At 49.2% G+C, this 115,343-nt stretch carries 114 protein-coding genes (1 of these 114 running past the window's edge); 56 read left to right on the top strand and 58 right to left on the bottom strand.

Annotated features, from left to right (window positions below):
• From V7723_RS07430 to V7723_RS07420, 3 genes are all read right to left on the bottom strand, one after another.
• On the bottom strand, positions 1 to 249 hold the 5' portion of the coding sequence (locus tag V7723_RS07430) for a hypothetical protein (RefSeq protein WP_335683818.1). 513 nt of this gene lie to the left of the window's left edge; only the first 249 of its 762 coding nucleotides appear in the window; it begins with the start codon at positions 247 to 249; the stop codon falls past the left edge of the window.
• Between the two features lie 17 nt (positions 250 to 266).
• Positions 267 to 794 (bottom strand): hypothetical protein, encoded by a 528-nt coding sequence (locus V7723_RS07425; RefSeq protein WP_335683817.1) that lies wholly within the window; start codon positions 792 to 794, stop codon positions 267 to 269.
• A 757-nt stretch (positions 795 to 1,551) separates the two neighbouring features.
• Positions 1,552 to 2,457, bottom strand: a complete 906-nt coding sequence (locus tag V7723_RS07420; RefSeq protein WP_335683816.1) for a proline iminopeptidase-family hydrolase — start codon at positions 2,455 to 2,457, stop codon at positions 1,552 to 1,554.
• A 294-nt stretch (positions 2,458 to 2,751) separates the two neighbouring features.
• Here V7723_RS07420 and V7723_RS07415 point away from each other — a divergent pair, with 294 nt between their 5' ends.
• The 4 genes from V7723_RS07415 (at position 2,752) to V7723_RS07400 (ending at position 4,954) form a co-directional block, all read left to right on the top strand.
• Positions 2,752 to 3,411, top strand: coding sequence for a hypothetical protein (locus V7723_RS07415; RefSeq protein ID WP_335683815.1), 660 nt, complete (start codon positions 2,752 to 2,754; stop codon positions 3,409 to 3,411).
• A 148-nt stretch (positions 3,412 to 3,559) separates the two neighbouring features.
• Complete coding sequence (locus tag V7723_RS07410; RefSeq protein ID WP_335683814.1) at positions 3,560 to 4,123, top strand: hypothetical protein; 564 nt, start codon at positions 3,560 to 3,562, stop codon at positions 4,121 to 4,123.
• Between the two features lie 4 nt (positions 4,124 to 4,127).
• Entirely contained in the window at positions 4,128 to 4,319 is a 192-nt protein-coding gene (locus V7723_RS07405) for a DUF1737 domain-containing protein (RefSeq protein ID WP_335683813.1), read from the top strand.
• Between the two features lie 2 nt (positions 4,320 to 4,321).
• A complete protein-coding gene (locus tag V7723_RS07400; RefSeq protein WP_335683812.1) occupies positions 4,322 to 4,954 on the top strand; it encodes a LysE family translocator in 633 nt (210 codons plus the stop codon).
• On the opposite strand, the gene gcvA is transcribed toward V7723_RS07400, so the two are convergent.
• Positions 4,938 to 5,855 (bottom strand): transcriptional regulator GcvA, encoded by a 918-nt coding sequence (gcvA, locus tag V7723_RS07395; RefSeq protein ID WP_335683811.1) that lies wholly within the window; start codon positions 5,853 to 5,855, stop codon positions 4,938 to 4,940. The two genes, V7723_RS07400 and gcvA, sit on opposite strands and share 17 nt — an antisense overlap.
• A gap of 112 nt (positions 5,856 to 5,967) precedes the next feature.
• On the opposite strand from gcvA, the gene V7723_RS07390 reads away from it, so the two are divergent.
• Complete coding sequence (locus V7723_RS07390; RefSeq protein ID WP_335683810.1) at positions 5,968 to 6,639, top strand: glutathione S-transferase family protein; 672 nt, start codon at positions 5,968 to 5,970, stop codon at positions 6,637 to 6,639.
• A 107-nt stretch (positions 6,640 to 6,746) separates the two neighbouring features.
• On the opposite strand, the gene V7723_RS07385 is transcribed toward V7723_RS07390, so the two are convergent.
• From V7723_RS07385 to V7723_RS07365, 5 genes are all read right to left on the bottom strand, one after another.
• Positions 6,747 to 7,961, bottom strand: coding sequence for an adenylate/guanylate cyclase domain-containing protein (locus V7723_RS07385; protein WP_335683809.1), 1,215 nt, complete (start codon positions 7,959 to 7,961; stop codon positions 6,747 to 6,749).
• Positions 7,948 to 9,534, bottom strand: a complete 1,587-nt coding sequence (locus tag V7723_RS07380) for a DUF427 domain-containing protein (protein ID WP_335683808.1) — start codon at positions 9,532 to 9,534, stop codon at positions 7,948 to 7,950. Before V7723_RS07380 ends, V7723_RS07385 begins: the two co-directional genes overlap by 14 nt.
• A gap of 101 nt (positions 9,535 to 9,635) precedes the next feature.
• Positions 9,636 to 10,274, bottom strand: coding sequence for a YbhB/YbcL family Raf kinase inhibitor-like protein (locus V7723_RS07375; RefSeq protein ID WP_335683807.1), 639 nt, complete (start codon positions 10,272 to 10,274; stop codon positions 9,636 to 9,638).
• Between the two features lie 68 nt (positions 10,275 to 10,342).
• Positions 10,343 to 11,896: an acyl-CoA carboxylase subunit beta gene (locus V7723_RS07370; protein ID WP_335683806.1), complete on the bottom strand. Its 1,554-nt coding sequence runs from the start codon at positions 11,894 to 11,896 to the stop codon at positions 10,343 to 10,345.
• Between the two features lie 263 nt (positions 11,897 to 12,159).
• Positions 12,160 to 12,801 (bottom strand): TetR/AcrR family transcriptional regulator, encoded by a 642-nt coding sequence (locus tag V7723_RS07365; protein WP_335683847.1) that lies wholly within the window; start codon positions 12,799 to 12,801, stop codon positions 12,160 to 12,162.
• A gap of 121 nt (positions 12,802 to 12,922) precedes the next feature.
• Here V7723_RS07365 and V7723_RS07360 point away from each other — a divergent pair, with 121 nt between their 5' ends.
• Positions 12,923 to 14,650, top strand: coding sequence for an alkyl sulfatase dimerization domain-containing protein (locus V7723_RS07360; RefSeq protein WP_335683805.1), 1,728 nt, complete (start codon positions 12,923 to 12,925; stop codon positions 14,648 to 14,650).
• A 31-nt stretch (positions 14,651 to 14,681) separates the two neighbouring features.
• On the opposite strand, the gene flaF is transcribed toward V7723_RS07360, so the two are convergent.
• The 5 genes from flaF to V7723_RS07335 all read right to left on the bottom strand — a co-directional run bounded on the left by flaF (position 14,682) and on the right by V7723_RS07335 (position 18,607).
• Positions 14,682 to 15,059, bottom strand: a complete 378-nt coding sequence (flaF, locus tag V7723_RS07355) for a flagellar biosynthesis regulator FlaF (protein ID WP_335683804.1) — start codon at positions 15,057 to 15,059, stop codon at positions 14,682 to 14,684.
• A 67-nt stretch (positions 15,060 to 15,126) separates the two neighbouring features.
• Positions 15,127 to 15,924 (bottom strand): flagellin, encoded by a 798-nt coding sequence (locus V7723_RS07350; protein ID WP_335683803.1) that lies wholly within the window; start codon positions 15,922 to 15,924, stop codon positions 15,127 to 15,129.
• Between the two features lie 265 nt (positions 15,925 to 16,189).
• Positions 16,190 to 16,975: a DUF1217 domain-containing protein gene (locus V7723_RS07345; protein ID WP_335683802.1), complete on the bottom strand. Its 786-nt coding sequence runs from the start codon at positions 16,973 to 16,975 to the stop codon at positions 16,190 to 16,192.
• A gap of 112 nt (positions 16,976 to 17,087) precedes the next feature.
• Entirely contained in the window at positions 17,088 to 17,891 is an 804-nt protein-coding gene (locus tag V7723_RS07340; protein ID WP_335683801.1) for a flagellin, read from the bottom strand.
• 329 nt (positions 17,892 to 18,220) lie between these two features.
• Entirely contained in the window at positions 18,221 to 18,607 is a 387-nt protein-coding gene (locus tag V7723_RS07335; RefSeq protein WP_335683800.1) for a flagellar biosynthesis repressor FlbT, read from the bottom strand.
• Positions 18,608 to 18,856: 249 nt separating this feature from the next.
• Here V7723_RS07335 and V7723_RS07330 point away from each other — a divergent pair, with 249 nt between their 5' ends.
• Positions 18,857 to 19,114, top strand: coding sequence for a DUF6460 domain-containing protein (locus V7723_RS07330; protein ID WP_335683799.1), 258 nt, complete (start codon positions 18,857 to 18,859; stop codon positions 19,112 to 19,114).
• Between the two features lie 6 nt (positions 19,115 to 19,120).
• On the opposite strand, the gene V7723_RS07325 is transcribed toward V7723_RS07330, so the two are convergent.
• From V7723_RS07325 to V7723_RS07295, 7 genes are all read right to left on the bottom strand, one after another.
• The gene (locus V7723_RS07325) at positions 19,121 to 19,453 is read right to left on the bottom strand and encodes a TraR/DksA family transcriptional regulator (protein WP_335683798.1); all 333 of its coding nucleotides are present in this window, start codon (positions 19,451 to 19,453) and stop codon (positions 19,121 to 19,123) included.
• An 84-nt stretch (positions 19,454 to 19,537) separates the two neighbouring features.
• Positions 19,538 to 20,554 carry a 2-oxoacid:ferredoxin oxidoreductase subunit beta gene (locus V7723_RS07320; protein WP_335683797.1) on the bottom strand — a complete coding sequence of 339 codons (1,017 nt, stop codon included), beginning with the start codon at positions 20,552 to 20,554 and terminating at the stop codon, positions 19,538 to 19,540.
• Between the two features lies 1 nt (position 20,555).
• Complete coding sequence (locus V7723_RS07315; protein ID WP_335683796.1) at positions 20,556 to 22,427, bottom strand: 2-oxoacid:acceptor oxidoreductase subunit alpha; 1,872 nt, start codon at positions 22,425 to 22,427, stop codon at positions 20,556 to 20,558.
• Between the two features lie 302 nt (positions 22,428 to 22,729).
• On the bottom strand, positions 22,730 to 23,323 hold the full coding sequence (locus V7723_RS07310; RefSeq protein WP_335683795.1) for a TetR/AcrR family transcriptional regulator: 594 nt from the start codon (positions 23,321 to 23,323) through the stop codon (positions 22,730 to 22,732).
• A gap of 64 nt (positions 23,324 to 23,387) precedes the next feature.
• Positions 23,388 to 24,140, bottom strand: a complete 753-nt coding sequence (locus tag V7723_RS07305) for a hypothetical protein (protein WP_335683794.1) — start codon at positions 24,138 to 24,140, stop codon at positions 23,388 to 23,390.
• A gap of 128 nt (positions 24,141 to 24,268) precedes the next feature.
• Positions 24,269 to 26,266 (bottom strand): TRAP transporter permease, encoded by a 1,998-nt coding sequence (locus V7723_RS07300; RefSeq protein ID WP_335683793.1) that lies wholly within the window; start codon positions 26,264 to 26,266, stop codon positions 24,269 to 24,271.
• Positions 26,267 to 26,272: 6 nt separating this feature from the next.
• Positions 26,273 to 27,424, bottom strand: a complete 1,152-nt coding sequence (locus tag V7723_RS07295; RefSeq protein WP_335683792.1) for a TAXI family TRAP transporter solute-binding subunit — start codon at positions 27,422 to 27,424, stop codon at positions 26,273 to 26,275.
• Between the two features lie 124 nt (positions 27,425 to 27,548).
• Here V7723_RS07295 and V7723_RS07290 point away from each other — a divergent pair, with 124 nt between their 5' ends.
• The 3 genes from V7723_RS07290 (at position 27,549) to V7723_RS07280 (ending at position 30,378) form a co-directional block, all read left to right on the top strand.
• Positions 27,549 to 28,355 (top strand): IclR family transcriptional regulator, encoded by an 807-nt coding sequence (locus tag V7723_RS07290; protein ID WP_335683791.1) that lies wholly within the window; start codon positions 27,549 to 27,551, stop codon positions 28,353 to 28,355.
• Positions 28,356 to 28,431: 76 nt separating this feature from the next.
• Complete coding sequence (locus tag V7723_RS07285; RefSeq protein WP_335683790.1) at positions 28,432 to 29,586, top strand: acyl-CoA dehydrogenase family protein; 1,155 nt, start codon at positions 28,432 to 28,434, stop codon at positions 29,584 to 29,586.
• Positions 29,587 to 29,604: 18 nt separating this feature from the next.
• On the top strand, positions 29,605 to 30,378 hold the full coding sequence (locus tag V7723_RS07280) for a class II aldolase/adducin family protein (RefSeq protein WP_335683789.1): 774 nt from the start codon (positions 29,605 to 29,607) through the stop codon (positions 30,376 to 30,378).
• Positions 30,379 to 30,407: 29 nt separating this feature from the next.
• On the opposite strand, the gene V7723_RS07275 is transcribed toward V7723_RS07280, so the two are convergent.
• Entirely contained in the window at positions 30,408 to 31,676 is a 1,269-nt protein-coding gene (locus V7723_RS07275; protein ID WP_335683788.1) for an MFS transporter, read from the bottom strand.
• A 158-nt stretch (positions 31,677 to 31,834) separates the two neighbouring features.
• Between V7723_RS07275 and V7723_RS07270 the strand changes: the two genes are divergently transcribed.
• Positions 31,835 to 32,848: a cyclase family protein gene (locus tag V7723_RS07270; RefSeq protein WP_335683787.1), complete on the top strand. Its 1,014-nt coding sequence runs from the start codon at positions 31,835 to 31,837 to the stop codon at positions 32,846 to 32,848.
• A 143-nt stretch (positions 32,849 to 32,991) separates the two neighbouring features.
• Entirely contained in the window at positions 32,992 to 33,876 is an 885-nt protein-coding gene (locus V7723_RS07265) for a NifU family protein (RefSeq protein WP_335683786.1), read from the top strand.
• Here V7723_RS07265 and V7723_RS07260 read toward each other — a convergent pair.
• Together V7723_RS07260 and V7723_RS07255 are read right to left on the bottom strand one after the other, a co-directional pair.
• Positions 33,873 to 34,085, bottom strand: a complete 213-nt coding sequence (locus V7723_RS07260) for a hypothetical protein (RefSeq protein WP_335683785.1) — start codon at positions 34,083 to 34,085, stop codon at positions 33,873 to 33,875. The genes V7723_RS07265 and V7723_RS07260 overlap by 4 nt on opposite strands.
• Before the next feature lie 55 nt (positions 34,086 to 34,140).
• Complete coding sequence (locus V7723_RS07255; RefSeq protein WP_335683784.1) at positions 34,141 to 34,611, bottom strand: OsmC family protein; 471 nt, start codon at positions 34,609 to 34,611, stop codon at positions 34,141 to 34,143.
• Between the two features lie 138 nt (positions 34,612 to 34,749).
• Between V7723_RS07255 and V7723_RS07250 the strand changes: the two genes are divergently transcribed.
• Positions 34,750 to 35,361: a CDP-alcohol phosphatidyltransferase family protein gene (locus V7723_RS07250; RefSeq protein WP_335683783.1), complete on the top strand. Its 612-nt coding sequence runs from the start codon at positions 34,750 to 34,752 to the stop codon at positions 35,359 to 35,361.
• On the opposite strand, the gene V7723_RS07245 is transcribed toward V7723_RS07250, so the two are convergent.
• From V7723_RS07245 to V7723_RS07235, 3 genes are all read right to left on the bottom strand, one after another.
• Positions 35,358 to 35,849 carry a hypothetical protein gene (locus V7723_RS07245; RefSeq protein ID WP_335683782.1) on the bottom strand — a complete coding sequence of 164 codons (492 nt, stop codon included), beginning with the start codon at positions 35,847 to 35,849 and terminating at the stop codon, positions 35,358 to 35,360. The two genes, V7723_RS07250 and V7723_RS07245, sit on opposite strands and share 4 nt — an antisense overlap.
• Positions 35,850 to 35,910: 61 nt before the next feature.
• The gene (locus V7723_RS07240; protein WP_335683781.1) at positions 35,911 to 36,324 is read right to left on the bottom strand and encodes an RNA-binding S4 domain-containing protein; all 414 of its coding nucleotides are present in this window, start codon (positions 36,322 to 36,324) and stop codon (positions 35,911 to 35,913) included.
• On the bottom strand, positions 36,325 to 39,306 hold the full coding sequence (locus tag V7723_RS07235) for a helicase-related protein (RefSeq protein WP_335683780.1): 2,982 nt from the start codon (positions 39,304 to 39,306) through the stop codon (positions 36,325 to 36,327).
• A gap of 296 nt (positions 39,307 to 39,602) precedes the next feature.
• Between V7723_RS07235 and scpA the strand changes: the two genes are divergently transcribed.
• On the top strand, positions 39,603 to 41,750 hold the full coding sequence (gene scpA / locus V7723_RS07230) for a methylmalonyl-CoA mutase (protein WP_335683779.1): 2,148 nt from the start codon (positions 39,603 to 39,605) through the stop codon (positions 41,748 to 41,750).
• 3 nt (positions 41,751 to 41,753) lie between these two features.
• Here the strand turns inward: scpA and V7723_RS07225 are convergent, their stop codons facing one another.
• Positions 41,754 to 42,086, bottom strand: a complete 333-nt coding sequence (locus V7723_RS07225) for a hypothetical protein (RefSeq protein WP_335683778.1) — start codon at positions 42,084 to 42,086, stop codon at positions 41,754 to 41,756.
• Positions 42,087 to 42,423: 337 nt separating this feature from the next.
• Between V7723_RS07225 and V7723_RS07220 the strand changes: the two genes are divergently transcribed.
• The gene (locus V7723_RS07220) at positions 42,424 to 43,458 is read left to right on the top strand and encodes a histone deacetylase family protein (RefSeq protein WP_335683777.1); all 1,035 of its coding nucleotides are present in this window, start codon (positions 42,424 to 42,426) and stop codon (positions 43,456 to 43,458) included.
• A gap of 2 nt (positions 43,459 to 43,460) precedes the next feature.
• Positions 43,461 to 43,925 (top strand): preQ(1) synthase, encoded by a 465-nt coding sequence (gene queF, locus V7723_RS07215; RefSeq protein ID WP_335683776.1) that lies wholly within the window; start codon positions 43,461 to 43,463, stop codon positions 43,923 to 43,925.
• Positions 43,926 to 43,931: 6 nt separating this feature from the next.
• Here queF and cdd read toward each other — a convergent pair whose 3' ends face one another.
• Positions 43,932 to 44,330: a cytidine deaminase gene (gene cdd / locus V7723_RS07210; RefSeq protein WP_335683775.1), complete on the bottom strand. Its 399-nt coding sequence runs from the start codon at positions 44,328 to 44,330 to the stop codon at positions 43,932 to 43,934.
• A gap of 19 nt (positions 44,331 to 44,349) precedes the next feature.
• Complete coding sequence (locus V7723_RS07205) at positions 44,350 to 45,354, bottom strand: proline racemase family protein (protein WP_335683774.1); 1,005 nt, start codon at positions 45,352 to 45,354, stop codon at positions 44,350 to 44,352.
• A 105-nt stretch (positions 45,355 to 45,459) separates the two neighbouring features.
• Between V7723_RS07205 and meaB the strand changes: the two genes are divergently transcribed.
• The 3 genes from meaB (at position 45,460) to V7723_RS07190 (ending at position 47,773) form a co-directional block, all read left to right on the top strand.
• On the top strand, positions 45,460 to 46,440 hold the full coding sequence (gene meaB / locus V7723_RS07200; RefSeq protein WP_335683773.1) for a methylmalonyl Co-A mutase-associated GTPase MeaB: 981 nt from the start codon (positions 45,460 to 45,462) through the stop codon (positions 46,438 to 46,440).
• Between the two features lie 129 nt (positions 46,441 to 46,569).
• Positions 46,570 to 46,857 (top strand): 50S ribosomal protein L28, encoded by a 288-nt coding sequence (gene rpmB, locus V7723_RS07195; RefSeq protein ID WP_335683772.1) that lies wholly within the window; start codon positions 46,570 to 46,572, stop codon positions 46,855 to 46,857.
• Between the two features lie 148 nt (positions 46,858 to 47,005).
• The gene (locus tag V7723_RS07190) at positions 47,006 to 47,773 is read left to right on the top strand and encodes a dienelactone hydrolase family protein (protein WP_335683771.1); all 768 of its coding nucleotides are present in this window, start codon (positions 47,006 to 47,008) and stop codon (positions 47,771 to 47,773) included.
• Positions 47,774 to 47,777: 4 nt separating this feature from the next.
• On the opposite strand, the gene cobT is transcribed toward V7723_RS07190, so the two are convergent.
• Genes cobT through V7723_RS07175 form a run of 3 tightly spaced genes read right to left on the bottom strand, consistent with a single transcriptional unit; the run spans position 47,778 to position 51,294 of the window.
• On the bottom strand, positions 47,778 to 49,640 hold the full coding sequence (gene cobT / locus V7723_RS07185) for a cobaltochelatase subunit CobT (RefSeq protein ID WP_335683770.1): 1,863 nt from the start codon (positions 49,638 to 49,640) through the stop codon (positions 47,778 to 47,780).
• Positions 49,641 to 49,651: 11 nt separating this feature from the next.
• Positions 49,652 to 50,656, bottom strand: coding sequence for a cobaltochelatase subunit CobS (gene cobS / locus V7723_RS07180; protein ID WP_335683769.1), 1,005 nt, complete (start codon positions 50,654 to 50,656; stop codon positions 49,652 to 49,654).
• Between the two features lie 47 nt (positions 50,657 to 50,703).
• A complete protein-coding gene (locus V7723_RS07175; RefSeq protein WP_335683768.1) occupies positions 50,704 to 51,294 on the bottom strand; it encodes a J domain-containing protein in 591 nt (196 codons plus the stop codon).
• 225 nt (positions 51,295 to 51,519) lie between these two features.
• On the opposite strand from V7723_RS07175, the gene V7723_RS07170 reads away from it, so the two are divergent.
• Positions 51,520 to 51,786 carry a BolA family protein gene (locus tag V7723_RS07170; protein WP_335683767.1) on the top strand — a complete coding sequence of 89 codons (267 nt, stop codon included), beginning with the start codon at positions 51,520 to 51,522 and terminating at the stop codon, positions 51,784 to 51,786.
• A 203-nt stretch (positions 51,787 to 51,989) separates the two neighbouring features.
• Entirely contained in the window at positions 51,990 to 52,259 is a 270-nt protein-coding gene (locus V7723_RS19770) for a ribbon-helix-helix domain-containing protein (protein ID WP_443024200.1), read from the top strand.
• A 12-nt stretch (positions 52,260 to 52,271) separates the two neighbouring features.
• Here V7723_RS19770 and V7723_RS07160 read toward each other — a convergent pair whose 3' ends face one another.
• Genes V7723_RS07160 through V7723_RS07145 form a run of 4 tightly spaced genes read right to left on the bottom strand, consistent with a single transcriptional unit; the run spans position 52,272 to position 56,227 of the window.
• Positions 52,272 to 53,147 (bottom strand): AEC family transporter, encoded by an 876-nt coding sequence (locus V7723_RS07160; RefSeq protein WP_335683765.1) that lies wholly within the window; start codon positions 53,145 to 53,147, stop codon positions 52,272 to 52,274.
• 14 nt (positions 53,148 to 53,161) lie between these two features.
• Complete coding sequence (locus tag V7723_RS07155; RefSeq protein WP_335683764.1) at positions 53,162 to 54,439, bottom strand: HlyC/CorC family transporter; 1,278 nt, start codon at positions 54,437 to 54,439, stop codon at positions 53,162 to 53,164.
• Between the two features lie 35 nt (positions 54,440 to 54,474).
• The gene (gene aroB, locus V7723_RS07150) at positions 54,475 to 55,620 is read right to left on the bottom strand and encodes a 3-dehydroquinate synthase (protein ID WP_335683763.1); all 1,146 of its coding nucleotides are present in this window, start codon (positions 55,618 to 55,620) and stop codon (positions 54,475 to 54,477) included.
• 1 nt (position 55,621) lies between these two features.
• Positions 55,622 to 56,227, bottom strand: a complete 606-nt coding sequence (locus V7723_RS07145) for a shikimate kinase (protein WP_335683762.1) — start codon at positions 56,225 to 56,227, stop codon at positions 55,622 to 55,624.
• A gap of 314 nt (positions 56,228 to 56,541) precedes the next feature.
• On the opposite strand from V7723_RS07145, the gene V7723_RS07140 reads away from it, so the two are divergent.
• The 4 genes from V7723_RS07140 to V7723_RS07125 all read left to right on the top strand — a co-directional run bounded on the left by V7723_RS07140 (position 56,542) and on the right by V7723_RS07125 (position 61,382).
• Positions 56,542 to 58,350 carry a hypothetical protein gene (locus V7723_RS07140; RefSeq protein WP_335683761.1) on the top strand — a complete coding sequence of 603 codons (1,809 nt, stop codon included), beginning with the start codon at positions 56,542 to 56,544 and terminating at the stop codon, positions 58,348 to 58,350.
• Position 58,351: 1 nt separating this feature from the next.
• Positions 58,352 to 59,254, top strand: coding sequence for a site-specific tyrosine recombinase XerD (gene xerD / locus V7723_RS07135; RefSeq protein WP_335683760.1), 903 nt, complete (start codon positions 58,352 to 58,354; stop codon positions 59,252 to 59,254).
• Positions 59,255 to 59,341: 87 nt separating this feature from the next.
• A complete protein-coding gene (locus V7723_RS07130) occupies positions 59,342 to 60,322 on the top strand; it encodes an HpcH/HpaI aldolase/citrate lyase family protein (protein WP_335683759.1) in 981 nt (326 codons plus the stop codon).
• 103 nt (positions 60,323 to 60,425) lie between these two features.
• On the top strand, positions 60,426 to 61,382 hold the full coding sequence (locus tag V7723_RS07125; protein ID WP_335683758.1) for an acetyl-CoA carboxylase carboxyltransferase subunit alpha: 957 nt from the start codon (positions 60,426 to 60,428) through the stop codon (positions 61,380 to 61,382).
• A gap of 9 nt (positions 61,383 to 61,391) precedes the next feature.
• Here V7723_RS07125 and V7723_RS07120 read toward each other — a convergent pair whose 3' ends face one another.
• The gene (locus tag V7723_RS07120) at positions 61,392 to 62,228 is read right to left on the bottom strand and encodes an SDR family NAD(P)-dependent oxidoreductase (protein WP_335683757.1); all 837 of its coding nucleotides are present in this window, start codon (positions 62,226 to 62,228) and stop codon (positions 61,392 to 61,394) included.
• A gap of 150 nt (positions 62,229 to 62,378) precedes the next feature.
• Between V7723_RS07120 and V7723_RS07115 the strand changes: the two genes are divergently transcribed.
• Complete coding sequence (locus tag V7723_RS07115; protein WP_335683756.1) at positions 62,379 to 63,620, top strand: EAL domain-containing protein; 1,242 nt, start codon at positions 62,379 to 62,381, stop codon at positions 63,618 to 63,620.
• Positions 63,621 to 63,699: 79 nt separating this feature from the next.
• Entirely contained in the window at positions 63,700 to 64,575 is an 876-nt protein-coding gene (locus V7723_RS07110) for a TIGR01459 family HAD-type hydrolase (RefSeq protein WP_335683755.1), read from the top strand.
• A 22-nt stretch (positions 64,576 to 64,597) separates the two neighbouring features.
• Here V7723_RS07110 and V7723_RS07105 read toward each other — a convergent pair whose 3' ends face one another.
• Together V7723_RS07105 and V7723_RS07100 are read right to left on the bottom strand one after the other, a co-directional pair.
• On the bottom strand, positions 64,598 to 65,212 hold the full coding sequence (locus V7723_RS07105) for a protein phosphatase CheZ (protein WP_335683754.1): 615 nt from the start codon (positions 65,210 to 65,212) through the stop codon (positions 64,598 to 64,600).
• Entirely contained in the window at positions 65,212 to 65,598 is a 387-nt protein-coding gene (locus V7723_RS07100) for a response regulator (RefSeq protein ID WP_335683753.1), read from the bottom strand. Before V7723_RS07100 ends, V7723_RS07105 begins: the two co-directional genes overlap by 1 nt.
• Positions 65,599 to 65,846: 248 nt before the next feature.
• Between V7723_RS07100 and V7723_RS07095 the strand changes: the two genes are divergently transcribed.
• The 11 genes from V7723_RS07095 to V7723_RS07045 all read left to right on the top strand — a co-directional run bounded on the left by V7723_RS07095 (position 65,847) and on the right by V7723_RS07045 (position 78,397).
• Complete coding sequence (locus V7723_RS07095; RefSeq protein WP_335683752.1) at positions 65,847 to 66,281, top strand: MaoC family dehydratase; 435 nt, start codon at positions 65,847 to 65,849, stop codon at positions 66,279 to 66,281.
• Positions 66,282 to 66,321: 40 nt separating this feature from the next.
• Positions 66,322 to 67,302 (top strand): bifunctional riboflavin kinase/FAD synthetase, encoded by a 981-nt coding sequence (locus V7723_RS07090; protein ID WP_335683751.1) that lies wholly within the window; start codon positions 66,322 to 66,324, stop codon positions 67,300 to 67,302.
• A 14-nt stretch (positions 67,303 to 67,316) separates the two neighbouring features.
• Positions 67,317 to 67,601 (top strand): hypothetical protein, encoded by a 285-nt coding sequence (locus V7723_RS07085; protein ID WP_335683750.1) that lies wholly within the window; start codon positions 67,317 to 67,319, stop codon positions 67,599 to 67,601.
• A gap of 88 nt (positions 67,602 to 67,689) precedes the next feature.
• Positions 67,690 to 70,509 (top strand): isoleucine--tRNA ligase, encoded by a 2,820-nt coding sequence (ileS, locus tag V7723_RS07080; protein WP_335683749.1) that lies wholly within the window; start codon positions 67,690 to 67,692, stop codon positions 70,507 to 70,509.
• 5 nt (positions 70,510 to 70,514) lie between these two features.
• Positions 70,515 to 70,991, top strand: a complete 477-nt coding sequence (gene lspA / locus V7723_RS07075; RefSeq protein ID WP_335683748.1) for a signal peptidase II — start codon at positions 70,515 to 70,517, stop codon at positions 70,989 to 70,991.
• Entirely contained in the window at positions 70,988 to 71,593 is a 606-nt protein-coding gene (locus tag V7723_RS07070) for a DUF3035 domain-containing protein (protein ID WP_335683747.1), read from the top strand. The genes lspA and V7723_RS07070 overlap by 4 nt, the downstream gene beginning before the upstream one ends.
• Before the next feature lie 158 nt (positions 71,594 to 71,751).
• Positions 71,752 to 73,113 carry a M16 family metallopeptidase gene (locus tag V7723_RS07065; RefSeq protein ID WP_335683746.1) on the top strand — a complete coding sequence of 454 codons (1,362 nt, stop codon included), beginning with the start codon at positions 71,752 to 71,754 and terminating at the stop codon, positions 73,111 to 73,113.
• Between the two features lie 9 nt (positions 73,114 to 73,122).
• The gene (locus tag V7723_RS07060; RefSeq protein WP_335683745.1) at positions 73,123 to 74,472 is read left to right on the top strand and encodes a M16 family metallopeptidase; all 1,350 of its coding nucleotides are present in this window, start codon (positions 73,123 to 73,125) and stop codon (positions 74,470 to 74,472) included.
• An 87-nt stretch (positions 74,473 to 74,559) separates the two neighbouring features.
• A complete protein-coding gene (gene mutL / locus V7723_RS07055; RefSeq protein ID WP_335683744.1) occupies positions 74,560 to 76,392 on the top strand; it encodes a DNA mismatch repair endonuclease MutL in 1,833 nt (610 codons plus the stop codon).
• Positions 76,393 to 76,428: 36 nt separating this feature from the next.
• On the top strand, positions 76,429 to 77,622 hold the full coding sequence (locus V7723_RS07050) for an NAD(P)/FAD-dependent oxidoreductase (RefSeq protein ID WP_335683743.1): 1,194 nt from the start codon (positions 76,429 to 76,431) through the stop codon (positions 77,620 to 77,622).
• Positions 77,615 to 78,397, top strand: a complete 783-nt coding sequence (locus tag V7723_RS07045) for a phytanoyl-CoA dioxygenase family protein (protein WP_335683742.1) — start codon at positions 77,615 to 77,617, stop codon at positions 78,395 to 78,397. Before V7723_RS07050 ends, V7723_RS07045 begins: the two co-directional genes overlap by 8 nt.
• A gap of 10 nt (positions 78,398 to 78,407) precedes the next feature.
• Here the strand turns inward: V7723_RS07045 and rsmD are convergent, their stop codons facing one another.
• The 3 genes from rsmD to V7723_RS07030 are packed head-to-tail and all read right to left on the bottom strand — an operon-like array spanning position 78,408 to position 80,580.
• Positions 78,408 to 78,974 carry a 16S rRNA (guanine(966)-N(2))-methyltransferase RsmD gene (rsmD, locus tag V7723_RS07040; protein WP_335683741.1) on the bottom strand — a complete coding sequence of 189 codons (567 nt, stop codon included), beginning with the start codon at positions 78,972 to 78,974 and terminating at the stop codon, positions 78,408 to 78,410.
• A complete protein-coding gene (locus V7723_RS07035; RefSeq protein ID WP_335683740.1) occupies positions 78,974 to 79,864 on the bottom strand; it encodes a pseudouridine synthase in 891 nt (296 codons plus the stop codon). Before V7723_RS07035 ends, rsmD begins: the two co-directional genes overlap by 1 nt.
• A complete protein-coding gene (locus V7723_RS07030; protein ID WP_335683739.1) occupies positions 79,861 to 80,580 on the bottom strand; it encodes a gamma-glutamyl-gamma-aminobutyrate hydrolase family protein in 720 nt (239 codons plus the stop codon). The genes V7723_RS07035 and V7723_RS07030 overlap by 4 nt, the downstream gene beginning before the upstream one ends.
• A gap of 120 nt (positions 80,581 to 80,700) precedes the next feature.
• On the opposite strand from V7723_RS07030, the gene V7723_RS07025 reads away from it, so the two are divergent.
• From V7723_RS07025 to V7723_RS07015, 3 genes are all read left to right on the top strand, one after another.
• Positions 80,701 to 81,159, top strand: a complete 459-nt coding sequence (locus V7723_RS07025) for a nucleoside deaminase (RefSeq protein ID WP_335683738.1) — start codon at positions 80,701 to 80,703, stop codon at positions 81,157 to 81,159.
• A 47-nt stretch (positions 81,160 to 81,206) separates the two neighbouring features.
• On the top strand, positions 81,207 to 82,409 hold the full coding sequence (locus tag V7723_RS07020; protein WP_335683737.1) for an acyl-CoA dehydrogenase family protein: 1,203 nt from the start codon (positions 81,207 to 81,209) through the stop codon (positions 82,407 to 82,409).
• Between the two features lie 174 nt (positions 82,410 to 82,583).
• Entirely contained in the window at positions 82,584 to 82,811 is a 228-nt protein-coding gene (locus V7723_RS07015; RefSeq protein ID WP_335683736.1) for a hypothetical protein, read from the top strand.
• Between the two features lie 2 nt (positions 82,812 to 82,813).
• Here V7723_RS07015 and dddP read toward each other — a convergent pair whose 3' ends face one another.
• The 4 genes from dddP to purD form a co-directional block, all read right to left on the bottom strand.
• Positions 82,814 to 84,142: a dimethylsulfonioproprionate lyase DddP gene (gene dddP, locus V7723_RS07010; RefSeq protein WP_335683735.1), complete on the bottom strand. Its 1,329-nt coding sequence runs from the start codon at positions 84,140 to 84,142 to the stop codon at positions 82,814 to 82,816.
• Between the two features lie 103 nt (positions 84,143 to 84,245).
• On the bottom strand, positions 84,246 to 85,295 hold the full coding sequence (locus V7723_RS07005; RefSeq protein ID WP_335683734.1) for a phosphotransferase: 1,050 nt from the start codon (positions 85,293 to 85,295) through the stop codon (positions 84,246 to 84,248).
• Positions 85,296 to 85,340: 45 nt separating this feature from the next.
• Positions 85,341 to 86,411 carry a phosphotransferase family protein gene (locus tag V7723_RS07000; protein ID WP_335683733.1) on the bottom strand — a complete coding sequence of 357 codons (1,071 nt, stop codon included), beginning with the start codon at positions 86,409 to 86,411 and terminating at the stop codon, positions 85,341 to 85,343.
• 18 nt (positions 86,412 to 86,429) lie between these two features.
• Positions 86,430 to 87,713, bottom strand: coding sequence for a phosphoribosylamine--glycine ligase (gene purD, locus V7723_RS06995; protein ID WP_335683732.1), 1,284 nt, complete (start codon positions 87,711 to 87,713; stop codon positions 86,430 to 86,432).
• Positions 87,714 to 87,811: 98 nt separating this feature from the next.
• Here purD and xseA point away from each other — a divergent pair, with 98 nt between their 5' ends.
• Positions 87,812 to 89,233 (top strand): exodeoxyribonuclease VII large subunit, encoded by a 1,422-nt coding sequence (gene xseA / locus V7723_RS06990; RefSeq protein WP_335683731.1) that lies wholly within the window; start codon positions 87,812 to 87,814, stop codon positions 89,231 to 89,233.
• The gene (locus tag V7723_RS06985; RefSeq protein ID WP_335683730.1) at positions 89,230 to 90,045 is read left to right on the top strand and encodes a M23 family metallopeptidase; all 816 of its coding nucleotides are present in this window, start codon (positions 89,230 to 89,232) and stop codon (positions 90,043 to 90,045) included. Before xseA ends, V7723_RS06985 begins: the two co-directional genes overlap by 4 nt.
• Before the next feature lie 44 nt (positions 90,046 to 90,089).
• On the opposite strand, the gene V7723_RS06980 is transcribed toward V7723_RS06985, so the two are convergent.
• The 7 genes from V7723_RS06980 to V7723_RS06950 form a co-directional block, all read right to left on the bottom strand.
• Positions 90,090 to 90,719, bottom strand: a complete 630-nt coding sequence (locus tag V7723_RS06980; RefSeq protein ID WP_335683729.1) for a hypothetical protein — start codon at positions 90,717 to 90,719, stop codon at positions 90,090 to 90,092.
• 149 nt (positions 90,720 to 90,868) lie between these two features.
• Positions 90,869 to 91,519 carry a VPLPA-CTERM sorting domain-containing protein gene (locus tag V7723_RS06975; protein ID WP_335683728.1) on the bottom strand — a complete coding sequence of 217 codons (651 nt, stop codon included), beginning with the start codon at positions 91,517 to 91,519 and terminating at the stop codon, positions 90,869 to 90,871.
• Between the two features lie 739 nt (positions 91,520 to 92,258).
• Positions 92,259 to 92,876, bottom strand: coding sequence for a VPLPA-CTERM sorting domain-containing protein (locus V7723_RS06970; protein ID WP_335683727.1), 618 nt, complete (start codon positions 92,874 to 92,876; stop codon positions 92,259 to 92,261).
• A 598-nt stretch (positions 92,877 to 93,474) separates the two neighbouring features.
• Positions 93,475 to 93,642 carry a hypothetical protein gene (locus tag V7723_RS06965; RefSeq protein WP_335683726.1) on the bottom strand — a complete coding sequence of 56 codons (168 nt, stop codon included), beginning with the start codon at positions 93,640 to 93,642 and terminating at the stop codon, positions 93,475 to 93,477.
• Positions 93,643 to 93,765: 123 nt separating this feature from the next.
• Positions 93,766 to 94,569: a 3'(2'),5'-bisphosphate nucleotidase CysQ gene (locus V7723_RS06960; RefSeq protein ID WP_335683725.1), complete on the bottom strand. Its 804-nt coding sequence runs from the start codon at positions 94,567 to 94,569 to the stop codon at positions 93,766 to 93,768.
• Positions 94,566 to 95,921, bottom strand: a complete 1,356-nt coding sequence (locus tag V7723_RS06955) for a TldD/PmbA family protein (protein ID WP_335683724.1) — start codon at positions 95,919 to 95,921, stop codon at positions 94,566 to 94,568. The genes V7723_RS06960 and V7723_RS06955 overlap by 4 nt, the downstream gene beginning before the upstream one ends.
• 62 nt (positions 95,922 to 95,983) lie before the next feature.
• Positions 95,984 to 96,754: a sulfite exporter TauE/SafE family protein gene (locus tag V7723_RS06950; RefSeq protein ID WP_335683723.1), complete on the bottom strand. Its 771-nt coding sequence runs from the start codon at positions 96,752 to 96,754 to the stop codon at positions 95,984 to 95,986.
• A gap of 133 nt (positions 96,755 to 96,887) precedes the next feature.
• Here V7723_RS06950 and V7723_RS06945 point away from each other — a divergent pair, with 133 nt between their 5' ends.
• Positions 96,888 to 97,637, top strand: coding sequence for a carbonic anhydrase (locus V7723_RS06945; protein ID WP_335683722.1), 750 nt, complete (start codon positions 96,888 to 96,890; stop codon positions 97,635 to 97,637).
• Positions 97,638 to 97,652: 15 nt separating this feature from the next.
• Here the strand turns inward: V7723_RS06945 and V7723_RS06940 are convergent, their stop codons facing one another.
• Both V7723_RS06940 and ubiA read right to left on the bottom strand, forming a co-directional pair.
• On the bottom strand, positions 97,653 to 99,161 hold the full coding sequence (locus V7723_RS06940) for a UbiD family decarboxylase (RefSeq protein ID WP_335683721.1): 1,509 nt from the start codon (positions 99,159 to 99,161) through the stop codon (positions 97,653 to 97,655).
• Positions 99,162 to 99,242: 81 nt separating this feature from the next.
• Positions 99,243 to 100,187: a 4-hydroxybenzoate octaprenyltransferase gene (ubiA, locus tag V7723_RS06935; protein ID WP_335683720.1), complete on the bottom strand. Its 945-nt coding sequence runs from the start codon at positions 100,185 to 100,187 to the stop codon at positions 99,243 to 99,245.
• Between the two features lie 83 nt (positions 100,188 to 100,270).
• Between ubiA and V7723_RS06930 the strand changes: the two genes are divergently transcribed.
• Both V7723_RS06930 and V7723_RS06925 read left to right on the top strand, forming a co-directional pair.
• Positions 100,271 to 101,008 (top strand): 16S rRNA (uracil(1498)-N(3))-methyltransferase, encoded by a 738-nt coding sequence (locus V7723_RS06930; RefSeq protein ID WP_335683719.1) that lies wholly within the window; start codon positions 100,271 to 100,273, stop codon positions 101,006 to 101,008.
• A 145-nt stretch (positions 101,009 to 101,153) separates the two neighbouring features.
• Positions 101,154 to 102,521: a glutamate--cysteine ligase gene (locus tag V7723_RS06925; protein ID WP_335683718.1), complete on the top strand. Its 1,368-nt coding sequence runs from the start codon at positions 101,154 to 101,156 to the stop codon at positions 102,519 to 102,521.
• 6 nt (positions 102,522 to 102,527) lie between these two features.
• On the opposite strand, the gene V7723_RS06920 is transcribed toward V7723_RS06925, so the two are convergent.
• Positions 102,528 to 103,334, bottom strand: a complete 807-nt coding sequence (locus V7723_RS06920; RefSeq protein WP_335683717.1) for a hypothetical protein — start codon at positions 103,332 to 103,334, stop codon at positions 102,528 to 102,530.
• Positions 103,335 to 103,351: 17 nt separating this feature from the next.
• A complete protein-coding gene (tldD, locus tag V7723_RS06915; protein ID WP_335683716.1) occupies positions 103,352 to 104,785 on the bottom strand; it encodes a metalloprotease TldD in 1,434 nt (477 codons plus the stop codon).
• 487 nt (positions 104,786 to 105,272) lie between these two features.
• Here tldD and coxB point away from each other — a divergent pair, with 487 nt between their 5' ends.
• The 10 genes from coxB to V7723_RS06865 form a co-directional block, all read left to right on the top strand.
• Entirely contained in the window at positions 105,273 to 106,124 is an 852-nt protein-coding gene (gene coxB, locus V7723_RS06910) for a cytochrome c oxidase subunit II (protein ID WP_335683715.1), read from the top strand.
• Positions 106,125 to 106,147: 23 nt separating this feature from the next.
• A complete protein-coding gene (gene ctaD / locus V7723_RS06905) occupies positions 106,148 to 107,752 on the top strand; it encodes a cytochrome c oxidase subunit I (RefSeq protein WP_335683714.1) in 1,605 nt (534 codons plus the stop codon).
• 19 nt (positions 107,753 to 107,771) lie between these two features.
• Positions 107,772 to 108,692 (top strand): heme o synthase, encoded by a 921-nt coding sequence (locus V7723_RS06900; protein ID WP_335683713.1) that lies wholly within the window; start codon positions 107,772 to 107,774, stop codon positions 108,690 to 108,692.
• A 126-nt stretch (positions 108,693 to 108,818) separates the two neighbouring features.
• Positions 108,819 to 109,409 carry a cytochrome c oxidase assembly protein gene (locus V7723_RS06895; protein WP_335683712.1) on the top strand — a complete coding sequence of 197 codons (591 nt, stop codon included), beginning with the start codon at positions 108,819 to 108,821 and terminating at the stop codon, positions 109,407 to 109,409.
• Positions 109,410 to 109,470: 61 nt separating this feature from the next.
• The gene (locus V7723_RS06890; RefSeq protein WP_335683711.1) at positions 109,471 to 110,286 is read left to right on the top strand and encodes a cytochrome c oxidase subunit 3; all 816 of its coding nucleotides are present in this window, start codon (positions 109,471 to 109,473) and stop codon (positions 110,284 to 110,286) included.
• Positions 110,287 to 110,298: 12 nt separating this feature from the next.
• A complete protein-coding gene (locus tag V7723_RS06885) occupies positions 110,299 to 110,673 on the top strand; it encodes a DUF983 domain-containing protein (protein ID WP_335683710.1) in 375 nt (124 codons plus the stop codon).
• Positions 110,674 to 110,675: 2 nt separating this feature from the next.
• Positions 110,676 to 111,395 carry an SURF1 family protein gene (locus V7723_RS06880; RefSeq protein WP_335683709.1) on the top strand — a complete coding sequence of 240 codons (720 nt, stop codon included), beginning with the start codon at positions 110,676 to 110,678 and terminating at the stop codon, positions 111,393 to 111,395.
• Positions 111,382 to 112,896: a carboxypeptidase M32 gene (locus V7723_RS06875; RefSeq protein WP_335683708.1), complete on the top strand. Its 1,515-nt coding sequence runs from the start codon at positions 111,382 to 111,384 to the stop codon at positions 112,894 to 112,896. Before V7723_RS06880 ends, V7723_RS06875 begins: the two co-directional genes overlap by 14 nt.
• 115 nt (positions 112,897 to 113,011) lie before the next feature.
• Positions 113,012 to 114,412, top strand: a complete 1,401-nt coding sequence (thrC, locus tag V7723_RS06870; RefSeq protein WP_443024201.1) for a threonine synthase — start codon at positions 113,012 to 113,014, stop codon at positions 114,410 to 114,412.
• A 15-nt stretch (positions 114,413 to 114,427) separates the two neighbouring features.
• Positions 114,428 to 115,343 (top strand): M16 family metallopeptidase (locus V7723_RS06865; protein WP_335683706.1); only part of this gene is annotated, 916 nt, incomplete at its 3' end.

Here is a 115,343-nt window from a genome sequence, read left to right as displayed (position 1 = left end):
GGTAAGGTTGCTAAGAAAGGATATTAGCTTTTCAGTATTCAAGCTTTTGCCTAAGGGAGTGAAATTGCCTGTGCTGCAGATTTCCAAGACTCTAAACGCTGCCTCACAAAAACGCCCACCTTCTACCGCACTGAGGCGGTGACCACCCTCATAGTAATTAGCTTTCGCCTCCTCATAGGAATCCAACAGCTCATCAACTAATTGCGAATCTATGGAAGCCACTAATCCTGAATATATGGTGTCTCGCATTCCCTGAACTCCAGAGTTTAAGATTTGCTATCTGGCGTGCCAGCAAGCATAGATTTTATATAAGTGTGACCTGCTGTCGTGAGCTTGTACTTTTTTCGTGCTTGTTTTGAACTACCGCTTTTCGCTGTTTGCATTACAAGGGCAGGTTTTTTAGCCTTCAACGAATTTAGAGAATCGGTAATATTTTTGAGACCATGACCTAAGTTCTTCAGGTGAGAATTCGCATCTTGGCTAGGAAATTCCGATTTTGCCTCTCCTGTATGCATCCAGTACCCCGCAACCAAAGCACGCTCCACATCCGTCTTAGGCCTTGCGGCATCATATAGATCCGCAATATCGCTAAACTCCAAACCAAGCAGGTTGTCGCTTGCGTCGCCGCTATCTTGAAGCCCGGCTGGAGGCTCATGCTGTCCAGTAACTTTCACCAAGTACCTGTCGCCGGCCCACCTCAAGATTCGTTGAACGGTAGATTTATCATCTTCATCGAATGCATCTAAAGCACCAGTGATAGCCATCATTGCCGCAATTTCTTTGTCTTCATTCATTTTCTTTACCCTAATAATTTATTAGAATTTGATACTAGTAGATGTGCGATATTAATGTCAATAACATTTTTTTTTATTGTTTTTTTCTTGGTTAAAATTCAACGAAATAGTATAAATCACATGATTATTAAATTAATATATATAAATCAATCAGTTAGAGTAATTTTTAACATTGGCATATCTATCTAATAGGAGTTATATCAAATAGAAACAACCAAGTAGCTTGCTTCAATTTTGCGAACAGTAAACGAGGGAGTAGCTGTCTAACAGAATTTTAGGCTGTATCTGTATTTTCAAGTGAGAGACAGATGCTACCTATTTGTTACAGAATAGAGCGGCAAGAGAATGTCCGCTTCGGGCCGTTTCTAGTCCTTTATACCGCAGGAATTCGAACTCTGTGAGTTTCCGCTATTGGGACATATCAGATCTAACAAACGGCTTCTCACAACGTCTGCTTTCTGATAGCAATTAGATCATACCGTCACCCTTAAACGCATGCTCTAGTTTTGTCTGCGAGTATTTTTCGTTTAAGTCGGGTTTGACAACTGGTTAGCACTGGTGTGGATTTTGGTGGGACTAGATGTCTACAACAGACTCTTCTCGTCTTCTAAAAGCGTTGAAAAACTGCCATTCCTGCGGTTTAAAATACCCCTATAAGTCCTTGGTAAGGGAGAGGCCGACAGTTCGAATCTGTCCGGCGGCACCAGAAATCCCCTTAACAATTAAAAAGATGACCAGACGAAAATCTTCTCATTTTTTATGCATGTTTTTGTTGAATATCTAGAAATTGAAGCAATATTTTCCTGAATTTTACCGGTTCTTCGAAGAACGGTGTATGCGAGCTTTCCAAAAATAGCTCCATTTTAGCATTGGGAAATTTTTGATACATTTGTTGAGCACAATTTGATGTGATTTCGTCAAACTGACCGACAATAATTAAAACCGGACAATGAACCGATTTGATATCTTCTACTCTATTCCAGTTCGCCAATTCACCAGTATACACAAATTCATTTGGTCCCTGCATGTGTTCGTAAATATGTTCGGACATATTATCTACAGAGCGCTGCAGAGCAGTAGGCCTTTCCTTGAGCCGGCAAACATGTCGATAGTCCAATAGGGTGATCGCGGCTTTGTATTCCGGATGTTCAAAGGTACCCGCGGCTTCGTGGGCTAGCATCATTTGAAAGATTTCTTGGCCGAGTTCCGATCTTAATCGATTTAATTCCGACACAAGAAAAGGGATGTCCGCACAAGTGTCCTCCAAAATTAGGGAAAGGAGGTTTTCCCCATATGAGCACGCGTATTCGATGGCAAGCCATCCTCCCCAACTATGACCGAGAAGGTGGGCCGGACCGTCAACAAGCTCCTTTCGGACAGCGTCAACTTCTTCGCAATAGCGTTTCAAAGTATAGAGGCTGGTATCATTTGATCTGTCACTTGACCCTGTTCCAAGCTGATCAAAGGCGATAAAGCGGTAGGAGTTGTCGGCGAGAAAGCTATGGGATTCTCGAATATAATCACAAGGCACGCCGGGGCCACCATTCAAGGCGATTACTGAAGGGAGAGCTGGGTCATCATTGTAGATATAGCATGCAACCTGCCCGCCGGGTACTTTGACGTAAACCAGCCGATCCCATGTTTGGTAATTGTCTTCAGACATAACAAGTAACCCAAAAAAACTTTTATCTTGATACATGCATGCGACATTGCAAAGAAGGTTCTATCTGCGTGCGGCAATTTGCGAAATTAGATGGAAAACTATCCAAACGCAATTCACAACACAATCAGAGTTCAAATTTTTCTAATACATAGTTGTAAAAATACTATGTTAAATCAATAAAAGATTGTTTTCCTTGCAAGCTTATGAATAATGGCTGATGAAATTCCCCTTTTGGTAGAATTCAAGAAGTAAATAGGGATTGTCGCCTATTAAATGTTGAGGAGTACAGTAAAAATGAGTCGTTTTAATTTTCCTTTGAAACTTGTGAGCAAATTGGGTGCCATATTAGCGTTTGGTATCCTTTTGTCCGCCTGTGCGGTCGGAAATAAGTATGATTACAAAGACCAGCCCATCGACCTGGCCGCTAGTTCTGATCAGAAAATCGGGGTTTCCGTAGTAGACCAACGCATATACATCGTGTCCGGCGAAAAGCCTGCAGATTTTGTTGGTTTGCAACGTGGTGGATTTGGTAATCCGTTTGATGTGAATACGAAATCGGGCGGCCCCATGGCCGACTCCTTTGCGTTTGCCATCGCAGAGGGGTTGAAATCTCGTGGCATTGATGCTGGCGTGGTGCTGACGTCTCCAACATCAAATCGCGCAGAGGTGAGAGGGCAAGTGATAGCCGGTGATTTTTCGAAATATCTAATTGTTTATCTCACCGAATGGAAATCGGACACACTCGTAAATGTAAAGTTCATTTATGACATAACCGCCGAGGTCGTGGCTAAAAATGGAACGGTTTTGGCTGTGAATAAGATGGAAAATACGGAAGTTTTAGGCGGCGATTTTGGAAATCCGCCAGCTTTTGCTAAAGAGAATATTCCTATTGCTTTTCGAAGAGTGATGAAAGAACTGATTAGTGATCCGGCAATTTTGGCTGCTTTAAAATAGGTCCACTTTATGCGTATCAAAATGCTTCGTTTTCCGAATGGGAGACGAGGCATTTTGTCGTTCCGGGGATTAAAAATGTGATAAAAACTTGAAGTTAGATAAGTGAGCTAGAATAGTTGCTTTCCCGATAGAGTGTTAGGATCCACGAGTGCCCAAAATTTTACCCTTCATAATTATTGTTAGTGCGTTCGGGTTGTTTGGATGGGCAGGATACGATTACGTCGAGAGTGGCGAGGAAGCCGGCGTAATAAACCTTCCCGGCAAAACAGGCAGCTCAAACCTTATTAACTTGGATCCCAGCATGTCTCCAATGCGGGTGTTGCTAAAAGTTGATTATGAAATTGACTTATTGGAGGCGGATAATAAAGCCTTTGAGTATGGTGTTATCCTGAAGAGTACGAATAGTGGGGCGTTGTTCGATGTCATGGGGGCACAGCGAATTAAACGCGAAGGTAATACGCCTGAGTTTGATAGCAATACGGCACTAATTGTATTAGCGACATTTGATATTCCTACAGCCGGTGCCTATATTTTTGATTGGGAAGTTGACGACCAAGAAGCAAAAATTTCTGATCAGTGGATAGTCATGCGACGCAATGTCAGACCTGCGCCGTGGCCACTTGTGATTTTAGGCGTAGTCTGCTTTGTTTTGGGTATAATCTCGTTGCGGTATCGGCAGCGTAGATCCGGAAAAAGACGTAACGAAGGATAAATTAATGACAGACGAGAAACCAAACTATCGCTTGCTTACGGGTGAGGATAATCACGAATTCTGCCTTCGTGTCAGTGATGCATTGGCGGAAGGCTATGTCTTATATGGGTCACCGGCTGCAACCTATGATACGAACACGGATCGGATGCTGGTTGCACAAGCGGTGATACGACCAGAAACCCCGGCAGTTCGATAGATATGGATCTGGAAGCTACTCAGCTTGTTCTATTTGTTCTATCGGCAATCGCTCTGAATTTGACACCAGGCCCGGACATGTTGTTTGTGACAGCTTGCGGCTTGAGACAAGGCCCGAAAGCTGGAATGGTTGCTGCTTTGGGAATTACAGGCGGGTCATTGATCCATGTGGTGTTCGCGGTAATTGGAGTAACTGCCATATTTAGCTCTTCTGAATTGGCTTTTGATATTTTACGTTATGCTGGCGCAGCCTATCTGCTATGGATTGGTTTTAGAAGTTTTAGCCAGCAAACGCTTAATCTCAGTCAACCACAATCGTCAGTGTCGAGCCTTTTGATCGTCTTCAGACGTGGCGTGCTAACAAATGTCCTCAATCCCAAGGTGGCTCTTTTTTTTGTAGCGTTTCTGCCGCAATTTCTTGACCTTTCCGCGGGATCGGTCGGGGCTCAAATTTTACTTCTAGGCTGCATATTTAATTTAACCGGTTTAATTGTAAATGGCGGATTCGGACTATTCGCTGGGGGGGCCGGCCGAATATTGTTGCAGTATCCGGCGGCGGGCAAATGGATTTCTCGTGTTTCAGGGTCAATCTTTATTGGTTTGGCGGCTCATCTTGTCCTCACGGAAAAGCCGTAGTTAAATTTGAGACAGGTGCGCTGTTGGCAACTTCTTTGTGAAGCCAATCGCAAAAAGCGGTAATATGAGGATGATTTCGAGCGCCGGGTGGATAGATAATATACATGGCAAAAGAACTGGGAATTGTGACTGGTGATAACTGAACAAGGCGTCCTTCCAGGAGATCTTGTTCGACGAGGGAGCTACGCCCTAAAATGATACCTTGACCTTTTAGCGCAGATTGAACAGCAATGCCGGTGTCATCAAATTGCGGTCGATCAGAGATTTCTAGATCGGGAAAGCCCACGGCCTTAAGCCACCGTTTCCAATTACTCCCGTCGAGCTTGTCACTGATGACAAGGTTATCTCTAATCTCTAGAGGGTTTGTTTTATCGATGCGATCGGCCAGGGTCGGACTGCTGACCAATATTAAGTCATCCGTCAAAAGCAATTCACTTTCAAGCTGTGGCCAGGTTCCTTGGCCATATCTTAATCCAAAATCCACATCCTCATACGTAAGGTCCACGAGGCGTCTCGTTGTTAAAAGCCGAATATCTATGTCCGGATTCGAAGATTGAAATTTGTTAAGCCGTATTACCAACCAATGGATAGCAAAGGAGGGAAGTACTGTTAGTGTGATGTGTCGTGGTTGCGCACTATTAAGTACGGCTTCAACAGCAGCAGTGATAAGGGAAACCCCTTGTTGGATCTGACTAAAAAACCGTTGTCCCTGTTGAGTAAGGGCCAATCCTGTCGTTGAGCGAATGAAAAGTTGAGTGGCAAGGTGCTTTTCCAATTGGGCTACTTGTCTGGAAATTGCACCATGGGTCACACCAAGCTCGGTCGCGGCATGACTTAAGTTGAGATGTCGGCCGGCAACCTCGAATGTCCTGATCCAATTCAGGGGAGGCAGGTGTGTCATCAGGGTAATCCTTTTTGCGTCATACCGTTATTAAATAAATTCATATTGGTTTTACAGAAAATATACGATAGAAGGCGTTTTAGTAATAAAAATATTAATATCAGGGTGCAAGATGTCTGAGATAAAATTGGTGATTGGAAATAAGAGATATTCATCTTGGAGTTTACGCGGATGGCTTGCCCTGAAGACCTCGGGCATTAAATTCGAAGAAGTTCTCGTACCGTTGTATAGGGAAACCTCCCATGCGGAGCTAAAGATTGCCAACCCTCTTGCGCCACCTAAGGTACCGTCACTAAAAATTAGAGATAAGGCGATTTGGGATACATTGGCCATCTGTGAATTCGCTGCTGAACAAGCCACCGAAGTGGCTTTGTGGCCAACGGATACTTTTGTCCGGGCACATGCACGTTCTGTTGTCGCCGAAATGCATTCTAGTTTTATGGCGTTGCGAGATTATATCCCTATGGATCTATCGAAGAAGATAAGCTATGGGCAGCTGCCGGGAGACGTCGAGTCTGATATTTTACGCATCTTTGAAATCTGGCGCGGGTGCCGTTCAAGATACGCTGGCGCAGGTCCTTTTCTATTTGGGGAACTTTCACTTGCAGATATCTTTTTTGCGCCGGTCGCTGTTCGCTTGTATAGCCATTCAGTTCCTTTGGACGAAGTTTGCCAATCCTATTTCGATACGCTTTGGGCATTGCCTGAATTTCAGGATTGGCGAGCGGCTGCCGAGCAGGAAGAGTGGGTAATCGGCAATGCCAATGAGTACACGGTTCAATAAATATTTTAAGCGCAGGCAACCGGTTTGAAAGAGATAGTAACCCACTAAATCGATCGCCCGGAGCCTCTTTTCTATCTACATCGCCTTCAGATTATAAGAATTAAATTTTAGATTGGTGTGTAAACATCGATTGCGTCTTTTAGGCCCGGAATTCTTTGTTGCGGATACTTCTGCCATTCCACAGTTACTTTTTCAGCGATTTCGGTGGAAACCAGTATTTGCACGCCTAGTTCTTTCGTAAGGTCCTGCAGTCGGCTGGTCATGTTTACGGCGGGCCCGATGACTGAAAAATCCAGCCTTTCTGTTGCGCCAATATTTCCAAACATAACGGCACCGTGGTGAATGCCAACGCCATATTGCAAGTCGCGGGCTTGTGAAGGATGTTCCTTTAAAGCTTTCCCGCCTTCAAGAGCGGCGTCCAGGGCGCGCTGCGCCGCTTCCGCGATCGTTGATGTACTTTCTGTCGGAAAGATGGCCAGAAATCCGTCTCCCATAAACTTCAAAACTTCGCCGTCTTGCTCCATCACGGCTTCTGCCAGACATTCAAAGAATTGATTGAGTAACGCTAAGTAGGCTGGCATTTCCATGCTATCGGCAAGGGTGCTGGAAGAGCGTAAATCGCAAATCCAGATTACTGCATCTGTCACATCGCCATCACCGCGCTGGTTCTTCCCATCAAGGATTTTCTCACTCGCGAGGGGCCCCAAATAAGCTCCCAGGATGTCGGTTAGCGTTTCTTCACGCTTTGAAATTCGCGCCGCTGCCGCAAATAAGGGGACGAGCCGCCGTAGGGTCTCCTTATCGTCTTCTGTAAATCCTCCCGCCTTATCCGTGACCCAGGAAGAGATTACGCCATCACTGCGCTTCAATGCGGTATCGAAATTTCCGAACGGTGTAAGAAATGCAATGTAATCTGTCGCGCCCATTTCTTTGAAGTCCGAAAATATAGGAAAAAGCTTAACATTCTTGGAATCTGTTAGATCGAACCTCATCTCAGGCAATGATTTTTCAACCATGTAATACAGTGGGCTTCTAGTCCAAATAAGCCGCTCAGCTTCGGCGCGCGGTTGCGAGTTGGTATTCACTTCTCCATCGCGGTAGCAGGTGTGGTCGGTATGATCAATAAATGGATGCAGCTGGCGCATCGTTACGTGAGAACGCAAAAGAGGAAACAAATTCTGATCTATTTGTTTGCTGAATTCACTGAAGGTCTCGGTCAGCTTCATTTCTCCCAGCATCTGCTGGGTAAGCCATTGTTCGGTACTCTTGATATTCTTTTCGAACAGCGCCTGGTCGCTTGCAGAGGGCTTAAGCAGATTCAAGTGAGAAAAGCTCCATATTGTCTGTGATACCCTTCAGGGTAAAATCTCCAATCCGCTGTGTGAGGGCTGGTACGAATACGGCAACGTCATGCGACATTAAAACGGATCGACCAACCTCCTTACATGCGTCCCCAATCCGAGCCGCTTGATTGGCGGCTGATCCGATAACCGTGAAATCTAGGCGTTCGGCACTCCCCACATTGCCATACATGACTTCGCCAAAATGTAGCCCAATGGTGCAACGAAGAGGGGGTGATGTCTCCTGACCAGTTAGAGCGTCTAGAGTATCCTGGGCAGCTTGAACAGCACTCATGCAGGCCTTTCTGATATCCTCTGTATTCTCTGAATTTGTGGGGAAAATAGCTAAGATAGCATCGCCAATAAATTTCAGAACATCGCCATCGTTATTATGAACAGACGCTGCTGACGCATCGAAAAATCGATTAAGAAGATCAAGATATTCTTTTCGGCCTAGTTTTTCGGTGAGCGCGGTGGAGTCACTTAAATCGCAATAAAAAATCGCAGCTTGAATGGCTTCCCCGTCACCTCTTTTTACCAGTCCATTCAACACCTGATTTCCTGCAGATTTTCCTAGATAAGTTTCTAGTAGTGTCCTTGAATCTGCTTTCACCTTATGGACTTCATACATCCGACTGATTAGCGGAAGAGCTTCGAAAATTTGTCCCAAGTCTGATGTTGAAAACCCCTTAGGGTGGTCTGACGTTAATGACAAATTGTGAATAAAACCGTCTGAAAAGGGGAGAGGGAGTGCAACATAATCGGTGGCTCCTTGATCTTGCAATTCCTTCATAATTGGAAATTCAAATTCTTCTTTTCCGGTATTCAGTTTTTCACGAATACCACCGAGCCCCGCAGACACCAATTTCATGGGGCTTTTCTGATAAGTTTCATCGCTCAAACTGGTGTGTTCAAATTGTCTTTCATCAATGGAATCATTATCTCTATTCCAAATATACGCGCGGCCCGCGACTAACGGATGTAGTTGACGAAGAGCAACGTTTAGTCGCATTACTGGAATACCAGTCTTTACAAGCCGGCGGCCCAGTTGCTGCGTCAGCTCCATATGATCCATGGCGGACCAGGCTCCTCTAATGAGCCAATCCACCAGGTTTTTGGGATCGGATAGCATAATGTTTGGTGAGAGGAATTGCTCTTCAACCTCTCCAACAATCCATCTGTCAATGGCGTTTCCATAAAAGCCAATATGGTTCTGGACCGGTTCGCCTTCAAATAACGTCTGCTCGTAAGACCAAGCAGCAGGATCAACACGTTCTCCATCTAACTCCAGGGCCCAGTGAGAAGCGTTTCCCTTAAAGGGGCAGAAAGTGCGAAAATTGGTACGGGTGAAATGCCCTAGCATGACATCTTCGCGGGGAATATAATAAACGGGTACATGATGCGTTTCATGCACAATGAGCGCATCCATCGTATCAACAAGGCATATCGATCCTTTGAAGCCGCGAATACGCTCTCCTGCTTCGGTGACGGAGATGCTATACTTCTGAATAGCTGTTTGCTCGTCTTCCGTAATAATTGAGGTAACAGCAGTCATTAGAAACTTCCCCCATAAAACATGCCTTCTTCATCAAATAGGAAAAAACCATATAATTACAAGGATACTCTTATGGCACAACAGCCGAACGCTAACATTGTTCAGGCAGGAATATTGGGATTGAGACTATAAGTACCCACATGTGAGCCTTTTGCCAGCACGTGTCCTTCCATAGCGGTTAGAGCATCTGGACCGCCGAAAACTTCTGCTAGCCCAAGTGTTTCAATATCCAAGGCGTAAACAGTTATATGATAATGATGGATGATGCTGTCGTTCCAGGGTGGGCAGGGCCCATCATATCCACCATAGTTGCCGCTCATGTCCGGATCGCCGGCAAACCAGTCGGTGAAATTGTTGATCCCGCGTACTCCATAGGGCTGCGCGCCTGGTACTTTTCCTTTTGGGGTAACGCCGTCGGAATCTTCGCCTTCCGCGATGTTAAATTGTGTGGCTGGAATATCCACTAGTACCCAGTGGAAAAAATCGACACGTGGCAAGTCTGCCGGAATGAGCCGATCTTCTTGATTTACATCCTCGCCCGAGGACGGGACATCAGAATCATGGCAAATGAGAACGAAGGATTTTGTTGCTGAGGGCGCGTCGTTCCAACTAACGGAGGGGTTTTTATTGTCACTGAAAGCAACATGTCCTTCAGAAGCTGGAACACCAAAGGCAAATTTCCCCGGTATTTTTTGTCCGTTTTCCCACCCATCGATTGTTACTTTTAAGGTCGCCGTCATGATCATTTTCCTTTTTTCTCTGAAGGTATGTTGTGATGCTATTAAAGAGATGAGGACGCGTAAATCAGTCAGGGTCGAAACCCAAAAGTTACCGGTCCTTTCAAGCTTTCTAACTTGGGTTCTATCCACTCAATCCACTGACACAGCGTCGGCCTTGTTTCCCGCGGGTCAATGATGTCATGAACGTTAAAACTCTCGGCTCGGGGGAAAGGAGATTGCTGTATGGCAAGTTGGTCTTCTAACTCCGCGCGAAGCTCGTCTGGATTTTCTGCCGCTTCGATTTGTCGACGAAAAGCGACGGCAACGCCACCTTCTACAGGAAGCGCCCCCATTTCTGCACTTGGCCATGCAATGACATAACCTTCATCGCTAAAATGCGCCGCAGCAGCAACGCCGAATGTTTTCTTAATGATTACCGTCGCCCATGGCACGACAGACATGACGGCTGCGGCAACTGCCGATGTTCCATACTTAATGGTTCCGTCTTTTTCCGATTCAGGTCCGATCATGAAACCAGGTTCGTCGGTAAAGTTTATAATCGGTATATGGAAGGTGTCACAAAGTTCAATGAAGCGCCGAACTTTTTGAGCCGCGTTTGCGCCCATGGCGCCGGCATAAAACCGGCAATCATTTCCGATAACACCTATGGACCGTCCATTCATCCGGGCAAATGCCGTTATAAGGCTAGGGCCGTAGGCTTTTCCCATTTCAAAATAGCTGGCTTCATCAATCACCAGTTTAATCAGTTTGCGCATGTCGAAAGGAAGCCGCCGGTTTTTTGGAACAATTGATACCAGTTCTTCAGCTTTTCGATCAATGGGATCTGTTGATGGTTGGCGTTCCGCTAGCTCCCACACATTATTTGGAAGGTAGCTCAGGAAAGTTTGTATTTGATTGAAGGCATCTTCTTCGGATTTTGCAATGTTGGCTGCGACGGCATTGCGACTATGTATTTGCACCCCACCTAGTTCTTCTTTCGTCATGCTAATATCAAGTGCTCGCGCGACCAGAGCGGGACCCGCGATCAGTATCTGTGCGGTGTCGCGCGTCATTACCGAAAAATGTGACGCAGCGAAGCGAGCTGCTGGAAAGCCGGCGACAGGACCCAGGGCGGCTGAAGCGACAGGAACTTCTCCCAGAATTTTAGCGATGGAATGAAACCTTGGTTTTTCAAAAACTGGACTACCGACTGGCCCACTATTTCCTTTGCCTTTCGAAACACTGCCACCTCCGCCTTCCAGCATACGAACCAGTGGAACCCGATATTGTGACGCCAGTTCCTCCGCATATACGCTTTTTCGAAGACCGGCGGCGTTAGGGGAGCCGCCCTTGAGGGTAAAATCTTCGCCGCCGACGGCAACTCTACGTCCCTCTATGGTTCCAAGCCCCGTAATGTAATTTGCTGGAGAAAAAGAGGTTAGGTTTCCTACGCCGTCACGTTCTGCCGCACCGGCGATCCGGCCATGCTCTTGAAAACTATTTTCATCCAAGACTCCATCAATGCGTTCCCGAATTGTCAGGCGCCCTTTGGCATGCTGTGCGGCTACAGCGTCTGCACCACCTTGTTCTTGCGCAGCTTTACGCATTTCGGTGATATCTTGGGCTTCTTTTTCCCAGCTCATGGTTGATCCCTTCTAGTTTTTATGAAGAGTATAATGTTCGAAGGATACAAATCGATAAAAAAGGTGTTGAGGCTATGTTTATTTTGGCCTGAGAGAGATCGGCAGACATCGCTAGCTTGTTCTGCTTTTGCACTATGCCAATTTGACTTACTCTCAAAGTACCGCCGTATCAGAACTATTTCTTTATTGCTTGATGGTCTAATAGCTACAGCATCGATGAGGTTGTCGGGCTTAGAAATTTTATGGAGAGTCTCATATTGAGTTTATTGCAAGGAAAGTTTTCTTATTATTCTTCTATTCGTTTCTGCATCTAAGTAAGGACTTAGGACAGCATAAATTTGTTGTGCGCCCTGTTCTATTTCACTTTTTGTGATGTTGATGTCGGACTTGCCAATTTGTAAGTATCGTATCCAATTCAACGCGATTATCCATATGTTGGTTGCTAAAATTTCCGCGGCCGAGTCGTCCACTGGCGGATCATTTGAAGGAAGCTTCGAGCCGGTATTCAAAATTGTATACTTCAAAAATGCCAAGGTGGCCTCTCGACGAACCAAATACTGTTCCTGCAACAGAGGGTCGTTTCGGAGTATCTGAACTAAATTTCCGTAAAAGAAGCGATAGTCCCAGACGACGCTCATCCAGGTCCGCAAGCCGTTGATAAGTATATCTTCGAAGAGTTCCTGCTTGTCATCCGCTACCAGCGCAAAAGTTGTCGCTTGATTGATCTCAGGAAAAATAGATCGAATTATCTCTTCTTTATTTTTGAAGTGGTAGTAGAGGTTTCCGGGGCTAATGCCTAAATGAGCAGCAATCTTATTTGTCCCAACATTAGCCGCGCCATGGAGATTGAATAACTCCTTTGCTGCCTGGATGATTTTTTCCTTAGTGTTGGTTCTAGATGTCATATTTTTCACGTATTAGGTTGCCGAACAATTTGCAATATGCATATAGTGGCATAATTAGAGCAAAGTATCTAGTATCTATTCAAAAAATTATGGAACCGGCGAACGAGTGGGAGATGATGAAATGAAGTACTTAAGTTTGGCGGGAATATTTCTCGGGAGTACCTTCTTGTTTGCTTGTGATGATGCGGTGGAGTTACCTAAACCTCAATCTTTGAGCGCTAATGAGCAGCTGGTTGCGCATAGCAATGAATTCCGACCTGAAGTCATCAAAATAGCGGATAATATTCATGTGGCAGTGGGATATGGCCTAGCCAATTCCATTCTCATTGAAGGTGAAGATGGTACTGTCATTGTCGATACTATGGAAAGTGTCGAAACGGCGAAAAAGGTCAAGGCTGAGTTCGACAAGATTACGGATAAACCTGTAAAAGGGATCATATATACCCATAATCACGCCGATCATATACTGGGGTCCGCGGTATTTGCCGGCGACGATAATCCGGATGTCTATAGCTATGAAACAACACCAGAACATATTGATCATATCCTTCAAGTATTACGTCCCACAATTTACAAGCGGGCAATGCGGCAGTTCGGTTCCTTGCTTTCTGACGGAGATGTTATAAATGCGGGTATCGGTCCATTTTTGGATTCTGGACCAACTATTAAAGTAGATCTTGTGCGACCAACAAAAACCTTTTCTGGTGATATGGCAGAAATTGAGGTTGCAGGTATAAAAATGGAATTGCATTTTGCCCCTGGCGAAACACCTGATCAATTGTTTGTCTGGTTACCCGATCAAAAAATTCTCCTGCCTGGTGATAATTTTTACCGCAGTTTTCCCAATCTCTACGCCATCCGGGGAACCGCATATAGAGATGTTATGGATTGGGTGAAGAGTTTAGATAAGATGAGAGCAATGAAGCCTGAGATTTTGGTGCCAAGCCATACTCGCCCGATCTACGGCGAAGCTGAAATCTTCCAGACACTCACAGATTATCGGGATGCCATTCAATTTGTCCATGATCAAACGATCCGGGCTATGAACAATGGCCTTACAGTTGATGAGATTGTGGAACGGGTCACGTTACCTCCTCATTTGGCTGAAAAACCGTACTTGCAGGAGTTCTACGGTCGAGTTGATTGGTCCGTGAGATCAATATTCAGTGGGTATCTGGGCTGGTTTGGAGGCAACGCGACAAATCTACAAAAACTACCGAAACGCCAACAGGCGGATTATATGGCTGAGCTAGCAGGTGGTATTGAAAAACTACGAGAGCAAGCGACCACGGCGGCGGCAGAGGGACATGCACAATGGGCCTTGCAACTTGCGGATAATTTACTGGCAATTGATTTACAGGACAACATTGCTTCTGATGTTCGACGACAAGCTCTTTTGAGCCTGGCGGAAAGCGAAATAAGCGCCAATGGCAGAAACTATTATTTGACGCAAGCGTTGGAGCAAGATGGGTTTAAAATTGTTCAGCCCGATCCCTTTAATATAACCGCTAAAATGTTGGCCGACTTTCCTATCGCTCAGTTTATGCAGGCGATGCGCGTTAGCTTGGATTCGGATAAAGCGGCCGACGTTGATACCGTCATCGGTTTCGAATTTACAGATACAGGCGAGACATTTGGTATTCATGTGCGAAAAGGCATCGCTGAGGTGACGACGGGATTTCCGGAAAACCTAGATGCGTCTCTCAAGACAGATTCATTGGTATGGAAAGAAATTTTAGCGAAAAGACGTAATCCGGCGGTCGCATTTGCGTCAGGTGATGTTGATATCAATGGGAGTATTATTGATATGCTTGCCTTTTTGTCCTTGTTCGCGCCTCCAGAAACGTAATCCAAGTATTCAGAAGAGTTACGTTTAACGGTTATCGCACAGCTTCATTTGCAGATTGATGTGCCGCAGCTGCCGGCTTCAAGCCTTCCATTATCTGTTTATTGACCGTGATAAGGGGCGCGAGTTCTGCTTCACCTCTCATAGCTTGGCTGCTGTACCGACCAACCCACAAAGCGATAGAAAGAAGTTGTCCTTTTAAGGCAAGAGGAAGGGCATTATCATCCGACGAAAGATCTCTTTGTAAGGTAAGCCAGAGCTGCCGATTGTTGGCTACAGCTTTGACTCGACCTACATGATCTTGTTCCCCAACTGCTTCCATAGCGCGTGTGAATAGTGCGAAAGCCCGATATTCGGTTTGCTTCGGATCTTCCGTATTCTGGTTAACTTTCTGATAAGCAGCTACAGACATTGTTCTTCATTATCCCTTGTAATACATACTGACAGTATTAGAGAATTTTCTTACGAAAATATTACTTTTACTGGAATAACTGTAGAATTGACTGTGGCCGTGAGTTCGCAATAGCCAATGACTGGATGCCCAATTGTTCTTTGGTTTGTAGAGATTGAAGTGCGGCACTCGCTTCAGCAAGATCTGCATCAACAAGAATACCAAGGCCTTCTTTGAGCTTATCAGTAAGCAATTGAGTAAATTCCGCTTGACTGTCAAAACTATTTGCGGCGGTGCCTAGGGCTGTCATCGCAGTACCGACAAGTAACTCTGCGCCATTCAATGCGATTAGCGCTGCTGCTGGGTTTGTCAGGTCAATTGTCGCGATTCCCAAGGTTGCAAGACGTAAGTCCTGATTGGCAATGGTTTGTGTGACACCGCCAAGCCCGGTTAGAACATCCAGAGCTGGGCTCACACCATCGATTAGATTGACACCGTTAAAGACGGTTTCGTTAACAACGGAGGTAATTTGCGCAAGTTGTGCGTCAACTTCCGCCTGGAGGATGGTGACATCCAATCCGTCGTTGAAAGCCTGCGTAATTTTTTGATTGATATCGATAAGAGCGTTTGAAATTTGCAACACGCCCGCATTCCCGGTGCTGACTGTCGCCTGACCAAAAGCGAGACCTTCTTCGATCGCTTCAAGGCTGGCGATGTCACCACGCATTGCCTGGCCAATTGTAAAGGATGCCGGATTGTCTTTTGGCTCGGCTACTTTCAGACCAGTTTCAATTTGTCTCTGAGTGGATGACAACGCATTCTGTGTCAAAGACAACGTCCGCAACGCCGCCATGGCTGAAGGATTAGTATTAATAGAAAGACCCATTGTATTCTCCTGTCGTGTCTTAAAGCGCAATACCTAAATTGCAGGAATTATTCACAACGATAGAAGCAAAGGGCGTGCCAGTTTTTAAAATCCCCGTAAAACTGCGAAAAATGATGAAAAAGGAGGAGTAAATGAAGGCCGGAAAGGACAGATATGTCCTGTTGCTAGGTATAATTTTCTCTGTATTTACAGGAAAAAATGGCGCTGAAGAGCGATTTGTTTAGGTTCGAGGCCGTCTAGAAAATGAGGGTTGGCGAAGAGATGGTTATACGGAGAAATCGATCTGGATCGGAGCTGGGCCTACGAATTCGCCATTTCCAATAGGTTGGAAGAGCGACAGCATGGGGTTAGCTGTTGGATCGTTATTATTAATTTGCGTGAAGATTAGGAACCGGTCGATCATTTCGTCGATTTTTTCTGTATCCTGGAAATCTTCAACATCGATCATTCTCTCAAGCCGTTCTAACTGTTGATCATATGAGAGAGCTTGAAAACTTTCCGGGAGCCCGAGGCCAACTCGGACAACTTTCATAATTGCCTTGTCCGCTATTATCTGGGTAACTGTCTCGATACCACCAGCAAGCCGTTTGAAATACATTGCTTCGCGCACACCATCGGCATTTTCGCCCTGGAATTTCTCGTATTCGTTGGTTTTATATCCTGTCAATATGGCATCAACATTTTCCTGTTTCTGAAAAAAATCCGGATCGTTGTTCAACGGATATAAAGCCTCCGCGAGTTTCGTCCAGCGCGGTTCAACCAATCGATTAACCAGACTCTCGTCATCTGTCGGCGACTCCGTCAGGATTTTTTCGACCATGGCGGGCTTATCAATTTCGCTTTCCAGCTGGAAAGCAGAAAGAACCATATTTAGGACAATTCGATTTTTCATCAGATCTTCAACAGATTTGATATTGGTAATATCTTCGCTGAAAGTCACCAGGTCACGCACCACCGTTGGCTGGGCCTCAAACACCTTCGTTTGGGATTCCTTTAGCTCATACGCTAACTTATAGTAAAGCAGCGGGTTATTGTTTCCTGATACTTGCATATCCAGACCTGACTCAACATTGTTCGGCGTTTATTTTAGCGCAACACAGGTAAAGAGGGGGTTAACAAAAAGAAGGCGGCCACGAGGACCGCCTTCTTTAGATTGTAAGATTTTAACGGAACAGTGACAAAATCGTCTGAGGAGCCTGGTTGGCGATACTCAGTGATTGAACGTTCAACTGTTCTTTTGTCTGCAATGCAGTCAATTCAGCAGCAACAGCAGCCATATCTGCATCAACCAAGGCACCAAGACCTTCTTTCATTGAGTCAGTCAGTAGTTGGGTAAATTCACCCTGGCTTTCCAAGCGACTAGCAGTTGTACCAATTTGTGTCAATGCGGCACCAACAGTTGTTTGCGCAGCAGTAATAAATCCAAGTGCCGTTGTGATATTTGCAGCTGTCGAGAAGTCTGTTGTCAGTGCAAGAGTGGCGGCATCCAGATTTGTCGCAGTATAAGTCAAAGTGCTTCCAGCCAAATCTGTTGGAACGGTCAGTACATCTGTACCGGCGTTATTAATCAGATTCACGCCATTAAACTCTGAACCAGCAGTAATCGCAGTAATCTGTGCTAGAACCGCAACAGCCTGTGTAGAAAGAATTGAATCGTCGAGACCACCGTTTTGAGCTTGAGTGGCAAGAGTTTCCAGTTCAGTCAACTGTTCAAGAATAGATGTGGCACCAGCCATCGCAACACCAATAGTAGCTTCACCGAAGGCGATACCTTCACTGATGGCGCCCAAAGCGCCAATATCAGAACGCATGCCCTGGGCAATCACGAAGGTAGCAGGCGCGTCTTTTGCGCTGCTGACACGAAGACCAGTCTCAAGCATCGTTTGTGTTTTTGAAAGAGCGGTTTGCGTCATGTTAAGCATGCGCAGGCCAGACATTGCGTTGGCATTAGTATTAATTGAAGCCATAATATAAATCCTCATTTTAGAGACGTCGCTATTGCGACCAATCAGCTCATTCGAGCCCCGGTTTTCTTCGAAACCGTGGATTGACTATCTCCGGCATTTGCTAACAAAAAGTTAATCGCCGCCATATTTGGGAGTTTTACAGCAGTGTAAATCTATTAAAGAGCTCAAAATCCAGTATTTCCCTACGTATATCACTAGATATGAGGATCAAATATTTTTGAATATTTTTTTGAGTTACGGAATTTCAGAATAAAATTGGATAGACGAAAACTGAATTTTGTTGAATCAAGACTGATTTAACGATGGATTGAACTCTACGGAAAGTCGATTCAAGCGTCAGTTTGATCACTATTCATATTTTTGCGCAGTAACTTGAGGGCGGAGTAATAATTTTTTTCGCCCACTAAGCCAACGATCTCAAATATCAACCCGCGAACTGTGACGTCAGTCGTAGATAGAAAGGCAACTTGCGCCGCGTCCTGGAAACTCTTGTAGTGATTGGCGTGATTATCTGGTTCGATATACATCAGCTGAACAAACATATAGACATTCTGCAGAGGTGTTTCGACGGCGTCAGGCAGCAGGATATCCCGTTCCCGCATTATCGCGGCGTCATTTTCAAGGGAAAAATGCATGGCTTTGTTGCCGGTGTTTGTTAAAACGGCACCATTCACAATAATTTTCTCGCCGGCTGGAATACGAAACTTCAACGACATTTGGTTGTCTCCAATAGACAGTAAAGATATCCGTACTATATCAACAGTCGCAGAATGTGCAAAACGGCATTACATAATTGGGCTGATAATAAAGATCAAATTCACCCATTCTATGGATAAACAAAATATATTTCTGGTAACAATACTGGGGCTGTCTATATGATTAGTAGGGTATGCCGGTGAAGAAAGACCTGCTTTGAGATTATTTTGTTAGGGATGTATATGCCAAAAAACGTGGGATCACTAATATTGAAGCTAGTCATCGGCTCTTTTTTTGTCGGTTGGTGCTTGACGCTTTTTGATATTACTCCACTTGATCTACTCAAAGATTTGACGGGAACTATTGGTCAAATATACGCGACAGCCCTTGATACAGTACGTTGGGCGGCGGATTATATTTTACTTGGTGCAGTAATAGTTGTTCCTATATGGGCGATAGTTGCTGGCTTGAACTATTTCCAAAAGAAAAGTCAGCGCAAAACGTCACAATCTAAAAAGCCCGATTGAATAGATTTATTTGACGGTAGCGCAGTCAATACATAAGGGTGTACTTGGATCCAGTTCCAGTCGCTTCTCCGATATATTTTCCTGGCAATTGGTACAAAAACCGTAATCGCCGGTCTCCACCCTTATTAACGCGGAATCTATTCTGGATAATTCGTTCTGACGTCGTCGCTCGGTTTCTTGTGCCATGGCCTGACCTTGCAACGCATCCATGCGTGATAGCCGACCGACCCGAGACTGATCAAGCTCTACAGGTTTGCTGTCTTCTGCGCTTGCTTGCATAATTGACTGGAGCTCTTCTCTGCGGGAGAGGAGGATTTGTTTTGATCCTTTATTTTCCATAAATGGAGCGTACTCCAACATGGCAAAATACGCAAAAAAAGCCCGACTACTCAGTAGCGGGCCTTGTCACCGAAAACACCTAACCTAAACTTGCCAAGTATGACCTTTGCGCAGCAACGCATCAATAGAAGGCGTTGCTGCTTCCTGGGCGATTTCCATTTGATGAGTTATTCCATTTTCATAGGTTTCTGCTGGGTCGCAATAAAGAACACCCATTGCAACAGGCAGTTCGTGACCGTCCATCTCCGCCAACATCGACGCAAGTGCCCGGTTTTTCTCGTCATGAACCAGAATATCGTCTTCAGTAACGCCATTTTCACCGATTACTACGGCTTCTAATGTCAGAGTTTTAGTATTTAATCGTATGCCCATGTTTTTGTCGGCACCAAAAATTAGAGGTTGACCGTGCTGCAGGTGTATTTGTTTGTCCGCGGCAACATCCCGCGCCAGAATATTATCGAAGACCGCGTCGTTATACACAATACAGTTTTGTAAGATCTCAACCATGGATGTTCCCTGGTGAGCATGAGCGCGTTTTAGGATTTCCGGCAGTGTTTTCTGAGTATCATAGCCGCGCGCAGCAAATCGAGCGCCGGCCCCCAAAGTGAAAACCAGCGGTTTTAACGGACGATCAACGGAACCAGTAGGGGAAGATGGTGTTCGTAAACCAATTTCCGATGTTGGCGAGTACTGACCTTTCGTCAATCCATAAATTTCGTTGTTGCAGAGTAGAATTTGAATATTTACATTCCGCCGCAGAACATGAAGCATGTGGTTACCGCCAATACTGAAGCCGTCTCCATCACCAGTTACCATCCAAACGTCGAGATCTGGATTGGCTATTTTAATTCCAGTGGCAAAAGCTGGCGCGCGGCCATGGATAGTATGAAAACCGTATGTTGACATATAATAGGGAAATCGCGAGGAGCATCCGATACCGGAAACAAATACGTATTTTTCTTTCGGCGTATCCAAATCGGGTAATGTCCGTTGAACGGCCTTCAAAATTGCGTAGTCACCACAACCTGGGCACCATCGAACTTCCTGGTCGGAGGCAAAATCTGCGGGTTTCAGTTTTTCACTTGGTACAGCTATATTCATTTTAACTCTCCAACGCCGCATCTATAACGTCTTCAATTTCCGTAATCTTGAAAGGTTGGCCAGTCACTTTGTTGACGGGTACTGCATCGATCAAATACTGATCCCGTAAAACGGTTTTGAGCTGGCCATCATTCATTTCCGGGACAATGATTTTTTCAAACCCATGAAGAAGACTTTCAAGGTTTTCGGGGAACGGCCAAATATGCCGCAAGTGAATATGCGAAACCTTTTTGCCCTCGGCAATCTTGTTATTCACTGCACGGCTGATGGGACCATAGGTCGATCCCCAACCAACAACAGCAAGGTCTCCTGTTTGGCCGCCGGTATCTACGACTTGTGCCGGAATATCCTTCGCTATTCCCAAAATCTTATTACGGCGGGTGTCTGTCATTTCTTGGTGGTTCGCAGGCTCATAAGAAATATTGCCAGTTCCGATTTCTTTCTCAATACCGCCAATCCGATGCTCTAAACCAGGCGTTCCTGGAACGGCCCAAGGCCGCGCTAGAGTTTGGGGATCTCGTGAAAACGGCATAAAAGTATCGGGGTCGATATCACGATTTACAGGAAACGGTTTCTTGTCAGCGACAGTCGGAATGAGCCACGGTTCGGCGGCATTACCTATATATCCATCTGTCAAAAGCATAACAGGTGTCATATATTTTGCGGCTAACCGGCAGGCTTCAATGGCCACATCAAAGCAATCGGCCGGACTTCTGGAAGCAAGGACAACAAGCGGTGCATCAGCATTCCGGCCATAGACTGCCTGATAAAGATCAGATTGTTCAGTTTTAGTCGGTAATCCAGTAGAAGGGCCTGCCCGCTGTGAATTTACAATGATCAGCGGAAGTTCCGTTGAAATCGCGAGCCCTATGGCTTCGCCTTTTAAAGCAATACCAGGACCTGAAGAGGACGTAATCCCCAACGCTCCAGCATAGGAAGCGCCGATGGCAGAACAAATGGCTGCAATTTCATCTTCAGCTTGAAAGGTTTTGACACCGAATTGTTTCAACATTGCCAACGAATGCAATATGGGAGATGCAGGTGTAATAGGATACGATCCGAAGAAAATTTTCAGATCTGCAAGTTCGGCACCTGCAACCAAACCCCAAGCAAGAGCCTCGCCACCCGTGATCGTTCTGTAAAGTCCCGGAGGCATATCCGCGGCCGGGATCGAATAAAGCTCAATTCCATCGCCAAGCTCCGATACTTCTCCGAATACATGGCCGGCGTTTAGCGCAGCAATATTAGCATTAGCAATTTCAGGTCGTTTGGCAAACTTGGTGTTTAGCCACTCAACTGTGTCTTTACGGCTTCTGCCATAAATCCAAAATACCAGTCCTAATACCCAGAAATTTTTGCAACGTAGGCCTTCCTTTTGGGAAAGACCAAATTCTTTCACGGCTTCCAGAACTAGTTTCGCTATGTCTATTTTTAAAACCGAAAAGGCGTCAAGTGATCCGTCTTCCAGTGGATTTGCGACATAACCAGCTTTTTTTAAGTTACGATCTGTAAATGTCCCGCTATCGACTATGACCGTACCGCCGATTTTAAGACGGGCGATATTCACCATTAATGCTGCAGGATTAAGCGCAACCAGAACATCTGGAACGTCGCCATGCGTTTCAATTCGCCGGGAGCCAAAATTGATCTGAAAAGCAGAAACACCAAATGTTGTTCCTATGGGAGCCCTAATTTCTGCTGGAAAATCAGGAAAGGTCGCCAGGTCGTTTCCAGCCAGTGCTGTCGTGTCGGTAAAACGGCTACCTGTTATTTGGATGCCGTCACCAGAGTCTCCCGCAAATCGTATTACGACGGACGGAACCTCTTTACGTTCAGAGGAGCTAGGGCCTGCTTTTATTGTTAATTCGTTCAACTTACTTACTCGCGTTATACCCGAATATCTTCGTCAAGATTTATAATTGGCCTTATCTAGCAGTTTAGCGCGTTTTCTAATCAGTAATCAACGCCCTATATCGCCTGAAATTTTATATTCGGATCGAGGGTTCAAATTAGTATATGGTTCAGTGCTGGCTTTTTCCAAGAACAAGCAGGAACAGCTCAGCTGCAGCATACATATCGTCGCTAACAGCAAATTACAAGTCTATTTCATATAAAATAAATGTAGAAAATTTAATTTAACAATTTTTTACTGTGTTAATCGTTATTGATATGACGCTAAACAAGCTTCTCTTTGAGAATTCGGACAAAAAATTCACCGATCTGCGCTGGCGTTTGTCCGCCTGGCCGGTACCAGCTGCTTGACCAGTTTAAGGAACCGAGCAGGCTTAGGCGAAGCAACCCTTTATCGATCCCTTCCGGTAGTGGCAACTCCTCGATCAAGTCCATAAAAAGTTTATCATAGCTATCTCGAATTTCGATAAGTCGGCTGCGTAGGGTCGGGGAAGTACGTGATATGTCCGCACAAAGAAGGATGGAGAAATTGTTACCACCAAATAAAGTATTCATATGCGCGACTGCTGCATGAGTAAGGCGTTCCCACGGGTCAGTGATACCTTCAGTCGCATCGATGACAGAATTACTTATGAGCCGTTTGCCTTCATCATAGGTCGCGATAATCAAATCATCTTTTGAAGGGAAATGATAATACATGGAACCCGCGAGCATGCCAGCTTCGCGCGCGATGTCGCGCATTGAGGTTGCGTCGTATCCACGTTGATTAAATAAGTGAGCCGCAGCAGCCATCAACTCCTGTCGTCGATTATCGCTACGATATTGCCCTTCTTCCTTAGTGGCGGTTTTTTCGGTCACAGATTTTCCCTAACAAACAGTTGTTGGTTAATCTTTATGCCGATTTGAACACAGCTCAGCAACTTTAATTTTTGAAAAGCTCTTTCAGGCGATCAATTGCCCCATCTGTTTCATCAGCTGCACCTTGGACAATGTTACGCATCTGATCGGTTAGATTTAGGTCCGTCGACACGGCTGCCACGGTTACGGCGCGCAGAAGAGGGGTATAGATTTCGTCGACGAGAGCCGCCGGGCCTATACCATCTTGATCCCGCCCAATATCTTGAAGATGAATATCGTCCAGTACTGCCGTTACTTTGTTCCCTGTCAATCCTGCTGCTTGAACAATAACAACGGCATTGGAAATATAGACGTCATTTACGATGAACTTCTTTTCTTGAGTATTTGCGGCGCCGACCGCTTGAAGTTTTTCCTGGTCGACGGCGGCCATTATATTTTTCCGGATAGCGCGAAGATTGTCTCCGTCTTCTGTGATTTCGTAAATAATTTCTGGTGCTTCGATTTTGATCCGCTTAATGATCATTGTATTCTGGCTGATGGTCTCAGGGTCGATTTGCAAAACGATGCTGGGAAATGAGAAGGCGTTGTCCGGACTAAAGTTGACGGGGTTGCCAACGATCAAGTTGGATATCGCAGCATCGCCTGAGGCGGGAGAAAAATCTGCTTCATTTACGATCACTGGTGATTTTGTAATTTCCGAGCCGTAATTTTGTACAGCGCCCTGTATAACGCTGCCGATGGAACTATAGACATAGGCAATAGCTCCGCAAAACAGTAGAACCAATAAAGTGACGGAGATAATAACGCCGCGTTTCATGCTTACAAAACCTAATTTGTACAAAGGATATCAGTGGTAGTTTACGTCATAAATCAAAGGCACATCAATAAGAAAACCGCCGCCAAAATTTCTTTTGGCGGCGGTTTGTTTCGTGAAGAGTGGGCTTGTTAAGGTATCGCTACCTCATTGTCCATTCGTCGATTGATCAAGAAAGCGACCAAAGCAGCAGAACCTGCCGTAAGGAGACAGAAAAGCGCCAGCTCGAAATCACTGTAGGGAATTAGATCACTTCCTCCCGGTGTCGCTAGCGCTAAGCCGCCAATCATCATTAAAATGCGAATTGGCCAACCCAGCAAGTTGCGATGTAGATTTCCGATTCCCATCAAATACCCCTGCAGAGCACTGGCGACCAGAGTCACGCCGGCAACCGCCGAAACAAACAATAGCACGGTCCGTCCAAATTCTCCGTTTCCGATGAAAGCGGGGTCGAGAACGAAGAAGAAAGGAACGAAGTAGATGATAGATCCAAGTCGCATGGCTTCAAAGCCAGTCCGCATCGGGCTAGATCCTGCAATTGTCGCTGCTGCAAAAGCTCCCAAAGCAACTGGTGGCGTAATAAAGGAAACCATGCCCCAATACAGAATAAACAGATGAACTGACATTGGATCCAGACCGCCCTGAATAAGGGCTGGAGCCAAAACAATCGCCAGGAAAATATAAGCGGCTGTCACGGTCATGCCAATTCCCATGATGAAACTGGTAATTGCACCCATCAAAAGCAAAATCAAAATATTACCACCGGCAATAAAGATCAGATCATTCACCAGTGTTCCCGCCATTCCTGTAATGGAAAGCGCTCCCACGATGAGACCAACACCAACTAGAATAGCGGCGATTTCAGCAAGGAGTTTTCCAGCAGAGATAATGAATTCGATGAAATCATGCATAGTCCAGCGCGTGTGCGGGAATATTTGGTTGATCACAATCAGGAGGGCGGTGGCATAGAACGGTGCCAAAACTTCCTGCTTGAGATATACCAGCATAACAATCAGCAGAACGAAAACAGCAACGAAATGCCAACCTTTACGAATTGTTTCACCAATTTTGGGAAGTTGTTCCCTAGGAAGACCTGGCATATCATTTCGTGCCGCATAAGCATCAATCTGGATGAACAAAGCCAGATAATACAAAACGGAGGGGATAATCGCTGCAACCGCAATAGTGATGTAAGGAACATCTAGAAAAACAGCCATGATAAAGGCTGTCGATCCCATGATAGGCGGCATAAGAACACCGCCCGTCGACGCACAGGCTTCAACACCACCAGCATAGGCGGATTTGAAACCTGTTTTTTTCATAGCTGGAATTGTCAGAACGCCCGTTGTGATAACGTTTGTAATAACACTACCGCTCATTGAGCCCATCAGGCCGGAGGAGAAAATCGCTACTTTCGCAGGTCCACCGCGGACATGGCCAAGTAACGAGAAGGCTAGATCAATAAAGAACTTGCCCCCGCCTGTATGGGTCAACGCGACGCCAAAAATCAAAAACCCGATTACCAGATTGGCCAGCGCTTGCATGGGTATGCCAAGCATACTTTCTGCACTAAGCGTGTGGTACGCCGTAGTATCTGCTAAATTGCTGCTCAAACCGGATATGGGGCCCGGCATAACCTCAGCGTAAAGTGGGTACAGTGATATAATGACGACGATAACAAAAAGGGCCGTGCCACCGGCACGGCGTGTACCTTCCAGAACAAGAGCCCAGAGAACGAGTCCGAGAATGACCATATAATCCGGTGCGCCCATTTCCCAGCCACTATCAAGAATTTTCTCAGCATTGAGAAAGAAGAAAAGCAGAAGGAAAAAGGTAACGGCGGCAAAAAGTATATCGTACCAGGGAACATAGCTCCTGGACGCTTTTGCTGACGCCGGAAAGATCAGGAAGACGATCGGGACAAGCAGGCCAAATAATGCATATTGATATTCATTATCGAGCCAGGTGACTCCCATAAAGAAGCCTGTATTAAAAAGTTGGTTGGCTGCTAGTCCGGTAACGATAACGGTGACGGCAATTACTATTGCACGCCACCCAGTGGAAAGGTTTCGGTGGCGGGCCAAATCCGGGTCCGCCACCTCTCCATTCTCTTCATTTGCTTGTGTCATAAAGTATTAGTTCCAGATTGGGTTCATGCCCTCAGCTTGGAGTGCTGCTCCACGGACTTTCATCCATTCATCTTTATAGGCATCGCCTTCAAGATCTTTTCCGGCCATAGTCGCCCAAGCCGCTGCCAATACGTCCTGACGCTTCAACAACGCGTCATTATGTTCAGTCATCTGGTCCGTCCAAGCGCCAACTTCTTTCCAGTATTTAACCGCCGAAGGATGGTAAGGTACCGCCCACGTGAATGTTTGGCGCTCTGTTGCCCAACCTGGCATCGCAGGTAAAGCATCTTTGTAGTTGTCATATTCCGTATGTACGGCTTTGACCATTGAGTAAACTAGGTCTGGATCCTGATCCGCCCGTGTGATGAGAATCGGATAAGGATACGCACCAGCTTCGTGTGGATTGTCTTTGGAAATCCCGGTACCGAGTGTCGCAACATGCGGAACAAAGTAAGGGGCTACTTCATGAACTCGCGCCCAGCCCTCTGTATCACTTGCAGGCATTGGCGGCCAATAGATGCCACGTGGGGAGGCTTCAAGTTTTTTGGTTGGGCCTGAAACTGTTGAGGCAATCGCCGCATCAACCTGACCGGAAACCATGCCTTTCCACATTGCGCCATATCCACCGAATTCAACAACTTCAACATCGTCAAATGTCAGATTTGCAAAGGCCAAATGAGCTTGGGCACCGATTGTCAACGCGGGAGAACCCCGAACAATACCAACACGCTTGCCCTTCAAGTCAGCCATTGTTTTGACGCCGATATCCCCAGCGACACCCAAGCTGATATTCGCATCTGACGTTGCTGTAATCAAAAGCTGAATTCTTTGTGGACCCCAATCAGGAGCGGCAAAGTTGAAGACACCTTCTGATCCGAAGAACGTTCCACCACCGTTGGCAACAAACTGGACTTTGTTAGTGCGAAGTGGTCCCATGCGAGAGATATCATTCTTACCAGGAACAACACGCAGGCTTACACCATATTTGTCTTTGAGTGTTTTGCCGATGGCAACTGACTGATTGTAGCCGGTTGTTCCGGTATTGTAAGCGCTCCATGCGACTGTGTCTGGTAATTTAACATCGTCGGCAGTAGCGACGCTTGTAAGGGCTAACAACGCAGCAGCTGCTGCAGTGCCTAATCTTAGACTAATTCCCATTATTTCCTCCCTGGAAAACTGGTATGGTTATTTTTTTGTTTTCTAATAGGCGGGTATTCTGCATAGTGGAATAGAATTCCGCAAGTGTTTTTATGCGGTAAATCTATTTTAGGTTCGGCAGAAGATGATCAACGACAAAGCTTTGATAGAAGGTGATGCAAATCAATCCAGTGACCGTCATTTTGTAACTTCTTTGGCCCGCGGTCTGGAAATACTGCGTGCGTTTCGTCCGGGAGAAGGGCCAATTGGTAATAACGAGTTGGCGAAACGAACGGGTTTGCCCCGCTCAACAATCTCCCGACTTACCAGTACATTATTGCAGCTTGGCTATCTAACCTATCGACAAAGTATTGGAAAATATGAACCTTCTCCCGCTGTCTTGTCCTTGGGATATACATATTTGGCGAATAATAAGCTTCGATTATTGTCTCGGCCACTGATGCATGACCTGGCAAAACAAATGGGGCTTGGCGTCGCTATGGGGACGCGCGACAGATTGAATATGCTGTATGTGGAAACTGTGCGCGGGGGCGAAGAAAGTACCTTGAGATTGGAAACGGGATCCTATTTACCTATGGGCATAACGGCCATCGGTCGCGCATTCCTGTGTAAATTACCGGAAGGTGAGCGTGACTTTTTCCTTGATCACATAAAAAAACGATTCGCAGACGACTGGCCATTGCTGAAAAAAGGTTTTGAAGCCGCACAAAAAGATTTTGAAGAATTTGGCTATTGCTTATCACTCGGTGATTGGCAGTCAAATTTCTATGCTGTTGGGGCGGCCGCGAGAGATAATTCAACAGGTGACATTGTCGGCTATAACTGCGGAGGGTCTTCCTATTTGCTTACAGAGGAGCTCCTTCGGGAACAAGCGGGGCCGCGTTTAGTAGGGTTGGCGCGCAGCGTTGAAGTGATGTGCGGCACGGCATAATCTTGTCGAGCACTAAACATTAGTGATAGAACACCGATCATTCACAAACAAAAATAAAAAATAAAAGGATTTATAGATGGCTCTAGACACCGAAACTTTTTCGCTTGTCAAAGATGCTGTGGCACGATTTGTGCGCGAGCGGTTGATTCCGGCTGAGGACATTGTGGAAGAAACCAATGATGTGCCAGAAGACATTATTCAGGAAATGCGGGAGCTGGGATTGTTCGGCTTGTCTATTCCAGAGGAATATGGCGGCCTGGGTGTCAGTATGGTTCAAGAATGCGAAATAATTCACGAACTTTGTAAAGCTTCAGTTGCTTTTCGATCTGTAATTGGGACGACAGTTGGCATCGGAAGTCAGGGGCTGGTGATGACCGGAACCGAAGAACAAAAGCAGCAATATTTGCCGCGTTTGGCCTCCGGCGAGATTATCTCTTCCTTTTGCCTGACGGAACCGGAAGCCGGATCAGACGCGGCGTCCCTTCGTACCGTCGCACTAAGAGACGGAGATGACTATGTCCTGAATGGAACGAAACGCTATATTACCAATGCATTACGGGCCGGGATGTTGACAGTAATGGCGCGCAGTGACCCCAATAAAAAAGGGGCGGGAGGAATCTCGGCGTTTTTGGTAGATCCGGCGACACCCGGTGTGACCATAACGCAAGCTGATGAAAAAATGGGCCAACGGGGCACCAAGACCAGCGATGTGATCTTCGAAGATGTTAGAATTCCGGCATCCGCGCTGATGGGCGGTGAAGAAGGGCAGGGCTTCTACACGGCAATGAAGGTTCTAGACCGAGGCCGGTTGCATTTAAGCTCAGTTTCGACAGGCATGTCGGAACGTATATTAAGTGAAGCCTTGGGATATGCGGCAGAGCGCAAACAATTCGGCACCATTATCGGAGAGTTCCAGTTGGTTCAGGCTTTATTGGCGGATAGCCAGGCGGAACTATTTGCGGGAACAGCTATGACATTGGATGCGGCTCGAAAATATGATAATGATGAAGATATCTCAATGCAGGCAGCCTGTTGCAAAATGTTCACCACAGAAGCCGCTGGAAAGATTGCAGATCGCGCTGTTCAAATTCACGGCGGCGCTGGCTATATGGCCGAGTATAAAGTAGAAAGATTCTATCGGGATGTGCGATTGTTACGTCTCTACGAAGGGACGACGCAGATTCAACAATTGGTTATTGCCCGAAATATGCTGAAAAACCACGCCAACTAAATAATAAGGAGACTGGAAATGGGTGTAGATAAAATAAACAAAATGGTGCCCAGCCTGCACGGTAAAGTAAGCGACGAAGAGTGGGAAGAACGCGTCAATCTGGCGGCTTGTTATCAGCTTGTCGCACATTACGGTATGACAGACCTGATTTTTACCCATATTTCGGCGCGTGTACCTGGCGAAGATAACCACTTCCTGATCAATCCTTACGGCTTGTTTTTTGATGAAATTACAGCCTCTAGTCTGATCAAAGTAGATATCGATGGCAATGTATTGGACGAGACACCGTTCAAGATTAATCCGGCGGGATACACTATTCATAGCGCGGTTCACGGCGCCCGTCATGATGTCGCCTGCGTTCTCCATACGCATACTACCGCGGGCATGGCTGTTTCTGCGCAAAAGCAAGGTCTATTACCTCTCACGCAGAATTCCTTGATGTTCTATAATTGCCTTGCCTATCACGGGTATGAAGGTATTGCACTGGATCTTGATGAGCGGGAGCGGTTGGTCCGGGATCTTGGTGATTCAATTGCTATGATCCTCAGGAACCATGGGTTATTGACAGTCGGCGGTACGGTATCAGAGGCGTTCCGTAGAATATATTATCTTGAAAAATCTTGTGAAGCTCAGATCAAGGCGTTGGCCGGTGGGTCAGAAATTATCATTCCACCTCGCGAAGTTTGTGAACATGCCGTGTCGCAGTTCCAGTCCTTCGGTTCGCGGACGACGTTGGAATGGCCAGGTCTCTTACGAATATTGGACCGCAAGGGTAGTAACTATCGCGATTGATTTTCCGAAATTTGGTAATGAACCGCTGCTTAACTAGGTGCTTCCTGGGGAAGCGGTGGTTTTTTTTGTACAGACTTTGAATCTTTTGATTTGCTGAAAATCAGGACACTTATAAAGAGGATTACGGCGATACTTAGGAACAGAACCCGGTAAGCGATAAGGGGCGCAGAACCGTCGTCTTCGACGAATTGCCCAATAATAAAACCGCCCATGGCCTGCATTAGAAAGACACCTAGAAAAACAGCAGTATTTAGAGTGGCGATGCCACGTCCTAAAAGATGTTCTGGAAAAATGGCGCGACCGTGGGACATAATCAGAACACCATAGCTACCAACACAGCATAACAGAATGAGTAGCGCAGAAACCATCCAGACGCTGACGACAGGAATGACTGCCAATATAAGTAAAATAACGACTGTCAGTAGGGCTGCTGTGATGACAAGTCGTTTACGGCTCTTGAAGATACCATCCAGATAGCCATAACCGATGCTGCCGCCAATCATTGCCAAAATCATCCATAGCAGGATACTTCCACGTTCAGTTAGATCAAGGCCATATATGTCGTGGAGAAAATGAGCGCCCCATAATCCAACAATGGTCATAACGACCGCATATATGATGAGGTTTATGGCAAAGGCATACTGAAATTCACGATCCTTAATGATACCTAGTACGCCGCGCAGGGTGTCCTTTATATTCTCGACTTTTCGGTCATGAAAAGGATGGCCAGCAGGCGCATCCTTGATAATCAGAAATCCAAAAACCAGCGAGATTGCCGTAAATCCACCGGCTACCCAGAAGACGTTTCTCCAGCCCGCATAGTCAGTTAGCAACGCTGTCGGAATGGTGGAAAAAATATTGCCTAAGCCGCCAAGGCCGACAATTAGAGAAGCATAGAATGCAAATCGGTGGGCTGGTAGCCATCTCGATATTATCACCAGGGATCCCATTAAAACCGGGGCGCATCCCACGCCGATAAAAAACCGCGCAGCAGAAAGCTCCATAAAATTTGAGGCGAGGGCAAATCCGAACGATCCAAAAACCGAGATTAGCATTAAGCCGCAAATGGTTTTCTTCGGCCCATACCGGTCGAGGAAGATTCCGACCGGCACTTGGAATAATGCGAAGGCAATGAAGAAGATGCCACCGACAATCCCAAGTTGCTCATGGCTTAGCGCAAGATCCTCCATAATATTCGGCGCGATGACCGCGGTCGAAGATCGAAAGAAATTACTGGCGACATACACAAACGATAATGTCGCAATAATTTTAAAGGCGGTTCCAGCTTCGTTTTTCATTTTTTATTATGCCGAGAATTTTTCTATTTTAGACATACAGCTATCAGTTTGCTTCCCTTACGTCAATTCGCGAAGCAGTTGTTACATTTCTCTGCCCCAGGACTAGGCAGAGGGGTAAGGGGTGGCTATGCTATATTCAAAATAAAAAGGAGCAAAAAATGCCAAGATGGGTAAAGCGACCAGAAGGTTCGAACTGGGGCGAATTTGGCGATGAAGATCAAATTGGGCGTCTAAATTTGGTCACGCCAGAGAAAATCCTGGCGGCAGCGGCAGAAGTCAAAACCGGAGAACGGTTTTGCTTAAGTCTCCCGCTTGATTTACCGGGTGGAAATATTCTCAATCCCCGTCGTTATCCACCGACCCTTTCGCCGACGTTCCGATCCGGTAATCGACCCAATATGAATTACAATTTGTCGCAAGATAATCCCAGTATGATTGATGTAATTTGCGATGACGTCGTGGTTCTGCATACCCAGTATTCTTCGCAATGGGACAGTCTGGCCCATGTCGGCCAAGAATTTGATGCCGATGGCGATGGCGTGGCAGAGATTGTCTATTACAATGGATATCGCGCCGGAGAGCATATTCATAGCCCCGACGATCCAAACGGGTCCGGCGCCGAATGTCTGGGTATCGAGAATATGGCTGCCGCAGGTGTTCAGGGGCGCGGCGTGATGATAGATCTGGAAGGTGCCTTTGGCCGAGACTCCAAAATGGTTGGCTACGATGATCTAATGCAAGTTCTGGAAACGGATAATGTCGTCGTCGAAGAAGGGGACATGGTCTGCTTGCATACAGGATTTGCGCAACAAATTATGGAAATGAACGGGGTGCCAGATAAGGAGAAATTGCATCATTCTTGCTGTGCGCTGGATGGACGCGATCCGAAACTACTCAATTGGATAACCGACACGGGGCTTTCTTTGCTGATCGCCGATAATTACGCGGTGGAGGCACATCCATCGCGGGAAGGTCATGGTAATTGCGCTTTTCTCCCCATTCACGAGCATTGCTTATTCAAGTTAGGTATTCACTTAGGCGAGCTGTGGCATCTTACGCCGCTGAATAGCTGGCTTAAGACGAATAATCGGTCGCGCTTTTTACTCACGGCGCCGCCTCTTCGGTTGCCCGGTGCCGTCGGCTCTCCGGCCAATCCTGTGGCGACGGTCTGACAAATTTAAAGCCTTGGGACATATTGCAAGTCAATAAGAGTGACATATGTTAGTATTGACGCTTGATCATCTACCCGCATTTTGTTAGCAGATGATCGTGTTTTGTTTAACTGTCCGTTTTTTTAACGGACTGGAGCCCGTAGATGTTTATTCAGACCTTGCCGCTTGACGATGACAATCGAATGCAGTTTCTTCCAGGCCGCCAGGTTCTGGTCTCAGGTTCCGTACGCTTTAATGATCCGCAGCAAGGACGTGAACGATCTCCCCTCGCAGCCCGCCTGTTTGATATACCGGGTGTGAAAGAAGTGGAGCTTGGTGAAGATCATGTGACGATTACCAAGACGGATGATGAAACTCACAAGGCGCTTTGGATACAACTTAAGCCGATGGTGCTGGCGGCTGTTATGGACCATTATATGAGCGGTCTGCCGGTTTTGCTTGGCGGTGATGCTGAGGCGACCACTAGCTATTCCGAAGACGATCAAAAAATTGTTGATGTCATTGTTGAACTTGTTGATGATCGTGTTCGGCCGCAGCTCCAAGATGATGGCGGCGAAGTCTTGTTTAAATCCTTTGATCCGACGAACGGTACTGTTGTTCTGGAGATGGACAGCTCGGGGTTGTCGACCCCTGCCTTCGGTACTCAGATAAAAATTGAGAATACGCTGAAACATTTTGTGCCCGAAATCAGCCGCGTAAAATTTGAGCGCATGGTTGATATCACGGAAACAGTTGATGAAGGACGGCCGGGTCTGCAAACCGAAGAAGCCAACCAGATACGGGTTCTATTGGAAACTCGGATTAATCCGGCTATTGCCGCCCATGGCGGATATATTTCCTTGATCGATATTCAGGATCAAACAGCATTTGTCGAAATGGCCGGCGGCTGTCAGGGTTGTGGGATGGCGGACGCGACTTTGAAACAAGGTGTTGAAGTGGAAATCAAAAGCGCCGTACCGACTATTGAACGGGTATTGGACGTTACGGATCATGCCGGCGGCAGTAATCCCTATTACGCAGGATATTAAGAGACTTCGTCGATTGTCTTGATAACGAACCCTTTATCCGCTCGGTATTTTTGCTGGACTTTCCCCCAGGCTGCTTCAACATCAGCGGCATAGAACTCGATATAATGAGTTTCCGCCCAATCATCCGATAAATTGCGGTGTTTGCTGCCATCACTCACGGCTTGCAAAACATCTTTGTTAAAAATAGCTGCTTCAAATTTTAGTTGCATGGTTGCCCGTTCTTGAAATTTCGCCTCATCATCCCACAGGCTGGTTAACAGTTAGTTAGCTTGCCACATGAATGGTTGGCTCATTGTGAACCGGGAAATTTACAGAATTAGCGATAAAGCAAACTTTATGAGCTTCTGTATGTAAACGCCGCGCGATGTCCAGATCGCTTTCGGGGCTTATGATCATAATGGGACGCAAGATAACCTCTGTGAAACGGAGGGCGCCATCTTTCAACTCCATTTTGCCCCAGGCCGTATCATGATACTGGGTGACCGAAATCTTTTTTCGGGCGCAAAGCGCCAGATAGCTGAGGAGATGGCAGGCCGAGAGCGACGCGACCAGCATGTCTTCGGGGTTATAGCGATCGCCTTTTCCAAGAAACACCGGATCTGCAGATCCGGCAATCACCGGACGGCCCTCAATGGAGATATTATAGTCGCGTGAATAGTTCTTATAATCGGTTGTCGGGCCTGCAGCAGCGCCGGTCCAGTCTATATTTGCCGTAAATTCGTGTGTTTGTGCCATGATTTATCTCCCTTTTTCCGGTCACAATATCGGGAGCGGCCGGATATGTCTTTGCCTCTGCGATAGAAGCTTTTATTTAGGTTGCATCAACTGTCTCATTTGACGGATATTGGATCAAGATGAAATTCAAGGAAGACCATGTTTGACGCAGCCCTGAGGCACGTAATTGACCCGCCGCTCAATTATATTGGGACAAAAGTGGCTGCCCTTGGCGTGTCGGCGAATATGGTGACAATTGTCGGTTTTGGATTGGGTATCGCCGCTGTCCCGTTCATTGTCACCGAAAATTACGGCGTTGCCTTGGTGCTTATCCTCATTAACCGAATTTTCGACGGATTGGACGGGGCGGTTGCCCGGCACTCGTTACTGACGGATTTTGGCGGGTATCTTGATATCGTTTGTGATTTTATTTTCTATTCCGCCGTGGTTTTTGCCTTCGCCTGGGCGCGACCGGAAAATACCTTGGCGGGGGCGTTTCTGATTCTCAGTTTTATGGGAACAGCCTGCACGTTCTTGACTTATGCGATCATGGCCGAGAAGCATAAAATCTCGACGGATATTCGCGGCCGTAAGTCACTTTATTACCTCGGTGGATTAACCGAAGGCATGGAAACCATTGTCGCCATGGTGCTGATGTGCCTCTTGCCCAATTACTTTGTTGAAGTTGCCCTGATTTTTGGCGCCATGTGCTGGGTGACGACCGTTACCAGAATTTACGCAGCCTGGCTCGCTTTTCGCAATTTGTTTTAAGCTTTTGCGGCGTTTTTAGTCCAGCTGGTCAAATCTTCCTGTAAGGTCAATCGGGCTTCTTTTTTGAGAGTGCCGACCCAATCGAGAAAACCTCGATGGAGATCTTTTGCCGTTAGATCTTCGTCATAAGCGCTAAAGAGAATATCCTTATATTCATCCAGTGATGCACATTCAAACTCGTTATCCTTCGGATCGAACGCTTTAATTTTTTCGATGGCTTCCGGTTTGCTTAAGGCGGCGTGAAACGGAATTTCCTCTTCAAGATCGTAGCCGCCCCAGCCCAGCCACCAGGCGTCACTTTCGCTTTTGCCCAAGTCCCACGCATATAGCACTTCGGCTTCAATATCCTTGGCACATTTCTTTGCTGCTGCTTCCAATGCGTAGCTGCTCGAGGTTTCGGACAGCGAAATTCTTCCCAGCTTGAAATAACCGGTACCGCCGTCATTCCACGTGGAAATGAATTGCTCGAAATCTTTTGCTTCTGCCACGGTGTTTCCTTCGTTTGTCTATCTGTGTCGCTCTTGTAAATCAATCGACGCAAAAAGGGAATTAGGGATCTTCCGGATCCGGGCGAAGTTTGTCCAGCGCCCGCCGGTCTGCTTTTGTCGGTCGTCCGGCACCTGCGTCGCGTTGCCCGGATCGCCTGGTCTTCACAACATCCGGTTTCTGCACCTCCGGCGGGACAAGATCTTCATACAGGGTTTGCGCTTCGCTCGCCGGACCGCGCCGGGCTCCGATATCAATAATCTTGATGACGCGAATGGTCTTTTGTTGCTGAAAGGTCAGCACATCACCCGCCTTGATGCTGACGCTGGCCTTGGCGACAGGAACGCTGTTAATACGTAACTTTCGCGCCTGCACCAGTTTTGTTGCGATATTTCGGCTTTTGAAAAACCGCGCGAACCAAAGCCATTTATCAACACGTAATGTCGGGGCCTTTGGCTCTGCGCTGTCTGAATTCAATTATTTTTTGCCTAACGTTTTCAAAATAGCAAAAGGGCTGTCCGGATCGATTTCCGGGGCACGGGGCGCCGGTTTGCGATGGGCAGGCTTGGATTTTGACGTCGGTTTTCCGGCGGTATTTTGCTGTGGCTTTCTGCCGTTGGGCTTTGGCTTTTCGCTACGCTTGCGTTTGTGGAACGGCACCCGGCGAAAAGTGATTTCCTCGCCTTCGCCTTGCTGCTCATAGCCAAGTTTTGCCAAAATCAGGGAAAACTGCTCGCGGGTTGTGCCAACAAGGGACAGCATTTCATGGGTTGGTTTAAACGGCTGGTTCCGTGGCAGATCTTTTTTCTTGGGCTGCTCGCCCTTGCCTTTCGCGGCGTCGCCATCCAGGGCTTTTTCCGGTTTTGCTTCTACTGCTTCTGCTTCTGCCGGGGCCGGAGTGACGGCCTCTTTGGTTTCAGTTTCGCCATCAGTTGGGGTCGCTTCCGGTGCTGGATTAGCCTCAGCCTCCGGTTCAGGTTTTGTCTCCGCGACGGTTTCTTCAACTGGCGCTGACGTCTCGACAGGCAAGTCAGGCGCCACATCAGTTTTTTCTGCCTCTTCAGCCTTATCAGCTGTATCTGCCGCCGATTTCGGAGAATCAGGTACTGTTTCCGCGGTTTTTACCACAGGCGATTCGGTCTTGGCGGGCTCTGTCGTGTCGATTAGGCCCCGGGAAGCGCGCCGCAACAGGCCGGCCAAACGGTCCAGCATATCCATGCGCACTGCCAGATTATCGAAGACGGCATATCCCGCTGTCAGATAGTAGCTCCAATGCAGGCCTTTCTCGGTCTCGAACGAAACCCGACCGGCAGGCGGCAGCGGCGGGATAGGATTGCGTTCTTCGTGAATGGCCCAGAGCAGGCAGCGTAAAGCAGTCGGGTCGGGTTTGAGCAATATGGGCATAAACACATGCTCATATCCAACCCGCAAACCACCAAACTTCAGGCGGCCGTAATCTTTTTTGTCCAGATTACGGATCTGGTCACCGAGTTTGTAACGGGGCAGGGCGCCGAGATTTTCGCTGACCTGGAAGGCAATGCCGCGTGCCGCCCCGGTGAGAGGAAGATCTGCCAGCATAACCAAGGGCTTAAGGCGTGTGTCGATTTGTGCTGTGATCCAGTCATTGAGGCGTTTCGTGGCGGATTCCAGCGCCGGACCGTTCAATTGCTCGCTGGCTAGCAGCTGCAATTTCGGCTTCAAGACGGTCTCGCCTTTTACCAAGGATCCGATAATCGCATCTTCCCAGGAAATCTTTCCGGCCGCATCGAGCGTGATCGCCTCATCGGGTGCCGCCGTCAGTCGGGCGGCCCGAAGGGCTATCTCCGCGGCAATGGTTTTATTTCCGACATTCCGCAAAGTGCGGGCTTCGGTGCTGTTGACGCTGGTATCGGCATTGAACTTCAATCCGACCAAGGTTCCGATGAAATGTCCTTCTACCTGGACATCACCCGTATCGCTAATCTGTGCTTCCAATTGACTGCTGTCTTTCAATTTCCGCACCAGCATGGCCGTGCGTCTGTCTACAAATCGTTGAGTCAGGCGCTCATGCAAAGCATCTGACAGTTTATCTTCTATGTTACGCGCTGCGTCCTGCCAATGTTTATAATCATCCATCCACTCAGATACATGGGAAATATACGTCCATGTCCGTGTATGAGCAATCCGTGTTGCCAGGGTATCAATATCGCCATCGGTTTTCTGAAGCCGGTTCAGGTGGCTCGAAATCCAGTCGCTGGGTAGCTTGCCCGACGGCGATTGTAAATGCAAAAATATTTGTTTGAGCAGGCGGACATGTTCATCATGCATGGTCTGACGAAAATCTGGAACCTGACAAACCTGCCATAACTGACGTATCTTGTTGGAGCTTTGTGAGTGCTGGCGCACCTCGTCATCGCGGATCAAGGTTTTAAAAGCTGTATAGTCTTCCGGATCCCGCGGCGAGACCATCCCCTCAATGGCGGGGCTTTTCTCCAGCGATCGGAGCAGGTCTCGTGCGGTTGTAAAATTGAGCTTCTGATTGCGCCAACGGATGTGACGCACCGCCTCAAACTCGTGGGATTCGATTTTCTCCACAAGATCGTCTTCCAGCGGCTCAACATTTGCCGTTGTCCCGAACGTCCCATCATTCATATGCCGACCCGCCCGGCCGGCGATCTGGGCAAACTCCGCCGGTCGCAAACGGCGGGATATGGCGCCGTCATATTTCACGGTCCCGGCGAAGGCCACATGATCAATATCCATATTGAGGCCCATGCCAATGGCATCCGTCGCCACCAGATAATCCACATCGCCTGATTGATAAAGCTCGACCTGGGCGTTGCGGGTGCGCGGTGAGAGATTCCCCATCACCACAGCGGCGCCGCCCCGTTGCTGGCGTACCAGTTCGGCGATGGCATAAACGTCACTGGAGGAAAAGGCGACGATGACGGACCGCGGTGGCAGACGGGATATCTTCTTGGGTCCACGATAAGTCAATTTTGAAAATCTCGGCCGCGAGATGAAAGAGGCTTCGGGGATTAATCGCTGGATCCAGGGCCGAATGGTTTCAGCGCCCAGAAACATCGTTTCCTCACGCCCCCGCGCATGCAAAAGACGATCGGTAAAAATATGGCCACGCTCCGGATCGGCGGCCAGTTGTATTTCGTCAATGGCGAGAAACTCAAACCCCCGGTCGAGCGGCATGGCCTCCACTGTGCAGATAAAATACACGGCGTGGGGCGGAATGATTTTCTCCTCGCCGGTCACCAGTGCAACATTGGCCGCGCCCTTTTGTGCCGAGACCCGGTCATAAATTTCCCGGGCGAGCAGCCGAAGGGGCAGGCCGATAATACCGTCCGCATGGCCCATCATGCGTTCCACCGCCAAATGGGTCTTGCCGGTATTGGTGGGCCCAAGCACCGCCGTGATCCGATCGACTTTCATGGATTGTGAGGATGGGGAATAGTTGTTGGGAGGCATGTTTCTCTTTACTGCGAAAAAGGAAGCGTAACCGCCTCCGAACCCATTAAGATCTATCAGAAAGATCTATGAACAGGAACCCATATTACAAGTGATTCCTCATTGTCTTGCACTTTTGACAGTCCAAGATTGCAGCGCACAGCTCGAGTCGGAGTAGAATTAGCCAAACGTTCGTTTGATATTTTTATTGATAAGACCCCTTGGAATGTGGGAGAAAGAGCGTGACGCGGAGAAAAATTTGACACTCTGTTGTGTTGCGATGCACAATATTGAGAAACAAAAGGGACGTATTTAAAATGGCTGACTTTCCAAAACAGAACTTGGAAGACTGGGATAAACTCGCGGAAAAAGAATTGCGGGGACGCAGCACCGATGATCTGGTTTGGAACACACCGGAAGGGATTCCAGTCAAGCCGCTCTATACAGCCGCGGATCTCGAAGGCATGGAACTTGAGGGAGCCTTGCCGGGGATGGCGCCGTTTCAGCGCGGTGTTCGGGCCACCATGTATGCCAATCGCCCCTGGACCATTCGTCAATATGCCGGTTTTTCAACGGCAGAAGAATCAAACGCCTTTTACCGCCGCAATCTAGCGGGCGGGCAAAAAGGGCTGTCGGTTGCTTTTGATCTGGCAACCCATCGTGGCTATGATTCTGATCATCCGCGAGTAGTGGGCGATGTCGGCAAGGCCGGCGTTGCCATCGATAGCGTTGAGGATATGAAAATCCTGTTTGACGGCATCCCGCTCGATGAGATGTCCGTCTCCATGACCATGAACGGGGCTGTTTTGCCCATCCTGGCCAATTATATTGTGGCCGCGGAAGAGCAGGGGGTCAGTCCCGACAAGCTGGCGGGGACGATCCAGAATGATATCCTGAAAGAATTTATGGTCCGCAACACCTATATTTACCCGCCGGAGCCCAGCATGCGGATCATCGGCGATATCATCGGCTATACGTCGGCTAAGATGCCGCGCTTCAATTCAATCTCGATTTCCGGTTATCATATGCAGGAAGCCGGCGCGACGCAGGTGCAGGAGCTGGCCTTTACATTGGCCGATGGTTTGGAATATGCGCGGGCGGCCATGGCGTCGGGTTTGAAAATTGATGATTTCGCACCGCGCCTCAGCTTCTTCTTCGCCATTGGCATGAACTTTTTTATGGAAGTTGCCAAACTGCGCGCCGCCCGGATGCTCTGGGCGAAAATGATTTCCGAGTTTGAGCCGCAAAATAAAAGCTCCTTGATGCTGCGCACCCATTGCCAGACGTCCGGCGTTAGCCTGACCGAACAAGACCCGTACAATAATGTTATTCGCACGGCGTATGAAGCCATGGCGGCGGTTTTGGGGGGCACCCAAAGCCTGCATACCAACGCGCTGGACGAAGCCATTGCCTTGCCGACGGACTTTTCTGCTCGGATCGCCCGGAACACACAGCTTATTCTGGCCGAAGAAACCGGTGTTACCAATGTGATCGATCCGCTGGGCGGCAGTTATTATGTGGAAAGCCTGACCAACTCCATCGCCGAGGAAGCCTGGAAGCTGATTGAGGAAGTTGAAGAGCTGGGCGGGATGACGAAAGCCGTCGAAAGCGGTATGCCGAAACTCAGCATCGAAGAATCTGCCGCCCGTCGCCAAGCTCGGGTTGATCGCGGCGAGGAGACCATTGTCGGCGTCAATAAATATAAGCTCGAGAAAGACGATAGCGATATCGATATTCTGGATGTGGATAATACGAAAGTGCTGCGCCAGCAAGTCGCCCGGCTCAACAAAATCAAGGCGACGCGGGATGATGCGGCCTGTCAGGCGGCGCTTGCTGCCTTGACCGAGGGCGCCCGCGGGGGCGAAAATCTTCTGGAACTCTGTGTCGACGCCGCTCGGGCGCGGGCGACAGTGGGGGAGATTTCTGACGCCATGGAGACAGTCTTTACCCGGCACCGGGCAGAGATCCGCTCGATCAGCGGTGTCTATGGGGCGGCTTATGAAGGGGATGAGGGCTTTATGAAAATTCAACGGGATATTGAAACCTTCGCCAAAGAAGAAGGACGCCGACCGAGAATGCTGGTGGTTAAACTGGGGCAGGATGGGCATGATCGCGGCGCTAAAGTAATCGCCACAGCGTTCGCCGATATTGGCTTTGACGTGGATGTGGGACCGTTATTCCAGACCCCGGCCGAAGCTGCCACAGATGCCATCGAAAGCGATGTGCATGTGATCGGTATTTCATCGCAAGCCGCCGGTCACAAAACACTGGTGCCACAGATCATTGCCGAACTGAAAGCGCAAGATGCGGGCGATATTCTGGTGGTCTGTGGCGGTGTGATCCCGGCTCAGGATTATGACATGCTGTATGACGCCGGCGTCGCCGCTATTTATGGACCAGGCACAAATATTCCCGAAGCCGCCGCCGAAGTGCTGGAGCTGATCCGCAAACAACGCAAAGCCTAAAAACTAATCGGGTTTTTCGTGCAGCGGTTTGTCGTCGAGCAGAGCCCAGACATCCTTTTCCCCCTCGGAGCCGCGGGCGCCGAGTTCAATGAGTAGTCGGGTGGTTGTTTCGTAATCGGCGCCGATAATGCGGGACAGGGTACTCAGCTTTCGCCATTCCGTCTCAGCCGGCATATTTTCAAGGGCCGTCTGCAGCAGGGCCTTGCGATGGTCATCTAGCATTCGTTGAGACTTGGTGTCGCGCTGATGCCGAAAATGATCAATGGCAAACTGACCGGCACCGCCGACAACTACGCCGATCGCCCCGCCAATGACCCCCAACCAGAAATCTGGCATGATATCCTCCTTTGTGACAGCGTTACGCAGAATTTTCCCTCAAAATCTTGACGGTGTTTTCCACAGTCCATGATCGCCTAATTCAAATCGGGTTGGAAAGACAAAAGTGAAAATTATTTTTATCGCCAAAGGGAGCACCAAAAGATTCTCTACACTGAGCGTAGTATGGACAAGGGCATCGATTTACATCCCGATGCCAATACATGAAAATTTTCTATAGGTTTGGCCAAATCCATGAATTTTTTTCATGTATTGGCGGGACCGATAGAACTGCTTGACCGGCGCCCCTGATGTGGCTGTATGATGCGGGCAGAATTCCTCCACAGAAGGGTGACGTATGAAAATCGTTTACAGTCCGGACCATGCCAAACACGACCCGCAAACCTATTTTAAAGGCGGGGCGTTTCATGAGCCGCAGGAAGTTCCGGGCCGGGCCGAGGCGCTGATCACGGGTTTGCGCGACGCCGGACATGATATTGTCGGACCCGATGATTTTGGGGCAAGCCCGCGAGCCGCCGTTCACACCCCCGGATATTTGCATTTCCTGGAAACCATCTCGATGCGCTGGCATGCAGAGGATATGGGAAATGAAGAAGTGCTGCCCAATATCCATCCGGGCCGTCATATGTCCGGGATGCCGACGGGGCTGGTTGGTGAAGTTGGATATTATACAACGGACATGTCCGCACCGGTGGGCCGTCAGACATGGGAAGCGGCGGTGGCATCGAATAATGTGGCGCTGACGGCAACGGATTATGTGCTGGAAGATCTGGCCGCGAAAAAATCATCTTATGCCCTTTGCCGCCCGCCCGGGCATCACGCGTATAAGGATCAGGCGGGGGGATTCTGTTTTCTCAATAACATCGCCATTGCCGCACAATATGCCCGTCGCAGCGTCAACCGTGTCGCCATTCTCGATGTCGATGTGCATCATGGTAATGGTACGCAAGGGATCTTTTACGAGCGGGCCGATGTGCTGACTATTTCCATGCATTGCGATCCCAGTGATTTTTATCCGTTCTTTGCGGGTTATGAGCAGGAGCGGGGGCACGGTGAAGGGGACGGCTTCAATCTCAACTTGCCGCTGCCCAAAGGCAGTAAAGATGAGGCCTTTCTGGCGAAACTGGAAATTGCGCTGACGGCGTTGAAAGCTTTCGCGCCGGATGTGCTGTTTGTCGCGTTGGGCCTCGATGCGTTTGAAGGCGATCCGTTTGCCGGCCTTGGAATCACAACAGAAGGCTTCGGCGCCATCGCCGCCAATATTGCGCATCTGGGCTTTCCAACAGTGCTGGTGCAGGAAGGCGGCTATAACCGGGACTTTCTGGGCGCCAACATCACCAGCTTTATAGACGGCTTTGAAGGGCACCGATAACAATGGTCGAGACAGACGTCAGCGGTCTGAGCCTGTTGGGGCAGGCGGCGGAACAGCCGCAGAACCCGGAAGACGCGGTGCTGGAAAAGGTGCCCAATGGCCAAAGTGATGTGAATTATCTGGTGCGTTTCGTGGCGCCGGAATTTACCTCGCTTTGCCCGATGACCGGACAGCCGGATTTCGCCCATTTGGTCATCGACTATGTCCCGGACCAATTTCTGGTGGAATCAAAATCACTGAAGCTGTTTCTGACCTCGTTCCGCAATCATGGCGCTTTTCATGAAGACTGCACCGTCAGCATTGGCAAACGCATCGTTGATTTGCTGTCGCCGCGCTGGTTGCGCATTGGCGGCTACTGGTATCCACGCGGTGGTATTCCCATTGATGTCTTTTGGCAAACCGGCGCGCCGATCAAAGATGTCTGGCTGCCCGATCAGGGTGTGCCATCCTATCGGGGCCGCGGCTAATCTTCCTTAAAAGGAAAAACTATCGGGTAGCAGTTTGTCCGCGTTGGTTTCAATGTCGCCGTTCTCACCGGGATAAATGACGGTGGTTTGTGGCGTTGCAAATTCGATCATAAACTGACGGCAGGCGCCGCAGGGAGAACAAGCCCCGCTTTCGCCTTTTTGATTATAATTAGTCACGACAACGGCCGCCAGTTTCATCCCCGGTCCTTCAGTGGCCACCGCTTGCATAATGGCATTACGTTCCGCGCAAATGGACAGACCGTAGGAGGCATTTTCCACATTGCAGCCGCTATAGACATTTCCAGCGACGGTGCGGATGGCCGCGCCGACCTTGAAATTGGAATACGGCGAATAGGCATTCATCATGGTTGCCTCCGCCTGATTTTTCAAATCCGAGCTCGTCATCTCTATACTCCCGTTCATTTTAGCGCAGCAAGAAACCGCCTGCCAGCGTATCGCCATCCTCGGCGGTAAATTCTGCGGTGCCACAATAGTAAGCCTGTCCGGCAACCTCAACTGTTACGGCGTTATAGGGCCCAACTTTTGTTGCTCGCATAATCTTGCCGGTGAAAATGGATCCTGTAACGCTTTCAAATTGATAAATCTCACCGGCCTGAGCCGTTTTGCGGGCGGCCGCGACGGCGAGCCGTGCGGTGACGCCAGATCCGGTTGGGCTGCGATCGACCTGTGCATCGGCGAAGACGCATATGTTGGCGCTGGCCGCGCCCGTCGCACCATCCCCACCATCGGTCAGGATGGTGCCGTACAGATAGCCCAGATCTTCTGCCTCCGGGTGGGTAATGGGGATCTGCTTCTTCACCGCCTCTGATATTTGCGTTGCCGCCCGGACCAGATCGGCCGTGGTCGAGCGGCGCACATCCAGTCCGATGGTGGCGGCATCGAGCAGCGCATAAAACGCCCCGCCATAGCCGATATCGATCTCGACCGGGCCGTAATCTGGCGTCTCCACATAGGTGCCAAGGGCGACGGCGAAGGCCGGAACGCTTTCAAACCGCACGGCGCCTGTAACGCCGTCCTCTGTTTTCACATAAGCCGTGACGAGGCCGCAGGGACATTGAATATTGACCTTTGTTTCTTCGGTGTTCTTGACCACCAGGCCGTAATCCAGCGCGTAGCGGCCCAGGGCAATAATGGCATGGCCGCACATGGTGCTATAGCCTTCGTTATGCAGGAAAATGACGGCAAGATCGGCGTCGGGATGATCGGCGGGAACGAGAAGAGCCCCATACATATCCCGGTGGCCGCGTGGCTCGAACATCAGGAACTGCCGGTAGTGATCGGCATAATCCCGTAAAAAAGCCCGCTTTTCCAGCAGGGTCCGACCGTCCGGCACCGGGACACCATCGGTGATGATGCGCAAGGGCTCGCCGCCCGTATGCATTTCGACTGTTGTAATACGACTGATCATTTTCCTAGACTAGATTGATCGCGATATTTACGAAAGCTCTTTCAAGAGACTTGACGGCCGCCCCGTATTTTCCCATACCCAAGGGGTAACGTGGCGGTAAATGGGATGGTTAAGACAATTAAGCAGATAACCGAAAAACTGAAAGCAGGAGACCGCCGTGCCCTGGCGCGGGCGATCACGCTGGTGGAATCCTCGCGGCGCGATCACCGGGAACAGGCGCGCGACCTGATCACCCAGATTCTACCGTTAACGGGTCGCTCGGTTCGGATTGGTATTTCAGGAACGCCCGGCGTAGGAAAATCCACCTTTATCGAAGTATTTGGCAAGTTCCTGACGGCGGCTGGACATAAAGTGGCCGTCCTGACCATTGACCCATCCTCCAAGCGGACAGGTGGTTCCATCCTTGGCGATAAAACCCGAATGGAAGAATTGGTGCGTGACCCCAATGCTTTTATCCGGCCCTCGCCGTCAGGCGGCTCCCTCGGCGGTGTTGCCCGTCGTACCCGTGAAGCCATGCTGCTCTGTGAAGCAAGTGGCTTTGATACTATCCTGATTGAAACCGTTGGTGTCGGTCAGTCGGAAACCACCGTGGCGGAAATGGTCGATGTTTTCATGCTGCTATTGGCGCCGGCCGGTGGGGATGAGCTGCAGGGTATTAAGCGAGGTGTCATGGAGCTGGCTGATCTTGTGGTGGTCAACAAGGCGGATGGCGATTTGAAAGCGACGGCACGGCGGGCCGCAGCCGAATATAAAGGCGCCCTTGGATTGATGCGGCCTAAAAGCCAGCATTGGCGACCCGAAGTTCTGATGATCTCGGCGCTCAAAAAGTTAGGCATTGAAGATTTATGGGAGGCTATCGAGCGATATCGTGTTGCGCGGTCCACGGACGGCGAGCTGGAGGCACAACGGCGAGAGCAGGCGGCGTCCTGGATGTGGTCGGAGCTGGATGATTCTCTGATGTCCCGATTTAGAGAACATGAGGCGGTTGCCGATTTGCTCCCGAGGTTGGAAACTGATGTAAAATCCGGGAAAATTGATCCAACCGACGCCGCAGAGCAATTGCTGGCGCTGTTTTTGACTAAATAACTCCCGATGCGGAGTTATCGGTGTTTTTTGGATTAATATGCTTGACGGGTGCGCCGACATTCCTTAAATACCGTGCCACGTCTGGCGTCTCGCGTCGGCATTTTTATTTATTGGTTAAAGAGGTTCACGATGGCACGTCGTTGCGAATTAACAGGTAAAGGTGTTCAGGCTGGCAACAATGTAAGCCACGCCAAGAACAGAACCCGTCGCCGGTTTCTGCCAAATGTGCAAGAAGTCCGCTTGATGTCAGATGCATTGGGTCGGTCGTTCAGCATGAAAGTTTCTGCCGCAGGTTTGCGCTCGGTTGAGCATAACGGCGGTTTGGATAACTTCCTTCTGAAAGCACGGGATATCAATTTGTCCCTGAGTGCCCGTCGCGTCAAACGCGACATCAAAAAGGCAGCGCTGGCTTCTTAATTACAGTTTGCAGACTTCGGTCTTAGAAATGCGAAAACGGATAAGATGAAAATCTTGTCCGTTTTTTTTATGCATCTGTTGCTTCGCGCGGTCATCTCCCTATCTGAAAGAATGTACTTAAATACAGGTTCAATCAGGGAGAGATCATATGTTTGCACGTCGTGATATTGTTAAAGGCGCGGCCGCGTTACCGCTGGCGGCTATCCTCGCCGACCCGCTTCTGGCGCAGGCTGCTGCTGCGGGGATGCAGGACGTGACGCTGGAGCTGAAAAGCGGGAAACCGATCAAGGCCTCCATTGCCTTCCCCGATGTCACCCCGGCGCCCGCTATCTTGCTGATACATGAATGGTGGGGTCTCAATGACCAGATAAAGGCCGTTGCCGCAGAATATGCCAAGGCTGGCTATGTGGCCGTTGCTGTCGATCTCTATGACCAGAAAGTCGGCGCCACCGCCGATGAAGCCCGCAGTCTGATGGGTAAGGTCAAAGGTGAGGAAGCGACCGAAACCTTGAAGATCTGGACAGCCTGGACCCGATCCCATGACAAGACAACCGACAAGATCGGCACCATAGGCTGGTGTTTCGGCGGGGGTTGGTCTCTCAATGCGTCTTTGGCCTCTCCCGTTGATGCGACGATCATCTATTACGGTAATGTGGCAAAGCAAGCGGATCAGTTATCTGCTCTGGTCGGGCCCGTGATGGGGCATTTCGCAGAGAAGGATCAATGGATCAACAAAGCCATGGTTGACGGATTTGTTGAGCAGATGAAAGTGGCTGGTGAGCCGGATCCTGAAGTCTTCTGGTATGATGCGGATCATGCTTTCGCCAATCCCTCCAGCGGTGGCTATGACAAGGCAGATACCCAGCTCGCCTGGACCCGGAGCATGGCGTTTTTCGACAAACATCTAAAAGGCTAACAGCTTACCAGCGTTCGGCTTTACTGCGCTTGCTGGTTTTGTTCTCGTCGAACAGATCAGCAAGCTGCTCCATCATCACGCCGCCCAATTGCTCGGCGTCGATAATGGTCACCGCTTGTTCATAATAACGGGTCACATCATGGCCAATGCCGATGGCAATCAGCTCGACCGCCGATTTGGTTTCGATCCAGCGAATGACATCGCGTAAATGACGGTCCAGATAGTTGCCCGGATTAACCGATAGGGTGCTGTCATCCACCGGCGCCCCGTCGGAGATCACCATCAGGATCCGGCGTTGTTCTGGCCGGCCGAGAAGACGGTTATGGGCCCAGAGCAGGCCTTCACCGTCGATATTTTCTTTCAGGAGACCTTCGCGCAGCATCAGCCCTAGGGATTGGCGGGCGCGGCGATAGGGATAATCAGCCGATTTATAAACAATATGGCGCAGGTCATTGAGGCGGCCGGGATTAGCTTCCTTGCCTTGTTCCAACCATTTCTCGCGCGATTGCCCACCTTTCCAGGCTCGCGTGGTGAAACCTAGGATCTCGACTTTAACCGAACAGCGTTCCAACGTGCGGGCCAGCACATCTGCGCACATGGCCGCAACAGAGATGGGGCGGCCGCGCATGGAGCCGGAGTTATCGATGAGCAAGGTGACCACGGTATCGCGGAAATCCGTATCCTGCTCCATCTTGAAGGACAGCGGAAGCAAGGGATCGACGACCACACGGGACAACCGTGCCGCATCGAGAATGCCTTCTTCCAGATCAAATTCCCAGGACCGGTTTTGTTGGGCCAGCAATTTACGCTGCAGCCGATTGGCCAGTTTGCTAATCAGGCTATGCAGGTTTGTCAGCTGTTGGTCGAGTTGCTGTCGCAATCGTGCCAGCTCTTCGGGCTCACAGAGGTCAGAGGCTTGAATAACTTCGTCATAATCCGTGGTAAAGGATTTGTAGGCGTCGGCATCCGGGGAATTGCGGAAATCATCGGGATACACCGGTTGGCGATCGCGGCCGGCTTCTTCTCCGGCGCTGGTGGTTTCCATATCCGCGCTTTCGCCGGTCTCGCTGTCCGTGCCCTCGTCGCCAGCACCTTCTTGCGAGTCGGCATCTTCCGCGGCGCTGGCTTCTTGTGCCTCGTCATCGCCTTCGGCGCCGCTGCTTTCGGCATCCGGATCCTGTTCGCCGTCGTCGCCGTCACCGGCTTCGTCCTCGTCTGAATAATTGCCTTCGGCATCATCTATCAGATCCAGGTCTTTCAGGAGCTTGCGGGCGGCGGTTGCAAATTCTTGCTGGCTGCCGAGAGTTTCCAGCAGATCGGCGAAATCATCGCCACTTTTTGCTTCGATTTCTTCGCGCCATAAATCAACCATGCCCTTGGCGCTTTCCGGCACCGGGATATTGGCCAGTTTTTCACGGGCGAGCAGGCCCAGCACTTCGGCAATGGGGGCGTCCGCCTTGTCGTAAATTCGCTCGAACCCGCTTTCCCGGCAATGGCTGTCCAGGCGATTATACAGGTTGTCGGAAACGCCTTTCATCTTGTTGGCGCCGATGGCTTCCACCCGCGCCTGTTCGATGGCTTCGAAGACTTCTTTCGCTTCACCGCCTTGCGGCGCAAGCTTGTTATGTAAAGCGTCATCATGGTAGCGCTTACGCAGGGAAAGACTGTCGGCAATGCCGCGCACCAACCGGATATCCTCAATCGGAAGATCCTTCATGGGGTTGGGCAGGCGCGCCTTATTGGCTGTGATGCCAGGGGCATCGTTGCCATAGATGACTTCCAGCTCTGCTTCGCGGGACATGGCACGCATGGTCGCGGTTACCGCGCGTTTGAAGGGCTCGGCTGCTGCTTCTTTATTTTTTCCCAAAGCCACCGGGACTAGGACGCGACAATATTAGCCGCAGATTCCGGAAGTTCCTGTCCGAAGCTGCGCTGGAAATATTCCGCGACAATAGGCCGTTCCATTTCATCGCATTTATTCAGGAACGTCACCCGGAAGGCGAAGCCGATATCGCCGAAAATCTCGGCATTTTCCGCCCAGGTAATCACCGTCCGCGGGCTCATAACCGTCGAAATATCTCCGGCGATAAAGCCGGACCGGCTCAGCTCGGCGCAGGCGACCATCGCCCGGACTGTTTGCCGACCTTCTTCCGTATCATAACTGGGCGTCTTGGACAGGACGATGGCGTTTTCTGTTGCTTCGGGCAAATAGTTCAACGTCGTGACAATATTCCAGCGATCCATCTGGCCCTGATTGAGCTGTTGGGTGCCGTGATAAAGACCCGTGGTATCACCAAGCCCAACCGTGTTCGTGGTTGAGAACATGCGGAACGCCGGATGGGGCCGGATAACCCGGTTCTGGTCGAGCAAAGTCAGTTTGCCCTCGACTTCGAGAACCCGCTGGATCACAAACATCACGTCCGGCCGACCGGCGTCATATTCGTCAAACACAATGGCCGTTGGCGATTGCAACGCCCAGGGCAGAATACCTTCACGGAATTCCGTGATCTGTTTGCCTTCGCGCAACACAATGGCGTCTTTCCCTACCAGATCAATCCGCGAGATATGACTGTCCAGATTAACCCGGACGCACGGCCAGTTCAGCCGCGCGGCGACTTGTTCGATATGCGTGGATTTTCCGGTTCCGTGATACCCCTGAACCATCACCCGACGGTTAAACGCGAACCCGGCCAAAATAGCCATGGTCGTATCATGGTCGAAAACATAGGAAGGATCCAGATCCGGCACACGCTCGGTGGCGATGCTGAAAGCGGGAACTTCCAGGTCACTGTCGATTTTGAAGACTTCGCGAACAGATACTTTCGTATCAGGAAGGTTTATTTCGGTATCTGATGCCTGACCGGCGAGCTCTAGGGACGTCATGACTAACTATTCCGTGTAACTATTTATGGTTATTTTCCTGCGGTTTACTAGGAGTTAACGCAAGATCGCAGATGTGTATAGGCCTGATTGATGTTTTTTAGTATTTCTTCGGCTTTTTTGTCGCCACCATGAAGATCAGGGTGATATTTCTTGGCCAATTCTTTATGCCGGCGTTTTATGTCGTTGAGACTGCTGTTTGGCCCCAAATTGAGAATAGCGAGAGCATCCCGCTCTTCTTTATCAATTTTGGGCGAGGCAGAATGCCCGTTTTGCCGGGACGTATCATCTTGTGTGCCCATGTCTTCGCGAAAATCGAAAGGGTCATCATACTGAAAATCGCCACGTGGTTTTGCGGTGCGCGAGCCCATCTTCCAGGTCGGGCGGTGACCGGTAATGTCTTCATCCTTATAGCGCAGGACTTCTTCGTCGGACATGCCGTCAAAGAAATTCCAGGATTTATTGAATTCACGGACATGGCCCAAGCAAAACCATTGAAAATCCTCAGGATTTCTCCGGTCTTCCGTACGAGATTTTGGCGCGCGAAACTCCCCGGTTTCAAAGCAATCGGGGTGATCGCATTGCCGGAACATGCCGTCGGGGGGCTGGTCGCCTAAGTCAATTTTTTTACGTTTGGCCATGAAGACTATTATGGGCAGTCGACTTATGGCTTGCAAGGATAAGCCCTAAAAAGACTTCAATTTTCGGTGTAGCATGCTAATTGCGCAACAGATTTCGTCGCTTCGTGATTTGATTAGAGGAGCTGTCTTTTTTCTAACTCATTTCTTCGAGTGACGCGTCTTGATCCGCCTTCCGGAAAAATATACTTATGATGTTTGACTGAACCCTTAGTGGAAGAAATTATAATGAGTGTTGCAGAGACAATAGAAGTAAAATTGCAAGGAGCCTTCGCACCGTCGAGCCTGACGGTTATTGACGAATCACATTTACATGCAGGCCATGCTGGCGCTCGCCCACAAGGAGAGAGTCATTTCAAGGTCGAAATCATTTCAGATAAATTTGAAGGATTGTCCCGAGTGGCACGACAACGCGCAGTCTATCAAGTTTTGGCCGATGAATTGGCGACCGATATTCACGCGCTTTCACTCGATGTGAAATCTCCGACGGATTAGGCTAATTGGTATCGTCATTGAACTTGAATACACCTTAAACGAGGATATAAAAAAATACACCGTGGGCTAGTTGAGCCTGAACGGGCGAATCTGTTTAACATTACAATCATGTATTGAATACAGCGATGGCATACCTATATGCATCTATTAGGTGTGAAAAGTAATTTTACGCCATTATAAGTTGTATATCAAGGAGATCAGAAATGCAGACGCAACCTTCTCAAACACTCGTAAACAGGAATATCTCGATTACGGATCCCGTATCGGGCCGGTGTCATCGAACAAGCATTCGTCTGGAGAGGATCGAATGGACCGCTTTGCAGCGAATCTGTGAAAAGAAAGACATCTCGATAAACGATTTCTGCTGTCATGCTGACCGCGATGAAAAGCGGCGGGAGCATTCGCGAACCTCCCGCATTCGATCAGCAATTCTACATCATTATCTCGACGAAATACCTCTTCTCGATTCTTGATAAGGCACGGTTTCAGAGGATAAAAAGCAGAAGTGCCGGCAGCGTAATAAAAGAGAGAAGGGTGGAGATCAACACCATCCCTGCCACATGAGAATGCGCCCGTTTGTATCGAAGTGAAAATAAGTAATTGAAGACGGCGACCGGCATACTGCATTCCAAAATTATCACTCCGCGTTCCACACCTTCAAGGTTGAAAAGAAGAGCAAGCCCGTAGCCAACGGCAAAGCCCATGCTGAGCCTTAGGAGGGACAAACCTGTTGCCAGTTTTATATGACTAATGGATAAGCTCGCGAGGCTGACGCCAAGAGCCAAGAGCATAAGAGGAATTGTAAGGCTGCCGAGCAGGCCTGTTGTATTGTTAATCCATTGCGGTATCTCTATACCGAGAAATTTCGTTATCAATGCGATTGCAACAGCATAGATTAGGGGTGTTTTGGCCAATTGCAGAACAGAATTTGTACCTGAAGACAGCCACACACCAAAGGTAAATTGAATCATGGAAAAGACGGTAAACACGGCGATCGCCAATGCCAAGCCGGGCTCCCCGAAGGCAAAATAACATAGGGGAATACCCATATTTCCGGCATTGGGAAACATCAAGCCGGGAAGATAGTCCCGGATATTAAGTTTCAAGACGCTTAAAACAGCAAGTCCGATGATGCAAAACGAGACCGCAGCGATGGCAGCGATCATGGCAAATTCAAAAAACGCCGTCAGTTGCATATCCAGATTGTCGAGGGTCGTAAATATCAACAGGGGCGCGCCAATATTGGTCACCAATCCAGTGACAGTCTCTGTACTGAAAGCACGGCCCGATTTTGCCCAGTAGAAGCCCAATCCTGCAGTGATGACTACAGGCGCAATAATATTCAGAAGGATGTCAAACATGGAATTGGATCCGATCAGTTCGACAGTGCGGTCACACGCAGTTCTGTAATTTGATTATGCTCTTTTTGTAGAATTTCGAACTTATAGCCGTGGAAAATAAAAATCTGGCCGACGTCCGGAATTATCTGAGCTTCATGAATAACCAATCCGGCAACAGTCGCAGCCTCGTCATCGGGCAGTGACCAATTAAGCTGTCGGTTTAAATCGCGGATTGTAACATCGCCCTTTGTTACAATATTGCCTTCTTGCAGCATTTCCACATCACTGACTGCTACGTCATGTTCATCTGCAATATCACCAACAATTTCCTCTAGAATATCCTCTAAGGTCACAAGGCCCATTAGCGCGCCATATTCATCAACAACAAGAGCGAAGTGGCTTTTGCGTTCCAAAAAGGCGTTCAGTTGGCTTCGTAACGTTGTCGTTTCGGGAACGAACCAAGGCTCGACGATGATGTCTTCAATCTCAAGCTCATCATAGCCGCCGTTGAGAGGAATGATGGCGCGGAGTAAATCCTTGGCATGGACAACGCCAATAATATTCTCAGAATTTTTCCGCCATAAAGGCAACCGTGTATAGGGGCTCGCCAAAACCTGGTCGATGATTTCTTGCGTTGACTTGGAACAATCAACCATTTCCATGTTTTTGCGGTGAATCATAATTTCTGATAAATCGACTTCATCCATGTCCAAAATGGAATCGAGCATATACTTCTCATGTAGAATAACGCCGGCTTCTTCGGAATGCAGCTCAATGGCTCCGCGAAGTTCGTCTTGTGCGGCGTCGGTCAGTGTATCCCCGTCGTCTTCGGTATTTTTAACGCCGAACATACGTAATGTTATGTCTACGACGACATTAATGCCTAAAACGACCGGCGACAGAAAAAACACAGCAGGACGCAAAATTGGGGCGACAAATAAGGCCGTTGAAATGGACCTTCGCAGGGCGAATGTTTTCGGAAGAACTTCGGAAAAAATAAGAACAAGGGCGGTCATAATAATGGTTGCATAGGCAACACCAATATCGCCGAAAAGCGTAATAAAGAAGCTGGTCGCCAGTGCGGATGCCAGGATGTTAACCAGATTATTTCCAAGCAAAATAGCACTGATCAATTTCGTATGTTGATCGCGTAGACGGTTCACTAGATGTGCCCGCTTATCGCCGGCTTGCTCCATTTGATGGAGTCGAGCTCGGGAGGCACCGGTTAGAGCGGTTTCCGATCCCGAGAAAAAAGCGGACAATAACAACAGCAAGAATATTGCCAGAAGCAATAAAATAAGATCAAAGTCCATTGTGGTAGTTTCTTTCCCTCCTGTGGGTAAAATGGTTAGTTAGCAGAACTTAATTCGATCGTTAGGACATCCAGAACATCCGGAACAGCAACGTCTTGTGTCGTAAAGGCATTGCCGATTGCCTTTAGCAATATAAAAGTAAGCTTTCCGGCGCTTACCTTTTTGTCTTGACGCATGTGGTCCAGTAATCGGTCGCTCTGCCACGATAGACCGACAATATTCGGTACTTTTTGCGGTAGGCCGACGGATTGAAAATGTGAATGGATACGGTTGCCCTCTTGACCGGAAAGCAAACCCATCTTGACAGATAGTTCTGCGGCCATGATTATTCCAATGGCCACGGCTTCCCCGTGATTCAAATAGGGCCCATACCCTGTTTCAGCTTCCAATGCATGGCCGAACGTGTGCCCAAGGTTCAAGAGCGCGCGGACACCGCCTTCACGTTCATCTTGTGCAACAATCGCGGCTTTCGCCTTAACACTTTTTTCTACCGCTTTGATCCGTGCGGTGATATCCCCTTGAATAATTGCCGGTCCATTGGCTTCAAGCCATCCGAAAAAATCGAAATCTCCAAGCAACCCATATTTGACAACTTCAGCATAACCAGCAAGAAGCTCGCGCTTTGGCAAGCTGGATAGCAGACCAACATCCGCCAAGACCAGTTTCGGTTGGTAGAAAGCGCCAATTAGGTTTTTTCCTTGTGGTGCATTAATTCCTGTTTTGCCGCCAACCGAGCTATCGACTTGCGATAACAATGTGGTTGGAATCTGGATAAAATCAATTCCGCGACGCAATGTAGATGCAGCGAAGCCGGTCAAGTCACCAATAACGCCCCCGCCGAGGGCAATTAGTGCTTCATCACGTTGTATCTTGGCTTCCAACAGCTGATCCATCACTTTTTCATATGTCGCGAGGCTTTTGCTGCTTTCTCCCGCAGGAAGAATGATCGAAATATGGTCAATACCAACTTCCCCCAGTGATTTTGTCAGCCGTTCCAAATGTAGGGGGGCGACATTTTCATCGGTCAAGATGGCAACTCGAGAGCTGCGCAAGATTGGTTTCAAGTATGTACCGGCCTGCGACAGTAAATCGTCACCAATTACGATCTCGTACGAGCGCTCACCAAGGCTAACAGGAACCCGGGAGACGGCGGAAACATCGGTAGAAACAGGAATTGTCATTTTACTGATCGCTCGCCGCCGGGTTGAGCTTTGGCATCGATGCGAGAGCCGTAGTGATTTTTCCGACGACAATTTCGTGGGGACCTTCCCCACTGTCCGCGGTTAGATCTGCCAAACCATAAACAGGATATCTTTCATCCATCAAATTTTTGAGAATGTCTCTGGGATTACCCTTTTTCAAAAGCGGACGGTTATTTCGTTTCATGCAGCGTTTGTACAGCACGTCCAGCTCTGCGCGCAGCCAAACAGAAATACCTTTTTCTGCAATAAGAGATCGGGTTTCCTCATCCATATAGGCACCACCACCGGTGGCAAGCACATGGCGCGGACCGGCGAGCAAGCGGGCAATGACTTGCCGTTCGCCTTTTCGAAAAGCTTCTTCACCATGTTGCTCAAAGAACTCAGCCACGGAAAGATTAGACGCCTTTTCTATTTCAGTATCGGCATCTTTAAAGGGTAAACCCAGTTCGGCGGCCAGGCGACGGCCAACAGAACTCTTTCCCGCGCCCATCAATCCAACAAGAACAATAGACCTATGGTCCAGGTCGGTCACCGTGGATTCCCCGGCAGTTTCTGACATGACCGCGTCGTCACGTTGCATACTCATTTAATCACTTTTCTCTTAACCGTTGGCGCTTCATACTGATTACTTTCGCAAGGTTGTTGATGTGTCAGAACTAACCGTGCTAATCAATAAAGCCAAATTTAAGTCATAATCGCAGTTTAACAGCTAGAATAGCAACTGTTTTGCGGGTGCAGTGTCAAGTTTTGGCATTCAACTTTGGATAAAGTGGTCGGAAATGTCTAAATTCTCTCTCTTTTTGCTTTTTTTAGTGGCTGCCGGGGTAATTGGCGGCGGTGTATTCCTCTCTGCCTGGGATATCCCCGCGCCAACCGCGAAGGTCGAAAAGGTTATTCCGAATGACCAGTTCCCTAAGTAAACGCTTTTCTTCCGCTGTCGCGGTTTCATTGGTCGGATTAGTATTTTGTGCAGGTGTTGTTGCCGCGCAAGACAAACCGCGTAGTTTGGTCCCGAATTTGGACGGTTCTAAAACGACCACGAAAAACCTACAGACCGTGCCGGAGAAACCAGCCTCGCCTGTTTTCGGTGTTCCCGCTGCCGCGAACAAAACGGATGGCACGACAGGCCAATCGGCTCTAATTGTGAAATCACTGGGCGGCCTTGATGCTGCCTCTGTGGGTACGTTAGATGCTGCCACCGGCGGTTTCGGCGCCGGCATGTGGACGGGCACAACGCCCGAGCGTGTCGTCACGTTGCTTACCTATCTTCCTGTTTCTGCGGTATCTCCGGCAATGCAGGATTTGTTTCGTCGATTATTGCTCACTGCTGCGGTGATCCCGCAAGGCCTGGAAAAGCCAACGGAACTGATGTCTTTACGCTTAAGCAAATTGCAAGAGGCTGGACGGGTCGTTGATGCTTCCTTACTTGCTGAAAAAATTTCCCCGTCTGCGCTAACAGATGAGCTCATTATCGCCACCGTAAACCTGCAATTCTTACAAGGACAGAATGAACAGGCCTGCCGTCTAGTTAAGGCTGAAAAACTGCAAAGTGTCGATCAGTTCTGGATCAAAGCCGGTGTCTTCTGTGATTTGATAGATGAGGATTTTGAACAGGCTGAACTGGGAGCGGCATTGCTCGAAGAGCAAGGCGAATCGGATACTCTTTTTCTTGATCTGTTCGATCGATTAGCTGGCGGTAAGGCCGTCATTAGCGATGCGGATTTATTATTTTTACCGCTGCATTACGCAATGATCCGGCATGCAGATATAACCGTATCCTTTGAAGCTGCCGAAAAATCTGGCTACGATATTGTCTGGGCGCTGGCGATGCAGGAATCCGCCCAAAAAGGGCAGCGTCTTCGGGCTTCTTATCAGTCGCTCGCTGTCGGCAGTATTGGCCCGGAATTACCTCGTAAGCTGATTCTTGAGAACGCACTTGTTCAGCCAGCGGACGACGGAGACACTGTTGTGGAAATTGCCCAACTTTATCGATCAGTTGCCAGCCAGAAAGACAAAGAGGCATTAGCGTTGCATTTATCAGCTCTTTGGGCGGCGGGATTTCGGGACGAAAGCTATTTTGCCGCGACTCAGTTGAGTGCGCCGTTGCTGGCGGAAATACCGGCGGCAAGTCAGAGCGATAAATTTGAGATTGATGCTGTCCGGTTACTTCTCGCTGCCGAGGATACCGCGTCTGCCGCAATTTGGGAACGGGTCGCCCGACGGGCAGCGTTGCGCGGAACGCCAGAAGAACGGCTTGTTGCGCGAAAGAGAATTGATCGGGTGGATGCTTATATGCTGATATCCGGTGCCCCTGGAATAGCTCGTTGGAACCCCGCAACGTTTGATGCCGAGTCTTTTGTGCAGGGTGATGATCTTGAACGCGGGGAAAATGTCGGATTATTGTTGACGATATTGGATGTTTTTGACCAGAAAGTACCTGAACGTTTGTGGTCTGAAGCATTGGACTTAGGTCAAATTGCGCAACCCAGATATTCAAATCTCGTTATTGAGAAAAACCTGGAAACAGCGGCAGAGACTGGTCGTCTTGGAGAGACAATCGCGCTCTCTCTAACCGCTCTTGGCGAAGGTGGCCCATCATCGGTATCACTGACAACTCTGTCGAGAGTGCTGTCTGCCCTTAAAAAAATAGGGCTAGAAAAAGAAGCACGTGCTTTGGCGTTGGAAGCGGCAATTTTGAGAGATCTGTAATATGTCTTTACATCTCATAGAAGGGTTTCTGGAGATGTTGCTGACCGAAAGAGGTGCAGCTGCCAATACCATCGATGGCTACCGTCGGGATATGGAAGAATTTAATCGGTTCGTTTCGAAAAAAGGAACAAATTTGACTTCTTGCGGGCCTTCTGAAATTCAAAATTATCTAAAATCACTAGATGCTGCAGGGTTAATGAACAGCACGCAGGCGCGGCGTTTGAGCGCTATAAAACAATTTTTTTCATATATGCTTGGGGATGAATTTCGCAGCGACGACCCCTCTATGAATATCGATAGTCCGAGAGGGCAGCGTCGTTTGCCTAAATATCTCTCGGAAGAGGAAGTGGGCAGATTGCTGTCAGCGACGGAGGGAGCGGAGCCCAACAAGTTACGAATGGCGTCTCTTCTGCAACTATTATATGCGACAGGTTTGCGGGCAACTGAACTTGTGACTTTACCTTTTCCAGCGTTGCGTGATCAGGATCGTTTTCTGATTATTCGCGGGAAGGGGAATAAAGAAAGATTGGTTCCTGTAAATCAGTCTGCAAAGACAGCCCTTCAAAATTATCTTGAGATTCGGCATTGTTTTCTAGCTGACGAGAAACATTCTAAATGGCTCTACCCGTCGCGCGGCGAATTCGGGCATTTAACGCGTCAGAGATTTGGCCAGTTGTTGAAAGAGCTGGCGTTTGAAGCGAACATTGATCCAAAAAAAGTATCTCCGCATGTGCTCCGGCATGCTTTTGCCAGCCACCTTCTGGCAAATGGGGCCGATTTGCGAAGTTTGCAAAAAATGCTCGGACACTCTGATATCTCGACAACGCAAATTTACACGCATGTCCTACAGAAGCGTTTGATGGAAGTTGTTACGACGCATCATCCTCTCGCAGATGCAAAATAAATACCGTCAAACCTTGACTCTATGACGCGCCTGCAGCAATTTCCTCAGCAGAAAATTCAGTGAACTAAATAAAGAAGGTCCTGCCTCATGAGCTTTACAGTCCCAGAACCCTGTACATCCCGCCTTAATCGTTGTGAATTGGCCGTCCCCGGATCAAGCCCGCATATGTTTGAAAAAGCGGCGAAATCCGATGCTGATGCCATCTTCCTGGATTTAGAGGACGCGGTGGCCCCGAACGATAAAGCGCAAGCGCGTAAAAACATTATTGAAGCTCTCCACGATGTGGATTGGGGCGACAAAATCATGTCTGTACGGATCAATGGCCTAGATACACATTATATGTATCGCGATGTCGTTGATGTCTTGGAGCAGGGCGGTGAGCGTCTTGACCTGATCATGATCCCGAAAGTCGGAACAGCTGCCGACGTATATGCGCTTGATATGATGGCGACACAAATTGAGGCCGCTATGGGACGGAAAAAGAAAATCGGATTTGAGCTGATTATTGAAACAGCTCTCGGCATGCAAAACATTCATGAAATTTCTGCTGCAAGTAAGCGGAACGAGAGCCTGCATTTTGGTGTTGCTGATTATGCCGCGTCAACAAAGGCCCGGACAACCTCCATTGGCGGGCCCAACCCGCTTTACGGGGTTTTGACTGATCCGGCAGACGATGGGTCGCGAGATTTCCATTGGGGAGATATGTGGCATTATGCTATCGCCCGTATGGTCGTCGCTGCCCGTGCAAATGGATTGCGGGCGATTGATGGGCCGTTTGGTGATTTTTCAGACCCGGATGGGTATGTTGCACATGGAAATCGGGCGGCTATTCTGGGCTGCGAAGGCAAATGGGCAATTCATCCGAAACAGATCCCGTTGGCCAACGACATTTTTACGCCGGCCGAAGAAGAAGTCGCAAAAGCAAGACGTATCCTGGAAGCGATGGAAAAAGCCGTAGCTGAAGGTGCAGGAGCCGTCGCCCTGGACGGACGTCTTATTGACATTGCGTCCATTAAACAAGCGGAAGCACTTGTGGTCCAAGCTGAAATTATCGCGAACCGCAGCTGATAAGAAAACAAAATATTATTTATTGACCGAACGGTTCATTGACGTAACCGCTCGGTCGATTTATTAATCGGCCTCTGGGCAAAATGCGGAGCATTGAATATCTATGGATAATTTTCTTGATTTTGAGAAACCGATTGCTGATCTGGAAGGTAAGATCCGAGAGCTTGAAGGATTAGAGAGCGGCAGTGATATTGAGATCAATGAGGATATTACAAAGTTGCGCCAAAAGGCGACCCAACAGCTTAAACAGACATATGCGAAACTGACACCCTGGCAGAAAACCCAGGTCGCCCGTCATGTGGATCGTCCGAAACTGAACGAGATAACGGCCGAATTACTTGATGATTTTACGCCTCTTGCCGGGGATCGAGCGTTTGCGGACGATCATGCGATTATTGGTGGCATGGGCCGTTTTCGCGGCAAAACCGTAATGGTGATTGGAACCGAAAAAGGTAAAGATACGGAGTCACGGCTTCACCATAATTTTGGCATGGCGCGACCCGAAGGATACCGCAAGGCGCAGCGACTCATGAAGCTTGCGGATCAGTTTAATATTCCGATTTTGACTTTTATTGACACATCGGGCGCCTATCCCGGAATTGGCGCCGAAGAGCGAGGCCAGGCCGAGGCTATTGCCCGATCTATAGAAACCTGTCTCGATGTCCGTGTTCCGCTTATCGCGTCTATTGTTGGGGAAGGCGGATCTGGCGGTGCTGTTGCTCTGGCAAGCGCCAATAAAGTTCTGATGTTTTCAAACGCTATTTATTCGGTGATTTCTCCGGAAGGCTGTGCAGCTATTCTCTGGAAAACAAGAGACAAAGCGCAAGAAGCAGCAACTGCCATGAAACTGACAGCGCAAGATTTATTGGGGTTGAAGGTTATCGACCGGATCGTTGAAGAGCCTATCGGAGGGGCGCAACGCGACGTGCCAAAGGCGATTAACGCTCTCGGCGACGCGATTGAGGAGGAATTGCTCGAACTCTCTAAGAAGGAACCCGGCGAGCTCCGTGAAGAGCGCCGCAGGAAGTTCCTTGCTATTGGCCGATTGGAAACAAGCTAAGTCTCCGCATTATCCGCCGGTAAATGCTTTACCTAATTGTTTGACGCTTTCCTGATGCGCAGACCAATGCCGGCCGCCGATCATACCGCCATCGACCAGAAGATCTGCTGCATTTACAAAAGTTGAATCATCGGAAGCTAAAAATACCGCGGCTTTCGCAATATCTTCGGGCTGCCCGGCACGCCTGATTGGCTGGGCTTTCGACAGAACCTCTCCGGCGACACTTGCGGAATCTTCCGCGGCTTGTCCTGTTAAACCGAGAGCCTTGCCAAAAATACCGGTCGCTATGGCACCGGGAGAAATAGAATTTACCCTGATATTGGATTCGCCGAGCTCCATTGCGGCACTTCGCGTCAATTGTAGAACGGAAGCCTTCGCCGCGCTATATACCATGGATGTGGAATAGCCGGCGAGATGCCCGGCGATGCTGCCATTATTGATGATGCTGCCATAGCCTTGCGCTTTCATAATTGGCGCAACATGCTTGATACCTAACAGGACACCGCCGAATAAAAGGGCCATGGCTTCCATTGCTTTGGGGTAGTCGACGGTTTCGATACTGCCAACCGGAGCCGGACCTCCCGCGTTATTAAAAAGGCAATCGATCTGGCCAAACTTTTGTACGGTATCCGCCATTAGAGCCGCCATATCTGCCTCAACTGTCGCGTCTGCTTGGACGAAATGTACGGAATTGCCCAGCTTGTTCGCGATCGCCGCGCCTTCTTCAGCCCGACGACCGGTAAAAACCACTGTCGCGCCTTCTTGTGCGAAGATTTCTGTTGTGCTCAAGCCAATGCCACTTGTGCCGCCGGTGATGATCGCTACTTTGTTTTCCAATCGTCCCATTTTATGTTCTTCTTCTTTATTTGGAATAAAATTTTGCTCCGCCAGTATAGTTCGAATTTGATTTACGCAAAAAGCAAAATGAGATTAGTTTCCCAAATACGGAAATATGGCTAAACTAGTAGAAAGTATACATGGGGGAGTGAGAGTACGTTGCTGTATCATAGCATTATTATCGCAGCATATGCGCTGACCGCTGGCGTCATTGCTGTTCAGGCACCGAACTATATAAAGACCATTGATCCAGCCACCGGATATTGGGCCGCCGGTATATTCTTCCTGGCCTGTGCGCTGTTGCATGATTTTATCATGCGTCATGTTGAGCGGTCTCGTTTCCAAAGAGACTTGGTGCGAATGCGAGGCGATTTGGCGGTCGCAGAAACCGGCCTTGACCGGTTCGAGAATATCCTCGGCGGTCTTGCGGGCAAAGATGGCAACATGGATAGTTTTGCCGCTGAAATGCAGATGCTGCGCAAGCTTTTGAAGCAACTGTCAACCGAACAGGCGCCTTCAGAAGAAGAGTCTGAAGTTATCCTTTCCGCAGAATCTGAAGTTTCCGACAGTTTTGATTTTGGTGATGAAGAAGCTCCTGTTGAGCTGTCATCAGCAAATGAGGAGGAGCAACCAGCTTCTGTTGACGGCATGCCAAATGATGCTGAAATCCTCGAAATAGTGCGCTCTGGTCTGCAAGAAAACAAAGTTGATTTATATTTGCAGCCTGTCGTCAGGTTGCCGCAACGCCGCACGCTTTTCTACGAAGCATTTTCCAGAATTCGCGGGCCTAAAGGCGAAGTGATTACGCCTGGGCAGTATCTAAAGGTCGCCGAAGGAGCCGGTCTCATAGGGACCATCGATAATTTACTGCTGATCAGGTGCGTGCAACTTATTCGCAGGGTGCGTCAGCGAAATAGTGAAGTCGGTTTTTTTGTTAATATCTCGGCGCGGACGCTTCGCGATACGGCATTTTTCAACCAATTCATCGAATTTCTCGACCAAAATAACGACTTGAAAGACAGCTTGATTTTGGAATTCGCACAAGAAGAGGTGGATAGCGCAACGGAAACAGTAAAAAAAGGACTTGAGACGCTGGCGGAAATGGGGTTCTCCTTCTCAATGGATCGCGTTCAACGTCTGGATATGGATTTTCTGCTACTAGGGGCAGCAAACTTCCGATATTTGAAAGTTGCCGCTGCGGATCTATTGCCCGGTAGTACCGGTTTGCCGATGAATATCCATCCCGATGATTTGAGAGAAGCTTTATTGCGAGCGGACATAGAACTGATTGCCAGCATGATTGAGGATGAAGACACTGTCATCGGTTTACTGGATGTCGAGGTCGGGTTCGGGCAAGGCTATCTTTTCGGTGTCCCGCGGCCTCCTCAAGCAGAGAGCTAAGGTCATTATTCGCTACAATAATGCCAACTCTATGATTATAAAGCGGTACGCTTTACCTCATCCAGGATGATTGAATAAAATGACGTTTACCTTTCTGTCCGGTCTATCGGAGATCGTTGACCAGTATGATGCTTATGTTCTCGACCTATGGGGAGTTGTCCATAACGGGCACGATCCATATCCCGGCGCTCTGGAATGCATGGCAAATTTTCAACGCCATGGTAAGCCGACTATTTTGTTGTCCAACGCGCCAAGAACGAATGGCTATGTGATCGAGTTTTTGGAGGAAATTGGTGTTCCAAGATCTGCCTATGACTTGATTTTGACGTCCGGTGATATGACACGGAGTGTATTGGAACTAAGAGACCATGAGCTGATCCGCGAAGTCGGAACACATTTTTATCAGATCGGCGCAACGCGGGATAAGGGGTTAGATGACGGCCTGGACTATACGCGGGTTCATAAAATGTCCGATGCCGATTTCATCATCTGCACTGGATTGGTTGATGACAATATTGAAACACCAGAAAATTATCGCGCGACCCTGCTGGATGCGCTTGATCACGATTTACCGATGCTATGCGCTAACCCGGATCTGACCGTTATGCGGGGGCTCGCCAAACATTATTGTGCGGGGGCGATCGCCGCCCTTTACGAAGAACTGGGCGGCCGTGTCGCACTCTTCGGAAAACCTTATTCAGAAGCTTATCGTCGCGCGTTACAAACGCTCGATTTACCGACGAATAGCCGGATCCTCGCCATTGGCGATAGCATGCGCACGGATATTAAAGGTGCTCGGAACGCTGAACTAGATTGTGTTCTTGTGGGAGGCGGCATTCACGCGGAAGAATGGGGTATTGCAGAGGGCGAAATGCCTTCAATGGAACAAATCAACGAGATATCGCATCTGCATGGATTCACGCCGACATATGTCATGAGCCATATGACCTGGTGATCGAAGGAAAAGGTTTGTTTACTCAGTCAAATAAAGCGTCAATTTCCTGTTGAGCACTGGAAGCTTCTGGTTTTCCCTTTTTCATGTCTGATTTCGGTGAAACTTTTGTCTCTGGGTCTTCGTCGAACATTTGATCGACGAAATCCTGATCCACACCTTCACCAATAAGGGCCGGGCCATTTAGAAGGCTAGCGTCTTCATCATCGGATTCTACCGATTGGCTTGGTTGCTCGCCCACGCCGTCATAGCCCCATGCCTTTGTAAGTTTGGTCATATAGTCTTCTATATATTCCAGTGTCGAGACGACTTTGCTGATGCGCTGGCCGGTAATGTCCTGAAAGGAGCAGGCTTCAAATATTTCCATACAAGCATCATTGACCACATCAGGTTCTGTCACCTTCGCGGACATGATTTTTTCCGCGGCGGCCATGATCTGATTGGTCGCTGTTTCGGTCGATTCAACTATGGCATCAAGTTCTTTGCCCGCGCGGGGCAATTTATCTTCGCGAAGATCGCTGGGATGTATTTCAGCAATTTCGGTACGTGCTGAGACGATGAAATTCGCCAAATCCTGACAGTCCTGATGGAGTGCGGAAATGGAATCTTTCAAGTCCTTAACTTCGTTGTTACTCGACACTAGAAATCTCCAAGTACCGCAGAAATTTTGGTTTTAAGCGTGGCGGCGTTGAACGGTTTAACAATATAGTTATTGACGCCGGCTTTCTTTGCCGCAACGACGTTTTCCGTCTTAGATTCAGCGGTAATCATAATAAAGGGCGTTGTTTTGAGACCTTCGTCTGCCCGGACTTCTTTTAAAAGTTGAAATCCCGTCATCGGTTCCATATTCCAATCGGAAATGACTAGGCCATAGGGTTTCGTCCGCATTTTGGCGAGTGCCGCAGATCCGTCCGCTGCCTCGTCAACCGTATTGAAACCAAGCTGTTTCAAAAGATTACGAATGATACGCAGCATTGTTTTGTAGTCATCGACGATTAAAACCGACATATTCATATCGACAGCCATAGAAAATTCCTCTTATGTTTACTTAGTAATCTTGTTTAGGCCTCTCCGACGCTAGAATTGGAACGACCTGTCCTTGTTAAGAAGATTATTCGTAGAACCTAAAAGAATAGTTAATATTGATAACAATTTTAAGAAAATTTAGTGGTCAATACAAAAGGATGACTAATTTCCGGGCCGGCCTTGCTAGGAGCAAGAACTTCCTTCAGTATTGCGTCGCAACATAGAACTTAAAATTGATCGGGAATTGTATGTCTGTATTTGAAGAGCTACACGGGTATTATCTAGAAGATTTGACTGTCGGCATGAGTGCGCTTTATGCCAAGACCATTAGCGAGGCCGATATAGTCATGTATGCGGGCGTTTCCGGTGATACCAACCCTGTTCACTTGAATGCCGAATTTGCCGAGCATACAATGTTCAAAGAACGCATTGCGCATGGCATGTTGTCGGCCAGCCTACTATCGACAATATTTGGTACAAAGCTTCCTGGGCCCGGATCCATCTATATGAACCAATCACTGAATTTTAAGGCCCCGGTCTGCATCGGGGATACCGTTGTTGCAAAAGCAACAATTCGGGAGATAAATGGAAAACGAGTGTCGTTCGATTGTGGATGTACAATCGGGGATACGGTTGTGCTGGATGGAGAAGCAACTTTAATGGTATCAAAGCGTAACAAATAAAAATAAAAGTGAATACAAAACAGCGGAATGGCCTAAACCCATGCGAATAATACGTGACTATCAAAACGTTCCTGAAGAATGTCAGGGCTTGGTTCTGGCAATTGGAAATTTCGATGGTGTGCATAGGGGGCATCAGACGGTGATTGCCCATGCGCAAGACGCGGCGGATCGACTGGGAGTGCCCTCCGGTGTTTTGACGTTTGAGCCTCATCCGCGGGAATTTTTTGCGCCGGACGCACCGCCATTCCGTTTGTCGACTATGGAAACAAAGGCTGCCCATTTAAACTGGCTGGGTGTGGATGTCATGGCAGCTGTCAATTTTAATCTGGCCTTTTCGCAAAAAACGGCGGAAGAGTTTGTTAAAGATGTGCTTGTCGATGGATTTGGGGCAGTTCATGTCGTCGTTGGATATGATTTTATCTTTGGTCATAAACGGCAAGGAACGACCGTCGTTCTTGCAGAACTCGCGAAGAAGTATGGGTTTGACGTTACGGTTGTTGAGCCTGCCGGAGAAGAAACCGTTATTTTTTCTTCCACAGCCATTCGTGATTGCCTGAAGCAAGGGAACCCCTCGCAAGCGGCATCCTTACTTGGCCATTGGTGGGAAGTTGAAGGAGATGTCATCGAAGGCGACAAGAGAGGCCGCACAATCGGCTTTCCCACAGCCAATATTCCGCTCGTTGGATACCATCAGCCAAAACTGGGTGTGTATGCTGTTCGGGTTGGCTTGCATAAGGGAACCCATGTGGACTGGATCGACGGTGTCGCGAATTTTGGCAAGCGTCCAACCTTTGACAAGCAGGATGTTCTTTTGGAAGCCCATCTACTTGATTTTGATGACGATCTTTATGGCCAGACTCTGCGCGTCGCCTTCGTTGATTTTATACGTCCTGAAATGAAATTCGGCGGCATCGAGCAATTGGAAGCGCAGATCGCTGAAGATGTTAAAACAGCCTGCACATTGTTATCTGACAATAATAACCGTCAGGTGAAATATGCAGATAAGAAGGTCCATAACTAACGTATTATTTTTGCGTGCCGGGCAAGCTCTGGGATGCTGACGGAGCTTATGCGGTCTCCCCCAATCCGACTGTTCATAGATTGAAACTACTTTTCGGATTATTATATGCTGGAAACCGCAGAAATATCGCGATCAGCCTCTATGATTTCTCGACAGCGGCTGAGGGAGTTGATAAAAGACATCTCATGTTTGAAAATTCCGCCATTCACGGGAGCAAGCCGGCACACTGCTTTGCCAAATGCCGAATTATCGACCCGGCCTTTTATCATGAGGGCCGGGTGATACAGGCCCATGCCTGAAAATCAGGATATATGCCATAGGAATGAGGCGGATCAATGCCTCCTATTTACCGAAATTATGAGACACTGTTAGGATCAGTTTGCCAATATGAGCACTGACTATAAATCAACGCTATTCTTACCCCGTACTGACTTTCCAATGAAGGGCGGCCTGCCTGCAAAAGAGCCCGGGCTGCTTGAACGCTGGGAAAATATGGATCTGTTTGGCCGTCAGCGCGAACAGTCAAAGGACTGTGAGAAATTTATTCTTCATGATGGTCCTCCCTATGCTAACGGGAATTTGCATATCGGTCATGCCATGAACAAGATCCTGAAAGATGTGATCAGCCGGTCGCAGCAAATGATGGGCAAAAATTCGCATTATGTGCCGGGCTGGGATTGCCATGGTCTTCCCATCGAATGGAAAATCGAGGAAAAATACCGCAAAGCCGGTAAAGACAAAGACGAAGTCCCTGTTGTCGAATTTCGCAAAGAATGCCGGGAATTTGCCGCCCATTGGGTTGAAGTGCAAAAAGAAGAATTCAAGCGGCTTGGCGTGATTGGAGATTGGGAACGACCCTATACGACCATGAGCTTTGATGCGGAGGCCCAGATCGTTCGCGAGCTTTTGAAGTTCTCCATGAACGGCGGCTTGTACCGTGGCTCGAAACCGGTGATGTGGTCACCCGTCGAAAAGACCGCGTTGGCGGAAGCCGAACTTGAATATCATGACCATACGTCAACCACCATTCATGTGCGCTTTCCTGTGAAAAGTGGTCCTAATGACTTTATGGGCGCGACAATCGTTATCTGGACAACAACACCCTGGACCATGCCCGGCAACCGCGCCATTTCCTACGGCCCTGAAATGGACTATGTGGGATTTAAAGTCACGGATACAGATGAGGGATCGTTGGCGGTTGTCGGTGAGAAAATGTTTGTTGCCGCTGAATTGTTGGAAGATGTAAAAAAGGAAACGGGAATTACCGCTGTTGATGTCATCTGGGAAGGCAAGGGCGACGCCTTTAAAGACGTTATTTGCCAGCATCCGTTTAACGGTCAGGGATATGACTTTGACGTGCCGCTGATCAGCGGCGATCATGTGACAGTAGATGCGGGTACGGGTTTCGTGCATACGGCGCCAGGTCATGGTCAGGAAGATTATGAAGTCGGCCTGATCCACGGCATCGAAATTCCCCAAACCGTCAGCGAAGACGGGACTTTCTTCGCGCATGTACCGATGTTCGCTGGACAGCATGTGTATAAATGTAATGAAGGCGTGGCGGATGAGCTTGAAAAAGCAGGCGCCTTGTTGAAGCGCGGGAAACTTGTGCATTCCTATCCACATTCCTGGCGGTCGAAAGCACCGCTTATTTTCCGCAATACCAGTCAGTGGTTCATTTCGATGGAAACCAATGGTCTGCGGGAGACCGCCCTGAAAGCAATCGATGATACAAAATGGTATCCGGCTGCCGGGAGAAACCGCATTCATGCCATGATCGCGGGACGCCCGGACTGGGTGCTATCTCGGCAACGTGCATGGGGCGTACCAATTACCGTGTTCACGTCAAAAGAAACCGGTGAACTCTTACGCGATGAGACGGTCAATGCTCGTATTCTTGACATCATGGAAGCGGAAGGATCAGACGCCTGGTATTCATCCCCTGCCTCTCGCTTTTTGGGGACTGAACACGACGCAGATGATTTTGAAATGGCCACGGATATTCTGGATGTTTGGTTTGACTCAGGCTGTACCCATGCTTTCACACTGGAAAACCGGCCGGAGCTGCAATGGCCAGCTTCGCTCTATCTGGAAGGAACGGATCAGCATCGGGGCTGGTTCCATTCTTCCTTGCTTGAATCATGCGGAACCCGGGGACGGGCGCCTTATGATGCGGTGTTGACCCATGGCTTCGTGATGGACGGCCAGGGACGCAAAATGTCCAAATCCCTGGGAAATGTTGTCGCCCCGCAAAAAATAATTGACCAGAATGGTGCGGATATTCTTCGTCTGTGGGTTGTCGCGTCCGATTATTCGGAAGATATGCGGATCGGAAATGAGATCGTCAAAGGTCAGGTGGACAGCTATCGCCGTCTTCGCAACACCCTGCGGTTTATCCTGGGCAATCTTGATGACTGGGACGAAGCTGAGAAAATGGATGTCGCTGACATGCCCGAACTGGAGCAGTGGGTTTTTCATCGTCTGTCTGAACTTGACGAGATGATCCGCCACAACAGCAACAATTACGAATTCAGCAAACTTTTTTCTGCGATCCATAATTTCTGTACGCTCGAGCTGTCGGCGTTCTATTTCGACATTCGAAAAGACGTCCTGTATTGCGACGGACAGAATGACCCGCGCCGTCGGGCTGCTCGGACCATCCTCGATCAGTTGTTCCATTGTCTGACCGCTTGGTTGGCACCGATGCTGGTCTTTACGGCAGAAGAAACCTGGCTTACCCGCTTTCCTGGAGAAGACAGCAGTGTTCATCTTCGGCAGTTTCCGACGATCCCTTCGAACTGGCGCAATGACGCGCTGGACGAAAAATGGTCTAAAATCCGAGCTTTTCGACGTGTCGTTACCGGGGCTTTGGAAGTTGAACGGCGAGAGAAACGGATTGGCTCCAGCCTGCAAGCGGCGCCAACGGTCTATATATCGGCTGATTTCGCACCCATTCTTGAGGGGTTGGACCTTGCGGATATCTGCATCACGTCGGGCGTCGACTTGCAGGTTGCCGCAGCACCGGAAGGCGCGTTCACCTTGGAGGAAGTCCCCGGTGTTGCGGTGGTGCCGGCATTGGCAGATGGTGAAAAATGTGGGCGGTGCTGGAAAATTCTTGCGGAAGTAGGATCGCATGAAACGCATGATGATCTATGCGTGCGATGTGCAGATGTTGTCTCCACTCTTGATTTTCCGGTAGAGGCTTAATCTTTATGTTCCGTTTGGGGTTTTTGATCGCAGCAGCCATCGTCATTGTTGATCAGGTGAGTAAAACTTATCTTGTTGGCCTGATGGAACAGTATCCGGCGGGCATCGAGGTAACCTCTTTTTTCAATCTGGTTATGGTTTGGAACCGAGGTGTGAGTTTCGGCATGTTTGCTGGCGGGGATACGACGCGCTGGATATTGATCGGAATTTCGGTCGTGATTTCCATCGTTGTTTTGGTTTGGCTTAAAAAAGCCACAAACAAGCCCTTATCTATCGGCCTTGGATTGGTGCTGGGGGGCGCCATCGGAAATATTATCGATCGGATACATTACGGTGCTGTTGCCGATTTCTTTGATTTCGATCTGATTTTTATGCGATGGCCTGCTTTCAACGTCGCAGATATGGCCATTGTATGCGGTGTCATCTTGTTATTGCTGGAAAACTTGTTTCAGGGCAAAAAATCCGGTAAAATTGACGAATGAGTAAGGGAAAGTACGAAATGATGTTGTCAGGCCGCCTTTTTGGACTTGTAATCTTGGGAGCGATAGCTCTTACGGGCTGCGATAGTACGAAGCAAGCTCTTGGTATGAGTGGCAAGCAAGGCCCTGACGAATTTACGGTTATTACCAAAGCGCCGCTGATTATTCCTCCCGATTTTTCATTGCGTCCGCCAGCCCCGGGAACCAAGGGACCGCAGGACGCACTGTCCGACAATGCGGCAAAAGTGGCCCTGCTCGGAACTCAGGTCAATACGGCCTCTGTGACTCCGGCGGAAGCTCAGGCAGCCGGTGTTTCTGCGGGTGAGCTTGCCCTGCTGCGGGAAGCCGGGGCGGAAAATGCAGATCCGGGCATTCGGAAAATTGTCGATGACGAGACAATTATCCTCACCGAAAATGATGAAACCTTTATGGAAAAGGTCATGTTTTGGCAAGATCAGCCTCCGTTTGGAACCGTGGTTGACCCGAGCCAAGAGAAAAAACGGTTGCAGGAAAATGCAGCCCTGGGCGAGACCCCTGCCGATGGCCCGGCGACCCCAACGATCGAACGGCGGAAGCGTGCCCTTCTTGAAGGTCTCTTCGACTAATCGGCTAAAACACGGGTCAATTTCATTTGAAATAATGAGCAACACTTGTTTTTTGCCCGATCACTTCACAAATATATGTGCATAATTGCCTTGTAATTATTCCGGTAGCGTCTTTAATCATGGATATCGGGTACAGTGTCTGGAGGATGTCTATGAGAATGCGACCGAAACTAATTGTGATGTCGATCCTGGTATCGGTGATGACCTTTAGCGGCCTGCAACGGGCTGTAGGTGATGAAGAAATTCCGAAATTATTTGATCCAAAAACCACTGTTCTGGAGAATGGACTGGAAGTCGTCGTCATTGAAGACCACCGGGCGCCTGTCGTGACTCATATGGTTTGGTACAAGGCGGGGGCCGCGGACGAAGCCCCGCTTAAATCCGGTATCGCGCATTTCCTTGAGCATCTTATGTTCAAGGGAACCAAGACCTTGAAACCCGGTGAGTTTTCGAAGATCGTCGCCAAGAATGGCGGTCAGGAAAATGCCTTCACGTCTCAGGATTATACCGCCTATTACCAGAATGTGAGCGTCGACAAGCTGCCATTATTCATGGAGATGGAAGCGGATCGCATGGCCAATCTGGTGCTCAATGATGAAGCGGTGGGTCCGGAACTAAAAGTCGTTCTTGAAGAACGCTCACAACGCACGGACAATAATCCGGGCGGCTTGTTTGGCGAACAGTTTCAGGCGGCGCAATATTTGGCGCATCCTTACGGCACCCCTGTCATCGGATGGCGCCAGGAGCTTGAAAAACTAACTACTCAGGATGCCATCGACTGGTACAAGAAATACTATGCACCCAATAACGCCATATTGATTGTTGCCGGCGATGTTGATGCGGAAGAAGTGTTTGAACTTGCGCGCGAACATTATGGGCCGATTGCGGCCGTTGACCTTCCCGAAAGAAAACGGGTACAGGAGCCGCCGCAGCTGGCCAAACGCGTGGTTGAAATGAAAGACAAGCGTGTTCGGCAACCGTCCTGGCGACAGAGTTATCTGATGCCGCTTGATCAGAAAGCGGACGCAAAAAATAATCGGGCATTGGAAGTATTGAGTGAAATCCTGGGGGGAGGCACCACAAGCCGCCTGTATCGGGGTTTAGTCGTCACGGACAAAATTGCCTCCGGTGCTGGAGCGTATTTCAACTCAGGAAATATTGATAACTCTACGTTTGTCTTCTACGGCAGCCCGTCTTCCGGTCATACGCTGGAAGAGATTGAAGGGGCCGTGCATGATATCATCACGGACATTCAAACCAATGGTGTGACGGACGCGGAGCTTGATCGCGCCAGGCGTAACCTGATGGCGGAGGCTGTTTATGCCCGCGACAGTGTCCGCGGCGCGGCCAACATATTTGGTGCTTCATTGGCCAATGGCGAGACCATTGACGATATTGTCAACTGGCCGCAGCATATTTCTGAAGTCACTGCTGAAGACGTACAGAAGGCGGCGAACAGTATGTTTGATGAACGCCGCTCGGTTGTCGGCCGGTTGCTTCCCGATACAGACGAAAGTTAAGGAAAATCCATGAAAAAGCATCGGTTTCTCATCGCGGTTTTTGCCTGTTTCGTTTTTTATGGCACGACTTACGTATCGGCTGTCGCGGCTGAAATACGCGAAATTGTGACCCCGGGTGGCATAAAAGCATGGCTCGTTGAAGAACGCTCCATCCCCATTGTCAGCATGAAAGTTGCCTGGCAGGGCGGCGCCAGTCTGGATCCCGCGGATAAAGCCGGGATTGCTCATCTGGCATCGGCAACCATGGATGAAGGGGCTGGAGATCTGGATAGTATCAGTTTTCAGGAGCGGCTTTCTGATCTGGCCATAAAACTCAACTTTGACGCCGGAAAAGATACGTATTCGGGCAATTTGAAGACCCTCAGTGAGAATACGGATGAAGCCTTTCGCCTGTTTGGCTTGGCGATTACCGAGCCACGATTTGATGAGGAGCCGGTTGAAAGAATACGGGCCCAGATTTTGACCTCGCTGAACCGCAAATTATCAGACCCAAATAGTCTTGCCGGTCGCGCCTGGTTTGACATTGCTTTTAAAGGCCACCCCTATAGTCAGCCGTCTGAAGGGACGATTGAAACCATGTCGGCGGTTACCAAAGCAGATTTGGTTGAATTTGCGACAACACGGCTGGCCAAAGATAATATGGTGATTAGTGTTGTTGGCGATATAGGCGAAGAGGACCTGAAACGACTTCTTGATAAAACCTTCGGCGGGTTGCCGGACACTGCGGTGGCGTCGAAGGTGGCAGAAACAGCGCCGTTGCGCGAGGCCACGGTGAAAATTATCGATCAGGATATCCCGCAAAGTATTGTGATTTTTGGCGGCCAAGGCATCAAACGGGATGATCCGGACTATTACGCGGCGTATGTCTTGAACTATATTCTGGGCGGCAGCGGATTTGAATCTCGTCTGACCGATGAAATTCGGGAAAAACGGGGGTTGGTATACTCGGTTTATAGTTATCTCTATCCAATGGAATCCTCGGCGTTGCAAATGGGTGGTTTCGGCACCAGTAATGCGTCGGTCAAGGAGGCGTTGGAACTGGTTGGCGGGCTTGTGGCGGAAATCCGGGCGGACGGTGTTACTGCAGAAGAGCTTGCGGGCGCTAAAACCTACCTCAATGGATCCTTCCCGCTCAGTCTGTCATCGAACGCCAGCATCGCCGGCATTATGGTTGCCATGCAAATGAATGAATTGCCGACAGAGTATTTGCAACAACGGGCGGATCTGATTAACGCCGTGACACTTGATGATGTGAAGCGCGTCGCCCAAAAACTCCTTGATCCGGAGAACATGATTGTCGTCGTTGTGGGAAAGCCGGTTGATCTTGAACCCAAAGGGGCGGGCATAATGAGCCAGTAGTTTTTCTACTGGCTTAATTCTTCGTAGTTCTAGGATAAATGTCAGAAATTTGCTAGTAACGGGGAGGGATAACCCGCAAGGTAAAAAATGACACTCCGACGTCTTCCAGAAAATATCGTCAACCAGATAGCTGCCGGTGAAGTGGTTGAACGACCTGCGTCCGCTGTTAAAGAACTGGTGGAGAACGCCATCGATGCGGGGGCAACGAAAATTGATGTGGTGATGCGCGAAGGCGGGCGCACCTTGATAACAGTCACCGATAACGGCAGGGGCATGAATGCGGCAGAGCTTGAACTGTGTTTTGAACGGCATGCCACGTCGAAACTGCCAGACGATGACCTTGTGCATATTCAGAATCTGGGATTTCGCGGAGAGGCCATTCCGTCCATCGCCTCGGTGAGTCGGATGACCATCACCAGCCGGAATGACGGTGATGAAAACGCCTGGACCTTGTCCGTCGAAGGCGGACGCAAGGGTACTTTGGAGCCGGTTGGCGCCCCGCAAGGGACACGCGTGGAAGTTCGGGATATTTTCTTTGCGACGCCCGCTCGGTTGAAGTTTTTGAAAACAGTCCGCTCCGAGTTTGGCGCGGCCCTTGATGTGATCCGCCGCTTGGCCATGGCTTATCCGGCCATAGCGTTTACCTTGGCCGATGAAAAGCGGGTCGCCTTGCGGGTTAATTCTGCACAAGGTGATATGTTCGAGGCCTGGCTTGATCGTCTTGGCGCCATAATGGGCCGGGATTTTGCCGATAATTCGATCAAGATCGACGCTGAGCGCGACGGAGTGAAACTGTCCGGTTATGCAGGCGTGCCAACCTTTAACCGCGGTAACGCCACCATGCAGTTCATGTTCGTCAATGGCCGCCCGGTGCGCGACAAATTATTCACGGGCGCGGTGCGCGGCGCCTATATGGACCTACTGGCCCGCGACCGTCATCCGTTGCTGGCGTTATTTCTGGATGTCCCCGCCGATCACGTGGACGTAAACGTTCATCCAGCCAAAGCTGAAGTGCGGTTTCGTGACGCCGGCGGTGTCCGCGGCCTGATCGTCGGCGGATTACGACATGCCTTGGCGGAGCAGGGGCATCGCGCGTCGTCGACAATTTCGGGCCAGGCACTTGGGGCTTTTCAGGCTCAGTCAATGCCCCTGCCTTTTCAGTCTCGGGTGCAAAATGCAGATCATGGGCAATGGCGCGAAGGTGCCGGTGGCGGCATGACCCACGGGCTGGCGGATCAAGCCTATGCCTATCAGGCGCCTTTATCGTCACCGGGACAGCCGCAAGCTCCCGGCAGCCCGTTATCACCGGAACAGCACGGGCAAGTGCAGGAATTGCAGGCCTATCCCCTGGGGGCCGCCCGCAGCCAGCTGCACGAAACATATATCGTCTCGCAAACCACAAGCGGTCTCATCCTTGTCGATCAGCATGCCGCCCATGAGCGCCTGGTGATGGAGCGCATGAAGAAACAACTGGCGGAAAAGGACGTGGCGCGGCAGATATTGTTGTTGCCAGAAGTCGTCGAGCTTGATGAGGTTGCGGCCAATCGCATCGCCGAACGGGCAGAGGAGCTTTCTGAAATGGGGCTCGTGCTGGAGCCTTTCGGAATTGGTGCCATTGTTGTTCGCGAAACACCCGCCATGCTGGGTGAGTGTAATATCAAAGGACTGGTTCAGGATTTGGCGGACGATTTGGGCGAACTTGATACGGCCTTGGCTCTGAAAGATCGTCTGGATGATGTCTGCGCAACCATGGCGTGCCACGGCTCGGTACGGGCGGGGCGGCGCCTCAATATTGATGAAATGAACGCTCTCTTGCGAGAAATGGAAGTCACGCCCCATAGCGGACAATGCAATCATGGTCGGCCGACATATGTGGAGCTGCAATTGAGTGACATTGAAAAATTATTCGGTCGTCGCTAAAACGGTCGCGTCACAAGTCTTCAGGAAGTTTGCGTAATGTCCGCCGGATCATCTCAAAATTTTGATGTTGTCATCATCGGTGCCGGTGCGGCGGGACTGATGTGCGGTATAGAAGCTGGTCGGCGCGGGCGCCGGGTGCTGATTTTGGAAAAAGCGCGAAAAACCGGGCAGAAAATACTGATCTCCGGTGGTGGCCGCTGCAATTTTACCAACATGTTTGCGGCCCCGGACCGGTTCGTCTCACAGAATAAGCATTTTTGTAAGTCCGCCTTGCGGCAATTCACCCAATCCGACTTTATTGCCATGGTCGAAGCCGACGGCATTGCCTATCACGAGAAAAAACTCGGACAGCTTTTTTGTGACAGCAGCGCGTCCCAGATAATACAGATGCTGGAAACGGCCTGCGAACGTGCCAATGTTGCGATATGGTGCGATGCCGGCGCCGATAAAATCAAAAAGCGCGGGGAATTGTTTGAGATTATGGCCGGGGATCAGGTGATTACTGCCCAGAGCGTGGTCATCGCCAGCGGCGGGTTATCCATTCCAAAAATGGGTGCCAACGATTTTGCCTATCGGGTGGCCGCTGCTTTTGACCTGGACCTGGCGACGCCCCGCCCCGGGTTGGTGCCCTTGACGTTTGAAGCGGCGGATATGGAGCGGTTCGCCGGCCTTGCCGGGATTTCTGCCGATGTGGAAATTCGCTGCCAAAAAACCCGTTTCCGGGAGAACTTGCTCTTTACTCATCGCGGCTTAAGCGGCCCGGCTATTCTCCAAATCTCGTCGTTTTGGCAGCTTGGCCAGTCCCTCATAATTGATTTCTTGCCTGATTTGGATCTGGAAAGCCATCTGAAGGATTTGCGGCAACAACACCCAAAATCGCACATGGTCAAAATCCTGTCGGAGTATCTGGCGAGCCGATTGATCCCAAAGCTGTTGGGAGACTTGGTTACTGCGCCGGAAATAGGAAATTGCTCCGACAAAGTGATCGGAAATATTGTCGCGTCCCTTAAGCAGGTTGAAATCACCCCCAACGGATCGGAGGGGTATCGAAAGGCCGAAGTTACAGTTGGAGGTGTCAGCACAGCGGAATTGAGTTCGAAAACCATGGAAGCGAAAAAAGCGCCGGGATTATATTTTATCGGCGAGGCTGTTGATGTGACAGGGTTTCTAGGCGGATATAATTTTCAATGGGCGTGGTCATCAGGTTTTGTCGCGGGTCAATATGCGTAAACCCCTGGGGAAAGAGGCTTGGCTTAAGCTGGCACCGGGATTAACGGTTGGCACTGACGGATCACCCCCGCCGCTGGTTTTTCTGGACACGGACAAGGAGCGTTTGGCAAGTGCGCTCCATGACGAGGGGTATTTTCAAATGCCTCCCGTCTTTACAGAAGCGGAATTGGTGCCTGTGCGGAACGCGCTTTTGCATTTTCGGGACGAGAAAATTCCTCCCGTATATATCTATCTCTATGATCAGCCCTGGCACCTGTTCCATCGACTGACGCATTTAATTGGGCATTTTCTGGGGGATAAATATGCGATCCTTCCCAACCTTTGGGCCTGGCATCTTGCGGCGCCCGGTGAGGCGGGCTGGTCGCCACATCGTGATTGTGATGCGGATACGGTGTTTGATATTGGCGGCGACAAAATTTTAATGAGCCTCTCTCTTTGGCTGCCCCTTACCGATACGACACCTGAAAATGGCGGTATGTACGTCCTTCCACGGACCGCGCAGACGGGATCTGATGAGATAGATTTGACAAAGGGTGTCGCCTTGCCTGCCCGGGCAGGATCGGTACTTGGTTGGGCACAGGATCTATATCATTGGGGAGGTGAGTACACGGCAGACGCGTCAGGTCCAAGATTGAGTTTATCGCTTGAATTTCAGAACCGCGCCTTCGATCCCTTGATCGAACCGTTGCTGGATTTTTCGAAATTACCGTCTTTTGACGAAAGGCTGGCGTTGATCGACGCGCAATTTGCAAAGTACCGTCATATTGATCGCTAGGATCCTGACCCTAGAGGAGTTTCAAAAAGACAAGCCGTGCGGCCCCGTATTTTCTGTCCTTTATCAGCGTAAATTCAGATGGAGGCGTATAGGCTTCCTTGGCCGCCAGTTCTATCACTAGAACAGCGCCATCTCGAAGCCAGTCATTCGCCAACAAAGAACGGACACAAGGTTCTACAAGGTTCTGATTATAGGGGGGATCCATGAGGATCAGATCATAGGGCGTTCCCGGGTGGCCCGGATTGCTACCATCGCGCTGGAGAATATCGGCCGATCGGCCCGCATTGAAATGCTGGACATTCTCCCGCAGCAGTCTTTGGCTGTCTGGGTGATTATCCATAAAGGTGACATGGCTTGCACCGCGCGAGAGAGCCTCTAATCCCAAAGCTCCCGTGCCGGCAAAAATGTCAAGAACGCGCGCGCCAATGGGAAGCGGGCCCTTGTCCGTCCGGCAATCTGAATCATGGCCAAGGATGTTAAAAAGGCTTTCCCGGGTTCTGTCGGATGTGGGGCGAATTCGCTGGTCTGTGGGCAAGATGAGTTTCTTGCCACGAAAATCACCCCCAACGATGCGCATTATCGTACTCTTTTTGAGGAAGATCGCGCTTTCAAGGTTCGCCGTTTCTTTTCGTCCATTTTAGGAACGTCTGTTTTCGACGGTTTTTTGGCATTGTCGCCGCGCTTGCCGCGCGGTGGTCGTTGTCCGGGTTGAAGCAACTCTTCGGCTTCTTCGAATTTCTCCACACCCATTTGGTCGCGGAGAATTTTTGATTTCACCTCTTCAACAGCCTCGGCCTTGAGATCACCCAGGAGAAGCGGCCCGTAGGAGACGCGGATCAGACGGGAGACCGTATAGCCGAGATGCTCCATGACTTTCCGAATTTCCCGATTTTTGCCCTCGCGCAGTGAAATGGTCATCCAGGAATTGGCGCCTTTTGCACTGTCAATCGTTGCCTCGATGGCATCATAGCGGACGCCTTCGATGGTCAGGCCCTTACCGAGTTTCACTATATCAGATTCGCGTGGATGGCCATGCACGCGCACCCGGTATTTGCGCTTCCAGCCGGTCGCCGGGAGTTCGAGCTTGCGGGCCAGCTCACCATCATTGGTGAGCAGCAGTAAACCTTCCGAATTGAGATCTAGGCGGCCGACTGAAATAACACGGGGTAGCTCATCCGGTAATTTATCAAAAACCGTATCCCGGCCTTTTTCGTCGCTGTGGCTGGTGACCAGTCCTTGTGGTTTATGGTAGCGCCATAACCGTGGTCGTTCCGTCTTGGGGATATCCTTGCCATCGACCATAATATAGTCACGTTCGGATACGGTGAAGGCTGGTGTATCGAGTTTCTTGCCATTGACCGTGACCCGTCCGTCTTCGATCCAGCGCTCGGCTTCCCGGCGAGAGCATAATCCGGCGCGGGCCATACGTTTGGCAATCCGTTCTTTCTTGATTTCAGTATCGGTCATTGGTTGGTTTCACATGCGGCGATAAATGCGTCAAGTATCTGTTTGTCGCCATCTGATATAAGATACTCCGGGTGCCATTGGACACCAAGGCAGAACTTATATCGGTTATCTTCAATACCTTCAATGACGCCGTCAGGTGCGACGGCATTTACTGTAATATTATCACTGATATCTTTGGCCGCTTGATGGTGGGCGCTATTGACGTCCAGTGTTTCTGTTCCAACAATACGATGTAATAATGTCCCTGGGACAACCGCCACATCATGTCCGGCTTCCGTCCGCGGATTGGGCTGCTCATGGGCGAGGGCATCGTCAACTTCATCGGGGATATGCTGGATGAGGGTTCCGCCTAAAATAACATGCAAGAGTTGCTGACCGCCGCAAATACCAAGGACGGGCTTGTCTGCGTCCAGCATGGCTTGTGCCATATTTTTTTCAAACTCGGTCCGCCGATCCTTGGTGACGACCGTATCATGCCGGGTGGTTGCACCGAACATACTTGGATCAACATCAAACGCGCCGCCGGTCACCACAAGGCCATCCAGCTTCTCCAGATAGGCGTCGACCTGATCGGGCTCATGCGGCAGGGCAAGCGGCAATCCGCCGCTGGCAGTGATAACATCCGCATAATTTTGCCGAAGGGCGTACCACGGCATATTTGAATAGCCACCCGGATCTTCGGAATCGAGGGTGATGCCAATAAGAGGAATAGTCATGCTTCCTTTTAGTCCTCCTGACTTAACAACTCAATAATCCTGTTGGTTTGGACGAAAATTAATTTTCACGAGACCCTGTTCAGCCTTGACGGTTGGGCCTCATCTTGCGAGGTTGCGATCATGGATTACGAACTTGTCGATTATATGGAAATGGCCCTGAATTCTGCGGAATTGGCGGCAAACCGCAATGAAGTCCCTGTGGGGGCGGTGATTGTCGATACCAAAACCGGCCGTGTTGTTGCCAATAGCGGCAATCAGATGGTCGGCCGCCACGATCCCACTGCCCATGCCGAAATGCTTGCAATTCGGGCCGCAGGGAATATGGTCGGTAGTGAAAGACTGGTGACTTGCGATATGTATGTCACCTTGGAACCGTGTCCCATGTGCGCCGCGGCAATCTCTTTGGCCCGCATTCGCCGGTTATACTTTGGGGCCTATGATCCCAAAGGGGGCGGGGTAGAATATGGCGCCCGAATTTTTGATCAGCCCTCTTGTCGTCATAAACCGGAGATATATGGGGGCATTCAGGAAACAAAATCAGCGGCGCTCTTGAAGACTTTTTTTCAGGCGCGACGCTAGGAAATTAAAAACCTAGTAAATCAATAAAAACAAAAAAGGAAATCGCTATGATCTTCGAATATTCAGACAAAGTGAAAGAACTGCAGGACCGTGTTCAGTCCTTTATGGATGAACATGTGTATCCGAACGAACATGTCTTTAAAGAACAAGTTAACCAGGGTGATCGGTGGGAGCCCACACAGATCATCGAGGATCTGAAAGTAAAAGCGAAAGCCGCCGGTCTTTGGAACCTATTCTTGCCGGAAAGTGACCGGGGCGCCGGTCTGACCAATCTGGAATATGCGCCACTATGTGAAATTATGGGGCGGGTAACTTTTGCACCGGAAGTTTTCAATTGCTCGGCGCCAGATACCGGTAATATGGAAGTGTTCGAACGCTACGCCAATGAAGAGCTGAAGGACCGTTGGTTGAAGCCATTATTGAACGGTGAAATTCGCTCGGCTTTTGCCATGACGGAACCGGCTGTTGCCTCGTCAGACGCCACCAATATTGAATCAGATATAACCCGTGACGGCGACGAATATGTCATCAACGGCACCAAATGGTGGACTTCCGGCGCTTGCGATCCGCGCTGTAAGGTTCTGATTTTCATGGGGAAGACCGACAAGACGGCTTCTATGTATACTCAGCAATCCATGATCGTTGTGCCCATGGATACGCCGGGTATTGATGTTAAACGTTTCTTGCCTGTGTTCGGATATGATGACGCACCGCATGGGCATGCGGAAGTCGAATTCAAAGACGTGCGCGTTCCGGCAGATCATATTCTGCTCGGCGAAGGCCGTGGTTTTGAAATTGCACAAGGGCGTCTTGGCCCGGGCCGCATCCATCATTGTATGCGCCAGATCGGTGTCGCGGAACGGGCCTTGGAAAAAATGTGTATCCGTGTGAAGTCACGGGTGGCTTTCGGTAAGCCAGTTGCGGAGCAAACTGTTACCTTGGAGCGGATTGCAGAATCCCGTGCCATGATCGAGCAGGCCCGTTTGCTGACCCTGAAAGCGGCTTACATGATGGACACTGTTGGCAATAAGGCAGCTAAAGCAGAAATCGCCATGATCAAGGTGGTCGCTCCGACTATCACCGGTAAAATTATCGATTGGGCAATTCAGGCACATGGTGGTGGCGGGGTAAGTGAAGACTTCGGTCTCGCTGAAGCCTATGCCCATTCACGGACATTGCGTCTGGCCGATGGGCCGGACGAGGTGCATCGTAATCAGATCGGTCGCCTGGAATTGAAGAAATATGACTGAGTTCGATTAATCAGAAAATTATCATATAAAATCAAAGGGAAAGCTTCCGAAACGACGGAAGCTTTCTTTTTTGTCTACTCCTGCCGCTGGTACAGTTTTTGTTAGGCGTTCCACCCTAATTTCCTATATACAGGCGTGTTCCTGAGAAAGATCGATTAACTGGGCTAACGAAAAATGATTAAATTACTAGGTTGGATCATGCTGGGCATTATTGTTGTCGTGGCTGGTTTTTTGTACCAATACGAAAGCCTGGATCCCTGTGAGTGGCTGACCCAGGACCTCGTCGCCTATAGCGGAATGAAACCGATATCAGGTCTCGGAGACACGGCGGGTTTGGTTTTAGAGCCAACAGAATGTGTCAAGCGCTGGGCGAATCTTAGAATTGAGTCAGCCGAGCAATAAGGCTAACTCAGCAAAATTTCCTCGAATGGATAGTTGGTCATGTTCTCGAAACCATCTTCGGTAATGAGAACCTGCTCTTCTAACTTTACACCTTCGTTACCGCCTTTGGCGCCGACATAGGCTTCAACGCAAAACACCATGCCAGGTTCGCAGGCATACTCGAATGCCCCCTCATCATAATCTTCAGGATATGCAATATGAGGCCATTCATCACAGAGCCCAACACCGTGCATTTTGACGGAATATCGAGACGATACAAATTCCGGTGCTAGAAAATGACCTCCGTGGACAATGTCCTTAAAGAGAACGCCCGGCCCCAACAGTTTCATATTTTCCTGAATGTGAGTAACAGCGTGTTGATACAGATGCTTTTGCTCATCTGTGGGTATGCCATCGCCCAGAAACCAGGTGCGGGATATATCGGAACACATGCCGAAACATCCCACCATGTCCGTATCGAATGCCAGCAGTTCATTATTGCCGATTACCCGCGGCCCGCATTCCTGGAACCACGGATTACTACGCGGTCCAGATGCGAGAATACGGGTTTCAATCCATTCCCCGCCGCGCCGGATATTTTCTGCATGTAGGACGGCCCATACATCATTCTCGGTCAGGCCTGGTCGCGCCATGTGCTGCATTTCATACATAGACATTTCACAGGCGTGGACAGCGCATTTAAGGGCCTTGATTTCTTCATCCTGTTTCACCGCGCGGGTTTTTTCTGTGACCTCTTCGCCTTCGAAAATCTCCAGACCCACTGCTTCGAGCGCACGCAGTCCCTGGATTTGAATTTTATCAACGGCCAACCGACGATTGCCACCTGCATGGGCGCGCATCAGCTCGTCGATTTCACCGGCAAATTTATTAGCGTAATACTCGGTTTTGTCGCCTTTGGTAAAATAGAAGAAAGAGGCACCGCTGCGCGTTTCTTTTACCAAAGGGTTAAAGGCTGTCAGCAAATCCTCATTTTTAAAATCCCAGATCACCATATATCCATCGGCGGAGACAAAACAGGCGCGAAACGGGTTATGGGACGCCCATAACTGCATGTTCGTTGTGTCAGAGGCAAAGCGCACATTGAGAGGATCATATAGTAAGATTCCGCCATAATCGCGATCCCTCAACGCTTTTGCCAGGCGCGCCAAACGTTGTTCTCGCATACGAGGCAAGTTGGGAATTTCCAGGCCGGCGTCAGCCCATTCATCAAACGCTAACTGAGTGGGGCCAATTTCGACCCGATCATTGTCATCAGGTGTTCCATCAGGCTTAAGTGAAAAATCGCCTTTGGGGCCAATTTTACGTGGATGAGAATAGGACTCTTGCGACATCGTCATTTCCTCCCGAGAAGCTGTGTCGAAAACACTTCAAATTCCGGTAGCTAAAATGACGATAATCGCTAAATTATTGCTTGATGATCTTAAAGGCGACCAGTTATTGCACGCTTTCGACCTGCTGCCAGCCACGTGTTGCTAACATATTTGCAAAGGTCGCGTATTCTTGCCCGACTTTCGAACTTGAATTGCCATCAAGTCCTCTTTTATAAACGCCTTGGACAATGGCGGCCAATCGGAAGAATGAAAAGGCCACGTAAAATTCCCAGTTGTCGATACCCTCTCGCCCCGTCCGTTTACAATAAGCATCCACATAGGCCTGTTCCGTCGGAATGCCGGTCGCGGCAAAATCCATATTCACTAACCCACCACTTTTTGGATGGATAAAATGGTATGGTGCGCAATTATATGCAAGATCTGACAAAGGATGGCCAAGGGTTGATAACTCCCAGTCCAAAATCGCTGATACTTCTGGCTTAGTCGGATGCAGGATCATATTCTCCAGCCGATAATCGCCATGGACAATTGATGTTTCATCGCTGGCCGGTAAATTTGCCGGAAGCCAGCTGATAAGATTTTCCATCATTTCCAGATTATCTGTCTCGGAAGCCCTGTATTGTTTGCTCCACCGTCCTATCTGTCGTTCGAAATAACTACCTTTCTTGCCGAAATCCGAAAGTCCGACCGCATTCACATCGACGGAATGCATTCGGGCTAAAGCATCATTCATGGCGTCATAAGTGGCCGCCCGTTCGGACGGTGACATATCTGGTATCTCGGGTGAGCGAATAACCCGTCCCTCAATTTTTTCCATCACATAGAATGCTGTTCCAATTATGTCAGGATCTTCGCATAAACAGAAGGTTCGGGGGACAGGTACATTTGTATCCTGTAGCGCGGAGATGACTTTGTACTCACGATCTACAGCATGCGCCGACGGGAGTAAAACGCCCGGCGGTTTTTTGCGCATGACATAATCCTGATTTGCAGTTTGCAGCAAAAATGTCGGATTGGATTGGCCGCCTTGGAACTGGCTGATTGACAGCGGTCCTGAAAACCCGTCAATATTTTCTGTCAAATAGTCAAATAAGGCGCCTTCATTAAATTGATGTACCTCTCGGACGGGAATGATTTCCGTGCCATCGCTCATAGTTTATCCTGTCTTGTTCTTTTTATTTTTTATAAAGCGAGGCGGTTAAGCGCCCTTGATAATTTTTTCAACTTGCTCCCAGCCTCTTTTGGCGAGAGGCTTGACACGTTGAGTGACATCGGCTGCATTTTTGTTGGAGGCTGTCCCGTCCTTAATGCGCCCGACAATCCCCTGCAAAATCGCAGCGAGGCGAAACATGTTATAAGCGGCGTAGAAGTCCCAATTTTCAATGCTTTCCCGGCCTGTGCGTTGGCAATAAGCTTCAACATATTGCTCTTCCGTTGGAATACCTAACGCGGGCAAATCTAGACCTTTCAAACCGCGAAACAGTTCAGGTTCCAGGCGCCAGGTCATACAATGATAGGAGAAGTCCGCCAAAGGATGGCCCAAAGTTGCCAGTTCCCAATCCAGAATTGCGATGACGTTATGAGATTCTTTGTCCAATACCGTATTATCAAGGCGGTAATCGCCATGTACAATTGCGGTTTCCTCGCCAGAGGGAATATTCTCCGGCAACCATTCCATCAATTTATCCATGGCATCGATTGTCTCGGTTTCTGACGCCCTATATTGCTTGGTCCATCGGCTGATCTGACGAGCCAGATATTCAGTGGGTTTGCCAAAAGTTTCGAGACCAACTGACTTATAGTCAACCATATGCAAAGCCGCCATGCTGGCGTTCATACTGTCAAATACGCCGACCCGATTGGCTTTTGAATAACCGGAGAGAGCCGGATCCCATTCGATATCACCATCCATGAATTCCATGACGTAGAACATGGTTCCGATGACGTTTTCATCTTCGCACAGGCAATAGGTTTTAGGTACGGGTACGGCAGTATTACTTAAGGCGGTTATTACTCTATATTCGCGATCCACAGCATGGGCAGACGGGAGCAGCTTGCCGGGTGGTTTGCGGCGAAGGACATATTTTTTCGACGGGGTCGTCAGCATATAGCTGGGGTTGGATTGGCCGCCTTTGAATTGCGCAACCTCTAGCGGGCCGTGGAATCCGGCGATATTACTTTTCAAATAGGTTTCCAGCACACCGACTTCAAATTTGTGCCGTTCACGGACTTCCATGGTGCCAGAAAACTGGCCTTCTTGTTCGGACATTTATGCCTCTTCTTTTGGTTATTGGTCCCGATACTCCCGGTCTACCGCCCGCCAACCTATATCAGATCGGCAGAAACCTTGGGGCCAATTAATTGATGTAACGCCACTATACGCTTTTTCTTGTGCTTGTTTAATGGTTTTTCCTGTTGCTGTGATACCGAGGACACGCCCGCCAATGGCTAATATCTTTTCAGCTTGCTTTTGGGTGCCAGCATGAAAGACTGTAACATCCTCAATGCTGTTGGCGTCGGGCAGGCCATTTATGACAGTATTTTTTTCGTAAGCATCAGGATACCCATTCGCTGCCATGACAACAGTAAGGGCGGCGTCTTGTTTCCATTTAAGCTCGACATTTGGTAATTTACCCGTTGCTGTTGCCATAAGCGCCGGGAGTAAATCACTGTCCAATCGAGCGCAGAGCACTTGGCATTCCGGATCGCCAAAACGAACATTATATTCGATGAGTTTGGGTCCTGTTGCGGTAATCATAAGGCCCGCATAAAGAACGCCAGTAAACGGTGTGCCGCGCGATTTCATGGCGTCAACCGTCGGCTTGATAATCTGTTCGATTGTCGCCGTAGTGATTTCTTCGGTCATCACGGGGGCAGGGGAGTATGCCCCCATACCGCCAGTGTTCGGACCGGTATCGCCGTCACCGACGGGTTTATGGTCCTGCGCGGTGGCGAGGGGAAGGATACTTTCGCCGTCCGTGAGAACAAAAAAACTGGCTTCTTCCCCGACCATGAACTCTTCAACGATAATTTCGGCGCCGGCGCCGCCGAAAAGACCGCCGAAAATATCATCGATGGTAGTCGTCGCCACTGCCATGGTTTCCGCAATAATCACACCCTTGCCAGCTGCCAATCCATCGGCTTTGATAACAATGGGAAGGGATTGGCCCTCAACATATTCCTTGGCTGATTCCGCGTTGGTAAATCTGGCATAGGCTGCCGTTGGAATGTTGAAATCCCGACAAAGGTCTTTCATAAAGCCTTTAGACCCTTCTAAAGCGGCGGCGGCGGATGTGGGGCCGAAGGACTGGATGCCTGCAGCGCTCAAAGCGTCCACCAGGCCGAGGACCAGCGGTAGTTCCGGACCGACAACGACGAATCCAATATTCTGGGTTTCGCAAAATTCCAGAATGGCCGGAATATCATCGACAGCTATCGGCACACATGTCGCAACCTCTTCGACCCCGCCGTTACCAGGCGCACAGTAAAGTGTATCGATTAAGGGGGATTTGCTGAGGGACCAACAAAGTGCGTGTTCACGGCCTCCAGAGCCGATTACCAGTATATTCATTTCATTCCGCATAAATTTAGTATTTCACCGCGCCCAATGGACGGTGTAGAGTTTGTAGCATAGCGCGCCGCGCAGCAAAATAACCTTGTAGGCGAATAGTGTCAGAAAATTTCCAAAACGATAGCTCCAATATTCACGAATATACCGTTTCAGAATTAAGTGGATCTCTTAAGCGGACTGTTGAAGATGCTTTTGGACATGTTCGCGTCCGGGCGGAAATTTCCGGTTTGAAGCGTGCGGCCTCCGGCCATGTTTATCTAGCCCTTAAAGACGACAAGGCTGTTCTTGATGGAATAATGTGGCGGGGTACGGCACAAAAATTATCATTCCGGCCCGAAGATGGGCTTGAGGTTATTTGCACGGGCAAACTCACCACATATCCCGGTCGCTCCAAATATCAGATTGTGATCGAACGTATGGAGCCCGCCGGTGTTGGCGCCTTAATGGCGCTTCTCGAAGAGCGGAAGAAAAAACTTGCGGCAGAAGGATTGTTTGATCCAGAGCGCAAGCAGTCTTTGCCGTATATTCCAAAAATTATTGGCGTGGTAACCTCCCCCACTGGTGCGGTTATTCGCGATATCTTGCATCGTTTGCGAGATCGGTTTCCAACCCATGTCCTGCTTTGGCCGGTTCTGGTGCAAGGCGAGACCGCCGCCGCGCAGATTGCAGCGGCCATTCGCGGATTCAACACTCTTGAAAGAGGGCAGGATGTCCCGCGGCCTGATCTGATTATTGTCGCCCGTGGCGGCGGCAGCCTTGAAGATCTATGGGCCTTTAATGAAGAAGACGTTGTGCGTGCGGCGGCGGAGAGTAAAATCCCGCTGATTTCCGCGGTGGGCCATGAGACGGACACGACCCTTATCGATTATGTGTCAGATCAGCGGGCGCCGACGCCCACGGCAGCAGCCGAAATGGCGGTACCGGTGCGGTCCGAGTTGCTGGCTTTTGTGGAGGACCTGGAACGCCGGGCCAAGCAAAGCCTGAGCCGGTCTATTTCCGAAAAACAGGAGCGGCTGGTGGGGTTGGTGCGGGGATTGCGGGATCCTAATTCCTTCATTGCCGACAAAACGCAGCATCTGGATCATCTAGACAACAGGCTCCGTCAATCCATGTTGAACGGTCTTGCCGTTAAAACCCAGAAATTCGGATCTGCAGAAGCGCGCTTGCGGCCGCAAATTTTGGAGCGTGGTATTCGAAATTATACGGACCAGCTCGCGAATTTTGACGGACGAATGGGGCGGGCTATCAAGGTTAAGCAGGAGCGGGCACAGGATAACGTCGCAGCCGTTAGCCGGTTGCTGGAAAGCCTCTCGTTCAGGCGGGTTCTGAAAAGAGGATATAGTATTGTCTGGGATGAGGGCGGTAAGCCGTTGTCATCGGTTAAATCCGCAGAAGCAGGCCGGAGCGTCTCTGTTGAATTCGAAGATGGCAAGGCCGATGCTGTCTTTGGTAAGGGAGGAACGCCTGCTAAAAAGTCAAAAGCAGCAAAACCTCCGTCACAACAGGGGCAACTTCTATGATACGGCTCGGCTTGGTACTCGGTTTAGTATTGTTTCCCGCGCTCGCCTGGGCGGCACCGGTGGAGCTGGAAGGCCATTTCAAACAGGGTGGACTGATCTTTGGTAAAACAGATCCAGATGCCAAAGTTGTATTCGCGGGAACGACCGTTCGAGTAGCTGGATCAGGGCGATTTGTGTTCGGTTTTGGCCGGGATTTCAAAGAGACAGCGACCCTGACCGTGGAACTGCCAACCGGAGAAGTGGAACGCCGCGTCCTGAAAATTGAAAAACGCAGCTATCCGACAGAACGCTTAAAAGGCTTACCACCATCCAAGGTGACACCGAGTGAGAAATTCTTGAAGCGTATTCGTAAAGAGAATGGCGAGATTGCCCGATTGCGAGCCGTCGATACCGAAGAGGAATGGTACCTGTCCGGATGGCAATGGCCGGCGATCGGACGGGTAAGCGGTGTCTATGGCAGCCAGCGGATCTTAAACGATATTCCCAAACGTCCGCATTTTGGTTTGGATGTGGCGGCGCCAGTAGGTACGCCAATCATGGCGTCGACTGATGGCAAGGTGAAAATGGTTGAAGAAGATCTCTTTTACACAGGGGGGACCGTCATGATCGATCACGGCCATGGCCTAGTCTCGGTCTATTCGCATTTAAGCAAGTTGGATGTGAAAGTAGGCGATTTTGTTCGTCAGGGCACAAAAATCGGCGAGATTGGTAAAACTGGACGGGCCACCGGCGCACATCTGGATTGGCGCCTCAACTGGTTTAAAGAGCGGTTGGATCCCGAACTTTTGCTGGGTGCGATGCCTAAAAACTAAAGGGGCGAACCGAAGCCCGCCCCTTATGGAATTTCCTAATTAGATTATTGCTGTTTCGCTCGCGTCCGGCGACGGCGCGCCATATATCCGATACCGAGCAGGGCCGCGCCAAAGAGAGGAAAAGCGGCGGGAAGCGGGACGGCAGTAACAGCCGCGACTTCGATTTTCTTGATTGTAAAGTTATCGTGCTGGCCATCGGCGCCAATACCAAACAGCGTGCCGATCCAGAGATCAGCGAAGGAGAATTTTCCACCGTTGGGAATATCAATATCATCCTGTTGTTCGGTTAATCCGCTACCATCATCGAAATAAAAGTCAAAGTCATCATTGCCGTCGACTTTACCAAAGGTGATGCTGACAAGTTGCACCGCGGTATCAAAAAGGAACTGAACAGCTTCGTTGGCATTTTTCCCATCAATTTCTTTATTCTTACCGTTTCCATGAGAATACATACCCAAGCCGTTGCCGTTGGATTGATACAACCAGTCATTGGCATTGGTGGTAACATTGCTGCCATCCTGACGGCCCGTAAATACGGAAAGGCCAATACCATCTTCACTGAAATCAAAGCTATTCGACCATCCGCCCTTGTCGCGTAAATCAAAAACCGTTGACGCTTCAGCTGGAGCGGTAAATAATAAGAGGGCGGCTAAGCCCGCTGAGAAGAATTTCATGTCTCTGCCCTTTGAAAATAATTTCGTCAAAGGTTAGAGCAAGAAGACAAATATTTTGTTAATTTTTGGATAAAAGAATGAGATCAAAATGAAAAACGGCGGCCCAGAAGGACCGCCGTTTCCGCGTCTATCCGTAGATAGTTTGTATATTATGCTTGCAGAGCAGCTTTCTGTTTTCTACGACGTGCCAAGAAACCCATACCAAGAAGTGCTGCACCGAAGAGCGGCAGAGCGGCTGGAACTGGAACTGCAGATATTGAATTTGCAGTGATTGAAGCTACACGCCAATAGTCGTTTGAGCTTTCTGCGCCAAATCCAAATAACGTGCCAATATAATCTGAAGTAAACGTATAGAGACCTCCAAACGGGTCGCCTGGGTTGCCGGTTCCTACGCGATCTCCATATAGGCTACCGTTTCCGTCGTCATCAAACCACAATGTGAAAACATCATAATCTACGTTAGTGAATTCAGCACTGATAAGCTTGACGGCTGAATCGAAAGAAAAAATCAATACGTCGTCGTTGCCGTATCCATCAACTTCACCTGAACCATCACCGGCGCTGCGAACACCCATACCATTAGTATTTCTGGTTACATTACCTGAATCCTGAACATAGGCATTGTTGTATCCTTGTCCGGACGGGTTTATCGCTCTACCTGATGTAATTGTCAGATCATTTACCGTAAAGGATCCTTGTGTAGCATTGCCTCCAGTAAGATCGTAAACGGCTGCTTGTGCAGTTGTTGCTGCAAAAGCGAGAACACCCGCTACTGCGGCTGCTGTAAAGAAAGATTTCATAATATATTACCCCTTGTAAAAGTTCGTAACCGTAAAAAATTTGGCGCAAAAGTTAATTGGTGCACTGCGCCAGAATACTAACTAATCGTATAATATGAACCTGATGGGGGCACGTCAAGGTGGCGTAAATGTGTACTATTTAAGGCAAGAGTGCCAGTCAAGTCGTTGATTTATAACATATATCTGATAAAATGGCGCAATTGGCTCAGCACCTAAACCATCAATTATACATAAAAATTTAACAAAAAATGTGTAAATATTGTGGAAAATACAACAATTCATGGTTATTTTACATAGTTAATTTTTGGTTACTATGGTTAATTATTATTGAATATAGTTAATTTTTTTTAGTGATTCGAAGCGGCCGTAGTTTTCTATATTCCAATTGCCTGATTTTATCAGAAGCTGATGGGGATCAATGGCTTCTCCGGCTCGTGGTCCGAGTGGGCTGCGGGAAAGCTGCTTATCAGATCTCGAAAGGAGCGGTAATTACAGGATTTTGCGGCCTGTATTTCTCGCTGCTAATTAGAGCGTTGCGGGGAAGTTCTGCACTAATGAGAGGGCGGCTACGCCCGCGGAGAAGAATTTTATATTTCTGCCCTTTGAAAATAATTTCGTCAAAGGCTAGGGCAAGAAGACAAATATTTTGTTAATTTTTGAATAAAAGAATGAGATCAAAATGAAAAACGGCGGCCCTGAGGACCGCCGTTTCCGTGTCTATCCGTAGATAGTTTTTACATTAAGCTTGCAGAGAAGCTTTCTGTTTTCTACGACGAGCCAGGAAGCCCATGCCGATAAGTGCTGCACCGAAAAGTGGTAAAGCGGCAGGAATCGGAACGGCAGAAACCGTGATGGATTGCAAACGCCAATCACTGCCACTAAGTTCTGCTTCAAGCCCAAACAAAGCAGCATTTTTCAAAAGGGAGCCTGTGAAAGTGTAAGTACTACCAGATGGATCAAGGTGAGTGCCAAATTTTTCACCATTTTCCAGGCCATCGCCGTCGACATCAGCCCAGAAGGAGAACCGATCTCCACTGATACTGGTGAAAGTTGCGCTTATCAAGTCTACTGCCGATCCGAAAGAAAGGTACAAGACATCATCACGAAAGCGTCCATCTGCGCGATCATCGTCTATGTGATGATTGTTTACACCCAGTCCGCCAGTTGTTTGTGTTACATTTGCAGGAGATCCAGGTATTGGGTTGTAACCCGCCGTGACTGTTAAGTCGCCGAAGCTCATGGAGAGGGCATCTGCACCGTTGCCACCTAAATTGTACGTTGTTGTCGCAGCTTGTGCTGTCGCTGCGGTCAAAACGAGAACAGTCGCTACTGCCATTGTTTTAAGTAGAGATTTCATATTTATTTCCCCTTTTAGAAGATCGAAATCGTTAATAGAATTGACGCTAAAAGTTAATAGTCACGCTGCGTCGACGCGCTAATAATCTTATAATATGAATCTCTTGTGGAGCAGTCAATGTGGCGTAAATGTGGCGAAATGTGGATTATTTAGGGCAGGTATGCTTTCTAACCCATTGTTTAATATGATTATCACGCTGTTTTAAAGCAAAACGCTTAGTTGTATGGTCCTCAAAATTACATAAAAATTTAACAAAAAAAGCTGCAATATTGTGGGAAATCCAGCATATTATGGTTAATTTTTATGGTTAATTATTGGAACTATGGTTAATTTTTTTTGAGATATAGTCAATTTTTAGGTGATTCGAATCGGTTGCGGTTTTTATTACATGATAATTATCTAATTTTCTTGAAAATCGCAGAAATCTGCGTTCGTAGCTACCGAATGGGGCATCCGGTGTGCGAATACGTAAACTCATTTACATATTTGAATATAAAAAAACCATCAATTACAGGGTGTTACGGACTTGATTGCAGGCAATCTAATAGCGCATAGCGCGGGCGTTCTGCACCCCGTCAGACGAGGGTATAACCGGTGGTTATTCTGACTTTATTTTTTCGCCTGCTTTGACAACCGCGTCGCCAGCACTATCCATGGTTTTGCTGGTGTCTTCTTTGACGCCGCGCCATGTGTTTCCACAGCCGCTGACAAAACCCGCAAGAGAGAGAACCAGGATGGAAAGAATAAGCTTATTGTTAAGTTTCATGATCATCTTCTCGCACTAGAAAGGAACCTAAAGGCAAATTACAGATGTTCCGGTCATTTAGCAATTATTATGGGGAAGTTCAAGGTTCTTTCCAAGTTGTCGGATATAGAATGCACCAGAAACTCAGTTCTTTTTTTCATTGCCAAAACTGGTCAGCATTTCCATAAGCCGGGGATGCAGTGATTTGCCGCAGGAAATTACATTACGATGCACAACAGTATCCCGATTATAAAAATGCGGATCTCCGGACGTCGTAGTCGACAAACCGCCGGCTTCGGAAAGAATGATATCCGCCGCGGCGATATCCCAATCACTTTTTGCCGCAAACGACAAGGACGCATCCACATGACGGGAGGCCACTTTCACCATGCGATAAGCGATGGAGTTCACATGGCTGAAGGAAGCGCCAGGCACCTCTTCTATCCAGCCGTGCCATTCGAATGTCTTGCGGCTGGTCAGGAGTGTCGCGCCGTCCAGATCAGTTCGGGTATTGCAGGTAATTTTCTCATGGTTCAAAAACGCACCTTGACCGGATTCTGCTTCGTAGAATTCTTCGAGGATGGGGTTATAGACAATGCCAAGGATTGGCAATCCATCTTCTACTAATGCGGCACATATGGTAAATTCCGGTTTCTTCGCGATGAAAGAACGGGTGCCGTCAATGGGGTCAACAACCCACACGCGGGACTTTTCAAGTCGAGAGGAATCATCTGCGGTTTCTTCCGACAACCAGCCATAATCGGGCCGGGCTGTCATAAGGCGTTCCTTTAAAAAGCTATCGATGGCCAGGTCAGCTTCGCTCACCGGATCACCCGGCTTTTTTTCCCAGCTTTCGACATTGCCGTTGTAATAACGACGGGCGATATCGCCAGCTTCACGCACTGCGGCCGCGACGAGCGCGTGATCATGTGTAAACCCAGCTGTCACGTTCCGGCAACCATCATGCCATCAATACGAAGTGTCGGGGCGTTGGTGCCATGCCGGAACTCAAGATCATCGGCAGCCGTCAGATCCAGAAACATCTGTTTGAGATTTCCAGCGACCGTCAATTCAGACACCGGGAAAAGAATTTCACCATCCTCGATCCAGAAGCCGGACGCACCGCGGCTATAATCGCCAGTGAGCCCGTTTATGCCAAATCCAATGAGACTGGTAATATACAGACCTGACTTAATGTCCTTTATGAGATCGGTGACAGAAACATCACCGGCTTCCATATAGAGGTTGGTCGTTGACGCTCCGGGAGGGGAGGCGGTTCCGCGGGAAGCCCGGCCATTGCTTGTAAGTTCGAGTTGTTGGGCCGATGCAGAATTGAGGATCCAGCATTGCAGTGTGCCGTCTTTGATTAAATCTAGTCTTCCATTGGCGACGCCCTCGCCATCGAACGGTTTTGACGATGGTCCGCGGCGCCGATGTGGGTCATCAATTACATTGATCCCGTCAGCAAAAATCTTGTTGCCCATCTCTTCTTTCAAAAAGCTGGTGCCACGGGCAATGGAGGCGCCTGAAATAGCTCCGGCGAAATGGCCGAGTATGCTGCTTGAAACGCGATCGCCAAAAATCACCGGCACCTGACCACTTGGCATTTTTCTGGGGTTCAGTAGTTTAACCGCACGCTCGCCGGCACGGCGGCCAATATCCGTCGCAGATTTCAACTCAGAAAAATGTCGTTGGCTGTCATAATCATAATCCCGTTCCATGCCGAGACCCTCGCCGGCGATAACAGATGCACTGACGGAGAAACTTGATGAGGAATAGGCACCGCGAAAACCGTCTGAAGTAGCAAGCGCGATTGACGCATGTCCAAAAGACCCGCCGCCGCCTTCAGAATTGGTAACTCCGTCGACAGCAAGAGCCGCGTCCTCAGCTTCTTTTGCCATCTCGACAATGGCTTCAGCGCTAAGCTCAGTATCATCATACAGATCCAGCTCAGGATACTCTGCCGCCAACAGGTTTTTATCGGCAAGGCCACAAAACTCGTCTTCAGGCATGTTTCGAGCCATCGCAAGCGCGCGGTCGACCAACTCTTCCAGAACTTCCGGTTTGGCGTCGTTTGAGGAGACAAAGGCCTGCTGTTTGCCGATCAAGACTCTTAGCCCAAGGTCATGAGCTTCGGACCGCTCGACCTCTTCGGTTTCACCCAATCGCACGGTGACACTGGTTGAAGCTCCCTGAACTCGAACCGCGTCGGCTGCTTCGGCGCCTTTTTTGCGGGCAAGTAGAATCAGGTCATCGAGAATGGCGAGCGAGTTTTGCTCATTTTTGAGTTGTTTGGGCATGGATACCTTGTGCAAAAAAAATTTACTCTCTCATAAATAGGCGGCATGCGGCGAAAAGGGAATCAGAAAACGCTAAATGTTCCGTTTATTCCATCCCACAGCAGTTTTCCGCCCGTAACGAGTACCAATAAGTAGGCTATTCTGTAGAAGATGACTTCCGGGATCATTTTATGCAGTTTTATCCCCAACCAGATTCCAAATGGTGCGAGTGGCGCCAACGCCAGTGACGTGCCAAGGTTTTCAGTCGAAAACTGACCGAGAAGACCGTAGGGGACGAGTTTTGCGTAGTTGATGATGAAAAAGAACCAGACAGATGTGCCAACAAAAAGTGTCTTGTCGATCTTTTGAGGGAGCATATAGAACTGTAACGGTGGACCGCCAGCATGCGCAACGAAACTGGTGAATCCAGCAATTGAGCCCCAGAAGGAGCCCTTATAGAAATTAGGCTTGGTTTTGTAATCCGCTGCTTTTTTGTTCAAATAGTGATTGAGCGTAAACACAATGCAAATAAGACCTAGAAGTATTTTTATAAAACTCGGGCTCAGGTGATTGAACAGTAAATATCCGATCAATATTCCGACGATCGCCCCTGGCACGAGGCACCAAAGATTCCGCCAATCGGCTGTCCGGCGATAGGCCAGCAGACCAAAAATATCCATAAAGCACAAAATTGGCAGAATGATTGCAGCGGCTTGCACGGGTGGGATGATCAGCGCCATCAGCGGGACTCCAAGAATCCCGAGGGAACCGGCGAATCCGCCTTTGGAAATTCCAATTAACAAAATTGCAGGTATGGCAATCAAGTAAAATACGGGGTCAGAAATGAAGGTCATTCGGGAGGATACCGGGAATCTAGTGGAAGGCGCTAACGCATGGATAACTGGTAATTTTGACTTTCTAGTCTAAATCGGGTGTTCTGGAAAATAATATGTCACAGTAATTTGCACATTCCTAAGGATATCTGTCTTGTTTCAATTGATTATTGCTGCTTTTTTCGCCGTGCTTATCAGCCCAATATCTATTGGGGCTCAAGCCGCGGAAATCGATTGGGCCTATGCGGGAAGCAACGGGCCAGGCCAATGGTCGAAACTTGGTCCACAATTTCATGCATGCGACGGCAACCAACAATCCCCCGTTGCCATAAAGTCTTCAAATGCCTTCGCGGCAAATGTGCCTGAACTGTTTCTGGAACTGGAGCAATTCAAGCCGACAGTAACCAATGATGGTCATAATATTACTGTTGAGCCGCAAGGCATCGGTGGCAGCTTGCTTTATGGGGGAAAAACTTACAAATTTGGTGAGATGCGTCTTCATCACAGCAGCGGGCATACTGTTGATGGTCGTCAGTTCCCGCTTGAGGTACATTTCGTCCATGCCTCAGACGGCGGCGAGTTGTTTATTCTGGGCGTATTCTTTCTTGAAGGACCGGCCAATACGACGTTACAAACCTTATTGGATAACGCGCCCTCTGCAAAAGGTCAAAAGTCAGGAAGCCTGATTATCGACCCTATGCAAATGATCCCGGTCGATAATCGGTTTTTTCGCTATAAAGGGTCCCTGACGATGCCGCCTTGCACCGAGAATGTGACCTGGCATCTTTACAAACAGACTTTGACCGCCTCCAAGGCGCAAATCGAGACATTGAGCTTGCTTTACAAAGATAATCATCGCCCCGCGCAGGCGCTCAATCGCCGCTATATTCTTCAGGAAAAATAGTGGGCTCGACGGTCTCTATTTCCAAATATCTTTGCCGCTGCCGGGAAGTCCAAGTTTTCCCCAAAGGCTGTCGACTTTATCAATAGTAGCGTCATCCATACGGATTTTCTCGCCCCATTCCCGTTTGGTTTCCGGCGGGAGTTTATTCGTTGCATCCAAGCCTATTTTGCCACCTAGCCCTGATTCCGGAGACGCGAAATCAAGATAATCAATGGGCGTATGCTCAATAGTGGTGATATCACGGACCGGATCCATGCGCGTGGACATGGCCCACATCACATCCTTCCAGTCCCGCGCGTTAATGTCGTCATCAACAATAATCAAAAACTTCGTGTACATAAATTGCCGCAAGTAAGACCAGGCACCCATCATCACCCGCTTGGCATGTCCGGGATAAGCCTTTTTTATGGAAATAACTGCGATACGATAACTGCAGCCCTCGGGCGGTAACCAGAAATCGACGATTTCTGGAAACTGTTGCTGGATAAGCGGAATAAAAAGCTCGTTTAAGGCTTCCCCCAATATGCTGGGTTCATCCGGCGGCCGGCCAGTAAAAGTAGACAAATAGATAGGTTTTTTCCGCATGGTAATAGCGGTAATGGTGAAAACCGGAAAGGTTTCGACTGAATTATAGTATCCTGTATGATCCCCGTAGGGACCTTCATCACGATAATCATCCAAAGAGACGTGGCCTTCCAGGATAATTTCTGCGCTGGCCGGGACTTTGAGCGGAATGGTTTTACAGTCAATCAGCTCCACTTTTTCCCCGCGTAACAAGCCGGCAAACTGATATTCTGACAGATTGTCGGGGATTGGCGTGACCGCCGCAAGGACAGTTCCCGGATCTGCGCCGATAACGACCGCAACGGGGAGGGGGTCTGTTTTTTCCTGCCCCCAACGTGCATGATGTTGGGCGCCCCCTCTATGCTTTAGCCAACGCATAATGGTTTGATTTTTTGAAAGCTTCTGCATCCGATAGATGCCGAGATTAAAATCATCCGATTTGCTGGAACCGGGACCTTTAGTTACAACCAATGGCCAGGTGATCAATGGCGCCGGCTCTCCGGGCCAGCATGTTTGAATGGGCAGCATATCGAGATCAATTTCATCGCCCGTGAGCACAACTTCCTGGCACGGAGCGGATTTCACTGTTTTCGGGCGCATGGCCATTACCGTTTTTAAAACGGGTAACATGCCCATAGCTTCGCGTAAGCCCTCAGGGGGTTCAGGCTGTCGTAGAAACGCCAACGTCTCGCCAACCTCTCGCAATTGTTCCGGTTCACGGTTCATTCCCATAGCAACCCGATCAACGGTTCCAAACAGATTAACAAGGACAGGCATTGGACTTTTCTCGCCGGTTTCCGTCACTGGATTTTCAAAGAGCACAGCTGGACCGTCTTCAGCCAACAGCCGGGTCTGAATTTCCGTCATCTCGAGATAAGTTGATACCGGTTCCGTAACGCGGACAAGCTTGCCCGCGGTTTCCAGTTGCGCCATAAAATCGCGGAGTGATCCATAAGACATAACGTCGTAATCCTTAAGCTATGATTGCTGTGAACTATGGCGTAGAAGCCAGTTCGGGGCTACCTAAAATCCTATCTTTGTCTAGAACGGAACCGCAAATTTTCCGCCGATAATTCCAAGGAGAACAATCGTGCCAAAAAATTTGTTGGATTTAAATAAGACAAGACACAATTCACCATCATCGATATCGAGTGACTTGATCTGCCAGACTAAATGAACCGCGGCACCGGCCAAAAACGTATAAAATGGCGCGGTGAGCCCGACGACATACCCACAAGCAAGTAAGACCAAGAGAGTAATTGTGTAAAAACCTATGAGCCAGCTTCTCGTATTCTGGCCAAATTTGAGGGCAGTAGATTTAATGCCAATCAGAACATCGTCTTCCTTGTCTTGGTGAGCGTATATTGTGTCATAACCCAAAGTCCAGGCGATCCCGCCGACATACATAATAATCGGGGCCAATCCGAGGCTGCCGGTGACGGCGGCCCAGCCCAGAAGCGCCCCATAATTAAACGCTAAGCCCAAAAAGAACTGCGGCCAATAGGTAAAGCGTTTTGCAAAAGGATATATCGCGACCAATATTAGGCTTGCAGCCCCAAGTAATATGGCAAACAAGTTGAACTGGATCAGGATCAAAAATCCGACCAAGCACTGAAACGCGAGCCAGAGGTAGGCTTGCAAAAGTGTAACCTGGCCGCTGGGTAGGGGGCGTTTGCGGGTTCGCTCGACCTGCCCATCGAAATCTCTATCGGCAATATCGTTGAGAGTACAACCTGCGCCCCGCATGACCAATGCGCCGATCCCGAACAAGACAAAAAGTTGCAAATCCGGAATTTCGCCGACGGGAGCGGCAAGGGCGATGGACCACAGGCCAGGAAATAATAATAGCCAAGTGCCAATGGGTCGATCGATGCGAGATAGTTTCAAATACGGTTGAACAGCCGTTGGCGCATACAGATCCACCCAGTTTTGTTTACTGGCATCTGCTATGATCTTATCGGGCCGGCGCATCTTGAGTACTTTCACTACGTGGTCTATTGGGTAGGAGATGACATCAATCGGCTTTTGCCGCAATATTAAATTCTTGAAACTCTTATTTGGGCGTCTCCATGAAAACGAAACAATATTCTGTCCGGCTTTTTGTGACAAGCAATCTTGGGCAAGATCTGGGCGTCGTTCTGGACAAATCACAGTCCCACTACATTGCCACCGTCATGCGGCGCTCGGAGGGTGAAAAAGTATCTCTTTTTAACGGTCGCGACGGCGAATGGCTTGGTGTTTTGCAGGAAGTTCACAAAAATCATTGTTTGGTCCATATAACTGAGCAGTTGCGTTTTCAGGAAAAAGAACCAGATATCCACCTTTTGTTTTCGCCGGTTAAAAAAATACAAACCAATATGATTGTTCAAAAAGCTACTGAACTGGGCGTCGCTGAAATACAACCAGTTCTGACCAGGCGGACAAATTCAGAGCGTCTTAAAAAGGATAAACTTGAATTGCAGGCACTCGAAGCGGCGGAGCAATGTGAGCGATTAAACCTTCCGGCTATTCATGATGCGGTGAAGCTTGAGGTCGCGTTAGAATCTCTGGCGCCCGACCGGATACTCATTTTCTGTGATGAACGGAGATCGGGAAATATGGCGCTCGATGTGTTGCCACAATTCAGTGAAAATCGAAAATGGGCGATGATAACTGGTCCGGAAGGTGGTTTTACAGAAGAAGAAGGTGATTTTATTTCATCTCGCGAAAATACCGTTGCCATATCTCTTGGGCCGCGTATTTTGCGTGCAGAAACCGCAGTAATCGCGGGCTTATCGATTCTACAGGCGACCTGTGGAGACTGGTAAAGATGCCTTAATCATCGTTGAATTGACGCATTGTTCGATAGTTTTCGAACTTTGGACTTGAAGCCGTCGATGCAATTCATTAATTCAAGTAATCAAGGCCGGACGAGGGGCGTGTTGCCCGGCCATCGAATAATAAGGGGAAGAGATGTCCGGTCCTGCAACAGGTAACGCGAATGAAATCGCGAATAAAACCCAACTTGTCGAGTTTGCCGAAAGCGGAAACAAGCCGCCAGAGAAATGGCGTATTGGCACAGAGCATGAAAAATTCGGCTTCAAATTAGATACCTTGGAGCCACTTCCCTATGAAGGCCCTAGTGGTATTCAAGCAATGCTTGAAGGACTACAACGGTTTGGTTGGCAGCCGGATTATGAAGGCGATAACGTAATCGCCCTAACAATGGAAGGTTGTTCCGTCAGCCTGGAACCAGGAGGGCAACTCGAACTTTCTGGCGCCGCTGTTGAGAATTTACATCAAACATGTAGCGAGGTGCATAATCATCTTGCGCAAGTGCGCGAAGTTGGTGACGAAATCGGCGTTGGGTTTTTAGGCCTTGGATTTAGCCCTAAATGGACATTGGACGAAACTCCGATCATGCCTAAAGGTCGCTATCAAATTATGCGGGACTATATGCCGAAGCGTGGCCAACACGGGCGTGATATGATGTTTCGTTCCTGTACTGTCCAGGTTAATCTGGATTACAGATCAGAAGCGGATATGATCAAGAAATTTAGAACAAGCTTGGCGCTTCAACCTCTTGCGACGGCTTTGTTTGCTAATTCCCCCTTCACCGAAGGGCGGCCAAACGGTCATTTGAGCCATCGTAGCTTTATCTGGACAGATACGGATCCAGATCGCACCGGTATGTTACCTTGGGTCTTCGAGGACGGCTTTTCCTTCGAGCAATATGTAGATTACGCGCTAGATGTTCCGATGTATTTTGTGTATCGCAACGGAACGTATATCGATGCCAGCGGGCAATCTTTTCGTGATTTTATGGACGGCAAATTACCGGCGCTGCCGGGCGAGCGTCCAAATTTTGTGGATTGGGATAACCATCTTACAACACTATTCCCGGAAGTCCGTATGAAACGGTTCCTGGAAATGCGTGGTGCCGACGGCGGTCCGTGGCGCCGACTTTGCGCATTGCCGGCGTTTTGGGTTGGTCTTTTGTATAACGACGCGGCACTTGAAAGCGCCTGGAGTTTGGTCAAAGACTGGACGGTTGAAGATCGCCATCGGATGCGCGAAGACGTCATTACCCACGCCCTGAAGACGAAAACACCTGACGGGCGGACGATGCGCGAGTTGGCGTCTGATGTGCTGGATATCGCCACAGACGGTTTGAAAGCGCGAAAGAGGCTAGACAGCTTCGGTGAAGATGAAACCCACTTTCTGAATGCGTTGAAAACAACGGTTGAAACGGGCATGACACCGGCAGACGAAATGCTAGCTAAATTTTATGCGGAATGGAATGAGTCAACCGATCCGGCGTTCTCAGAATATGCTTATTAGCAAGTTCTAGCGGTTGAGTTGATCCAGAAAAGCAGCTGCATTCTCATAGTTGCCGGCTGCGGCAGCACCACGCAAGGACGTCAATAAACGAATCCTTGCCTTGATCTCTTCTAGCGTGTCATCTGTAACCTGTCGGCCAAGATCTGCCCGCACAAGATCAACAAGAGTATCGATGCGTTGAAAATCCTGAACCTTTATCGGATTCATGAACAAGCTCGCATAAGGGCTGTCTATACCGGTTTCAGCATATATATATGAAATATCTAACCCATTGATATCCAATGAACTCATGTAAGATAGAAGAGCCTTCATCTCGTCTTCGGAAACTAAAGGCCCTGCAAATTCTGTGGAAATGACATGTCTTGTAAAGGCAGATAAATCCGGAAGGATAACTTGGGTACCGAATTTGGTTTTGCTTTGGATATTTCTAAGGCTGGGAATATCGATGGGATTATCGACGTTGTCTTCAAAACCAGCCTGCCAGAAACGATGACTAACGTCTATTCGCCCGGGGCGATCCGATAATCCTTCAATGTAAAAGCTTGTATTTACATGTCCATTCGTATGGCAGCTATCGCAGGACATACCGATACGGATAGCCTTCTCGCCGAGTATGCTGGGGCTGCGGAAAAGCAACCGGCCAAGCAGGATTTCATTTGTTATTTCCTTGGAACTATCCAGAAGTTCGGCCGGCTTTACGCCGGCCATTTCCGTTGTGCTGCCGGGCGGTAACCAGTCTTCAGCAACGACCCATGATGTTGCCATTGAGGCAACAAGGCATATGGGCAGAAAAATACGTCGGTCCCACCCCATGATGTTACTCCGTTAAACTAGCTCGCCGTACCACCAACTGTCAGCCCTTCAATCAGCATAGTGGGTTGACCTACGCCGACCGGTACGCTTTGTCCGGCTTTGCCGCATGTCCCGATGCCGCTATCAAGGGCCATATCATTTCCGATAGCGGTGACTTTTTTCAAGGCTTCGCTGCCGGTACCGATGAGGGTTGCGCCTTTTACTGGCGAGGTTATTTTCCCATCTTCAATGAGATAGGCCTCGGTGCAGGAGAAAACAAACTTGCCAGACACGATATCAACTTGCCCGCCGCCAAAGTTCGCGGTGAACAGGCCTTTTTTGACGGATTTGAGAATTTCCTCAGGGTCCCGGTCACCGCCCAGCATGTAGGTATTGGTCATGCGCGGCATGGGCATATGCGAAAAGCTTTCTCGTCGGCCGTTGCCTGTTGGTTCGACGCCCATTAGGCGGGCGTTTTGACGGTCCTGCATATATCCGACAAGGATCCCGTCTTCAATAAGGGTTGTTGATGAGGTAGCTGTTCCTTCATCGTCGATACTGAGTGAGCCACGACGGTCGGGGAGAGTGCCGTCATCGACCACTGTAACGCCCGGGGCAGCTACGCGCTCGCCGATGAGGTCTGAAAAGACGGATGTTTTTTTGCGATTGAAATCTCCTTCAAGGCCATGACCAATAGCTTCATGCAGGATAATTCCGGGCCATCCGGGGCCGAGGACAACGTCCATTTCCCCGGCGGGTGCATCGACTGAGCTGAGATTAACAACCGCTTGTCTTAAAGCTTCATCAACTGCCGATTTCCACGTTTCCTCTTCCAAATAGAAATCATATCCAGTCCGGCCGCCCATTCCATGGCTACCGGTTTCCCGGCGGCCGTCTTTTTCCACCACAACTGAGACATTCAGACGCACTAAAGGACGAATATCGCCGGACCGTTCTCCTCCAGAACGAATAATCTCGATACCCTGCCAAGATCCAGCAAGAGACGCGGAGACTTGCACCACTCGATTATCCTTCGCGCGCGCATAGGCATCAATCTCGGCCAGTGCTTTGACTTTCGCATCAAACGGGATCTCGGTCAGCGGGTTTTCGTCGCTGTAAAGAGCCCGGTTGGCACCAGCGGGCGCCAAAGCGATCTGTCCACTTCGGCCAGTTTGCACGGCACGAACAGTGGTTGACGCGTTTTTAATGGCCTGCTCGCTCAATTCGGAAGCATGGGCGAAGCCAGTAGCTTCGCCTACGACAGCGCGCAACCCAAAGCCTTGTGTTGTATCGAAACTGGCGCTTTTTAGACGGCCGTCATCAAAGGAAAATCCCTCTGATTGCCGGTACTCTAGATAAAGTTCTCCGTCATCCGCATCTTTGAGAGCGTCTGAGACCAGATCTTCCACGGCTCCCCGATCCATATTTGTCGGATCAAAGAACATCTGATTTGCAGTCGTTACATCGGTCATAAAGGAAACTCCAGATACTTTTCGTCAGTTTGAATATGCTGTGAATATGTGCCTTTTGTAGCCAATTGTCGAGATGCAGAACGGGTAAGTAAAAAGATTCTAGATAAATTCTCCGGCATCTTACAAAGATGGTGTGACAAAGTGTCACAATGGCTTGAAAAAAAATCCTGATTACCATTTGCAGTCCTTAAAATTGCAAGACCCAGAACTCATTACTTAAGTTGTTGATATCATTGCCGATTACAAATCAGCAGTGTGATATGCAAGACGCAGTTGGTTCAAGATGGCATTTATTATGCAGTCTTAGGCTTGTTCTTTGCTGTATCCGTGGTGTAGTTTCCCGCGCAGCTAAATGTAAACATTTTTGATTTGCATCAAGAGACTGAGTATAAATCAAAAAACTGTCCAAAATTTGTCCGGCTGCGGGTATAGTGGCAATCAGATTTGGGTGGACATGCACGTAAGTGATTAAGAACGGGAATTAGAGATGGGTATGGTTAGAAAACTTGTCGCACTTTTCACCGCCAGCGCGGTGACATTATTGACGATGGGAAGCGCAACGGCGGAGCAAGGGCAACCTTTCCCTTGGCAGCTGGATTTACAGGAAGCTTTTTCACCGGTGGCGGCGGATCAGCAGGTCTTTCATGACATGCTCCTTTGGATCATCAGCATAATTACCGTCTTCATTTTGTTGCTGCTGATTTATGTAATGCTGCGGTTCAATAAGAGAGCCAATCCAACTCCCTCAAAAACGTCCCATAACACTCTGATCGAAATTCTCTGGACTGTGGTTCCAATTATGATTTTGATAGTGATCATGATCCCGTCCCTGAAGTTGCTCTATTACGGAGACCGGATCGAGACACCGGATATGACCATCAAGGCGATTGGCTATCAATGGTATTGGGGATACGAATACACAGACGAAGAGGATTTGACCTTCGAAGCCGTTATGCTTGAAGAAGATGAGTTGAAACCTGGTCAACCTCGCCTGCTCGCAACAGACAATGCTATCGTCCTGCCGATTGATACTAACATCCGAATTCTTGTGACGGCTGAAGACGTGCTGCATGCCTGGGCCATGCCTGCATTGGGTGTGAAAATGGATGCGGTTCCCGGTCGGTTGAACGAAACCTGGATGCGGATCGAAAAAACCGGAGTTTATTACGGTCAATGTTCTGAGCTCTGCGGTACACGCCACGGATTTATGCCGATCATGGTAAAAGCCGTCAGTAAAGAAGATTACGCAAAATGGCTTGTTGAAGCTAAAAAAGAATTCGCCAGTGGCGGTGCGCCGACGATTAAATTCGCTCAAATCGTATCCCCTAGCGCACAATAACAAGTTAACGAGAGGCAAAGATTATGGCATACGGTTCAGCGGCCGGTCACGACGAACATACCCCTTCCGGCTGGAAGCGTTGGGTCTATTCGACAAACCACAAAGACATTGGAACAATGTATCTGATATTCGCGGTGATCGCGGGTATTATTGGCGGTACCATGTCGGTCATCATCCGGGCAGAATTGCAATTGCCCGGCGATCAACTGTTAGACGGTAACTATCATTTCTTCAACGTTCTTGTCACCGGTCATGGACTGATCATGATCTTCTTCATGGTGATGCCTGCGATGATTGGCGGTTTCGGCAACTGGATTGTCCCGTTGATGATAGGGGCGCCGGATATGGCGTTCCCGCGGATGAACAACGTTTCATTCTGGTTGTTGCCGCCGGCTCTTGGCCTGCTGCTGATTTCAATCTTTGTTGAAGGCCCAGCTGGAAATGACGGTGTTGGTGGGGGGTGGACAATGTACCCGCCGCTGTCGTCTAGCATTGGACATCCGGGCATGGCCGTTGATTTTGGTATCCTCAGCCTCCATTTGGCGGGTGCATCCTCAATTCTGGGTGCGATCAACTTCATTACGACGATTTTCAACATGCGGGCACCGGGCATGACAATGCATCGGATGCCGCTCTTTGTTTGGTCCGTTTTGGTTACTGCGTTTTTGCTGCTTTTGTCGCTGCCGGTTCTCGCGGGCGCCATCACAATGCTTTTGACGGACCGGAACTTCGGCACAACCTTCTTTAACCCTGAAGGCGGTGGTGATCCGATCCTGTTCCAGCATCTCTTCTGGTTCTTTGGCCATCCGGAAGTGTATATTCTTATTCTTCCTGGCTTTGGTATCATCAGTCAGATTGTCTCGACGTTCAGTAATAAACCGGTGTTCGGATATCTTGGCATGGCGTATGCGATGGTTGCCATTGGCGCCGTTGGCTTCGTCGTCTGGGCCCATCACATGTATACGGTGGGGATGAATGTCGATACGCGTGCCTACTTCCTTGTGGCAACTTTGGTAATCGCGGTGCCGACTGGCATTAAGATCTTCTCCTGGATTGCGACAATGTGGGGTGGCTCGATCGAGTTTAAGGCGCCTATGGTTTGGGCGCTTGGCTTTATCTTTCTGTTCACCGTCGGCGGTGTGACGGGTGTGGTTCTTGCCAATGCCGGATTGGATGTGGTCCTCCATGATACCTATTATGTTGTTGCCCATTTCCATTACGTCCTGAGTTTGGGTGCCGTGTTTGCGATTTTCGCCGGGTTCTATTACTGGTTCGCTAAAATGACCGGGTATAACTACTCCGAAAAACTCGCTCATTTGCATTTCTGGGTGACCTTTATCGGTGTGAACATGATCTTCTTCCCGATGCATTTCCTCGGGTTGGCAGGTATGCCACGTCGTATTCCGGATTATCCGGATGCTTTCGCCGGCTTTAATGCGATTGCGTCTTATGGTTCCTATGTTTCGGCGGTTGGCGTTCTAATCTTCCTGATTACGGTAATCCACGCATTCATGCGCGGTGAACGGGCCGCGGACAACCCATGGGGTGAAGGCGCAACAACGTTGGAATGGACATTGTCTTCTCCTCCGCCTTTCCATCAGTTCAACGAACTGCCGATCATCAAGTAAGCTTTTACAGGAGTAACTTGTGTCTGACACAAGCGTCATAAAAGAAACTATCTCAACCCGCGCCCAAACAGAACCGGCGCGGGTTAGCGATTATTTCGCGCTGCTGAAGCCGCGAGTGATGTCGCTTGTGGTGTTTACGGGATTGGTTGGCATGGCTGTTGCGCCTGGTACGCTCCATCCTGTTCTGGCCTTTACGGCGCTGCTCTGTATTGCTGTGGGGGCTGGCGCGTCTGGCGCCATTAATATGTGGTATGACGCGGATATCGACGCGATCATGGAACGTACGCAAGCGCGTCCGATCCCGGCTGGCCGGGTAACCGCCAACGAAGCTTTGGCCTTTGGAACAACATTGTCCATTGCTTCCGTCGTTCTGATGGGGCTGGCCGTCAATTATGTGGCCGCGGTTCTTTTGGCGGTGACCATCGCTTTTTACGTTTTTGTTTACACCATGTGGCTGAAACGCCGGACACCACAAAATATCGTTATCGGTGGCGCGGCAGGTGCCTTCCCTCCGATGATTGGCTGGGCTGCGGTTAGCGGTGATGTCAGTGTTGAATCCATGGTCTTGTTTGCGATAATTTTTATGTGGACCCCACCGCATTTCTGGGCGCTGTCGCTGTGGCGTGATATCGACTATGCGAAAGCCGGTGTGCCAATGCTTCCCGTTGTTGCAGGGCGCGAGGCAACCCGTAAACAAATAATTCTTTATAGTATCCTGCTTTTTCCTGTGGCGATTATGCCGTATTTCCTCGGATATGCCGGGATCTTTTACGGCTTCGGCGCGACAATTCTGAGCGGGCTTTTCGTTTTGGGGGCCATAAAGGTCTATGCCAAGAAGGATGAGGGCAGTGCAAAACAGCTCTTTGCTTATTCCATATTATACCTCTTTTTATTGTTCGCCATCTTGTTGGGCGAAAGTCTGGTGAAGGCCGTTGTTTAGTATGTCGGAAGATGATCGAAAGAAAAAATTGCGCACCCGGAACTGGATTGTCGGTGGCATCCTGTTGGCATTGGTTGTGTTGTTCTACTTTATTACTGTCGTTAAAATGACGGGCGCGTAAGGAAAATGAAGGATACGCAGACAAAATCGAAACGTTTAGCCCTGGTTCTGGTCAGTGTCGTGGCCGGAATGGTAGGGCTGGCGTATGCGTCTGTACCTTTATATGATCTATTCTGCCGTGTGACGGGATATGGCGGGACCACGCAGCAAGCGAGCATGGCGCCGGATGTGGTTCTGGACCGCACCATGACCATAGAATTTGATGCCAATACTAGCCGCGGCATGCCGTGGGATTTCAAACCGGTTCAGCATAAGGTGACCTTGAAGGTCGGCGAGACCGGACTGGCATTTTATGAAGCCTACAACCCGACAGATAAGGTCATCAAAGGAACGGCGACCTTTAATGTGACGCCACAAAAAGTAGGTCAGTATTTCACGAAGATTGATTGCTTTTGCTTTACCGAGCAGATCTTGAAGCCCGGCGAACGGGTAGATATGCCTGTAACATTTTTCGTTGATCCGGAGATAGACCTGGATCCGAATGCAAAAGAAGTCACCGTAATTACTCTTTCTTATACTTTCTTCGTAAGTGAGGATGAGGAAGAAGAAGTGGATGTATCCGCTAAAACAGAGAAAAAATCGGTTAATGTCAATTAGCTGGCTCAACGTTAAGTAACTATAAGCTGGAGGGGATCCGGCGATTTGCAGGAGTTAAAGAATGGCTGATTCACACGCCAAACAACATGATTATCACTTAGTGGACCCAAGTCCATGGCCAGCGCTTGCGTCACTTGCCGCATTTGCAACCGCCATCGGCGCAGTAATGTGGATGCATGAAGCCACTGGCGGCATGGCGATTTTCATCATTGGATTTGTTGTCCTTTGCTATACGGCTTTCACTTGGTGGAAAGACGTCGTCAAGGAAGGTGAACATGAAGGTCACCACACACCGGTTGTGCAGCTTGGCCTGCGCTACGGCATGATCATGTTTATCGCCTCGGAAGTGATGTTCTTTGTTGCTTGGTTCTGGGCCTATTTCAATGCGGGACTATTCCCAACGGAAGTTGGTGGTGGTGTCTGGCCACCAGAAGGTATTCAAACCTTCAATCCTTGGCATATTCCGCTATTGAACACACTCATCCTGCTCTTGTCCGGAACCACGGTTACCTGGGCGCATCATGCCTTGCAGCATGGAGATCGCAAGGGGCTGGTTCAGGGACTTGTTCTCACAGTTATACTGGGCGCCTGTTTTACCGCTGTTCAGATTTATGAATATAGCCACGCAGCCTTTGGTTTCGCCGATGGGATTTATCCATCAACATTCTATATGGCCACCGGCTTCCATGGTGCGCATGTCTTCATCGGAACGGTCTTCCTTTTGGTTTGTTTGCTTCGGGCTATGAAAGGCCACTTTACGCCGACCCACCATTTTGGTTTTGAAGCGGCGGCCTGGTATTGGCATTTCGTTGACGTGGTTTGGCTGTTTCTTTTCTTCGCTGTTTACTGGTGGGGTGCGGGACCAGAATGGACCTAAACTAAAATACGAATGTCGCATTCGTATGGAAAAACTATTTCCCCTTTGCGCGCCGGGCTTACCTGCAAATGCCCGGTTTGCGGAAAGGGGAAACTTTTTAAGGGCTTCCTAGATCTCCAGGAAGCCTGCTCTGTTTGTAGCCAGGATTTTGCGGCTGTTAATAGTGGGGACGGCCCAGCCGTCTTTATTATTCTGATTGTCGGCTTTATCGTCGCGGGACTGGCGGTCTGGACAGAATTTACTTTCAGTCCGCCGTACTGGTTGCAATTGACAATCTGGTTGCCGACCATATTTATTATGTGTATCGGTCTGTTAAGACCATCCAAGGCCTATCTCATTGCCTTGCAATTCAAACATAAAGCCAGCTCGGAAGTTAAGCGCTACTAATCATGAAAAAATTCTCACCTGGACTCGTCCCGACATTAATTACAGTGCCGGTCGTTGTAATACTGTTGGCGTTAAGCATTTGGCAAATCAACCGGTATGTCTGGAAAGTTGATCTGGTAGAGCAGATCAATACGCAGCTTGCATCGGCGCCTGTGCCCTTGCCTGCCGGGGAGATCGTGCCTGAAGACTGGCAGTATCGCCGGGTCATTGTGACCGGGGTTTTCGATCACGAAAATGAACTGCATCTGTTCTCCCATGCAGATAAGGGGCGTAAAGGCTTTCAGGTTATCACGCCGCTCAGGCGCAACGCCGAAGGGGATGTTGTCCTGGTTAATCGTGGATGGGTGCCGGAAACTCGGAAAGAAGCCTCAGACCGACCCGCGGGCCTGTTTAGCGGTGAAGTGACCGTCAGCGGGATTGCGCGCAAACCGTGGGCCAAAGGATGGTCCTTTATGCCGCAAAGCAATCCCGAAACCAATGTTTGGCTATATGGCGAATTGCAAGCCATGGGGGAGCATATCGGCACGAACGTTGCCCCTGTCTTCGTTGAAGTCGATGCGACCGAGATCCCCGGCGGATTTCCGATTGGCGGTCAGACCCGCGTGACCCTACCCAACAACCATTTTCAATACGCCTTTACCTGGATTGGTTTGGCGATTGCTATGATGGTCATCTTCGTCTTGTATGGCGTCAAGCGTGGCCGACAGAATGGTGAAGACTAAGATGGCCTTGTCCGCTTACACCCAACTCGAACAAAAATTCGCCCGGCAATCAGCCCTTTCGGGCGCCATGGCCATGCTCCATTGGGACAGTGCTGTTATCATGCCAGATGGTGGGAGCGCGGCACGGGCAGAACAGTTGGCAACCTTGGGCGTTCTTGCTCATGACCTTCTGACAAATCCGGCTGTCGGCGACTTGCTGGATAAGGCGGAAGCCGACTGTGCCGATCTTGATGACTGGCAACGCGCGAACCTTCAGGAAATGTGGAACAGCTGGCGTCATGCGACGGCAGTGGATGCCGATTTGGTCGAAGCGCATTCTCATGCGACCTCGGCCTGTGAAATGAAATGGCGGGCGGCGCGAGAAGATAATGACTTCGCGAGCCTTGTCCCGTCCCTTGAAGAAGTCGTCAGTCTGACCCGGCAAATAGCCGACGCCAAGTCCGATGCTTTTAATGTGTCGCCCTATGACGCGTTGTTGGATCAGTATGAACCCGGATGTGTGTCCGCGACCATAGACGCACTATTTGACGATCTGGGCGCCTTCCTGCCAGGTTTTCTACAAGATGTTCTCGAGCATCAGAAAAGCCGACCGGATTTGATTTTGCCTGAGGGGCCGTTTGCCATTGAGATCCAGAAACAGGTGGGTCATGATTTCATGACAGCGTTGGGGTTCGATTTCGATCATGGGCGCCTGGATATCAGCCATCATCCGTTTACGGGTGGTATTCCGGATGATGTGCGGCTAACGACCCGGTATGTGACCGAAGATTTTACCCAGAGCCTGATGGGAACGCTACATGAAACCGGGCATGCCCTTTATGAGCAGGGATTACCCGCGAAATGGCGGTCGCAGCCTGTTGGGCTGGCACGCGGCATGGCCCTTCATGAGAGCCAGTCATTGCTTGTGGAGATGCAATTGTCCCGCGGGCATGATTTTCTATCCTATGCGCTGCCGAAAATGAAATTGGCGTATAAAGGCGACGGGCCCGCCTGGGAAATTGAAAATCTGCAACGCCTGTATTTGAACGTCAAACCGGATATGATCCGGGTTGATGCCGATGAAGTAACCTATCCGCTGCATGTGATTTTACGCTATCGATTGGAAAAAGCACTGTTCGCCGGTGATCTTGCCATAGCGGATCTGCCCGGTGCGTGGAATGACCAGATGCAGAATCTGCTGGGCATTACACCGCCAAATGATAGCATGGGATGCCTTCAGGATATTCATTGGCCGAGTGGGGCCATCGGCTATTTCCCGACATATACAATGGGGGCTTTGGGCGCTGCTCAGATATTTCAGGCGGCTTTTGAGGGTGTAGAAAAACTACAGGCTCAAATTCGCGATGGAAATTTTAGTGAGCTAGTAAATTGGCTGCGCAAGAATATTCATGAGGCTGGCAGCTCTAAGTCGACCAATGAGATTCTGCAGTCAGCGACGGGGCATCCTCTTCATACCGAGGCATTTAAAGCGCATTTGAAGGCCCGCTATCTCCCGACCTAGGAAAATCATGGAAATATGATGGAACAAGCCGGCTTTGGACAAGTCTGCGCTTGCGTCCCGGGAGATCATATGCTTACTCTCACCCGCCTTTTGAGTTAATTGATGGAGAAGAATGGTGCGCTATATCAGCACACGCGGCACGGCGCCAATTCTGAGTTTTGATGAGGTCGTCCTGACAGGGCTGGCCCGCGATGGCGGATTGTACGTGCCGGAAACATGGCCGCAATTTTCAGCGGACGAAATTCGCGGACTTGCGTCCATGAATTACGCCGACGCGGCCGCGTTTCTGCTCTTCCCGTTTCTGGGCGACTGTATTTCAGAGGCCGACTTCAAAGCTATGACGGCGAAAGCCTATGTCAGCTTTTCCCATCAGGCCGTCGTGCCAATCAGCCAGCTCGGATCCAATGAGTTTCTGATGGAACTTTATCACGGCCCGACCTTGGCTTTTAAGGATGTGGCGCTGCAGCTTTTAGGGCTGCTATATGACCATCTGTTGAGTAGCCGCGGTAAACGGGTGACAATCGTTGGGGCCACGTCGGGTGATACGGGATCGGCCGCCATCGATGCCTGTCGAGGTCGGGATGCCGTAGATATCTTTATTTTGCATCCAGCGGGACGTGTCTCGGACGTACAACGGCGACAGATGACAACGGTCCTCGACAGCAATGTGTATAACATTGCCGTTGAAGGCGATTTTGATGACTGTCAGGCCATGGTCAAAGCCATGTTCAATGATCTGGAATTTCGCGATGAACTTGCGGTTTCTGCTGTAAATTCAATCAACTGGGCGCGGGTCATGGCCCAAATCGTCTATTATTTTACGGTTGGTGTTAGCCTCGGATCGCCGGACAGAGCAGTATCTTTTTCTGTGCCGAGTGGTAACTTTGGGGATGTTTATGCCGGTTATGCCGCCAGCAAAATGGGACTGCCCATCGAGCAGCTGATCGTCGCCACTAACAGCAATGATATTCTTTCGCGGTTCTTCAATTCCGGGGAATATCGCAAATCAAGTGTCGATTCGACCATCAGCCCGAGCATGGATATCCAGGTATCCAGCAACTTCGAACGCTTCTTATTCGATTTATATGGTCGCGATGGCGCCGCGGTCAGCGACCTCATGGCAAAGCTTGATTCTGAGGGCGGGTTTGCCGTCAATATGTCGTTGTTGAATGAGGGTATTTTTTCCGCTGGCAGCTGCAATGAAGAAGACACATTGCAGATGATCCAGCAAACGCTGCAAAACAGTGTCAAGCTCGTAGACCCGCACACAGCGGTGGGTTTGAGCGTCGGTACTGAGTGCAAAAACCAATCGGCTGCACCGCTCGTCACCCTGGCCACAGCCCATCCTGCCAAGTTCCCTGAGGCGGTTGAAAAGGCGACAGGTGTACATCCTGAATTACCGAGCCATCTGTCCGATTTATTCGATCGTGAGGAGCGATTGGTTCAACTTCCCAACGACTTGGGCACAGTGAAATCCTTTATTAGGGAAAGAGCCCGTATCTTACAGGCCACCTAAATTGAAAGAAATTCTATGAGTTTAAAAGTATCAACATTGAGCAACGGTCTGCGTGTTATTTCAGATCCGATGCCCGGTTTGGAGACGGCGGCGGTCGGGGTGTGGGTAGATACCGGTGCCCGTCATGAGACCGTGGCGGAAAACGGCATTTCTCATGTTTTGGAACATATGGCATTTAAGGGAACGGAAAAACGGTCTGCTTTGGAAATCGCAGAAGTGATTGAAGCGGTGGGCGGGCATCTCAATGCCTATACCAGTCGGGATCAGACGGCTTACTTTGCACGCGTGCTCAAAGCAGACGTCCCGTTAGCTGTGGATATTCTTGGGGATATCTTACAACATTCAAGTTTTGACGATACGGAATTAGGTCGCGAAAAAGAAGTGATTGTTCAGGAAATTGGACAAACTCAGGATACACCGGACGATATCATCTTCGATCATTTGCAAGAAACAGCCTATCCGGATCAACCTTTGGGACGGTCCATCCTCGGGACCTCGGCTAAAGTCCGTGGTTTTGGGCGGGACACTATCTCCGGCTATATGAAGAAGCGTTATCTGGCATCGAAAATGGTTCTCAGCGCTTCCGGGGCCATTGACCATGATGAATTGGTTCGCATGGCCGAGCAAGCTTTCAGTGAGCTCCCGACCAACGGCGCGACAAATATGGAAACTGCTCTGTATAAGGGCGGCGAATTTTTGGAAAATAGAGAATTGGAGCAAATTCATTTTGCTCTCTCTGTGCCTGGTGTCGCCTATGGCGATGATGATTTTTATACATCCCAAATCCTTTCTGGTTTGCTGGGTGGCGGCATGTCTTCCCGGTTGTTTCAAGAATTAAGAGAGCGACGGGGCCTGTGTTATTCTGTCTTCAGCTTTGCGTCTTCTTTTGCAGATACTGGCTTGTTTACCGTTTATGCGGGAACAGGAGAGG

This window comes from Sneathiella sp. (assembly GCF_036960985.1).
Classification (GTDB): domain Bacteria; phylum Pseudomonadota; class Alphaproteobacteria; order Sneathiellales; family Sneathiellaceae; genus Sneathiella.
The sequence above is the reverse complement of the archived record's forward strand: the minus strand, read 5'-3'. Positions and strand labels throughout refer to the sequence as shown.

Coding starts and splice junctions, on each gene's coding strand:
- V7723_RS07060 (WP_335683745.1), top strand. CDS start 73,123: ATGAAAAAGCATCGGTTTCTCATCGCGGTTTTTGCCTGTTTCGTTTTT.
- cdd (WP_335683775.1), bottom strand. CDS start 44,330: ATGACGAGCTCGGATTTGAAAAATCAGGCGGAGGCAACCATGATGAAT.
- V7723_RS06985 (WP_335683730.1), top strand. CDS start 89,230: ATGATACGGCTCGGCTTGGTACTCGGTTTAGTATTGTTTCCCGCGCTC.
- V7723_RS06980 (WP_335683729.1), bottom strand. CDS start 90,719: ATGAAATTCTTCTCAGCGGGCTTAGCCGCCCTCTTATTATTTACCGCT.
- V7723_RS07140 (WP_335683761.1), top strand. CDS start 56,542: ATGACCAGTTCCCTAAGTAAACGCTTTTCTTCCGCTGTCGCGGTTTCA.
- scpA (WP_335683779.1), top strand. CDS start 39,603: ATGGCTGACTTTCCAAAACAGAACTTGGAAGACTGGGATAAACTCGCG.
- V7723_RS07110 (WP_335683755.1), top strand. CDS start 63,700: ATGACGTTTACCTTTCTGTCCGGTCTATCGGAGATCGTTGACCAGTAT.
- V7723_RS07420 (WP_335683816.1), bottom strand. CDS start 2,457: ATGTCTGAAGACAATTACCAAACATGGGATCGGCTGGTTTACGTCAAA.
- V7723_RS07400 (WP_335683812.1), top strand. CDS start 4,322: ATGGATCTGGAAGCTACTCAGCTTGTTCTATTTGTTCTATCGGCAATC.
- aroB (WP_335683763.1), bottom strand. CDS start 55,620: ATGACAATTCCTGTTTCTACCGATGTTTCCGCCGTCTCCCGGGTTCCT.
- V7723_RS07325 (WP_335683798.1), bottom strand. CDS start 19,453: ATGGAAAATAAAGGATCAAAACAAATCCTCCTCTCCCGCAGAGAAGAG.
- V7723_RS07305 (WP_335683794.1), bottom strand. CDS start 24,140: ATGAAACGCGGCGTTATTATCTCCGTCACTTTATTGGTTCTACTGTTT.
- V7723_RS06880 (WP_335683709.1), top strand. CDS start 110,676: ATGAAAAAATTCTCACCTGGACTCGTCCCGACATTAATTACAGTGCCG.
- V7723_RS06950 (WP_335683723.1), bottom strand. CDS start 96,754: ATGACCTTCATTTCTGACCCCGTATTTTACTTGATTGCCATACCTGCA.
- V7723_RS07035 (WP_335683740.1), bottom strand. CDS start 79,864: ATGACCGATACTGAAATCAAGAAAGAACGGATTGCCAAACGTATGGCC.
- V7723_RS06975 (WP_335683728.1), bottom strand. CDS start 91,519: ATGAAATCTTTCTTTACAGCAGCCGCAGTAGCGGGTGTTCTCGCTTTT.
- cobS (WP_335683769.1), bottom strand. CDS start 50,656: ATGACGTCCCTAGAGCTCGCCGGTCAGGCATCAGATACCGAAATAAAC.
- mutL (WP_335683744.1), top strand. CDS start 74,560: ATGACACTCCGACGTCTTCCAGAAAATATCGTCAACCAGATAGCTGCC.
- V7723_RS07220 (WP_335683777.1), top strand. CDS start 42,424: ATGAAAATCGTTTACAGTCCGGACCATGCCAAACACGACCCGCAAACC.
- V7723_RS07260 (WP_335683785.1), bottom strand. CDS start 34,085: ATGCAACTAAAATTTGAAGCAGCTATTTTTAACAAAGATGTTTTGCAA.
- ctaD (WP_335683714.1), top strand. CDS start 106,148: ATGGCATACGGTTCAGCGGCCGGTCACGACGAACATACCCCTTCCGGC.
- V7723_RS19770 (WP_443024200.1), top strand. CDS start 51,990: ATGCAGACGCAACCTTCTCAAACACTCGTAAACAGGAATATCTCGATT.
- V7723_RS07175 (WP_335683768.1), bottom strand. CDS start 51,294: ATGGCCAAACGTAAAAAAATTGACTTAGGCGACCAGCCCCCCGACGGC.
- V7723_RS07000 (WP_335683733.1), bottom strand. CDS start 86,411: ATGTCCGAACAAGAAGGCCAGTTTTCTGGCACCATGGAAGTCCGTGAA.
- ileS (WP_335683749.1), top strand. CDS start 67,690: ATGAGCACTGACTATAAATCAACGCTATTCTTACCCCGTACTGACTTT.
- V7723_RS07170 (WP_335683767.1), top strand. CDS start 51,520: ATGAGTGTTGCAGAGACAATAGAAGTAAAATTGCAAGGAGCCTTCGCA.
- lspA (WP_335683748.1), top strand. CDS start 70,515: ATGTTCCGTTTGGGGTTTTTGATCGCAGCAGCCATCGTCATTGTTGAT.
- V7723_RS07255 (WP_335683784.1), bottom strand. CDS start 34,611: ATGGCACAAACACACGAATTTACGGCAAATATAGACTGGACCGGCGCT.
- V7723_RS07335 (WP_335683800.1), bottom strand. CDS start 18,607: ATGTCGTTGAAGTTTCGTATTCCAGCCGGCGAGAAAATTATTGTGAAT.
- V7723_RS07280 (WP_335683789.1), top strand. CDS start 29,605: ATGGGTGTAGATAAAATAAACAAAATGGTGCCCAGCCTGCACGGTAAA.
- V7723_RS07365 (WP_335683847.1), bottom strand. CDS start 12,801: ATGACATCTAGAACCAACACTAAGGAAAAAATCATCCAGGCAGCAAAG.
- V7723_RS06925 (WP_335683718.1), top strand. CDS start 101,154: ATGTCCGGTCCTGCAACAGGTAACGCGAATGAAATCGCGAATAAAACC.
- V7723_RS07360 (WP_335683805.1), top strand. CDS start 12,923: ATGAAGTACTTAAGTTTGGCGGGAATATTTCTCGGGAGTACCTTCTTG.
- V7723_RS07290 (WP_335683791.1), top strand. CDS start 27,549: ATGATCAACGACAAAGCTTTGATAGAAGGTGATGCAAATCAATCCAGT.
- V7723_RS06885 (WP_335683710.1), top strand. CDS start 110,299: ATGTCGCATTCGTATGGAAAAACTATTTCCCCTTTGCGCGCCGGGCTT.
- V7723_RS07145 (WP_335683762.1), bottom strand. CDS start 56,227: ATGAGTATGCAACGTGACGACGCGGTCATGTCAGAAACTGCCGGGGAA.
- V7723_RS07015 (WP_335683736.1), top strand. CDS start 82,584: ATGATTAAATTACTAGGTTGGATCATGCTGGGCATTATTGTTGTCGTG.
- V7723_RS07025 (WP_335683738.1), top strand. CDS start 80,701: ATGGATTACGAACTTGTCGATTATATGGAAATGGCCCTGAATTCTGCG.
- V7723_RS07390 (WP_335683810.1), top strand. CDS start 5,968: ATGTCTGAGATAAAATTGGTGATTGGAAATAAGAGATATTCATCTTGG.
- V7723_RS07070 (WP_335683747.1), top strand. CDS start 70,988: ATGAGTAAGGGAAAGTACGAAATGATGTTGTCAGGCCGCCTTTTTGGA.
- V7723_RS07425 (WP_335683817.1), bottom strand. CDS start 794: ATGAATGAAGACAAAGAAATTGCGGCAATGATGGCTATCACTGGTGCT.
- queF (WP_335683776.1), top strand. CDS start 43,461: ATGGTCGAGACAGACGTCAGCGGTCTGAGCCTGTTGGGGCAGGCGGCG.
- V7723_RS07155 (WP_335683764.1), bottom strand. CDS start 54,439: ATGGACTTTGATCTTATTTTATTGCTTCTGGCAATATTCTTGCTGTTG.
- V7723_RS07130 (WP_335683759.1), top strand. CDS start 59,342: ATGAGCTTTACAGTCCCAGAACCCTGTACATCCCGCCTTAATCGTTGT.
- meaB (WP_335683773.1), top strand. CDS start 45,460: ATGGTTAAGACAATTAAGCAGATAACCGAAAAACTGAAAGCAGGAGAC.
- V7723_RS07090 (WP_335683751.1), top strand. CDS start 66,322: ATGCGAATAATACGTGACTATCAAAACGTTCCTGAAGAATGTCAGGGC.
- rpmB (WP_335683772.1), top strand. CDS start 46,570: ATGGCACGTCGTTGCGAATTAACAGGTAAAGGTGTTCAGGCTGGCAAC.
- gcvA (WP_335683811.1), bottom strand. CDS start 5,855: ATGACACACCTGCCTCCCCTGAATTGGATCAGGACATTCGAGGTTGCC.
- V7723_RS06970 (WP_335683727.1), bottom strand. CDS start 92,876: ATGAAATCTCTACTTAAAACAATGGCAGTAGCGACTGTTCTCGTTTTG.
- V7723_RS06930 (WP_335683719.1), top strand. CDS start 100,271: ATGAAAACGAAACAATATTCTGTCCGGCTTTTTGTGACAAGCAATCTT.
- V7723_RS07375 (WP_335683807.1), bottom strand. CDS start 10,274: ATGACGGCGACCTTAAAAGTAACAATCGATGGGTGGGAAAACGGACAA.
- V7723_RS07350 (WP_335683803.1), bottom strand. CDS start 15,924: ATGGGTCTTTCTATTAATACTAATCCTTCAGCCATGGCGGCGTTGCGG.
- flaF (WP_335683804.1), bottom strand. CDS start 15,059: ATGTCTGTAGCTGCTTATCAGAAAGTTAACCAGAATACGGAAGATCCG.
- V7723_RS07125 (WP_335683758.1), top strand. CDS start 60,426: ATGGATAATTTTCTTGATTTTGAGAAACCGATTGCTGATCTGGAAGGT.
- V7723_RS07285 (WP_335683790.1), top strand. CDS start 28,432: ATGGCTCTAGACACCGAAACTTTTTCGCTTGTCAAAGATGCTGTGGCA.
- V7723_RS07205 (WP_335683774.1), bottom strand. CDS start 45,354: ATGATCAGTCGTATTACAACAGTCGAAATGCATACGGGCGGCGAGCCC.
- V7723_RS07160 (WP_335683765.1), bottom strand. CDS start 53,147: ATGTTTGACATCCTTCTGAATATTATTGCGCCTGTAGTCATCACTGCA.
- tldD (WP_335683716.1), bottom strand. CDS start 104,785: ATGACCGATGTAACGACTGCAAATCAGATGTTCTTTGATCCGACAAAT.
- V7723_RS06965 (WP_335683726.1), bottom strand. CDS start 93,642: ATGAAACTTAACAATAAGCTTATTCTTTCCATCCTGGTTCTCTCTCTT.
- V7723_RS07020 (WP_335683737.1), top strand. CDS start 81,207: ATGATCTTCGAATATTCAGACAAAGTGAAAGAACTGCAGGACCGTGTT.
- V7723_RS07190 (WP_335683771.1), top strand. CDS start 47,006: ATGTTTGCACGTCGTGATATTGTTAAAGGCGCGGCCGCGTTACCGCTG.
- V7723_RS07235 (WP_335683780.1), bottom strand. CDS start 39,306: ATGCCTCCCAACAACTATTCCCCATCCTCACAATCCATGAAAGTCGAT.
- V7723_RS07320 (WP_335683797.1), bottom strand. CDS start 20,554: ATGAATATAGCTGTACCAAGTGAAAAACTGAAACCCGCAGATTTTGCC.
- V7723_RS07415 (WP_335683815.1), top strand. CDS start 2,752: ATGAGTCGTTTTAATTTTCCTTTGAAACTTGTGAGCAAATTGGGTGCC.
- V7723_RS06890 (WP_335683711.1), top strand. CDS start 109,471: ATGGCTGATTCACACGCCAAACAACATGATTATCACTTAGTGGACCCA.
- V7723_RS07045 (WP_335683742.1), top strand. CDS start 77,615: ATGCGTAAACCCCTGGGGAAAGAGGCTTGGCTTAAGCTGGCACCGGGA.
- V7723_RS07250 (WP_335683783.1), top strand. CDS start 34,750: ATGTTTGACGCAGCCCTGAGGCACGTAATTGACCCGCCGCTCAATTAT.
- V7723_RS06895 (WP_335683712.1), top strand. CDS start 108,819: ATGAAGGATACGCAGACAAAATCGAAACGTTTAGCCCTGGTTCTGGTC.
- V7723_RS07340 (WP_335683801.1), bottom strand. CDS start 17,891: ATGGCTTCAATTAATACTAATGCCAACGCAATGTCTGGCCTGCGCATG.
- V7723_RS07095 (WP_335683752.1), top strand. CDS start 65,847: ATGTCTGTATTTGAAGAGCTACACGGGTATTATCTAGAAGATTTGACT.
- V7723_RS07030 (WP_335683739.1), bottom strand. CDS start 80,580: ATGACTATTCCTCTTATTGGCATCACCCTCGATTCCGAAGATCCGGGT.
- V7723_RS07005 (WP_335683734.1), bottom strand. CDS start 85,295: ATGAGCGATGGCACGGAAATCATTCCCGTCCGAGAGGTACATCAATTT.
- rsmD (WP_335683741.1), bottom strand. CDS start 78,974: ATGCGCATCGTTGGGGGTGATTTTCGTGGCAAGAAACTCATCTTGCCC.
- V7723_RS06955 (WP_335683724.1), bottom strand. CDS start 95,921: ATGCCCAAACAACTCAAAAATGAGCAAAACTCGCTCGCCATTCTCGAT.
- V7723_RS07065 (WP_335683746.1), top strand. CDS start 71,752: ATGCGACCGAAACTAATTGTGATGTCGATCCTGGTATCGGTGATGACC.
- V7723_RS07295 (WP_335683792.1), bottom strand. CDS start 27,424: ATGGGAATTAGTCTAAGATTAGGCACTGCAGCAGCTGCTGCGTTGTTA.
- V7723_RS07275 (WP_335683788.1), bottom strand. CDS start 31,676: ATGAAAAACGAAGCTGGAACCGCCTTTAAAATTATTGCGACATTATCG.
- V7723_RS07100 (WP_335683753.1), bottom strand. CDS start 65,598: ATGGCTGTCGATATGAATATGTCGGTTTTAATCGTCGATGACTACAAA.
- V7723_RS06875 (WP_335683708.1), top strand. CDS start 111,382: ATGGTGAAGACTAAGATGGCCTTGTCCGCTTACACCCAACTCGAACAA.
- coxB (WP_335683715.1), top strand. CDS start 105,273: ATGGGTATGGTTAGAAAACTTGTCGCACTTTTCACCGCCAGCGCGGTG.
- V7723_RS07120 (WP_335683757.1), bottom strand. CDS start 62,228: ATGGGACGATTGGAAAACAAAGTAGCGATCATCACCGGCGGCACAAGT.
- V7723_RS06940 (WP_335683721.1), bottom strand. CDS start 99,161: ATGTCTTATGGATCACTCCGCGATTTTATGGCGCAACTGGAAACCGCG.
- V7723_RS07270 (WP_335683787.1), top strand. CDS start 31,835: ATGCCAAGATGGGTAAAGCGACCAGAAGGTTCGAACTGGGGCGAATTT.
- V7723_RS07405 (WP_335683813.1), top strand. CDS start 4,128: ATGACAGACGAGAAACCAAACTATCGCTTGCTTACGGGTGAGGATAAT.
- purD (WP_335683732.1), bottom strand. CDS start 87,713: ATGAATATACTGGTAATCGGCTCTGGAGGCCGTGAACACGCACTTTGT.
- V7723_RS07050 (WP_335683743.1), top strand. CDS start 76,429: ATGTCCGCCGGATCATCTCAAAATTTTGATGTTGTCATCATCGGTGCC.
- V7723_RS07345 (WP_335683802.1), bottom strand. CDS start 16,975: ATGCAAGTATCAGGAAACAATAACCCGCTGCTTTACTATAAGTTAGCG.
- V7723_RS07225 (WP_335683778.1), bottom strand. CDS start 42,086: ATGCCAGATTTCTGGTTGGGGGTCATTGGCGGGGCGATCGGCGTAGTT.
- V7723_RS07380 (WP_335683808.1), bottom strand. CDS start 9,534: ATGACTGCTGTTACCTCAATTATTACGGAAGACGAGCAAACAGCTATT.
- V7723_RS07300 (WP_335683793.1), bottom strand. CDS start 26,266: ATGACACAAGCAAATGAAGAGAATGGAGAGGTGGCGGACCCGGATTTG.
- V7723_RS06920 (WP_335683717.1), bottom strand. CDS start 103,334: ATGGGGTGGGACCGACGTATTTTTCTGCCCATATGCCTTGTTGCCTCA.
- V7723_RS07265 (WP_335683786.1), top strand. CDS start 32,992: ATGTTTATTCAGACCTTGCCGCTTGACGATGACAATCGAATGCAGTTT.
- dddP (WP_335683735.1), bottom strand. CDS start 84,142: ATGTCGCAAGAGTCCTATTCTCATCCACGTAAAATTGGCCCCAAAGGC.
- V7723_RS07370 (WP_335683806.1), bottom strand. CDS start 11,896: ATGAGCTGGGAAAAAGAAGCCCAAGATATCACCGAAATGCGTAAAGCT.
- xerD (WP_335683760.1), top strand. CDS start 58,352: ATGTCTTTACATCTCATAGAAGGGTTTCTGGAGATGTTGCTGACCGAA.